We start from the raw sequence: 112542 nt of genomic DNA, 5'->3' as shown, positions 1-112542 counted from the left end.
TGTTCGATCTCAACTACACCCAGACCACCCTGATCGAATCGACCTGGTTCATCGCCTATTTCTTCGCCTCGTTGCCTTCGGCCAAGCTGATCGAGAAGATCGGTTACAAGCGCGCCATGGTGACGGGCCTGCTGATCATGGCGCTGGGCGCGCTGCTGATGATCCCAGCCGCGCGGATCCCGTCCTACGGCGTGGTGCTGACGGCGCTGTTCATCATCGCCTCGGGGATCACGCTGCTGCAGGTCGCCGCCAACCCCTATGTGGCGGTGATCGGACCGCCCGAGACGGCGTCCTCGCGTCTCAATCTCGTGCAGGCCTTCAACTCCATGGGCACGACGCTGGCGCCGCTGTTCGGCGGTTGGCTGATCCTGTCGCGTTCAGCCTCGGGCAACAGCCAGGCCGGGGCGGTGCTCACCCCGGCCCAGCGCCTGGCCGACGCCCAGTCGGTGCAATTGCCCTATTTGATCGTGGCGCTAGTGCTGGTTGGGCTGGCGGTGGTGATCGCTTTCTACAAGTTGCCAGAGCTGGGCCTGGCCGCCCAGCGCGCCGGCGCGGAGGAGCGCAAGAAGCACTCGCTGTGGCGCCACCGCAATCTGGTGCTCGGCGTGCCGGCCATCTTCATCTACCTGATCGCCGAAATCGGCGTCAGCAACCTCTTCATCAACTTCATCTCCGCGCCCGAGATCGGCGGCGTCACCCATGCCCAGGCCTCGCGGTACCTCTTCCTGCTCTGGGGCGGGATGATGGTCGGCCGCTTCGTCGGCAGTCAGCTGATGCGCAAGGTCGCTGCGGAGAAGATCCTGGCGATAGCCAGCCTGCTGGCGTTCATCGTGATGATCGTCACGGTCCTGGCCCATGGGCCCCTGGCCATGTGGAGCCTGATCGCCGTGGGCCTTTTCCACTCGATCATGTTCCCCACCATCTTCACGCTGGGCATCAAGAACCTGGGGCCGCTGACCGAGGAGGGCTCTGGGCTCCTGGTCATGGCCATCGCCGGCGGCGCGCTCGTGGTGGTTCAGGGGCAGATCGCCGACGCCTATGGCCTGCAGGTGTCGTTCCTGCTGACGGCGGTGTGTGAGCTGTATGTGCTGTTCTACGCGCTCTGGGGCTGCAAGCCGACCGGGGACGCGCCGGCCACGGACAAGGTCGGCGACACGGCCTGAATTCGGCTCCGCCGTGCGTGCAATGCGGTTGCGCGCGCGGCCAAGGCTCGGCCTGGTCGATTGACCGTGTTTCGTTGAAATTATAGTCAGACAAATACGAGCGCGACACGCGGTGATTTGCCACTCTGATGGAGTTTGGCAAAGCGACCGGCGGCCGAGCCGGACTAAGCAACGACAAGGCTCTTCATGGTTTCCTCCACAAGCGACGCACCCAAGCTCCGTTCGCGCGCCTGGTTCGATAACCCCGACAACACCGACATGACCGCGCTTTATCTCGAGCGCTACATGAACTTTGGCCTGTCGTTGGAAGAGCTGCAGTCGGGCAAGCCGATCATTGGCATCGCCCAGACCGGCTCGGATCTGTCGCCCTGCAACCGGCATCATCTGGTCCTGGCCGAGCGGGTGCGCGAAGGCGTTCGTTCGGCCGGCGGGATTGTCCTGGAGTTCCCCGTCCACCCGATTCAGGAGACCGGCAAGCGTCCCACCGCCGGACTGGACCGCAACCTGTCCTATCTGGGTCTCGTCGAGCTGCTCTACGGCTATCCGATCGACGGCGTGGTGCTGACCATCGGCTGCGACAAGACCACGCCAGCCTGCCTGATGGCGGCGGCGACGGTAAACATTCCGGCCATCGCCCTGTCGGTCGGGCCCATGCTGAACGGCTGGCACAAGGGCAAGCGGACCGGCTCGGGCACTATCGTCTGGCAGGCCCGCGAAATGCTGGCGGCCGGCGAGATCGACAATGCGGGCTTCATCAAGCTGGTGGCCAGTTCCGCGCCGTCGACCGGCTACTGCAACACCATGGGCACGGCCACGACCATGAACTCGCTGACCGAGGCCCTGGGCATGTCGCTGCCGGGCTCGGCGGCGATCCCCGCGCCCTATCGCGACCGCCAGGAGAACGCCTACCGGACCGGCCTGCGTATCGTCGACATGGTGCATGAGGACCTCAAGCCGTCCGACATCCTGACCCGCGACGCGTTCCTGAACGCCGTGGTCGTCAACTCGGCGATCGGCGGCTCGACCAACGCCCCGATCCACCTGAACGCCCTGGCCCGCCACATCGGCGTCGAGCTGTCGATCGACGACTGGCAACAGACCGGCGAAGAGGTGCCGTTGCTGGTCAACCTGCAGCCCGCCGGCGAATATCTCGGCGAGGACTACTACCGCGCCGGCGGCGTGCCGGCGGTGTTCGGCCAGCTGATCGAGCAGGGGCTGATCCGCGAGGACGCCAGGTGCGTCTCCGGCCAGACCATCGGCGAGCAGTACCGCGGGGTCGCGATCGAGGACGAGGACGTCATCCGTCCCTTCTCGCGGCCGCTGGTCGAACGGGCCGGCTTCGTGGTCATGCGCGGAAACCTGTTCAACTCGGCGATCATGAAGACCAGCGTGGTCAGCCAGGAGTTCCGCGACCGCTATCTGTCAAATCCCGACGATCCGGACGCTTTCGAGGGCGATGCAGTCGTGTTCGACGGACCGGAGGACTATCACCGCCGCATCGACGACCCGGCGGTCGGGATCACGTCCAACTCGATCCTGTTCATGCGCGGCGCAGGGCCGGTCGGCTATCCCGGCGCGGCCGAGGTCGTGAACATGCGCGCGCCCGACTACCTGATCAAACAGGGCGTCCACCAGTTGCCTTGCGTCGGCGACGGGCGCCAGTCGGGCACGTCCGGCTCGCCCTCCATCCTCAACGCCTCGCCCGAGGCGGCGGTGGGCGGCGGCCTGGCGCTGCTGAAGACCGGCGACCGCGTGCGCTTCGACCTGCGCAAGTCGCGGGTCGATATTCTGGTCTCGGCCGCCGAGATCGTCGAGCGCCGCAAGGCCCTCGAGGCGGCCGGCGGCTTCGCCTATCCGGAAAGCCAGACGCCGTGGCAGGAAATGCAGCGCGCGGTGGTCGGCCAGATGGAGACGGGCGCGGTCCTCGAACCGGCCGTCAAGTACCAGCGCATCGCCCAGACCAAGGGCCTGCCGCGCGACAACCACTAGTCGCCGCGGCGACCATCCGAGGGCCTCATGTCAAAGCCATCCAAGCTGATCGTGTCGGCCTTAGCCCTGGGCCTGGCCTGCGCCGCCGCAAGCGTCCAGGCCCAGGTCTGGCGTTCCGATAGCGGGCAGGGAACCTATCACAATCCGCCGCTCTACGCGGATTACCCCGATCCCGACATCATCCGGGTCGGCGAGGACTTCTATTTCGCCTCGACCACCTTCGTGAACGCGCCGGGCCTGACGATCCTGCACTCCCGAGACCTGGTGAACTGGGACATCGTCAGCCACGTGATGCCGAAGCTGACGGGCAATCCCAAATACGACCTGGCCGACGGCGGCGACTATCGCCACGGCGTCTACGCCCCCAGCCTGCGCCGTCATGGCGGGCGCTTCTACATCGCCGTCACGCCGGTGGGACGGAACACCCGGATCTATTCCGCCGCCGACATCCGCGGGCCCTGGAGCGTGCGCGAGCTCGATCGCGAAGCCTTCGACCCCGCCCTGTTCTTCGACGACGACGGCAAAGGCTATATCGCCACCGCCAGCAGCGCGGACGGCACGATCACCCTGCTCAGCCTCAACGCCGACCTGACCGCCGTCACCAGCGCGCAGAAGATCCACTACTACCGGGGCGCCGAGGGCTCCAAGCTGATCAAGCGCGGCGACTGGTACTACCTGTTCAACGCCATCCCGAGACGCCTGGCGCTGACCGTCTCGCGCGCTCGCAGCCTGACCGGGCCTTGGGAGACCCGCGACCAGATCGACGACACCACCGGCGGGCACCAGGGCGCGCTGGTCGATCTGCCGGACGGCGGCTGGTACGGTTTCGTCATGCGCGACGCCGGCGCTATCGGGCGGGTGACCAACATCAGCCCCGTGTTCTGGCAAGACGACTGGCCGGTCTGGGGCACGCCCGAGGCGCCCGGCCGCGTGCCCGACGTCGCCGCCAAGCCCATCGCCGGCGGGGCCTTCGTCGAGCCGCCCAGCTCCGACGATTTCGGCGGCAAGGCGTTGGGTCGCCAATGGCAGTGGAACCACAATCCCGACGACAGCCGCTGGTCGCTCGCCGAACGGCCCGGCTTTCTGCGGCTGAAGGCGACGACCAGCAACAGCTTCTGGACGGCTCGCAACACGCTGCTGCAGAAAGGGCAGGGGCCGCGCGGCCGCGCCGTCGTCAAGCTGGATGCGCGCGGGATCGCCAAGGGCGACGCCTGCGGCTTCGGGACCTTCGGCAAGTTCTCGAGCCAGCTGGTGGTCACCCGCACGGCCCAGGGGCGCGGCGAACTCAGCGCGCGCCTGATCGAAAGCACCGAGGACGGACCGAAGACGACGGCGGCTGCAGACGCGCGGCCGATCCCGTTGAAGGACCTTTGGCTCTCGGCGGAGATGGACTTTACGACCGACAAGGCCGCACTGGCCTATAGCCTGGACGGCAAGGTCTGGACGGCCATGCCGGGCGACTTTCCGCTGGCCTTCGACTGGCGGACCGGGACCTTCCAGGGTCAGCAGTACGGTCTCTTCTGCTACAATCCCGCTGGCGGCCCGGGTCGCCTGGATGTCGACAGCTTCACGCTGAGCAAACCCTAGACCGGCGCTCTACATCGCCGATCGGGTGTCATCCAGCGCCAGGTCGACAAGGGCGCGCATGGCCGCGCTCGCCGCGTCGGGATCGCCCGCCGCGATGGCGTCGAAGACCTTGGCGTGGTCGGGCACCGGATCGCGCGGCAGGGCGCGCGAGCGCTGCTTGAACTCGGTGGTCCAGCTGACAGCGGCGCTGATGCTGGCGCTGAGCGCCATCATCGCGCTGTTGTGCGTGGCGCCCAGGAGGGCGTCGTGAAAGGCGCGGTCGGCGGCGCGGCCGGCCTCGGTCGCCAGGGTGTGACGCCGCATCTTGGCCAGGGCGTCCTTCATGGCCTTGAGGTCGTCCTTGTCGCGTCGCTCGGCGGCGAGGCGCGCCGCGGCGGGCTCGACGATCGCCCGAAGCTCGAACAGGTCGCGCACGAAGCTGACGTCGGGTTCGGCCGAGAACGCCCAGGCCAACACCTGCGGATCCAGGATGTTCCAGCGGCTACGCGGCAGGACCCGGGTGCCCGCCTTGGGGCGACTCTCGACCAGGCCCTTGGCTGTGAGGACCTGAACGGCTTCCCGGTAGGCGCTGCGCGAGACATCCAGGGCCTCGGCGTTGGCGATTTCGCCGGTCAGCGTCTCGCCGGGCGCGATCTGACCCGAGACGATGGCGCTGCCCAGATAGTGCGCCACCGCGCCCCGCAGCCGCCGACCAGACCCTCTCGCCGATCGGGGGATCGACTTGTCGTCTGGTTCGTCGGTGGACATGGGCTCGGGCTCCTGCGGGGATGCGCTCGTTTCTATAAGCGCAAGCCCGCGGCCGTTGGCAAGTTGTCAGGCAAGTTTGCCGCCGCGCATGATCGCCGGGGTCGTACGGCGAAGGGGTCCTGCCCGCATGATGCGATGGGAGCCCTCGCCATCATGCGGGAAATCACCAGACGTCGTCAGTCCAGGCGGACGACCATGATCGACTTGGGCGGCGCCTCCAGCGTCAGGCCGCCAGCGCCAGCCTTCGCCGTATAGGGCTTGGGCACGACCGCGTTGGGGGCGTCGAAGGTGTTGACGCTGTCGACGCGCGGCGCCGTCATGACCTGGCCCGTGGCGGACCCGGCTTTGACGCCGGCGATGTCGGCCCGGATGCTGGCGGACTTGACGGGGTCGAGGTTGGAGACCGCCAGCCACAGCTTGCCCTGGGTGTCGCGCGCGGCGATGGCGTCGATGCGCGGCAGGGTGATGTCGCCCTGCGTGTAGATCCCCGCGTCGAGCTTCACCGGCACGAAGGTCGCGTCCTGGAAGGGCAGATACATCTTGTAGACGTGATAGGTCGGCGTCAGGACCATCTTGTCCTTGTCGGTCAGGATCATCGCCTGCAGGACGTTGATCATCTGGGCGATGTTGGTGATCCGCACGCGGTCGGCGTGACGCGCGAAGATGTTCAGGTTGAGGGCGGCGACAAGCGCGTCCCGCATCGAGTTCTGCTGGACCAGGAAGCCCGGATTGGTGCCCTCCAGCGGCGCCAGCCAGACGCCCCATTCGTCGACGGCCAGCGGCACCTTCTTCTCCGGGTCATACTTGTCCATGATCGCGGCGTGCTTGGTGATCAGCCCGTCCATGCCGAGCGTTTCCTTCAGCAGCTTGGCGTAGGCGGTCTCGTCGAACTTGGTGCTGGAATAGGACGGCGGCCATCCGCCGGTCGTGTACGAGTGCAGCGACAGGCCTTCGATATTCCAGGCCCAGTCGTGCCCCTTCTGGGCGGCCATCACCGCCTCGGTATAGGCCGGCTTGCCCTGGTCGGGGCCCACGGCGATGCGCTGCATGGCGTCGGCGCCGGTCTGCTTGGGATTGTAGTTCCGCACGAAGCGGGCGTAGCGCTTCATCAGGTCGGCATAGTATTCCGGCCGCATGGCGCCGCCGCAGCTCCAGCTTTCGTTGCCCAGGCCCAGATACTTGATCTTGTAGGGCTCGCGGTGGCCGTTGGCGGCGCGCTCCTTGCCGGCCGTCGTCTCCGGATCGGCGGTCATGTACTCGACCCACTCTGCCGCCTCTTGCACCGTGCCCGAGCCGACATTGACGGAGATATAGGCGTCGCTCCCGATCTGGCCGACGAAGTCCATGAACTCGTCGGTCCCGAAGGTGTTGGGTTCGACCGCGCCGCCCCAGTTGGAGTTGATGGTCTTGCGGCGGCTCTCGATCGGGCCGATTCCGTGGCGCCAATGGTATTCGTCGGCGAAGCAGCCGCCCGGCCAGCGCACATTGGGCACCTTGATGTCGCGCAGCGCCTTGACGACGTCGGTGCGGATGCCGCGGACGTTGGGGATGGTCGAGTCCTTGCCGACCCAGACGCCGCCATAGATGCCGCTGCCCAGGTGCTCGGCGAACTGGCCGAAGATGTTGCGATCGATCTTGGCGCCGGGCGCGCCGGCCTCGATGCGGACCGCGATCGGCGCATCCGTCTTGGTCTGGGCCAGCGCCGGCGCGGTCGCGGCGAGCGTCAGGGCGCAGGCGGCCATCGGCCACGTCATTCTGGTCATCTTGTCTCCCCTCGGCGCCTCTGGGCGCATCGCTGACGGTCGCCTCGGCGCCGTCTTCCGTTGGTCAAAAGTCCGCGTCGGTGTTCACTGGCCCTGGGCGCCGCCGTCGTGGGCGTAGACGCCCAGCAGAGCGCCCACGAAGCCGCCGGCCTTCTTGGTCGAGAGGATCGATCCATCCTCTTCGGCCTTCAGGGTCTTCCACTGTCCGGCGGCCAGGGCGTACGAGAAATCGTAGGCGCCGCCCCGGGCGGTGATCTTCAGCCACACGGGCGCGCCCGCCTTCGGGGTGACCGGCGCGCTGGCGATCTTCACGCCGCTTTCCGGGTCGTTGGGGCCGGCGCGGCGTTCGAGCACGATCTCGTCCCGCCCCTGGGCGTTCCGCTCCAGACCGAGGAAGAAGAAGTGGCTGTCGTTCTGCACCGCGACCATGCCGGCCTTGTCGCCGACCTTGGTCGGGCGGAAGCGCATCTCCGTGGCGGCGCTGGCGTTCTGATGCTGCTGGCGTCGCCCCCAGAAGGAGGGCTGGGTCATGCCGCCGATGGTCTCGGGCCGCGCGGTCAGGATCAGCTTGCCGCCGTCCAGTCGCCACCAGCGCTCCCGAGGGATCCGCATGGTCACCCAGTTGAGCGGCAAGGCCTTGCCATCGAACTCGTCGCGAACCTTGAAGGCGCCGGCCGTCGGCGGCGGCTTTGGCGTCGTCTCCGGCAGATCCGGCTTGGCGTGGACGTAGGGAATGGTCTTGCCGTTCTCGAGAATGATCGGCCAGCCGTCCTTCCATTCCACGGGCAGCAGGAAGGTCTCCCGGCCGGTGTTGTAGAGGTCGTCGCCATAGGGGCGCACCGCTAGGAAGGTCGCCCACCACTTTCCGTCCGGCGTGTCGACCAGGTTGGCGTGGCCGGCCGAGGTGATCGGCAGGGGACGGTCCTTCGGCAGGCCGCGCTGGGTCAGGATCGGATTGTTCGGGTACGGAACGTACGGCCCCCAGGCGCTCTTGGAGCGCAGGGCGACCTGGCTGTGGCCTTCGGCCGTGCCGCCCTCGGCCGCGATGAGGTAGTACCAGCCGTCCTTCTTCAGGATGTGCGGGCCTTCGGGCCAGATCGGCTTGGCGGCGGGATTGACGCCCTTGTCCAGCAGCAGCTTGCGTTCGCCGACGGTCTTTCCGGTCTTGATGTCATAGGCGATCGCCCAGATGGCGCGGTGGCCGCTGTATTCAGGCGGCCCCGGGGGCTCGCCATTGAAGACGATCAGGGCGGCGCCGTCGTCGTCGAAGAAGAGATACGGATCGATGCCCTCGACCTTCGGCAGCCAGACCGGGTCCGACCATGGGCCTTTGGGGTCCTTCGCCGTGATCAGGAAGTTGCCCTTGCAGTCGACACAGGTGTTGAGGAGGTAGAACGTGCCGTCGTGGTGGCTCAGCGTCGGCGCGAACACCGCGCGCGAGAGGCCCAGACGCCCGAAGTCGAGCATGCCTGGGCGGTCGATGGCGTTGCCGATCTGCTTCCAGTGCACGAGATCCGTCGAATGGAAGATCGGCAGGCCCGGGAACCAGGCGAAGGTCGAGCTGACGAAATAGAAGTCCTTGCCGACACGCATGACCGCCGGGTCGGGATAGGTGCCCTTGAGGATAGGATTGGCGTACTGGCCGGCGGTCGGCTTGAAGGCCGCGTCCGACGGATCCGCGCCTTCGTATTCGAACCAATCGAACGCCGCCGTCGGCGCGGCCCTCGAGGCCGGATTGAGCGCCTGCGCATGGGCCGTTCCGGCGAGCAAGGCCAGGGCGGCGGCCAGGCTCAGCATCCGTCCATGGAGCGATTGTCGCGATTGACGACCTGGCGAAGCGTGCGCAGACATGACGTTTCGTCTCTCCCTGCCGCGTCGGCGCGCGGTCGTTATTATGTCGGGCAAGTCGCCCGTCCGGATCGCCATGCGTCATGGCTTAGCCAACCCTAACGCGCGAAATGAAGTAATGGTAGCGCTAACTTTTGGGAGCGAGTCGGTTGTCGTGATCCAGCTTGTAGGCTGGCGGGCGAGTGTGCTTTTGTCGGAGTATTATGACGCTGACTCGCCGCTCCACGCTCGCCGTCCTCGGCGCCGCCTCGGCCCTGACCGCGGCGCCCGCGCGCGCCACGCGGACCAAGACCTCGCCGCCGCGCCTCTGGTATCGCCAACCGGCCAAGGAATGGGTCGAGGCCCTGCCGGTCGGCTCCGGCAAGCTGGGCGCGATGGTGTTCGGCGGCGTCGCGTCCGAACGATTGCAACTGAACGAAGATACCCTGTGGGCCGGCGGTCCATACGATCCGGCCAATCCCGAGGCGCTGTCGGCCCTGCCGGAGATCCGCCGCCTGATCGACGCCGGCGACTACGCCCAGGCCACCAAGCTGGCCGACGCCAGGTTCCTGGGCGCGCCCAAAAGGCAGATGGCCTACCAGACGATCGGCGACCTGAAGCTCGACTTCCCGGGGCTGGGCGAGGCGAGCGGCGACTATGTCCGCGACCTCGACATCGACGGGGCGATCGCCGCCACGACCTTCACCGCCGACGGCCTACGGTATCGCCGCGAGGTGATCGGCAGTCATCCGGACGGGGTCATCGCCGTGCGCCTCAGCGCCAGCCGCAAGGGGGCGATCAGCCTCGACCTGTCCTTCGCCAGCCCGCTGAAGTCCAAACCCGTCGCAACGGTCGAGGGCGGCGCCCTGGTCCTGACCGGCGCCAATGAGAGTCGGGAGGGGATCCCGGCCGCCTTGACCTTCGAGTGTCGTGTCGAGGTCCAGGCCAAGGGCGGGACGGTGACGGGGCGGGGCGGGATGCTGTCGATCAGGGGCGCCGACGAGGTCGTGCTGCTGATCGCGGCGGCGACCAGCTACCGCCGCTATGACGACGTCTCGGGCGATCCGGCGGCGCTGAACAAGGCCACGCTGGCCACGCTCGCCGGCAAGCCTTGGGCGAAGATCCTGGCCGATCATCAGGCCGACCATCGGGCGCTTTTCCGCCGGGTGGACGTGGATTTCGGTCGCACCCGCGCTGAGCTGCAGCCGACCGACGAGCGCATCCGACAATCTCCGACCACGGACGATCCTTCGCTTGCGGCGCTGTACTATCAGTACGGCCGCTACCTGCTGATCGCCTGTTCGCGCCCAGGCGGCCAGCCGGCCAACCTGCAGGGGATCTGGAACGACAAGACCTCGCCCCCCTGGGAGAGCAAGTACACGATCAACATCAATACCGAGATGAACTACTGGCCGGCCGAGCCGACCCATCTCGCGCCCTGCGTCGAGCCGTTGATCGCCCTGGTCCAGGACCTGGCCGTGACCGGCGCCCGCACCGCCAAGGTCATGTACGGCGCGCGCGGCTGGGTCGCCCACCACAACACCGACCTGTGGCGCGCCACCGCGCCGATCGATGGCGCGATCTACGGCGTCTGGCCCACGGGCGGCGCCTGGCTCTGCAAGCACGTCTTCGACCACTACGACTACAGCCGCGACAAGGCCTATCTGGCCCGCGTCTATCCGCTGATGAAGGGCTCGGCGCGGTTCTTCCTCGACACCCTGGTCGTCGATCCGAAGTTCGGCGTGCTGGTCACCAGTCCGTCGATCTCGCCGGAGAACGATCATGGCCATGGCTCCTCGCTGGTCGCCGGTCCGACCATGGACCAGGCGATCATTTGGGACCTGTTCGACAACTGCCTGAAGGCCGAAGGCGTCCTTGGCGCGGATCCGGCCTTCGTCGCCGAGCTGACGGCGACACGCGGCAAGCTGGCGCCCTACAGGATCGGCAAGGACGGCCAGTTGCAGGAATGGCAGGAGGATTGGGACGCCGACGCCAAGGAGCCCCAGCACCGGCACGTCTCGCACCTCTATGGCCTGTTTCCGTCCGATCAGATCGGGATCGACACCACGCCGAAGCTCGCGGCGGCGGCCAGGACCTCCCTGCTGAAGCGCGGCGACCTCACCACCGGCTGGGCCATCGCCTGGCGGCTGAACCTCTGGGCGCGACTGGGCGACGGGGACCACGCCCACGAGGTGCTCAGGCTGTTGCTCGGCCCCGAGCGAACCTATCCGAACATGTTCGACGCTCACCCACCGTTCCAGATCGACGGCAATTTCGGCGGAACCTCGGGCATGACCGAGATGATCCTGCAAAGTCGCGACGACCGGATCTACCTGCTGCCGGCCCTGCCATCGGCCTGGCCGACCGGCCACATCACCGGCCTGAGAGCGAGGGGCGCGGTCGGGGTCGACGTGCGCTGGGCGGGGGGCAAGCTTTCCGAAGCGGTGCTGACCGCCAAGGCCGACGGCCGCCACACGGTGGTTCACGGGAAATCGACCCTGGAGATCGAGATGAAGCAAGGTCAGAGCGTCCGCCTCGCGGCCCGCGACGGCGTCCTGGTGCGCGCATGAGCGGCCAGGCTCTCACTCCCAGCCGGCGGTCGGTGCTTCTGGCCGGCGCCGCTCTGTCCGTCACGTTCGCCGCCAGGGCCTCGGCCCAGGCGAGCAACCCGTTGCGCAAGGTCGAGCCGATACCCGCCCGGTACGTGACGCTGGAGCCGTCGCCGTTCGCCGACGCCATGGCGGCCAACCGTCGCTACCTGCTGTCGTTGGACCCAGAGCGCTTGCTTCACAACTTCTACTGGTCGGCCGGCCTGCCGGCGAACAAGCCGCGCTACGGCGGATGGGAGAGCGAGAGCATCGCCGGTCACTCCCTGGGCCATTGGCTATCGGCCTGCAGCCTGACGGTGGCCAATACCGGCGATCCCGCCGTCGCCGCCGCTCTCGACCGCGCGCTCGCGGAGATGGCGAAAATCCAGGCCGCCGAGGGCGACGGCTATGTCGGCGGCACGACCGCCGAGCGGGGCGGCAAGGAGGTTCCGGGAAAGGTCATCTTCGAGGAAGTCCGGCGCGGCCAGATCGAGGTCACCTGGACGCTGAACGGCGGCTGGGTCCCGATCTACGCCTACCACAAGGTGCTGGCGGGGGTGATCGACGCGCATCTGCTGGCTGGCAATGACCGGGCCTTGCCCATCGCGCTCGGCCTCGCCGACTATCTGGCCGGGGTTCTGGCGCCCCTCTCGGAGGAGCAGGTTCAGAAGGTCCTGTCGGTCGAGCACGGCGGCATCCTGGAATCCTACGCCGAGCTCCATGCGATCACCGGCGACGCGCGCTGGCTGCGAACCGCCGAGCGGCTGCGCCACCGCGCCTTCGTCGATCCGCTGCTGGCCCGCCGCGACGCCCTCGCCGGGCTGCACGCCAACACCCAGATTCCCAAGGCCGTCGGCCTGGCGCGCTTCTACGAAACGACCGGCCAGGCCGACCACGGCGAGGCGGCGGCGTTCTTTCACCAGACGGTCGTCGATCACCACAGCTATGTGCTGGGCGGCAATTCGGAGCGGGAGCACTTCGGCCCGCCGGACCAGCTGGGCGGCACGCTGACGACGGGCACCTGCGAGGCCTGCAATACCTACAACATGCTGAAGCTGACGCGGCATCTCTATGCCTGGAAGCCCGACGGCGCCCTGTTCGACTACTACGAGCGGGCGCAGCTCAATCACATCCTGGCGCACCAGCGGCCCGACACCGGACAGTTCGTCTATTTCATGCCGCTTCAGGCGGGCGCCAAGCGCGACTACTCCACGGCGGAGGACAGTTTCTGGTGTTGCGTGGGCTCGGGCATGGAAAGCCACGCCAAGCACGCCGACAGCATCTTCTGGCGCGGGCCGGAGGCGCTTTACGTCAATCTCTTCACGCCCTCCACGCTGGATCTGCCGGGCGACGCCAGGCTCGAGCTGCGGACCCGCTATCCCGAGCAGGGGACGGTCACCGTTCGGGTCGCCCGTCCCTCGAAGGCCGTCACCACCCTGGCCATTCGCCGACCCGGCTGGGCGCGGGACGCGCGGATCGCGCTGAACGGTCAGGCGCTCGCCGCGCCGGTCTCGGACAACTACTGGCGCGTGACGCGCGCGTGGCGGGAAGGGGACACGATCACCGTAACCTTGCCGATGACCCTGCGCGCCGAGCCGCTGAAGGGCGCGCCGACGACCTATGCCTTCCTCAGCGGCCCCCTGGTCCTGGCGGCGGACCTTGGCCCCGCGAGCAAGGCGTTCGACGGGCCCGCGCCGGCGCTTCTGGCCAAGGCCGCGCCGACCGACGCCCTCGTTCCCAGCGCCGCGCATCGCTACGCCACGGTCGATGTCCTGGGGCGGAGCCAAACCCTGCGGCCGTTCAACGCCCTCTATGACCGGCGCGCGGCGGTCTACTTCCAGACCTTCACGCCGACGGACTGGAAAACGCAGCGCCAGGACTATCTGGCGTCCGAGGCTCGCCGGGCCGACTTGGCGCGGCGCACGATCGACGTGTTCCATATCGGCGAGATGCAGCCCGAGCGGGATCACGGGCTGACGGCCACGGCCGGACAGCCGGGGACCTTCTATGGCCGTCACAGCCGGTCGATCCCCGAGGGCGCGGAGGTGTCGTTCACGATGGCCCGTCGACCCGGCGCCGCGTTCCTGCGCGCCACCTATTGGGGCAACGACGCCGACCGCGAGATGGCGATCGAGTTCGATGGGCGGCAAGTCGCCGTGGAGCGTCGGTCCGGACCCAAGCGCAACGACTGGGTCATCGTCGACTATCCCCTGCCGCCCAGCGACCAGAAGCGCTCGAAGGTCAGGCTGATCGGTCGCAAGGGGACGAGTGTCCTCTACGGGCTCGAGCTGATCGAAGCGCCGCGGCGCGAGACCTGAAGCAAAAATAAGGAGGTCAGGCGCGGACGCCTGACCTCCGTAGTCGGGGGGATCTAGAAGCGGAAGCGAACGCCCGCGCGGTACATCCGGCCGACGATGTCGTAGAGGGCCGGGTTGGCGTAGTTCGGCGACTTGGCCGGATCGCGGTCGAACAGGTTGTCGACCTTGAAGTAGGCGCTCACGTCCTTGCGGATGTTGTAGGTCCCGCCGACGTCCATGTAGAACGCGCCGGGCATGAAGTTCTTGTCGATGGTCGGCGCGTTGGGCGTCGAGGCGGGGCAGGTTCCCGGGGCGCAGACCGCATACTGGTTGCCGTAGTTGCCGTCGGTGAACCAACGCTCCTGCAGCGTCAGGGAGAAGCGGTCGGTCTCGTAGCTCTGGATCGCGAGCCATTTCCAGTTGGGCGTATTGCCCTGGTTCACGCCCGCGGAGTCGACCGGAACGGTGCCGGGCAGGCCCGTGTCGGTCCAGAAGTCGCGGATGTGGGTGGCCAGGGCGCGCAGGGTGAAGGCGCCCGACAGGCCCAGCGGTTGCTGCCAGCGATAGCTGGCCTCGATGTCGAAGCCGCTGGTCTTGATTGACGCCAGGTTGAAGGACTGGACGTTGATGTAGTTCGGGCCGTTGGGGTTGTTGAGGTTATAGGCGCTACAGGTCTGGGGCAGGACCTTGTCGATGCAGTAGTCGACGATCTGGGCCGCGCCCAGGCTGGAGACGACGTCGTCGACCTTGATCTTGTAGTAGTCGAACGACGCGCTGAAGCCTGGCAGCCAGGCCGGATTGGCCAACACGACGCCGATCTGCGAATTGCGCGCGATTTCCGGCGTCAGGTTCGGGTTGCCGACGGCGTTCTGGATCGCCACCACGTTCCGATTGTTCGCCCGATCGAAGAAGTTCGGCAGGGTCGTGGTGACCGGTGCGGCGAATAGCTCCGACAGGTTGGGCGCGCGGACGTCGCGCGAGGTCACGCCACGGAAGCGCAGGCCGTCGATCGGCGTGTCCCAGGTTCCGCCCGCCTTCCAGGTCCAGATGGTGCCCGAGGTGCTGTAGTCGGTGACCCGCGCCGCGGCGTTGAAGTTGGCGCGGCCGGCGGAGTCGTTGTTGAACAGCGGCAGGTCGACCTCGAGGAAGGCTTCCTTGACGTTGTAGACGCCGTCGCCGTTCTTGTAGTTGCCCGCGTGCCAGTTGTTGCCGAGGGTGTTGAGCAGCGGATCCGCCGGATAGCTGCCGCCGTAGGGGCTGCGATCGGCGACGCCGGCGCCATATGGGTCCGCGCGGACGGTGTAATATTCCCGGCGATATTCAGCGCCGAAGGCCACCGAAAGCGGACCGGCCCACAGGTCGATCGGGGCGCCCGAGAAGTTCAGGCTGGCCACGTCCTGTTTCATGAGCAGGCGCTGGAACGGGCCGGCGGCGGGTTGGACATATTCCAGGGCCGCGGCGGAGGGCGGCTTGCCGCCGAAGATGTTGAGCGGCTGGCAGCCGTTGGCGCGCGCCACGGGATCGGCGCAGACGATCGCCCCGTTCAACGTGGTGGCCTGGATCGCCTGGTTGAAGCGCGGCGTCAGGATGATGTGGTCGACGTCGATAGCGGTCTTGTTTTCACCGTGCTGGTAGTAGGCGTCGTAGGTCCAATCCGAGCCCACCGCGGCGAACTTGCCCTTCAGGCCGGCGACGACGCGATACTGACGACGGTCTGTATGGACCTTGGTATTGGGCAGCACCGCGTTGCTGACGCCGTACTGGAAGCTGGTGATGCCGGCGGTCGCGCAGGCGTCCCGCACCGAGGTCGGCAGGTAAGGGTTGGAGCACTGCAGCGTCAGGCCCGTCCGATTCATGCCGTTGACGGGCTGGTTGCTGGTCTTGACCTGGCCCAGATTGAACGAGACGTAGGCCTCATTGCCCTCGGCGAAGTCGTAGCCAACGCGGCCATAGGCGACCTTGCGCTCGATCTTCGACTGCAGCGTGCGGCCCGAGTCGACGTTACCGGACAGGTCGCCGCCGACGCAGAAGCCCGGGAAGCAGCCGGTGACGGCGCCGCCAGCGGTCTTGGACGGAACGCCGTTCGAGCCGTATTGGAACTGGAACGGGTTGCCAGCCTGGTCGAAGGCGATGCCTTGCAGCGGACCGGCCGTGATCAAGCCGTACTTGGTGTAGGCGTACGGCTGGGCGTTGTCGCGCATCACGTACCGCGGCGAGCCGTCATTGAGGACGTTGCGATCGATCATGGTCGTCTGGGTGAACCAGTGACGGTCACCCGCCAGGTCCAGGCCGAAGTCGCCCGGACCGACGCCGTTCTCCTTGGCCCATTCGACGCTGCCGACCACGTGCACGCGGTCGCCCGCGAAGCTGCGGCCGCCAGCCAGCTGCACCAGGCCTTGCTCGTTGTCATTGTACTTCGAGATGCCCGCCTGGACATTGCTTTTCAGGCCCTCGAAGCGCGTGTCGGTGATGAAGTTGACGACGCCGCCCACCGCGTCCGAGCCATAGGAGGCCGAGGCGCCGCCGTTCACGACGTCGACGCGCTGGATCAGCAGTTGCGGGAACAGGCTGACGTCGGTGACGCCCGTATAATAGGCCCCGACCACGCGCTGGCCGTCCAGCAGGGTCAGGGTGCGGATCGTGCCCAGGCCGCGCAGCGAGAACGAGCTCAGGCCCTGCTGGCCGCTGGACGTGCTGAAGGTGTTGGTCGCCGAACCGCTCGAGCCCTGCAGCGACGGCAGTTGGACGATGGTGGCGAAGACGTTCGGCTGGGCGTTGTTCTGGATCTGAGCTTCGCCGATCACCGAGGTCGGCGTCGGGGCCGTGAAGCCCGTGGTCTGGATGCGCGTGCCGGTGACGACGACCTCGGTGACGGTGGCCGAGTCATTGGCCGCCGCCGGAGTCGAGGCTGTCTGAGCCAAAGCCGGCGCGGCGGCGAACAGGGCCGCGGTCACCGCGCCGGCGCTGGCGGACCGCAGAACGCGGTTCCGAAGCTGCGCCGCGCTGTTCCGAGCCTTGATCCGGGCGTGACTGGGCGCGCCGCCGTCCTCCACGGACGTCATGCCGTTGGCGTTCATTCTCATCCCTCCCTATCCGCGGGCTCACCGGCGCCGCGTGCTTGATCGTCGCCACGGCGGATCGCGATGGTAACGTTATCGTTGATCTTGGTATGGTCGCCGGCGCCGTGTCAATACTCCGACATATTATCATTCTTGCGGCCGCTCGGCGTCGCCGCGCCGGGCTGGTGCTGGTCAGTCAAACCCAGCCAGGGCGCGGGCAAGCCTGAGAACGGTTCTGGTGATCGGGAGCGATAACGTTATCGGGCGCGCCGGCGTTCGGAGCGGCGGGTGAGGCCCTGCAGGCAAGACGATCGGCGTGGCCCTCTAGATGAGCTCCACGCCCGAATTTCTCACGGCGGCGAGGTCGAGAGCCGGCGCACGACCTGGTGATCGAGCACCCGGTCGCGGCGATCGGCGAGATGTGTCTCGGCCCCGGAGATCTGGGCCGCCAGCAGGCCAAGCGCTTCGGCGGCCAGCTCGCGAACGGGCTGGCGCACCGTGGTGAGCGGGGGCCACAGGGTGACCGCCGCGGCGGTGTCATCGAACCCGGCGACCGTCAGCGCGCCGGGCACATCAAGGTGTCGGCGGTGCGCGACCGACACCACCGCCGCGGCCATGTCGTCGTTGCTGGCGAAGATCGCCGTCGGCGCGGGTGACGCATCCAGCAGGAGTTCCGCGGCCGCGAGGCCCGAGGTGAAGCTGAAATCGCCCTGCGCGATCGTCGTCTGCACGTCGTCGGCCTCCCGAACCGCCGCGTAGAACCCCGCAAGCCGCTCGGCGCTCGCCGCCTGGTCGGGATTGCCCAGGATGAAGCCCAGGCGGCGATGCCCTTCGGCGATCAGATCCCGCGTCATCTCGTAGGCGGCCCGGCGATCGTCGATCCGGACGCAGATGGCTCCCGCCACGCCATAGGCGCCGACCGCCGCCAGCGGCAGTCGCGCCTTGCGCAACACCCGCAGGACCGTGGAGGATTCGCCTAGGGGAGGGGCCAGGATCACGCCGCGCACGCCCGCGGCGATCAGGTTCTTCAACTCGGCGTCCTGGGGCGGGCGTCCGCCCTCCCCGCCCCTGAGCAGGATCAGGCGGGCGCCGCGCGTGGAGGCCTCTTCGTAGACCCCGGTCAGGAACTCGCTCATGAAGGCGGCGCTGGGATTGGAATAGATGACGCCGATCCGCAGCTCGGCCGAGGTCACGAGGCTTCGCGCGGCGACGTTCGGCGTATAGCCCAGGCGATGGATCGCTTCGGTGACGACAAGTCGTGTGTCAGGGCCGACGCCCGGGCGAGCGTTGATCACGCGCGACACGGTCATGGGGGAAACACCGGCCGCGGCCGCGACATCGACGATTGTTGGGCCGCGGACGCCCTCGGTGTTTCTGGCCAATCGTCTACCCCGCCACTGTCGTTGCAGTCCTACCTAGTCGATTGTCGGCTCGACTCAAAACTGGCGCCGCGGGACGCGCTGACCTGCCGGCGGCGTCACGTTTATCGGTATTGCACCGTTATTGGTTGGACAGGTTCAAGTAAATACGCTTACGTTAACGCAACCATTCCGTAATCTGTCTTACAGATTGGGGGCATGGCGCGGCCTTTGACGCGTGTCGAGGCCACCTAGCGCTTCGTCCCCTTGGTCGCGAGCTTTCGACTGCCCGCTCTCCCCCTCCTGGGCGGCCCGCCCGAGTCCGACGCAAATCGCCAGGCTCGGGCGGCTTTTTTTATCCCTTTAGCGCGCGGCGCCGGCCAAACTCGGCCGTCATCGGGGCGTGACAAGCTCTCAGCATATTTGTAGGAGTTAAAAGCCGGAGTGATACCGGTCACAAAGTTATAATGGGAGGTTGCGCCATGGAGTGGATCAACAACGATCGCCGTTCGGCGTGGATGAGGGCGATGCGCGCGGGCCTCGCCGCGGGTGCCCTGGCCGTAACGTGCGCGATCGCCGCGCCCGCCCAGGCCCAGGCCGACAAGATGACGCCGATCGCGATCCCGGCGCAGCCGAAGGCGATCGAGCTGGGCACGGGGGCGCTGCCGGGCGCGACCGCCGCTGAGTCCTGGCACAGCCAGTATGGCAGCGTCTTCGCCCGCAACGTCACCGTCGCGACCTTGACCCCGTTTCTGCCCGACCCGGCCAAGGCCACGGGCGCCGCGGTCATCGTCGCGCCCGGCGGCGGGTTTCGCACCCTGTCCATGGAAAATGAAGGCTGGCAGGTCGCCCAGGCCCTGGCCGACCGGGGCGTGGCCGCCTTCGTGCTCAAGTATCGCCTGAATCAGACGCCCGCCGACATGGCCGGCTTCGAGCGCTCCATGACCGAGATGTTCGCCAATACGGCGCGAAACCCCCGGCCAAATCCCGAGCAGGCCATCGCGGGTCTGGCCCCGCAGATCGCCGACGCCCGCGCCGCGTTCGCCCTGGTCCGCGGGCGCGCGGCCGAATGGCATGTCGATCCGGACCGCATCGGGATGGTCGGGTTCTCGGCGGGCGCGATGCTGACCATGGCCACCACGCTCGCGGGGCAGGACGCCAAGCCCGCCTTCATCGGGACGATCTATGGCTCGCTGGCGCCCGTCACCGTTCCGGCTGACGCGCCGCCGCTGTTCGTCGCGCTGGCGGCCGACGATCCCTTCTTCGCGAATGGCGGATTTGGCCTGATCGAGAGCTGGCGGTCGGCCAAGCGGCCGGTCGAGTTCCACCTCTACGAACAGGGCGGTCACGGCTTTGGCATGTATCAGAAGACAACCACCAGCACCGGCTGGTTCGACGCTTTCGCCCGCTGGATGGGAATGCACGGGCTCCTGAAGCCGGCGAGCGCGTCGCCGGGGAGCTAGTCCAGGCAGCGCGCGGCCTAGGCCTGCAAACGTTTCGTTTCATGCAGCTTTCAGGCGAGTACTCAATTCGAGCACGGCCTATGGTGGGGCGTTTTGCCGCTCGCCGAACGGGGTTTTGGTAACGTCTAAATTAAAGGTCGAGGCCGCTGTCTGCGCGCACGCAAAGCGCACAGCCAGGCCCGTAGATGACCGTTTCGTCTTTTGTTTCTCCGACCACCCAGTCCGCTGCATCGGCGATCTGGCGGCGGGTCGTGCGCGCCTGGGCGGCGCTGATCCTTGTGGCGGTGACACTGTCCGCAGGGCCGGCTTTGGCGGTGACCAAGACGGTCAATAGCATCTCACTGGACATCAACATGCCGCAGGCCCAGCGCGGCGTGCAATATTCCTACCAACTGGCGCCCAGCGGGAGGACCGCGCCCTACACCTTCCAGATCCTGTCGGGAGCGCTGCCTGCGGCCTTCACGATGTCCAGCTCGGGCCTGGTCACAGGGGTCAACTGCGTCAGCACCAATGGCAGCTACAACGTGGCGGTGCGAGTGACGAGCGCCGATGGTCAGTACGCTGACTTTGTCAGCAACCAGGCGGTGTCTATCAACATGACCGCCGGCCCGGCCAACAGCTGCGCGCTGACGGGCGGGGCCATCAGCTCCGGCGGCTCTACCCCGCAGGTCGGCGAATACTATTCCGCCACCATCTCGGCTTCCGGCGGAGCGGCGCCCTACACTTACACCGTTGCTACCGGCTCCCTGCCGACGGGCCTTAGCCTGAGCACGTCGGGCACGATCAGCGGCACGCCGACGACGGCCGGCAGCTTCGACTTCCAGATCCAGTCAGCAGATTCGGGCGGTAATACGGGCTACACGCAATACACGATGACGGTGGCGGCAGCCTCCTCGGTGGCGGTCAGCCCCACCAGCCTGCCAACCCCGGTACTGAACACGGCCTACAGCCAGACCGCTTCGGGCAGCGGCGGCACGGCGCCCTACACCTTCGCCGTCAGTGCGGGGACGCTGCCCGCGGGCTTGTCCCTCAACGCTTCGACCGGCGTGATCAGCGGTACGCCGACCACAGCGGGCGCTTACAGCTTCACGATCCGCGCCACGGACTCCGCCAGCCAGAGCAACTCGCGCAGCTACTCCGGCACGATTATCGCGGCCCTGTCGATTACGACCGCCACCCTGCCGACGCCGGTTCTGACCCAGGCCTATAGCCAGACGATCGCCACCTCGGGCGGCACGGCTCCGGTGAGCTTCTCGATCTCGGCCGGCAGCTTGCCGGCGGGCCTGTCGCTGAATACGTCGACGGGCGCGATCACGGGCACGCCGACCGCGGCCGGCGCCTACAGCTTCACGGTCCAGGCGACCGACGCCAACGCCGTAGCGGCCACCCACGCCTACAGCGGAACGATCGCCTCGACCCTGGCGATCATCACGGCGACCCTGCCGACGCCGGTTCTGACCCAGGCCTATAGCCAGACCGTCGCCACGTCGGGCGGCGCGGCTCCGATCAGCTTCGCGGTTTCGGCCGGCAGCTTGCCGACGGGCCTGTCGCTGAATGCCTCGACGGGCGCGATCACGGGCACGCCCACCGCGGCCGGCGCCTACGGCTTCACGGTCCAGGCGACCGACGCCAACAGCATCATCGCCACCGAAGCCTATAGCGGTTCGATCTCCAGCGGCGTCGTGATCACGACGGCCAGCCTGCCCACGCCTTTGCTGAGCGTAGCGTACAGCCAAACCGTCTCGACCTCCAACGGGGCCGCGCCGGTGACCTTCTCGGTTTCGGCCGGGAGCTTGCCGGCGGGCCTGTCGCTGAATGCCTCGACGGGCGCGATCACCGGCGCGCCGACGGCCGCGGGCGCCTACAGCTTCACAATCCAGGCGACGGACAACAACAGCGCGACGGATGTCCGCGCCTATAGCGGCGCGATCGCCAGCGCCCTGTCGATCGCCACGACGACCCTGCCGACGCCGCTGCTCGGCGTCGCCTATAGCCAGACGGTGTCGACCTTGGGCGGGACGGCGCCGGTGACCTTCTCGGTCTCGGCCGGAAGCTTGCCGGCGGGCCTTTTGCTGAATGCCTCGACGGGCGCGATCACCGGCACGCCGACGGCTGCGGGCGCTTACAGCTTCACGATCCAGGCCAGCGACGGCGCCAGCGTCACCGCCACCCAGGCCTACAGCGGCGCGATCGGCAACAGCATCTCGATCACCACTGCGGCGATCGTCACCCCGGTCCTCACCCAGCCCTACAGCCAGGCAATCGCCTCGACCGGCGGGACGGCGCCGGTGACCTTCTCGGTCTCGGCCGGGAGCTTGCCAGCGGGCTTGTCGCTGAACACCTCGACGGGCGCGATCACCGGCGCACCGACCGCGGCCGGCGCATACAGCTTCACGATCCAGGCCAGCGACGCCAATAGCGTCACCGCCACCCGGGCCTATAGCGGCGCTATCGCCGAGTCCCTCGCGATCACCACAGGCAGCCTGCCAACCCCCGTGATGGGCGCGCCCTATGCCGCGACGGTGGGCGCCACGGGCGGGACTGCGCCCGTGACCTTCTCGATCTCAAGCGGCGCCCTGCCTGCCGGTCTCAGCCTCAATGGCCAGACCGGCGCGATCAGCGGGACTCCGACCACTGCAGGGCCCTACGCCTTTACGGTTCAAGCGACAGACGCGCGAAACACGACGGCTAGCCAGTCCTATCAAGGCGATGTCGCCGCGACGCTGACGATCACCACGACCGCACTTGGTCCGGCGACAGTCGGCCAGACCTTCGCCGGGAGCGTCGCCGCCCAGGGCGGCAAGGCGCCCTATGCCTTCACCGCCAGCGGGCTTCCGCCCGGCCTTACGATGGACGCGAGCGGCGCGATCAAGGGGAAGCCGACAGCCGTGGGCGCCTACACCGTGACGGTTCAGGTGACCGACGCCAACGGCGCCAAGGCCGGCCAGACGCTCGCCCTCACGGTCGCTTCGGCGGTCGCGGCCAGGGATCAGTCCATCGACGTGCCGTACAACACCGCCACGACCATTACCCTGGCGAGCCTGAACGCGGGCGACGCCGTGGCGCTGCAGTCCGAACCGGCCCATGGCGCGGTGTCGCTGATCGGCCCGATCGTGGAATACACGCCCGAGGTCGGCTATATCGGCGCGGACGGTTTCAGCTTCAAAATCACCGGCGCCTGGGGTGAGTCGAGCCCCGCCTCGGTCAAGCTCAACGTCCTGCCCCCGCCGCCGCCCACGGCCGAGCCGCCGCCTACCGCGACCCTCGACACCGGCGTCACCGGTGGCCTGGGCGGAACCGGCGCCAACGGCGATGCGGCCATCGTCGTGGACAAGGTCAATTTCAACCTGGCCAGCCTGGTTAAGGGCATCGTCACCGACGTCCAGATCGCCACCCAGCCCCGACACGGCAAGGTCGAGCTGGTGCGCACCGCGGCGCGGGTGGCCGCGCGTGACGCCGGAGCGCGTCTGTGCGCGGTGGCGGCGCCCGCCGTCCCGGAGGTCACCGCCGTCTATACCGCCGACAAGGGCTATGTGGGCCGTGACAGCTTCACCTTCATCGCCATCGGGCCTGGCGGTGTCTCGGCGCCCGCCACCGTCAATATCGAGGTGATCAAATCGACCCCGACCGCTCCGATCCTGAAGGTCACCGCGATGGGCGGCCGCAAGGTCACCGTCGACCTGACAGCCTCGGCGACCGACGGTCCGTTCCTGGCTGCGGCGCTGGTCGCCACGCCGGCGGCCGCGATCGGTACGGCCCGCCTGATCGAGGGCGGCTCGGCGGAGGCCCACACCTATGCGCTGGAGTTCACGTCGAAAGGCGCGTTCACCGGCGACATCACCTTCACCTACACCCTGACCAATAGCTCGGGCGTGTCGGACCCGCTGACCGTGATCCTGACGGTCGAGGCGCGGCCCGATCTGACCACCGACGCCAGCATTCGCGCGATCAACGACGCCCAGACCGAGACCGCTCGTCGCTTCGCGGGGACGCAGCTCGACAATTTTGGACGGCGTCTTGAAAGTCTGCACGGCGGCCAGTCCGGCGATGGCTTTGGCCTGAACCTGGTCTCGGGCGTCGGCCAGGCGGACGCGTGTCGCCAGCGCGCCCATACGCCGGAAGAAGATCGCGCCTGCCGGGAGCGTCCGGCAAGTCCCGCCGAGCCAGGCGCGGGGCCGGCTCAGCGCCCCATCGGCCAGGTCGAGGTCTGGGCGGGCGGGGCGATCACGGTCGGCCGCCGCGACGCCGACACGCGACTGGCGAAGCTGACGGTCCAGACCTCGGGCGTGAGCGGCGGCGGCGATGTGCGACTGTCGCCGGCGATCACCGTCGGCGTGGGCGGCGGCTACGCCTCGGACGTCACCAAGCTGTCGGGCGGCAAGGGCCGGGTAGACGCCGATGGCTGGACGGCGGCGACCTACGCCAGCCTCCATCCGGCTTCCGGCGTCTTCGTCGACGCGGTGGCGGGCGTCGGCCGGCTGACCTTTGATACGCGTCGCGCGACCGCGGCCAGCCAGGCGATCGTCACCGGCGAGCGCGACGCCTCCCTGCGGTTCGGTTCGTTGACGGTCGGCTATGACGGCGCGGCGCGCCACGTGACCTGGTCCCTGTATCTGAGGGCCAAGGCGCTGGACGCCACGCTGGACGCCTATGCCGAGCGCGGATCGGATGTCTATGCCCTGGCTTACGACAAGCGTCGCCTGAACTCGCTGGTCGGCGTCATCGGCGGCCGCGTCCAGTTCGACCGCGAAATGGGCGAGGTCAGGGTCACGCCGCGCGTGCGGATCGAGTACTCGCACGAGTTCGCCGCGGTGGATCCGCAGCGCATCCGCTATGCGGACTGGCTGGATGGGGCGTCCTATCAGCTGGTGGGCGATGCGTGGGCCACGGATCGCGTGACCCTGGGCGTCGGCAGCGGCCTGGGCTTCGAGAACGGCTGGTCGCTGGATCTCGATCTCGGCGGCGAACTGGCCAAGCGCCAGTCGTCCGCGACCGCCCGGATAGGAGCGGCCAAGCGGTTCTAGGGGGATGCCGGTCCGGATCGTTCACCCGGTTCGGACCCGGCTCCTCAACGCGGATCTATGTCGGGTTCCGCGCGGTTCTGAATGTCTGCAACTGGCGCAGCGCCGCCGTGGAAGCTGACCTCCGCCATCTGGACCCGGTAAACAGGCCAGCCCATGGCAGCAGGCCGCGCCTTATCCGCTGGCGCCTCAAATTCGCTCATCTATAGGATGCGGTGTAAGGGGGCGCACCTATGGCGGAGCAGGCCGTTTGGGGCATTCACGCCGGGAAGACCGGCGACGCCGAGGCTCTTTTCGCTGATCGAAGCTGCATCGCGATCGGATGGCCCGAAGCGGGAGATCTCAGCGCTCTCAAGGCGAACCGCGAAAAATACAGCAAGACCTATCCCGAGCGCACAGCAGGCCTTGTGCCTGTCGCCGCCGGCCAGCTATTTCGGTTCGCTCACGAGATCCAAGTCGACGATTGTGTCGTGTTTCCAGCCAAGCTGGACCTGTGGGACGCTTTGTCGGTCTCGTTTAATTCGGGAAAATGGCGCGCAGAATCGGTAGGTCTCGATCACTACGCCTACGCTATCACCCTCTAACGTACGATTTCCCGCATTCGCCGGGGCTTCGTATGCGGGAAGACCTTCCAAGCCCTCAACCAGCGTCGATTGCGCTTAACGGCCGACGCTCAGTGTGAGGGGAAATTATGGATCCCATCCAAACTGAACCTCTTCCCGTCTATTTGACGACGGTTGAGGCAGCGCATCTGCTGCGCCTTTCGGCGCGCACCTTGGAGAAATATCGCACCTATGGGTCAGGCCCTAGCTATCGAAAGTTAGGAGGCAAAGTGGTGTATGCAGCCAGCGATTTAATCGGTTGGGCTGAAACCGGCGCCAAGGACTCAACGTCCGACCCTCGCACGGGTCCACCGCCGGCAAAGAGGCGTCATTTCGCCAGCACTTGAACTGGCTCCCTCACCGGACCCGGACACGGTCCGGTGAGGCCCTAAACCGACGCGGACACCACGCCGGAAAGCGGTCAGAGGGAAGGTCTGTACGGGGTGGTTATCCAGGCGTCTGGAGATCCAGCCAATTTCGGACATGCTCGACACGAAGCACGCGCAGGCGTTTTGCGCCGGGTAGCCATTGCTGGACCATCCCCACGACAACGGCTTCGGCAGGCGCCCAGGTTTCGCCTGCCCGGGTCACCTCGCAGTAGCGGGTGTTCCAGACGAGCGATCCGCTGAAACCGTGCGGATCACGATACTTCACGCGCTGGCGAGCTTCCTCGGAGGTCCCAGCCGTCAACCGGGTCGAAGTTGGCTCCCAAAAGATCTCGAAATGGTCGCCATCGCCGGTGTCCCTGACCTCCTGCGTGCCGTAGCCCGAGGCGTTCGCTTCGAGGGTGTCGACGAGGAACTGGCTGTTCTCCCCAGCGTAGCCCCGAAAGAACAGGATTTCCTCGTTCCCGATCGTGTGGTGGCGCTCTGCGAAGCGCTGATAGGGAACCGCCTGCGCGTCGTGTGGGAAAGCGTCCCAGGGCTCGTCTGGGACATCGAGGAAAGCGACATCCAGGGCTTTGTCGTAGGACCATTCGGCTTGATGACCCCAAACTTTTTCCGACCCAGAAAAGCGGTAGTGGCGGCCAACCGCCAGGACGTGCTCGCAGGACAGCAGGGTACGACGCCCGCCCTGCGTCACATATGTTCCCGTGCCGACGTGACGGCCGCCAGCGCCCATGCTCGCGGAGATAGGCGCGACGAACGGCTTCACATGCACGTTCATCGCGTCGGTAACTTGGCTACTGATGACTTGCCACTCCTGCGCTGTCAGCAACGTTTCATCCTCCGGCTGACACCACCCCGTGAGGCGGACATCTCGCGAGCTGATCCCCGCTAGGGCGATGGTCAAGCTTGTTAGACCGACTGCGCCGGCGCGCTGTCAACGTCCTGCTTTGGCGTATAGCGGATGGGGCGTGAGGGTCTAGCGATCCCCCGCGCCGTCGTCGCCCTTGGCGGGGTCCGACACGGCGAGGATAACAAGGTCGATCGCGTTGTCGCCGCCACATTGGTCGCAGGTCCAGCGATGACCTTGTTTCAGTTCGTCAGGGAAGATCCCGTGCTCGCCCGCACATCCCTCATGGTGGCAAGGCGCGCCGTATTTGACGGCGGACCATCGGTCGGGGTCGTCATCGCCGACGAAGAGGCGATACGGCGCCTCGCAACCCTGGCAGACCGCCGCCAGCTCGCCTGTAACCCCGGGTGGCACGCGCTTGCGCATGTCGGCCCCGCAGCGTGTGCAGCCGCAATGGCTGAAACGCCCGCCGATGAAGGTCTGCTTGAGCGGCGTCACCATCGGGTCGAGCAGGGCCACCAACGCCTCGCACCGCTTGCGGAGCTTGGCGAAGTCGGGGCCGCCGTCCTTGGTGATCTGCTTGAGGGTGGGCATATGAAGGTAGGAGCCCAGGGCGTCGTAGTTGCCCTTGAGCATGAACCGGTCGATCGGCGTCTCGGAGAAGGTTACGGAGGCCGGGGTGTCGCCGCCTCCGCCCCGGCGTGTGATGCGCACCGTCGATGGCTGGTCGGCATCCGGATCGACCTCAAGCAGCAGGCGAAGCACCTTGGGCGGCGGCCAAACCTCGTAAACGCTCGGCGGAACGTCGCGGCGGTAGTCGTGCAACCGGTCATAGACGCCCGCTTCAAGGGTCAGCCGCAGCTCCAGGGCGGCATAGCGCAGGGCGTGGTCGTCGCCTTGGGCCAAGAGCGCCTTGGCCCGCGCCAGCGCTTGGCGCGCCTCATGTCGAAACTGCATCGCACGAATCCCGGCCACGACGTCAACGCGGGCAGTCTAGCCTGGCCGCGCAAATCCAAGCGACGGGACGGACGGCGCGATGTCACCGCGCCTAGCTCGCTCAAGATCACTCTCCGGCCAGGATCGCCTCGATCATGCCCGAGCGAACTGGTTTGCTCATAAAAGTGATCCCCTCCGTCTAGACTACTGTCGTTTTGGACCGCACACGACAATCTGACCGCCGCCTTGAGAGGCATTGTTCAAGAAGTCGGCGTAGGCGAGATGAAGCACTAAAACGGCTGATGATTGCCCCTCTGGGCAGGACACATCCAATGTCATGGGGGGAACAAGCCGAGCGCTCACAGGCTTGAAGCCTATCGCCGACTCTAAGATCCCAACCTCTTCCACAAGACCGAGCGATCGGCCGCGTTTTATGGAAATTGCGCCAGTGGGCGTGAAGTTTGGACCGCAGCTATTGTCCGCCCATTCGTGTCCCCAATGCACCAGCGACGAGCAGACTGACAGGGCATCGGAAGCACCGATATTCTTCACCTGCATGACAAGGTTGCCTCTCACATCGCTTCTGAACTCGGCTCCTACCAATTCAAGGAGAGGCCCGTTCTGTGAAGCGAACATCTGCTGCTGGATCTCAAGTGCCCGTCTCGCCTCCTGCCAACCCAGGAACGAAAAGGCACTGCTTACGACAAGCGCGACCGGTGCCAGCAACTGCGCCACATAGCTGGCCCTATCGAGTGCGCTCCAACGACGCCACTCCTCAAGCTTCGGCCACATCACCACCTCTCCGCGTCGAATGGAGATCAGTGTCACAGTTTTGGCGCGACTGCGTAAGTGTAGTCGCGCCTTCGCGGACGTCAGCCGCGCCAGGAAGCGGGCGTACTCTCGGCGGCTCTGGCGTACCGCTGGATACAAAATCGCAGATTGGCGTAGGTGCGCAGAATCGAATGACGAGGAGAGCTACGCCTACGCAGCTGCCCTCTAGAGCACGATGTCGGGGTCCTCGACACACGCCCGAGAGTCCGCCGTCACGGCTAACGGGCCGCCGAGAAACCGGCCAACGGCGCTAAACCGTTGGCCTCCCTCGTCCTGCGACCACTGGAGGACGGTCTCGAATTCGCTGCGCAGCTCGGCGAAAATCTCGCCCCGGTTAGGGCCGGGCGTGAGAATGATCTCTTTGATCAACGCCCGCAACGCTTGGGCGGCTTCGTCGCGCTCCTCGGGCTGGCTGAGCGCTTCACTGAGCCGCTGGACCTTGCGCCGATATAGCTCGGCCATGTTCGGGTGCAGGTCGGGCATGTCGATCGTCGGTTCGGCGAGCTTGGCCTCCAGAGCTTCGACCTCGGTTTCTAGCCCCTTCAACCGCTCCATGAGCGGCCGGGTATAGCCACCGTCCTCGATGGCGCTGACGATGCCGTCGATGGCCTTGTGGGCCTTCTCCAGCCGCAACACGTCGCCGCCGCGCGTGGCGCGGCGTTGGTGGTTCAGTCGGTTGGTTTCTTCGATGTAGGAGCGCATCGCCTGAGCGATGGCCTCGCCGGTCACCAGACTTTCCTTGAGGCCCTTGAGAACCCGCTCCTCCAGCCGGTCGCGAATGATCGTTCGACCATTGGAGCAACCATTGCCAAGAGCGTTGTTGGAGCAGCCAAACCGGTTGTTCGACCGCTTGGCGACTGAACCGCCACAGACTCCGCAGACGATCAAACCCGATAGAAGCGTCTTTGGCCGATGCATGGCGGCCAGGGCCTTGCCGCGCTTAGACATGTTCTCTTCGTAGACATGGACAAGGCTCGCCTGCTTGGCGCGTGCGGCGGCCCAAAGCTCGTCGCTGACGATCTGAAGATGCGGGGCCTTCACATGGACCCATTCGCTCTCGGGATTGAACCGCAACGTGATGCGGCCGGTGTCAGGGTTCTTGAGCCGGCGACGCCGGTTCCAGATCATCTCGCCAACATAGAACTCGTTGTTGATGATCCCTGACCCCAAGGCCCGGTTGCCCCGGATAGAGGTGTCGCTCCACCGCCCGCCCCATGGCGAGACGACGCCCTCCTCATTCAGCTCGATGGCGATACGGCGCGGGCTCTTGCCGGCGGCGTAGTCGCGGAAGATGCGCCGGATGACCTCCGCCTCCTCGGGGATGATCTCGCGCTCGCCGGTCGAGACGCGCCCCGCTGCGTCGACCGTCCGCACGACCCGGTAGCCGTAGGCGTTACCGCATCCGACCTTGCCCGACTCCACCCGCCCCCGGATGCCGCGATGGGTCTTGGCCGCCAGATCCTTCAAGAACAGCGCGTTCATCGTGCCCTTGAGGCCGACATGAAGCTCGGTGATCTCGCCCTCGGATAGGGTGACGATCGGCACGCCCGCGAACCGCAACCGCTTGAAGGCGGCGGCGATGTCCTCCTGATCGCGGCTGAGCCGGTCCAGCGCCTCGGCCAACACCATCTCGAACTTGCCGGCCAAGGCGTCGCGGATCAGGGCTTGGACACCGGGGCGGAAGATCACTGTCGATCCGGAAATCGCCGCGTCGGAATAGGTCTCCACGATCTTCCAGCCCTGCTTGTCGGCGTGCATCCGACAGATGCGGAACTGATCCTCGATCGAGTTGGCCGACTGCTTGTCGTCGGAATAACGGGCGTAGAGCGCAACGCGGGTCATGGTCCTAACCTCCAGGCTCTCAGGCTTCATGCTCGCCGCCTTTGGCGTTGGCCGCCTCCAGGCTGGCGAGGAAGTGCTCGCGCGCCATCTGCCGCCCCAGAAGGCTCGCCAGGGTCATGACCACGGCGTCGAACTCGGGATGCGGGGAAGGTGCGTCGTTGGCGGGGGTGATCGTCCCAACTGCGGGACGTGGGGGCTCGTCCATTCTTGGCTCCTTGGGGACAGGAGCCAAAAGCGTTCGGAGACTGGCGGTCTCGGTCAACGCAGGCGCCAAGAGGCGCCCGTGTGTGACGGGCGTACTGCGGGAAACGCCGGAAACCTCGCCGGATAAGGGCGGTGCCTTTGGGATAGATTGGAGAAGACCAAGATTTTTGCTCATCACGGTCCCTAGACGACGGAAACCCGCAGCAAGGGCGCCAACGACACGCAACGATTTGGGCCTCCCCTCCCGATTCATTGCGCGGAAACCGGCAACGATTTGGGGGCGTAGGCGGCGCCGCATCCGGGACAGTGGGCCCGTGATAGGAAGGTCCAGGCCTTGTTCACGAACGGCCAAGGCGTGTCCTCCTGCAAACGCAGCAGGCGATAGGCGATTGCGAGCATGGCCGTGGCGTCTTCGATCGTGCGCGGCGTCAGCTTGCCCAGCGGCTCCAGGGCCTCTTCGCAGACATCGCCAAGGCGTCGGCACTCGGCGTCCACGGCGTCCATCTCAGGCCCCATCGGCAGGGCGCTGATCTGGGCGTCGGTCAGGTTGAAATAGTCGAACTGCTTGACGGCCTGGACTTCCAGCTCGGACCACCGATTGCAGAGGCGGGTGATCTCCATATCCACCGCCACCCAGGCCGCGCACTGTGCGGGGATATCGACAGCGCCCGGCGCTGGAAGTCCCCGCACAGTCTCCGCGAACGGAACGGCGGTTGCGCCGATGACAGCACGACGTGAGATGGCAGGCAGGCGAGCGCCGTCGCCCGTCTTTCGACGCTGGCCCATAGCGTAGGTCCTGATTCAGTGGTTATCGTGACTCTATCAATCCTCAGCCTCCATATCAAACAAAAAGTGCCATACGGCTCAAAATATATCACACAATGCTAACAGGCGCGCAAATCAGAGCCGGGCGGGCTCTCGTTGACTGGACCGGGGCAAGGCTCTCCGAAGCTTCTGGCGTGTCTCTGCAAACGATCCGACGGATGGAGGGAGAGGTCGGAACCGGCCGGAGTTCTCAAGCCAATATTCAGGCTGTCCGCCGGGCGTTGGAGGATGCTGGAGTGGTTTTCCTAGATGCCGATGACGCCAACGGGGTCGGCCCAGGTGTTCGCATAAAGCTGTAGAAGGCTGCGGTTAAGCCGCAGGCGCGAAGCGCCTAGCTAGGCTTAAACCGCTTGCCGAGCCCAAGCCGGGCGGTGAGCGGCCGGTCAAGGGTGCGCGGAGCGCACCGCCGTAGGCGGCGGCAGCGCCGCCCTTGAGGGGACGATCACCGACTGGCCGCAAGCGTCATAACGGAAAATTAGCTTGGCCTTCTCAAGCGGAACGAATCGTGTACGCTTGGCGCGCGAGATTTCCGGCGATGTGCGGTTCGGGCTCCATGTGAGCGTCGAGGCGGATGGGGTCGGGGACCTTGGGGTTCACCCTGGGGTGCGGGTCGTCGGGCGTGTTGACGGTGTCAGCGTGACCGGCCCTGGATCGAGTCAAACTCCCTCGGCCCAGAAGCCCACGACCGGCGTCGCGCGATGCGCCTACCGGACGGTCGAAGAGCATTATTCTGGCGCTGGCGGGAGGCCCGGCGGTCACCTTGACAGCGCGCAAAAACTGTTACGCTGAAGAGGGGCAATAGGATGTCGGCGCGGATGAAAAAGCGGGTCTGGCGGTGGCGGGGGCGTTCGCCCTTGTGGTCGCGATGACGGGCGAGATTTCCGGCGATGTGCGGTTCGGGCTCCATGTGAGCGTCGAGGCGGATGGGGTCGGGGACCTTGGGGTTCACCCTGGGGTGCGGGTCGTCGGGCGTGTTGACGGTGTCAGCGTGACCGGCCCTGGATCGAGTCAAACTCCCTAGTGGCCGGGGGACTTGCCGGTAGCCCAGAGGTCAATAGTTGAAGGTCGAGCCGAGCCTCTATAGCCGAGTGAGAGAGCGCCAGGTTCTTTTGAAGGCTTGGCGTGTGATCAAGGCCAACGCTGAACGGTCGGGCAACAAGCAATCGCGGCTCGATGCGCAACAGTTCGAAGAGAACCTGTTCGCGAACATCGAGAACATCCAGCGTCGCCTGCAAAAGAAAACATTCAAGTTTAAGCCAGCGCTTGGCGTCGCCATTCCAAAGGGAAAAGGCAAGGTCGGCAAAAGGGCGATCATCGTCGCCCCGGTTAGCGACCGCGTGGTCCAACGGGCCATCCTAGATGTTCTATACCGTCATTGCGGGTCAGGTGATCTACAGGCCGCGTTACGGACGCCGACGTCCGTCGGAGGGGTGCCGGGGCGTGGTATCGGCCATGCGTTGGCGCTCATAGAGAAAGCTGAAGACGTCGGAGCGCGATATTTCATCCGGTCCGACATCCGCGACTTCTTCCCGTCTTTCCCCAAAGCCAACGTCATTGAGCAGCTAAGGAAGGCGCTGGATGATGGGGATTTCGTGGACCTCTTCGAGAGCGCGATAAATGTCGAGTTGTCTAATCGAGCTCAACTCGGCCCCGATGCAGAACTGTTCCCGCTAGGCGCTGATGGCGTCGCTCAGGGCTCGCCGCTGTCGGTTTTGGCGGGCAATCTACTCCTCAAGGACTTCGACGCTGAACTAAACCGTCGCGATGTCGTTTGCGTCAGGTATATCGATGACTTTCTAATATTAGCGAAAAGCGGGAAGGCGGCCGGAAAGGCGCTTGAGGCTGGCCGCTCAATCCTTAAAAACTTGAACCTCGAAGCTTATGATCCGCAGTCGGCTCCCCACAAGGCTGAAGCTGGGCCAATCAATGGAGGCTTTGACTTCCTTGGATATCGAGTCGTTCGGGGCCTTAATCCGCCCTCGGCATTAGCGCGAGAAAAGCTGCTCGGGAAAATTTCTGAACAGATCGCTGAGGGTAAGAAATGGGTAAATCAATCGCTAAGTGACGGGCAGCCGAGGACGAAGCGAACGCAGTGCTATATCCAGACGCTTTCCCAGATAGACGACACGCTACGTGGCTGGGCGGGGGCATATCAATACTCGCGCAGCGTCCAGAGCTTTGTCGACCTAGATAGGCGCATAGACGAGATGATCCTGTCGTTCGAAACGTGGTTCGATCGCGCGGTGCATGGATATGAAGCCGATCGATACCGTCGCGCCCTGGGCGTGCGGCTACTCTCGGACACCGCACCGGTCGATCTTCCGTCCGTGGATATGTGACGTTCATCGAGAAACATAGCCGCCGTTTCTTTCCCACAGCCTGTCTTTCTTCGACGAAGGTTCTTCTCCCCTTGAACTGGCGCACAGTTGGGTGGCCCCTGGCGCGCCATGCAACCGCGTTTCTCATCATCTTCGATCGAGGTCGAGCTGATCTGGCTCAAGGACCGCTTCCAGCGCTGGCTTCGTTTCGGCCAGCCAGTTGATGAGATCGCCCACGATCGCCGCCGCCGCGCCGTTACCTTCGCCCCCGGCGCCGTCTTCGCCCTGATCCATTGGGAGGCTGGCGACTATGGCACCACGCTCTCGCGCCTCTGGGTTCTCCGTGCGGTCGAAGCGGGCGAGCGCTTCGACCGCGTTCCTTTCGTCAATCCCGGCGCCGAAGTTCTTCTCGACCTGAAGACCTGGGTGAAGGTCCGCGCCGGCCTGGACGCCATCGACGCCATCGAGGCGCTCGGCATCAATCCCGAGCGCGTCTGTCTCGATCATTGGCGCCATGTCGGCGGTCGGATCGCCGTCGCTGAACCGCCATCACCCTACACCCGCGTCCGCCACCGCGCCTGGCTGTCGCGCAAGCGCCTGGGCTTGATCGACGAGGACGCCGCATGAAGGTCGAGACCAAGGTCTATCTGCCAGCCGATCTGGCCAAGGCGCTCCATCAACTGTCGATCCGCACTCGCCGGCCCAAGTCGGAGATCGTTCGCGCGGCCCTGGCCTCGTTCATGTCGCCAGACGGCGCCGAGCGCACGGAGGCGGCTCTGCTGCGTCGCCTGGATCGGATGAACAAACACATGGAGCGGCTGGAGCGCGAAGCCCAGGTCGGCAACGAAGCCCTCGCGATCTTCATCCGCACCTGGCTTGGCGCAACGCCCGTCGTCTCAGCCGCCGATGAGCCGGCCACGCGAGCCCTGGGCCAAAAGCGCTATGGCAACTTCATCCAAGCCTTGAACCGGCGTCTCAGCAGCGGTGCCTCGCTCTCCGACCAAGCGTTCGAGCCGGGCGGTCTTGGGCTCAACGGAGACGAGCCGACCGGGCGCTAGATACCAAGGCCCCGGCTGCGACCGAGCTGCCAGGAGATGTTGCCGCCCATCTCCACCGTTCCGGCGATGTCCTGGCCCCGATAGCGCTCCATCACCGGCCGCCAGGGCACGAGCGCGAAATCCATGTGACCTTCGATCACCGCGAACTTGCCTGACGCCAGTTGCACGCTATCGACCAACTTGCCGCGCACACTCTCGCCGGGCTCGGGCATACGGAGCGGCAAGCCCCTGTCCTTGGCCATGGCTTCGCCGCGCCGGCTGATCTCCTGACGCTCCAGCGTCGCGAGCAAGTCTGGCTTGGCGCGCCAATCGCCATTGGCGCCGAGCGCGGCGTGGCCTTGCCGAACCAACGTCTCGCGCCGTCGATCAAGAGCACGCTCGACCTCAGCGCCAAAGCCCTGCGGTGAGGCTTCAAATCGTTCCCCACGGACGAGCTGACGATCGAGCCAGGTCGCGCCATCGCTTCGGATCTGGCTCTCCAGGTCGAAAGCCGACAACAGGCGGACCTGTGATCGCCGGCCCTGTTCAAAGGCCTCGGCGCGAGCCGCGAAGTCCTTGGGAATGCTCCAGGCGTCCTCGCTCCAGCGCTCCACCACACCGGCCCGGCGTAGCGCCTCCAACCTTCGAACATGCGCCTCGACGAGATCGTCGGCGCGGGCGCCGGGCGGGAGCTTCATCTCGCCGCTTAGCAGCCGCTGTCGGTGATCGCTGGGGCGATAGACGTCATCCTCGGCAAGGGCGGCGATGGTTCTGTCCGCTGCGCGGCTGGCGGGTCTGGCGCCGGTCTCGACAACAGCGCCGATACGGATCTCGGCGGCGGTGTCGCCATCGACCTCAACATGCCGGACGCGGCCATCGATCCCATCGACGACCAAGCCGACCCGATCGCCCAACTCGTCGGTCAGGCGCTTGTCGATCACCCGCCCGGCCTTGGGCGTCGATGCCTCATTGGCCGGGTCAATGACGAAGGCCTCGGGGTTGGCCTCGCGACCGCGCCTGCTGACGGCCCGGCTCATGGCGCGGATGATGTCGCCGCGCTCGCCAAGGCCACGCAAGGTCGATTCCATACCCTCGGAAAGCCGCCAGACGCCCGGAGAGACCTGTTCGGCGAGGTCCATGCGCTCCAGGGTTCTTAAGCGGCATTGGCGCAAGGTCGCCTCGTGATCGGCGCGGACCTGACCGGCGCCTGGCCGCACGTCAATAGTGCGCGCCGCGGTCATGTCGGCGACGAGGCCGCGGTCAATATCGGTGAAGCGCTCGGCGGTTATCTCCGTCTCGCGCTTGCGGGCAATCTCCTGCTCGGTCTGCAAGCCTAGCTCCAGGGTCGCCAGTTCCTGGGCGCGATGGCGAAGGCCGTGGGTCAGGTAGTCCTGGGCGATGATCAGGTCTTTGCCGAACTCGTCCTTGCCTAGGACCACGACATGGCTGTGCGGATGGCCGGTGTTGAAGTGATCGACCGCCACCCAATCGAGCTTCGTCCCTAGGTCTCGCTCCATCTGCCCCATGAGATCGCGCGTGAAGGCGCGCATGTCAGAGAGGTCCGCGCCGTCCTCGGGCGCGATGATGAACCGGAACTGGCGGCGGTCGCCGGCGCCGCGCGCGGTGAAGGCCGCGCCGTCAACGCCTTCGCCGTCGCGACCGTAGAGGCTGGCGGGCTGGCCATCGCGGGTGACGCCATCGCGCACGAGGTAGCGCAGATGCGCGCCGGCCGCCTGGCTCCCGAGCTTCAAGGCGGCCATGCGGGTCTTGATGACGACGCGGCGATAGCCGACGCCGCCGCTGCGAAACTTCATCGCGTTAGCGGCGTCCTGGCCTCGGCCGATCCGAGAGCATCGGCCGGGCGAGCCTGAGCGTCTGGCCAGGCCTCGGCCGCTCGATCGCGACGTCGTCCGCGCAGGCTTGGCGACGAGGCGCGAGAGGCGCTGTCCACGACCTACCGCTTGGCCTCCGTCGCTGCGGATGCGGCCCGGCCGGATCTCGAAATCCAAGAGGTGGTCGTCCATGGCGCCAGCTTGCGCTCATGGCCTCCAGCGGCAAGCGTGGCTTGGACTAGGGGCGCCTATGGCGCAGAAAAAGAAAGACTCCAGCCTCGCGGCGAGACCACTCCCGCCGCTGATGGTCTTGGAAATTCCAGTGTGCAGACAACCGCGTGAGGGGTGCTTGGCCCCGGACGCTTCAATCTTGCCTCAGCATCTGTTCTCGCTCGCGAGTCCTGTTGACCTGCATTAACTTCGTACTTGGGAGAAAGCGGGCCGGCAGCAGCCTTGTTCATGACGCGGGTTCTACCTACCCTCGTCAAACTTGACGATACGCAACGTCTGGCTGATCGGCGCAGGACGATATGGGCGACTTGAAGTGTTTACTAGGACTCACCATCGGCGTCGCATTAGCCGCGTGTAGCAATCCAAGACCGGACACCAGAATCTGCATCCCAGCTAGCCCGGTCGCCTCCGCGATCGCGGCGCGAAATACTGCGCTGTCCAAGCCCGACGTCAAGGCAGGCGAGGCTCAGACGGCTCTGAGCGTCTACGCCGAGCGATGCGTGCGCCGCTGGTCTTATCGCTTAGCGCCATCAAAGGAGTCGCTTGATGTCCTCTCCAAACTGGCTTTGGCCGCGTGCAGGCAGGAGATTGCCGCAGCAGCCAGCGTGCCGGCCCAGGCTCCGGGCGGCTGCGCTAATTGCCAAACCGAGGATGAACTCAGAGAGGGGATGAGCGAGCAGGCCAAGCTAGCGTTGGTTCAGGCTCGTCTAGGAAGCTGCCGAGCTGACGACGACGCGGTCGACGAAGCGCAAGAGCCAACTCCACGCACTCGGATCAACTTTTCCGCCCCTCAAGTGGAGGCTCCGGCTGCGTGACCGAACCTTCAGCTTTCGTTCCGCAATTTATCCTCGATGCGCCGGCCGAAACCGATGCATTGAATGGCCGCGACCGCCTGGCCAGCACGATTGCAGAGACCCTTATCGGGGATCCGCGCATCAAGTTTGTAGGCTTGCTGGGTGAATGGGGGAGCGGAAAATCCACGGTCGTCAACCTGCTTGAGCGCAAATTGAAGTCACGGAATGACGCTGATGTTCTCTGCTTCAATTATGACGTCTGGCTACATCAAAGCGATCCGCCAAAACGATCTTTCCTCGAGGCGCTCGTACGCTTTGTACGAGAAGAGCCGAAGCTGGCTCCACTTCGCGAAGCCGCCGCTGGTTGGGAAGAGGAGTTGCAGGCTCTCCATCTGCAGGTTGAAACGAGCCAAGTAGTTACGAATCCTGAACTGGCTTTTTCCGCCAAGCTCATTCTGCCTACGCTGTTTCTCGTCCCGCTCGGAGTGAAGCTGCTCGGAGATGGTATGCTCTCGCTTGAGAGCCAACGCGACCCTGCGGCAGCGACCATGTTTTGGATAGGGTGGCTTCTTGCACTTGGCCCCGCAGTTATGGCGGCAATCCTCTACGCTGCTTGGAGGCCATGGTCGGATAAATCCGCCCCCATGTTCGGCAAAAATTCTGCACAGTTCTGGCTGAAGCATCGAGGGACGCTGGCGAAGCAATCGATACTCGCGGTATTTGCCAACAAGCCCGCCGAATTTAAGCACGAGCAGAAGACAAAAAGCTCGGAGCCTTCTACACCTCAGTTCCAGGATATGTTCCGAAAAATCGCAGCGGCGGTTCAAGCCGATCAGCGGCGACTATTAATTGTCATCGACAACCTCGACCGCGTTCCCGATGCCGATCGGCTCGCGCTTTGGTCCACTGTGCGCAGCTTTTTCCTCGGAGCAGACTATTCCGGCAGGCCTCTGACACGCGACCGACTCCCCACGATTCTGGTTCCGGTCGATGCGAGCGCTTTGGATCGCCTCAGCGGCATGAAGGATTCAGCGCCGGCGTCTATCGGCGATACGCTGTTGCAAATAGCTCCAGCGTCACGTTCCTCCAACGCTCAAGCTTTCGCTGACAAGACCTTCGACCTTGTGTTCTATGTGCCCCCGCCGGTGCTCTCCAAATGGCATGCCTATCTTCGTCACCGGTTGCGGGAGGTCTTCGGGAAGCAGTTCAAAAGTGAATGGCGCGACACGATTCCAGCTCTCTATGAGGCGTTCGCGCGTAAAAAGACTCTGTCGCCAGGGCTAACCCCACGTCTAGCCCCGCGTGAGATGAACGTTTTCGTAAACGCGATCGCCGCCCTCTGGGTGCAGGCCCGAGGTTTAGAGGTTCCGCTCGAAACGATCGCTTGGTTTGTACTGGCCAATGTAGAAAGCACCCCCGACTTCAACATGGTGTTGGCGGATGCGCGCGGCGCGCTGGTGGAACCATACGACGAGGATTGGAGACGCGGCGTCGCCGCCCTCTACTACGGAGTCTCTAAAGCAGACGCGCAAGAGCTGTTCATGGAAGAACCCATTAGAGCAGCGATCCGCACCGTTGACACGGTCTCTTTTCAAACTCTTTCCGGGCGCCCCGGATTTGAGCGCTATCTGCTCAACGTTCTCCAAACGCCTGGTGCCGGTCCTGACGGGCTAGATCCCCAGCGCGCAGCGCGCTTGGTATCGACCCTTGCGATCCGATCGAAAGTTTCTCCACACCAAGCGGCGTGGCGCTATATCCACCGTGCGCTCGCCGGTGCCGTGGCGGTTCATCCGTTGAATGTTGAAGGGTTGGGTGCGGCCTTAAACGCGGCCAACCCGTCGGAACAGAGAGTTCTGATTGCAGAACTAGCGGCCGCCCTATCGTTACTCGCCCCGGCGGTCGTGCAAGGACAGACGCGGGCCTTCGCCGAAACCATCGGGCTGCTGCGCCAGACGTCGGATGCCCTCGGCCTGTCGCCCACACCTATCAGCGCGCCGAGCATCTACGTATTCCTTGACCTGATCATGAATGACGACGCCGGCCTCTTGAAAGGTTGGCTCAACACTAGGGAGTCGCCCTCTGCCCTCGTGTCGGTGTTGTCGGCGCAAATTTCAAATAACGAGCTCGATGCTCTAGATCCGGCACGTGCGATAGAAGCTCTTTTCCGGCATACGGAAACCGATTTTAACTGGACCCCCGTCCTTGAGGCCGTTTCCGAGGCAGCTCATAGCGGCAATGGCTGGTGGATTGCTCGCTCGCTTCGAGCCCTGTGGGTTCTCGACCAGGCCTCTGGAAATCCATTTCTAGATACTTTGATCCCGCTTGGCAGTACCGGTACGCTTCAGCGTGCGCAGGAGCGGATGTACGCCGAGGGCGAGCTTGAGGGGTTTGTAGTCGGCTTGGCCGCCGCGTTCGTGCTGGGCATGCCGTTGCCAGGGATGACTTGGTCGCAGGTACTTATCGAGCGCCCAGAGCTTGGCCTTGACGTTGCGAAGCTTCTGGCAAGTCGCAAAGGTGTGCGCCCGAGCAATTTTCGTCTCCGGCAACAACAGCGTCCGCAAGAGATTGAGCTAATACGGGCGGTATTTACAGCATGGCTCGAGTCCTCTTCGCTAGAGGCAGCGGATCTCGATGAGTTCTTCGACAATCGTCTCGAATACGAAAATTTAATCGAGGAAAATGTGCGGCCACTTTTCTGGAACCGCTTGGCTGTGGTCGACGGGTTCTACGAAGCCTTTGCGAAACGTGGAGACACAGAGTTCACAGCAGTTGCGCGACAATTGATCGCGTTTCGGGGCCAAGACGCAGCGGCGACGATAAAGCGCGCCAGTATCGCTGAGCAAATTCAGGAGCGGCTGAATGCTGTTTCCAAGGAGGGGTGGCAGCACGGCCTGCTGTCGGATTCACCGGCGTATGAATTGCTCAGCTATTCCGATACAGCTGTAGTGCCGCCGGCAATGGTTGATGCATTGCACGCGTTCGTAGGCCAAGTGATCGATAGCAGTGAGAGTGTCCAGCGCATGCGCTGGTTTGAAATTGTGGCCCGTCTTCCCACGCCAGAGCGCACGGCTGCGCTTGAGGCGCTAAAAGCTGCGGTTCTTACCGCCTCAAACGCCGAACATTATGCGGAGCTCTTTAGCCTCGGAAGCGATGCGCTACTCTCGACCTTCAACTTCCCATCGGACGCGGACGAGTTCGTTTCGAAGATACTGCACCGTTTGGTCGTGTTGGACGAGGGCCGAAACTGGATCAACCAACGGCGGGAGACGATTGCCCGTTGGATAGATGCAGCGTCACCCGGACCACGGGCACCGTTGATTGAGATGGTTGAGCGACTGCGCAGCCAGGAAGGCGTCGCTTTTGAATTGCCCCTTTAACTTCGCCGACGCTCCAGCCGTAGCGCCGGTCGGCGCGCTCGCCGCTATGGCTTATTTCGACAAGGCAAGTGGCGCTTGAATTCATTGCAGTCTTTTTGCCTGCGGCAGCCGTACAAGATCGGCGATGGCGAGAACGTCAAACGAACACACCCGTCTCTAGATGGAAACGGCCAGGAATTGTTGTTCCCGGATGACACCCGCCCTTGAGCCCCGGGACTTAGTCGGGGTCCCGGCTCACGGGCGGGTGTCACCCGAAACCGACAATTGCTCACGGTCGCGGTATAGGCAGCACAGCGCCTACTTGGAATCCCGAAGCGTGGCCCGCTGCTTCAGGTCACGGGTGCTGTCTGGGTCTTCGATCGCCTCAACCGATTGAATGTATTCGGCAATATACTCCAGCGGCAGGCCGTGCTCTACGCCACCGGCGAGAACAAACTCCTTATACCAGCTGTACGGCTTCAGACTGTCGTCGATGTAGTCGGGGGTAGCTAAGTAGGTGAGTACTTTCCGTCGGCGACCCTCGCTGTTGATGACCGTGACTGTCGCGTGTTCGTATCCGTTTCCGACGCCCTCGGCCTTATCTAGCTCGGCACGCTCGACAGGATCGAAACTGAAAAGAACGCCGATCACGCTATCCCCGTCACCTGTAGAAAATGCGTTGCACTTCCCGGACTTGTCCACGCTACGCTTGTGGAAACGGAGTGCATGACCCGGCAAGGTAGCGGTGCCAATCGCCTCGCAACTCGGCATGCGCTCACGCAGCCTGGCGGTCGACATATTTGAGCCGTAGGCAAAATACACGACGTGCTCTGGAGCGCCGACCTCCGTGTCTTTTAGCGGCTCGATCATGGGATTTCCCGGCTTCACAATCGTGCGTAACGGCACCGTCATTATGCTGCACTCGTCGGTTTCTTCGCCTTCACGTGTGATGATGGTACGCCCGTCTTCAAGTTCGAGTATTGGCACGGGCCTCCCGGCCCATCCGCAGTCGGCGCATCGGGGACGCTCCCACAAGACACCAGGGGCTTCAGTGTTCTCGCCCTGCTCGGGCTCGAGATGAGGCGAACTGCAGCTAGGGCATTCGTTCGGTACGCCGCGCAGTTCGCGAACGATCAATGATGTGGCCATGCCGACCGCATGCTGGATCAACGACTGGGCCGTTTCTGCGTCAACCCAAGTCGCTGACTTTGAATGTGTCAGCCAGTTTGAGAACGTCCATGCGGACTCAAGGGCGCTCTTGAGAACCCCGCGACGCTCCTTGTTGGACTCACCAGGCAGGAGGCTGTTGCAGATGATCTCTGTCCATGCGCGGTAGTTGGCGCGCTGGGGCGGCGCTTCAGTCCACATTGCTGCGTCCTGCGCGATACCAACCAATTCGAGCAAAGCCTCGCGGCAGCGAACGCCAACAGCCTGATAGTCTGAGAGGTTTTGCGCCTGCGCTAGGGCGGTGTTGGATTCCTCCATCTTCTCGAAGACGGAACCGAACGGCAAAACGCGTAGATCGTCTACTTGCTGCCTCTCCGTACGCGGGATGCGGAGGATTAGGCCAATATGGAAGGTTAGGGCAAGATCCATATTTGGAAATTGCTCCTGAGAGTAAAGGTTCGTTCCGCCCGTGATGACCCACCAACGATCTTTATTGGTATGTATATCCCAAACATCGTGGCGGGTGTTTATAACGGATTCTGAATAGACCTTCTGCATGAAGGTCACTTCCAAATCTGGCGCTTGCCACTCGAAATATTCGCGAACCTCTTCTATTTCCCCCTTGCTGGCCTTCAACATTTCTGAAACTCCGAAATATCCTCGACCTAAATCACCGTATCAGAATAGCTTTCGATAGAATGGCTCAAACAATTCCGAGGCAGTGTTGAATTGCGTCTTATCGAGCAATGCATGATCGTCTTTAGTTTCAATCCTGTGCCCCTTATAGTCGACGCCATGTAGTTGAACGGTTCCAAGAATTAACTGCATATCGTCAGGGACATTGTTGAGCGCGAACTGAATCATTCGAGCAGCATTATCGGGGTCCTGATCTTGCTGAACAGGTGAATCAATAACGATTGGGCACATTATAGAGGTTGAGTGCTTTCGCATGGTGTGAAATATGGCGTAGTAGTACGCTAAGAGCGCTCTTGGAAGGTCGCTCCCGGTTTCACTAATGCTGCAATCTATCTTTTTGTAATTCGCTTCGTTAAGGCCGGGAACGTTTAGATCGAATACGAATTTCTTCATAAACGTAAGGTAATCGAGCTTAACTTTCTTTTGGAAAGATTTGTCCTCGAAAGACGACATGGTGAGAGAGGCCTCGTCAATTAGGCGATCCTGCTCACCGATGGAGCCGTCTATGGACTTCGCCTCTCCGTCTAGTGCGACATCGACAAGCCTCTCGCTCTCCCCTTGGATAATATCGCGCAGCTTAATCTCGCCGCGTTGCTCATCCAGAATGGCATTGATCGAGGCGACCTGCCCCTCGAACTCGCCGAACTTTAGCTTCTCGGCTCCAATCTTCTCATCGATCTGCGCAAGCTCGCTGCGCGCTTCGATCAAAAACATCCGGCAAGAATCAAGGTCCCCGATCAGGCCGAATTTGTTCGCAAAGTCATTGTCATGGTGCGTTCCGCAGGTTGGGCATATCAGGTCCGCATCAGGGATTGCGCGCATGTAGGTGAAGTCGCTCGCAAGGTCATCTGCGGCGCCGCTGACAACTGCCACCTGCTCAAGAAGCAAGGCCCGCTTAGTGTGCAAGTCCGTCAAAGATCGTTGTATTTTTTCCTGATCGGCCTGCAAGGCGCGGCATTGATCAACAAGACTCTCAATCCTGTCGCCAAATGCCTCCGGGGCCAGGTCAAATTTGATATTAAGGCGACCAGCCCGTAGCCGCTTTGTGGCTCGATCTAATGCCCTTCTCTCAGTCCTATGCTCTTCCCGCACCTTTTGCGCGGATAGCTTTTCGGCTTTGGCCGCGTAGTATTCATTTGGTCGCAAGCCTGTATGAAAATAAACGGCGTCAGGCTTGTATTTATCGAACATCTTAAGACCGGCGAACCCACTCCAAGATGAGTTCCAGCTCACATCTTGATCGGCGTAGAAGGGCAGGAAGCAAAACGCGGGCGGAGGGACTTGAAGTTCGTTCTGGCGATTTTGAAGTTGCAGCTTGAAGCCGAGAAGCTCTGCGACATGAGTCGCGACCCCAGACGTAATCCCTGATGTTTGCCAAACAAGTTCGTCGTCACCGTCGAAGAGGCCAAACATAGAGCCGGTGCGAACCATTTTGTATGGTGCGCCGTTGACCGTAAATTCGACCATCAGGTCGGCCTGAGCGGCCTGCCAGCTGGGGTTTACTTTGTAGGCGTCCGCTCCAAAAGCGGCATAGATTGACTTTATCAGGCACGACTTGCCTGTGTCATTCTCCCCCAGAACCACTGTCATTCGACTGTCGAACGCTTCCGTTCTGGCTGATTTCTCGATCCGAGAGAGAAGATGCAATTTTTGCAAGCGCAAGTTTTTCATGCCTGCGAGTCCTTAGGCTGCGGATCAACTTCTTGTACATCTCCTGCCGGGTCATAGGCATAAACCTCGTATAGCGCCATCACCTTCAATGTAGACTCGTCCATTGGCGACATGTTAGACAGAGCAAAACTAATAGTTCGCTTTGATATTTCGGATACAAGATCCATCATCGCCAATTTTTCCGAGGAAAGCGCGAGAATTTCCGAGCGAATGCGGGCTCTTATTCGGCTCACACCTTCATTTCCTGGGTCCAGCGCCGACGCCCTATATTTCGCCCACAGGCGGCTCCACTTAGCCAGCTCCAGCCCATCCAAGGCCAATCCTGCGGAGACGGCCTCCCAAGCTGGGACGGCGCGCGCGCTGCGAACCGTATCCAGCCAGCCTTCGACATGTGACCTCGTGATAGACTTTCGCCTAATCAGTTCGCCGAAGTTCGGAATTGCTCCGACATACTTGGATTTCGACCTGCATTCCTCAACGACAGTCGTGTACAATGCATCTGGATTGTACATTACCGATCCAATATGCTCGGTGACAAATTCATTTAGCTTCCCTTTGAGGTGAGTGGAAGCGTCGTGGAGGCTTAGGTCGGCCCTGGTGTAGTGAATTATCTTTGCGTTCTCTTCCGTCGCTTCCGGATGTTCCGACTGGAGCTTCTTCAGAAACTTAGCAAAAGTTTTGGGCTCGCATTCGCTGAAGGTGCATTCCTCCGTCGTCTCGGAGATAAACTCGCAAGGTAAGTTGGAAGCAAAGTGAAGGCTTTCCGTATGATCCGGAAACGCTAGGTAGTTGGCGAAGAGCCGCCCGATAAACGAGGGAAGCCGTTCCTTCGGTGCTGAGTTATCAACGACGGGCTTAACCTCAACGGCGTCACCCCCATCGGTATTTGCCGGAGGTTTTTTCAGCTTTCGGTAGGTCAAATCGGTCAGCGTCCAATGACCTTTGTCTTTTGTCTTCACCTGGTAGAATTTCACGAGCGTTGGGTCAGACGAGCTATTCATTTGGAGAATGTCGTCGTGAAACTCGAACGCCAGGGCGTAATCCTGCCCGCTTGCATGGTGTTTGAATATCAGCGCCAAGCCCCACAATGCTTGGTAGTCATACCGCTCGTTCGCGGTCTCGCCGCCCTTCTCGCGTTGAGGCTCACTGATCAGTAGCTCTGCTAACGTCAATTGCTCGCCTCGCTCACCCTGGATCGCAACCTTAGCAATAAGGATGAAGATGACAAACGCTAACGGCGTGAATGCAGAGGCTAAGCGGGTCGCTCTTGAACGTGGGGCCGCCTTCGATTTCGAGCAGTTGGATTTTTCCGGGCTTTCGGTGGAGGACTCTGCGGCGGTAAGAGCCGCAATCGCCCGCCTTGAGAACTTCTACGGCTACATTCCGTCGGCCGGATTGAGCTTCATCATTCGCAACTATCGGAGCCTTGCCGCATGGGGCGTGCTGGAAGAGGCTTGGCTCGACGCCTATGTCCACGCGTCCCATTTTGATGGACATGGGCTGGCGACAATCAAGGCCATTTTCGATGCCTGTGATCGCCAGCGGTTACATGCGCTCAGGCCGGTGAACCAAGGCCTAGTCCGTCAGCACCGATATAGCCTCTTCCGTGGCTGTGCAGGACCTTCGCACACCCCCGGACTATCTTGGACCTCGTCGCTGGACAAAGCGATCTGGTATGCCGCCAAGCATGCGGCCTACAACGACCTCGCCGATTGCGCGGTCTATGCAGCGACGGTATCGGCCGAAGATATCTACTGCCGCCTCAATCACTACGACGACGAGTTCATCGCATACGTGCCGAACGTGTGGCGAGTCGAGGTGCCCCACGTTGAGTTTCGTCTGGACCGGCCGCGGTGAGTTCATTGGATGCGCTAGACAACGTAGGCCGGGCCGCCGCCATAGCCAGCCCAAGCCCCCGACCCCGGGAAGGATGGGGATCCATCCGCCCGACCGGAGGCCAGCCACAACTCATCGAAAGCATGATGAAGGCTATTGCCCGCCCGCCGTTCTCCGGTCGGCACCAACACCGGAGTGAGGCCCAAACTCGGCAGTCGAATACGTCCACGCCCACGCCCGCCGTAGAGATCGACGTCCATCAAGTCATAGAGGGCGATAGCCACCAGGGTCGGACCGTTTAGTCCAACTGTCTCCAGCAGCTCTAGGCCACGGTCAACGGAGGCCACGAGCATCGCTTCAAGTTGTAGTCCTTCGACGCCTATATCGGGATCGTCATCGATACGTTCGCCGATGGTGAACACCGTTTCGACAACACCCGGACGAAGCAGCCGCGAACACCACTTCGCCTCCTGATTGGGTGCGTTGCCTACAACCCGCGTCGGCGCATGCGCCCACCACTGGGTGTGATCTTGTCCCTCAATCGCCCGCGCCTGGATGTCTGGGATCAAGAGTCGGCGAGCCAACGCCACAGCCTTGAGGTCAAGGCGCGGTCCCTCGAGTGCCGCCGCTGGAACGAGATAGACGGTCGCTGAAGGCTGGGAAACGATGACAGGTGGTCTATTCGCGATCCTGGCGTTTTGGGTCTCGATAGCGAGTTGCCAAAGCCGGGCCTTAACATCGACCGACGGTTCTGGTGGAGAAGCCATGATGTCGTCGACCACCACTTCAATCGCCAGCTCAAGCTGAGCGCTGAAGCGCGCCCGAGTATCGCGACGGGCGCCGTCGGCCATGACGTCGTCGACAGCATACCCAGCGGGGTGTCGCAAATGGTGGAGGTCGAACGGCAATTCAGCGGCCGGCCCAAACGCCGTATTCATCGCCAGGATAATCCGCTTCGTCCCCTTGCCCTTCAAAGCGTAACCGTATTCCGCCATGACGTTGGGATTGGGCGTACGTTTGCCACCGTCTGTAACCGCGACGAACGTCATGTCAGCGAGAAAGATGTCGCAGGCTTCAATCTTGTCGAGGATGGTCTGATTGACCGGCGGCGTGCCGGGCACCCCGCGCGTGTCAGAATCAACCTTGATTTCGAAGCCGCGCCGCACCGAGAGACGGGCAACGGCGTCGTCCAACGCCCGTGAAATGAAGTCACGGCAGACCTTTGACGGCCGGTCACTTTGCCAGGAATAGAAGACGGTCAGCGCGGCCATTGCCTATGCTCTATGCCCCCCCCCACTAAGGTCAAGTTGGCGCGGTGCCAGAGCGTCGCGGAGAGGGTGCTAATGGGCGGACGTTTGCCTGTTTTCGACGACGGCGAGATAAAAGGACCGGGACCTTTCAGGTCCATGTCCTTGGTGGTGTTGAAGAATTTCCGGGACCCGCCAAGCGGCCAAGGTCCCGGCATTTTGCCATTCTTCTTATATTTCAGATGCTTATCCGGGACCCATTGGACCTTCGCTTAGATTTAGCGCGATTTCCGGAAAGCCAGCACCCTTCCATTCGTGATCTGAAACGCGAACAAAATGGCTCGTCGCAGCATTTCATTTCGGGTGGGCGTGACCTTTCCAACCTGGCGACGTGCGGTGGAGTGAAAGCGCCTTCCACTCCTGCGGCGCGTTGACGATGCGGTAACCGTTACCGACGTATACGTTGTTAACGAGATCGATCTGCGAGACGCGGCGTGAGCAAATCTGTCCTTTCGCTACGCATTGACGACGACGAGCTTCTGAAGCTGAGCGAGATCGCGCGGTATCTCGGCATCAGTCGATCGGAGCTGACTCAAACAATCGTGAGTCAGTTTCTCGCCAAGGCGGACTTGTCGATGTCGATCGAGCAGGTGAAGAACCTTCGAGGCGCTACGAGAAGGGGAGCGTCGTGAGTGAGCCTGCAAGCCGAACCGGGCGAGCGCCTAGGCGCTCTCCAAAGGGTATGCTTTCATCCGACCTGCGGCTGCTAGTTATCGTAGTCTTCGCGTTGGCCGTCTCGTGCGCCATTGCAGCGACAATCATAACTTTTGCCGCTCCTGACAGCGGCTATGAGCGATACGGCAGTCTAGCCAACGCTTTCCTAGACACATTCAAGCTGTGTGTGGGCGCCCTTATCGGAGGAGTAGCCACAGCTAAGCTTGGCGGTACGAAGCCGTAGTGGCGGCCAATCTCCGCCGTGAAGCGCTTGGTGGAACGAAAGGCCGGACGGGCTGCTGAGCGTCAAGGGTGGCGCCTTCGGCGCCATCGCGGAGCGACGGCGAAGCCGCCCTTGACCCTCAGCAACCCGCCCGGCAGAGGCTCGGCAAGCGCTTCAGGGCGAGCACCGACCTTTCAGGTCCGGGCTCTTACGAGCGCAGCCGAACACCAGGCCCGCCGCTGGCGTCAGCGCTGATGAAGATCACTCCACCTTCCTCCAGGGTCGTCTGAACCTTGTCGAGGTTGGTAGCGAGAATTCCTCCGCGCCCTGTCTCAAAGCGCAGGATCGTGGATTCAGCGACACCCGAGCTTTTCGCCAGCTCACGAACGCTAATCCCAAGAGCCGCTCGGGCCATTCGAACTTGGGGCGGGGCCAGAATAGTCAACGTTTTGCTCCACAAGTGAACGAATTGCGTTGACTAAGTCACCGTAATTCGTTTGAATGTAGCTTCAAACCACTCAAACTCCACCGATTAGCGTGCTGATCGGACCGAGCGCCTGCGCCGGGAGCCCCCGCATGTCTGAACGCAAGGACGATCCCACCACCGTTTCCCGTCGCACCCTGCTAGGTGCGGCGCCGGCCGCGCCTCTGGCCTGCAAGGCTGGTGGAGCCGTGGCGGCGGCGCCCGCCGCTGACAGCCTCCTCGCCCAATGCGCCCAATGGCTGACGGTAGATTTCGAGTCCGATCGCCTGGCCCGACGCTGGGGCGCCTTGGAGATCCTCGCGGCCTCTGGATACGACTACTTCCGCATGACCGAACGGCAGCGCGGCCAGCTTCCCATGGCGCCCGAGATGGCCGCCCTGGAGGTCCAGATGGATGAACTCTGGAAGGAGCGTAAGCGCGGCTACCAGTCCATCACGCAGCTGGTCCCCTGCAACATCCACGAGGTCGCCAGCCTCCTCGTCATCGCCGCCCGCATGGACGTGCATGACCCAGGCGAGACCGCGCCCCTGGTGCGCAAAGCCATCGAGTTCCTGGCGTCGGCCAAGTGCCCCGGCTGTGGAGAGCCCTATGTGCCCCCGAGCCTGCCCACGGCCTGACGCGGCGAACGCGGACCCGCCGTTTCCCTGTCTTTCTTCGCCAGGCTACGACCGTCCCCATGTCGGCGTTGATCGCCCGCCGCGCAGGGCCATCGTCGCCCGATGGCTCGACGTCGCTCCCGGCAGGCCCAGCCGCCGACAGACCTTCACGACTACCTGCAAGCGCCCCTGGTCGTTCAATCCGAGAGGCCGCCCGCGCCCGTCTCTCCCCCTATCACCGTCACCGACGACTGGCCCGAGTTCGTGCCCGTCACAGATCAAGAGACGCGGATCATCACAGCCTTCTTCGCCGACCTGCTGGACGAGCTGTTCGGCCCCATCCCCTAAAACATCTGGAGCTATCTCATGGGCCGCTTGATCGCGCCTGAACCCACCTCGATGGCGTCGAGGGCGGCGCTCTATCTTCGCGTCTCGACCGGCCGCCAGGCCGAGAGCGACCTGTCGATCCCCGACCAGCGGCGGCAGATGCAGGCCTATTGCGCCGGCAAGGGCTGGACGACGGGCGAGGAGTTTGTTGAGCCGGGCAACACGGCCACCGATGACAAGCGGCCAGCCTTTCAAGCGATGATGGACGCGGCGCTGACCAAGCCCGCACCCTTTGACGTGATCATCGTCCACTCGTTCTCGCGGTTCTTCCGCGATCAGTTCCAGTTCGAGTTCTACTTCCGCAAGATGGCCAAGAACGGCGTGCGGCTGGTCTCGATCACCCAGGAGCTGGGCGACGATCCCATGAGCGAGATGATGCGCAAGATCATGGCGCTGTTCGACGAGTACCAGTCGCGGGAGAACGCCAAGCACACCCTGCGGGCCATGAAGGAGAACGCCCGTCAGGGCTTCTGGAACGGCTCACGGCCGCCGCTAGGCTATCGGGTGTACGTCGCCGAGCAGCGCGGCCCCAAACTCAAGAAGAAGCTGGAGATCGACCCGGTCAACGCTGAGAAGATTCGGCTCATCTACCGCTTGGCGCTGGTCGGCGCCGACGGCTACGGACCAATGGGCTTCAAGGCCATCGCCGCCTATCTGAACGACCGCGAGATTCGCACCCGAGACGGCGGCAAGTTCGGGCTCGATGCGATCCATCAGATCCTTCATCGGCCCTCTTATATGGGCGAGCATCATTTCAACCGGACCAGCGCCAAGCTGAAGAAGCGCAAGCCCGAGTCCGAACACGCCATCTGCGAAGTGCCAGCCATCGTCACCCGCGAGGAGTTCCAGGCGGTGCAGGACTCCTTGCACCTGCGCCACTGGAAGCAGATGCGCCCCAATCATGTGAACTGCGGCCTGCTGCTGGCCGGCATATGCTTCTGCGCCAAGTGCGGCGGGGCCATGACCCTGCGCACCGGCTGTAGCTCCACTGGCTTGCGCTATCGCTATTACACCTGCTCGACCAAGGCCCGGCAGGGGCCGACCGGCTGCGAAGGCATCACGGTCCGCGTGGACAAGCTGGAGGCCGCCGTCGTCGATCATCTGGAGCGCAGGCTCCTGCACCCCGAGCGCCTGGAGGTGCTGTTGGGCAATGTCATCGACAAGCGAACCGACTGGATCGACCGTCGCCGATCTCACGTCGTCGAGTTGAGGCAGCGAGCGACCCAGGCGGCCAGCAAACTCAAGCGGCTCTATGAGGCCGTAGAGGACGGCCTGGCCTCGACTGACGACCAGGACCTCAAGGACCGGATGCGGGAACTGGCGATCATCCGCGATGAATCCAGGGCGGACGCCGATCGCGCCGAAGCGGCCATCGAGAAGTTGGGGCCGATGCTGACGCCGGAGGTTCTCGCGCGGTTCGCCGAGGCGACGAAGGAGCGGCTACGCGACGAACACGGCAAATACCGTCGCGAGCATGTTCGCGCGGTGGCTCAGCGCGTCGAAGTCATCTCGCCAAGCGAGATGCGGATCATGGGAAATAGGACTGATTTGCTGAGAACCATGGCCGCCTCGGCAGGCGAACAATCGGCGGTTCTCGGCGTTCGCATCCTTAAACCGAAATGGCGCACCCGACACGATTCGAACGTGTGACCTTTGCCTTCGGAGGATCACGTTCGGCGACCCTTAGTCAGTTGTTTTAGAAAGAGAAAATCTGCTGCGCCGCCGATGGGTTCGGGGCTATTCCGGGAGGTGGTGCCGGCCGCGTCCGGAAAAGACGGCATGACCTCAGAGCCAACGACGCGCGGAATGAAGCGGATCGGCGCGTGCCTCATCGCCATGCGTGGTCAGGGCTCGCCAGGGACGTCGGGACGGCGGGGGAGTACAAGGTGCGGGCGTTAGCCAGCACCTTCGACCACATCAGATGATCGCGGCCCACCAGAAGCGTCGGCGGGGGATTTTGTTCTGGCTCATCCATCGGGCCATCTCTTCGAACTCATGATAGAGCGTCGGGCGGTCCACGCGAGCTCTAAGGGCAACTACGAACTGCTGAGAATTTTTCCAGGTCTGAGCGACATTCGAGTGCTGCCAACGCTTGTAGAGGGCCGGTTCGATAATGCCGCGCTGAATACCAATGGAGATAAGCTCAAAATCGTTCAGCACTGAGAGAATAGCCTGCTGCTCTGGCGTCCCCTCTTTGTCCTTGGCGGCAAATTCCGCAAGGTCGCCCTTTTCCTTCACCAGCCTATTGAACTCCTGGCGGTTTTTTTGAACCGTGCCGTCAGCCTCAAGTCTAGCTAGATGATCCAGGGTGGCTTGGCGTCGTGAAATAGCCCGCGAACTCACAACCCCCCACACCGCGATGACAACAGCGAGGAAGCCAACGAACGAGCCCAGCAGGCCCGTTATCAACGTCGCTTCTGTGTCGGTGATGCTTTTAGGCCAGTGCGCCTGGACATATGAAAAGGCAGCGGCGCCAATGACGCCGCCGACCACGCTGGCTAGCCCAGCAAAAAGAATGGCCCCCGTTCTCACGAGGGCCATCCTACATTTCTTGGGATAGTTGTGAAGTGCTGGGATTCAGCTTGTGCCGCCCCAGCCGTCAAGTTTGAGGTGCATGCGGGCTTCGCTCCTCTAAAAACCTACGGAGAAAACCGTTGGTTGGATGAATGGGTTCCGCCGGGGCGGAATGTTCGTCTGGACATGTAGCGACGCCAAGGATTAACGCCCGCTGAAACGAGGGTGGGTTGGCCCAGGTTTTAGGAGTGTGAACATCGCCCTTTGTCCATAGGATCGATCTTACGCCATGCGTTTGCATATTTGGCAAGGCCGTTGGTCATCGCCTTGGTTAATTTGCTTACATGATGGTGCTTGTTCCAAGTCCGTTTCGACAACTTATTTGGCTATAAACTCGGCTAGTTCAATGGCTCAATGCTGGCTTAAATACGTTGGTTTTCAGTCCTATCGCTGCCAATAGCCCTTCCACTGACGCGACACCGGCGCGGCCATCGTTGCATCCACGATCATGACGAACTGGCCGCTATTGGACGTCCGGCGAAGCTACGCGCGCGATTTCGCGATGAGGTCAACTAGTAGGCCGGCGGCGCCGACCACGCGGAAGCTGGCGCTGGGGCTCATAGGCCTCCGTAAGCTCTGCAGGCGTCGGGCTACTCCGGGCCTCCAAAGCTGCGCGTAAGCCTTCATCCAGGGCGTGGGCATAGATCAGCGTCGACTTGATGTCGCGGTGACCGAGCGCTTTCTGGGTGAGCTTGAGATTGCCCGTCTCGGCCAGGAGGCTTGTCCCGACGTGGTGGCGCGTGCCGTGGATCAGGCGCGGCGCCGTCAGGCCGGCCCGCTTGGCGGCCTTTCGAAGGCGCGACTGCATGGCCTGATAGGTGATCGGATGCAGGTCGCCCTTGGCGTCTTCCTCGAACCATATCGTGTCCAGTTCGGCGGCCTGGGCCCGGCCGGCCCGGGCGGCGATCTGGCGAGCGTCGACCGCGCGCAACGGCACGAGGTGCGAGCCCTTCTTGCGGTTGTTCAGGACCAGGCTGGGGCCGTCAGGGATATAGGCCGCCGGCGGGAAGAAGACCTCGCCAAAGCGGAAGCCGTAGGTCAGCAACAGGGTCAGCACCATCGCCGCGTTGGTGTCGCACTCGGCCAGCCAGGCGCGCTGCTGGTCGGCCGTGTAGATGATGATGTCGGTTTCCTTCTCCGGCAGGATCAGGGCCTCCCAGTCGATCTCGGGAAGGCCTTTGACCTCCCAGGTACGCCGGGCCCGGTTCAGGATCCGCCGCAGCGGCTTGACGATGTCGGCGTTCACCGTGGCGTTCGACAGGTCGTAGCGCTTGGCGTCCTTGCCCGGCGCGCGGGTGTAGCCCTCGCCGCGGCGCTTCTCGATCGCGCGGCCGACGACCTTGGTCGTGATGTCGACCAGCCGCGTCTTCGGACCGACGAGCCGACATAGGATCTCTAGGCGGTGCTCCAGCTGGCGGGCCGAGGCGCGATGCTTGCCGACCTCCTGCCACCAGCGTCCGGCGCCTTCGTCGAGCGTCATGCCGGCTTGGTCGTCGTAGAGGCCCAGGGCGACGTCGGCGCGCACCTTGCGCTCCACATCCTCGGCCTTGCGCACCGTCTCCACGCCCGTCGACCCGGTGTAGCGCTTCCCCTTGTACTGGAAGTCGTACTGATAGAACCGGCTGGTGGCGGGCTTGTAGACGCTCATGGCGCCGTCCTAGCGCTTGCCGGCGGCGGCGCGCTTGGAAAACGGCACGACGCGACCGCGTGACGCGGCGACGACTTGCTTTGGCTTTCGTTCGCGCGGCGGCGCATCGGGTCCCTCTAGGAGATAGGCGCGGAGGTCGTGTTCGGTGTAGCTGCGCAGGCGGCCCTTCCGGACGGCCCTGATCAGGCCCTCGTCAGTCATTTCCGAGAGGGTGTCTGTGTCAAGGCCGACGAGGCGCGCGGCGATCTTTGCCGGAACCAGGGCGGTGTCGCTGAAAGCCTCGAAGAAGCGTTGTTCCGTCACCGGACCAAGGGAGGCGGTCATGCCGTCCCCCTGATCAATCCGGCGAGCGGCGCGTCGGCGCGGTGGCCGGCGGACGCTGCTAGTCGTTCGCCATGCTGACGACCAAGTTCGTAACGCTGCGGCGCTCGCTGGGCGAGAGCTTGGGAAAAGCTTCCGCGATCTGCATGGCGCCATCGTGCGTGAAGAAGTCGGCCAATGGCGCCGGCACTCCCGCCTCCGATGCGCCCTCCAGCCCCTCGAAGAACGCGCCCGGCGTCACGCCCAGGAACACGGCCGCTTCGAACATCTTGGACGCCGACACGCGGTTGGCGCCGTTCTCGTACTTCTGAACCTGCTGGAAGCTGATCCCCAGCGCGTCGGCCAAGGTCTCCTGGCTCACGCCCATCGCCTTGCGAATAGAGCGCAGCATCTTGCCGACGTGGATGTCGACGGGCGTGACGCTCAGGGCGCGGACGGTCTTCTCGGTCATAGATCAACTCCATCGGTAGGCAGAGGCGTAGGTAGCGCGCGAGCCTCACTGCACGCTCGACTTGTGGCGGCTTGGTGTTCCATCCTGCCCTCCGTTCTGGGAGGGGCGCATGAAGATTCCGAAGTGGGCTGTGCCCGTGATCGCTGCGCTGGCAGCAGGCTTCTTCGTGGGAGGTGCGACCGCGAAGGACAGTAGCCTGTTCGGCCAGACAGTGGCGGCCTGGATCCAGGCAATTGGCTCGATCGGAGCAATCTACTGGGCTAGCAGGATGGCAAGGCGGCAAAGGGCGCACGAAATCGAAATGCGGCGGCAGGTCGCTGAAAAAGAGGACGCCAGAATGCGGATGGCCGCTCGAGCTGCCGGCGTCTTGACCTGTCAACGACTCCAATCCCTTTCCGAAGAGCTCCGGGAAAGCGCGAAGCAGTCTTGGGACGTGGCCGCAATGCGGCGAACGATCGAAGTTACAAAAACAACTATTAGGCAGTTCAGAAGCATGGATCTTCCCACTGATCGCGCCATCCTTATCTTCGACGCGTTTCCTGGCGCTCTGGCGCACGCAGAGGACTATCTTGATCTGCACCTTGAGATGCTCAAGGCCGGGAATGGCCCTGTCGCAACGTCGAAGAACAGCGCTGCCGCCGTTGACGGACTTCGCGCCCTTGCGCTTGAGCGCTTGGCGAACCTCGAGCAAGAGCTTGGTCTGGTTGCCGCATCCGGCTGACTTGCCCTCTCGACGCGTGCCCTCTGCCCTCTTGGGGAGGCACGGCATGTCAGGGACACGGTGCTTGCTCATCAGGCGACACTCGGCGAGAGGATGAGGCCGTTCCATGCGTCGATGGGGGCGCTGCCATCGCACACTTCGCAGAAGACGCACGTGCCGGCTTCGTTGATGGCCGGGTCCTTGAAGTTGGGGCGCTCGTACTCGCCGAGAGTCAGCTGTTCACCTTCGCCGCAAAAGGGGCAGGGGCGCGAGATAATCAGTGATCCGTCATCGGCTGGGCCGCTGGCGTTTGGGTCCAGCTTCTGAGTAGTGCGGCGGGGCGCGAACTGCAGAACGTCGGCCATCTACGCGGCCTCCTGCTTGGCGAGGAACAGGTGACGGTCGTGGCCGCAACCGCAGCTACCGTCCTCGGTCGGGTCGAAGTCACGCATGACAGCTAGGATGTGGTCGGGCTGTTCGCCGTTCCAGGTAGCTATCGGCGCTCCGGCGGTGCAGACCTCGCAATAGACAGCATCGACCTCTTCATACTCTTCCAGGCCGTCGGCCCGGCGGACGGTGTCCTTGCCAACGACAATAGGAAATGGCCATGCCCCGTCCTGGATCGTCAGGTGGACGGTCTCGCCGCAGAAGGGGCAGGGGCGCTTGATGCGGGGGTCGGTCATAGCGTCACCACATGGGAGGCGCTGAGCGCGGCCAGGGCGGCGAGCAGCAGGATGAAGGGCGGGGGAGGGCGGAAGGAACGCGTCACTGGCACTTCCTCAGGAGAGGGCGCCGCCGGCCGTGTGACCGGCGGCTAGGTGGCGGCTATTCAGCGGCGAGGAGTTCGGGATTGGCCTTCGCCTTGGGGCGAGTGCCGTCCAGATAGGAGATCACCTGCAGCAGGTTCTCCGTCGGCAGGCTGGCCAGGGTGTCGTCGCCCTCAGGAACGCCGAAAACCGGCGCCATGAGGTCGGCATAGGCGCGGACGATGCGGGCTCGGTCGGCCGCAGTCGGCGCCGGCAGGTCGAAGAGGCGTTCGGCGGCCTCAGAGAACCGGTCCAGGTGATGCCACCAGACGCTTTCGGCCTCATTCTGGCGAGCGAGCAGTCCTTCCTCGCCTTCCCCTTTGGTAGCGGTCCAAGCCTCGTTGGCCTCGTTGAAAGCGTCCTGAGCTGGGCCGATGTTTTTCGCGAGCTCCTTCGCCTCAGCGACGATCGCGTCGATGTCGGCGGTGTTGCAGGCCAGCGGCATGATCGATGCGCCGGACAGCTTCGGGCACTCTCCATCGGTACCGGTCATGCCCTTCAGGCTGGCCAGCATGTGCTCGCCGACCTTGATGGCGTCCTCCTCGTAGAGCTTGCCGATCAGGGTGTCGGCCTTGTGGTTTCGGTAGAAGCCATGGGCCAGCAACGCTCCCCAGGTATCGACCTGGGCCACCAACTGCTTGGTCGTGGTCGGATTCTGGTCGAAGATCGCATCGACGATGGCGCGGTAGGCATCGCGGTGGCTTTGCCAATCCGCCTCGGCGAGCTCCGACGCCCTCCGCGACTTCTCGTCTCCGACGACCTCCGCTTCGTCTAGGATGTTGTGACGCTCGTTGGCCGGCTTCACGAACTTGACGTCGTACTCCTCGGCGGCGGCCACGATGGTGGCGAGATCGCCGGTCAGCTTAAGGGCGGCGGACGTGATGGTCTGATGCGGCGCCAGCGCCCAGTGGGCATCCCGGCGGTCCACCTTCGTGGCGCGAACGGGATAGCTGGAGCCGCGCAGGACCCGGCCGATGTCCGCCAGGACGTTCTCGACGTCGCTCTCGTCCGGGCACCCAGCCTCCCTGATGAACTCGACCAGCGCGGCGACCTTCGCGACGGCGTCGTCGGCCGTCCTGCAGGGCGTCGTCAGGATTTCCTGCTCGACGGCAAAGGCCGCCTCGTTGGCCTGCGTCACCTCCTCGTCTGGGGCGTCGTCGCCGGGCGCGCGAAGATTGATCGCGTCCATCATGGCGTTGCGCTTGGCCAACAGGGTAGCCAGCGAGACAGGATTGTCGGCTGGGCCCGCCATCGCGGCGGCCTTGTCGGTGGCGGCTCGCGCCGGGGTCTCAACCGCTTGAGCGGCCAGGTGCGAGGTCGTATCGATATGCATGTCCATTTCAGTCTCCCAAGGTTGATCGGACGAGCCAGTGGGCGCGCCGCTGTAGGAGGGGGCGCGTCTACTGGCGGATTGAAAAGCGGTGCGAAGGCCGACCATCGGTCAGATGCTCCAGGCGCAGCTGGCGACAGCGCCGACGACTGCGATCAGCACGATGAAATCAGGAAGGTGGCGGACCACGGCGCGGGCGGTCATTGAATCGTCCCGTGGTCGAGCATGGCGCGGAGGCGTTGCAGGCCTTTGCCGGTGACCAGGGCCGTGACGCTGCGCTGAAGGCCCTTCTCCGGGTGCTCCCAGCTCCCGATCTTCACGTCCATCAGGCCTTCGGTGATCCGGCGCTGGTAGGGCTCGTTGGTGCGGGTGATCCAGCCTTCCTTGCGCAGCACGGCGCAGAGGCGATTGCGGCCTGTGTCGAGGATCTTGGCCGCCTGGGCCAGGCTGATCGCGTCTGGAGCCTCGGTCACGCTGTCGGCGAAGGCGACCTTCGGCATCGCCTCGAGGAGCTGAGCCTTCTGCTGCTCCATCGTGGCGTACATGACCTGCATCGCTCGGAAGGCCAGCGCCTCAGGCGTCTCCTGGACCGGCTGCCGGACTTGACGTTCAAGCTCTTCCCACCGATCGACCAGCCGCGCGGTGAACTCTGGCGAGAGCTGGGCGACCACGATGTAGCTGTCGCGCTTGCAGAGTCGGTAGACCTGGGTCGACCGCGATCGGCCCATGGCGTCGGTGTCGGGTTCGTCCACCATTGGTGGTTGGACAATCACGCCGCGCTCTACGAGCCGTTCTACAGTGCGCTTCACACTGTCGTGGCGGCTTTCCACCAGATCCGCGATCTCGCGGGACGACATGGTGGGTTCGGCGGCAGCACCGATGGCGGGCGCGGTCGGAGCGTGGTCCTGTTGCTGTTGCATGGGTCTTCTCACTCATGCGGCCATGAGAAAGGGCGCCAGGTCGTCGGCGACGACGGGCGTGGCGGGGCGCGCGAGCCGGTTCAGGCGCTCGCGGCAATTGCGGGAATAGGTCTCGAAGCGGTCGAGCTGCCGACGCTGGGAGCGGGCAACGACCTTGTCGCCCGACTTCAGCGCGGCTTGGAGGACGCGGCGCGCCGTGGCGGCCTGGGCTTCGTTGCGGGCCAGCATGGCGGCGACGATCGAGGCGTCACGCTCGTAGGTGGCCGGGAACAAATTCCGGGTACGCCGAGGCTCTAGGCCTTCAGCAAGGACGCGCTTCGGACTGATCGTGCCGGCCATGGGCGGGCGCTCCATCGGGTGTCGATGGAGTAATTTATTGCGCGGAAAAAATTACGCGTCAACGGTCGATGCGTAATATTTTCCGCTAAGCGTCGGGTGTGGCGCTCCGCACGATGGTGGGTCCGGAGATGACGTTGATAGAGCGCAGAACTCGGGAAGGGATAGAGAGCGCTTCTTCTCGTGACTTAAAAATCTGCGGCTCGCCGGATGGCAGGTAATTTGGAAGAACAACCTCACTATCGGCTAAGCTTGACGGGTTTGGTAGCTGTAAAACCAAGTTATCGCCAAATATACGCAGTCGACGTATAGTTCGCTGATTTTCTGCAATGTTTATAGAATTATTGCCTTCAGATATCCGCTGTCGCTCCAATATAACCAGGTCATTATCTTTAAGCGCAAGGTTGTGGTCAAAGAATGCAACGCAGTGAACATACGACCCCCTCGGGGCCACGCTAGAAGCGTGCCCATCAACAACATATTCAAGATGTTGATAGCCAGGTAAGAATTCAGGAATTCCGAAGATGTCGGAATTGAATACGACGTAACATTTATCCTCCTCACTGGAGGATATGTCTGAAGTTATGTCTTGCCACTTTTCGGAGAGATTGTTTGATATTTCAAGCTTTCTGACCCCAGTTAAAAGTCCATTGTCCCGTTTTTCTATCGATTCACTGGGCCAAATTTTGTTAGTAACACCTAGTAGATAGTTGATATCGCACTGAAGCTCTTTCGATATTGCAAGAAGCGTGTCACTGCGTGGCGATTTGCTCCGCCCGTGAAGTATCGTTCTGAGGGCATCTGGGCCGAGCCCGGCGGAGAGGGAAACTTCGCGCGGGTTGCGGCGCAGCGCTTCTAGCCTCTCCCGGATCCGCTCTTGGAGCAGGCTGTCGGTCTCTGCGGCTTTGGGCTTCAATTCGAACATGCGGGAGATATTACGCGCGTGTAGGGCGACGGCCAGCGGAAGAAATTACGCATAGCCGTTGACTGGGCGGAAAATATTACGCATCTGTTTGCCCATGAGCGTTCAAGCCTTCATTGACGAGTGCGACGCGGCGGCAGTGCTAATCGGCATCAGTCCGGCTCGCCTCAGCACCATTGTCTTCGGTTCAGGGGCCACCCTGGATCGCCTCCGCAGGGGTTGCGGCATAACGGTCCGCGTGCTTGAGCGCGCCCAAGAAAGATTGCAGCTGATCAAGGCCGAACGGCAGGCGCCGGACGACGAAGCTGGAGTCGCCGCCTGATGCCAGCTCAATCGTCATTGGCCGGTCTTGGCCGTGAAGGAGCCGCCTGATGTCGGCTTATACGCTCTACATGCTGACGGCTCTCGGTGATGGCGCCTTCGCGCTGGGCGCTTGGGTCAACATGACCGCCGCGCTTCGCGACGGGAACTCCCTGCGCGCCCTGGGTTGGTCGGCCATGGCCATCGGCTCCGTCATTCTCGCCTTTGCCTTCTCGGCGCGAGCTCTGAGGATCTGATGGAAGTCCATCTGACAGACTTTTTCGCTCGGCTAACCTGCCCGGAGTGCCACGGTCTTCTTGACCTCGAGGACACCATCCGGCCACGAGCGAACGGTTATTTTCACTTTGAAGGGTGCGGCGAGCGACGGGCCAATGACGTAGAACTTCGCCTTCCTGGCTTGAGGATCGTAGCCACTCTCGTAGAGCTGGGCAGTAATGCGGCGCGTCCCCGTCGACGGCGTATGGTCGAGCGGCGGCAACGGATGACCGAGTGGCCCAGGGATGTCTTCGGCCATAGCGAGCACTCGCTTGGTGCCCAAGCCCAGGTCGATGGTGGCCTGGTAGCGGGTCAACGGATCGGGCGGCACGAAGCGAACCACAAAGACACCGGCATTCTGCGCTTCGTCGAAGTCCGCGGGCTGGACCGTCAAGGTGCGCAGCTTCGCGGCTCGCCGGTCGAGCAGATAGAGTGCGGCCGCTGGAATACCGACCACGACACCAGCAATGGTGCCGATCGCGCTCGCTATTTCCGCCCAGTTCGGCGGGTCGGGTTGTCCACTCATCGTAGTGCAGCTTCGCCGCGCGATCCATTGCTGTCGAGTCATCCGGTTCAGTCATCGTTCGCCGGCCCGCCATGGGGCGCGTCATCGACCTCGATGTCGACCACTTCGCTCTCGCCTCGATCGGCGATGAGCATGGCCGACGCGATGGCCGCCAACCGGATCTGCTCGGCGATCTCCTCGGTGTCCGGGTCCAGCTCGTCGAGCATGTCCTCCAGGGCGCCTTGGATTTCGAAGAGCAGGGGCTCGACCTCTGTCCCGTTGGTCCGGTGGAGGTCGAAGTCGATCAGCAGCTGGAACAGGATCCTCAATGCTTCGATCTCTACGAAGATCGGGGGGAGGGCGGCTTCTATTCTGTCGAGCCGCTGGCGCGAGGTCTCCTTACCGACCACGGCGACGAGCGCCGATCGCGCGAAGGTAGTCGGCCAGCGCCGTCTTGGCCTGGCGACGCTTCGCCTCGGCGACGGCGTTCCACGTGGCCTGGGCGCTGGGGTTCAGCCGTCCCGCCAGACGGCAGGCGCCGGCGCCGATGGCGTGGTCGACAGCTTCGGCGAGCAATTCCTCGGGGCCAGAAACACAGAACGGCCGGGCCTGTCCGCCCGACCGCTCCAGATCTTCATCCCAATACTGCTCGGACCGGCAAGTCCGATCGTCCTTCATGAACCCTCCCGCGCATCCGCCGGCGGGGCCAATCCCTGGCCGACGAGACAGTCATGCCAGCGATGAGGGATGCGTTCGTGGGAGTTCTCCCCCAAGCCAGAAGTTTCGACGATGGGTGCTTCGCCGAGGAGGTCGCAAAGCGGCTCCGGGCCAGGCATCCGGTCCACACCGCCAAGAACGTGGCGCGGGACCTCAACTGCACGCCCAAGACCGCCGAGAACATCTTGGCGGGCCATCTCAGCGGGAGATCGATCGCCCGCCTGTCGATGGTCTACGGGCTCGGATTTCTGATCGACGTGGGCGCCGCGGTTACCGGCACGACGCTCCGAGATTTCATCGTCGCCCAAGCTGACGACGCGCGCCGGGAACAACTGAAAGCGATGGAGCGCGAGCGTGAATTCACCGAGCTGGAAGAAGGTCTTGCTGCTGGCGCTCCTGGGCGTCCAGGCCCGCGTCGGGAGCCTTCTCAGCCGGGCCGCTGATCCTGTCGCGAACTATGGCCGCGCGCTGCGCATCCGTGCCGAGCGCCGCATGAAAGAACTGGAACGATGAGCGACAACGTCATCGCCTTCGCGCCGCGCCAGGCTGCTGAAGCGGAAGACCCGATCATGGCTGCGTACTTCCGCCGCTGGGCAGGGACGAAGGAGCGCTTGAAGGCGCTCGTCGTCGCCCTGAGTTACGAGTACGGCTATCAGCGCGACATTTGGACGGACGGCTATGCCTCGTTCGACGATCCTTTCCTGGAGGTCGCGACGCTTGCGATCGATCTAGCCGCCGAGATGGCAGGTCCGGAACAAGCCGCTCGGATCGCCGAGATCGGCGCCAAGCGAGTGCGTAGGCTCGTGGTCGATGGCGCTGACGCCCTATGACCGCCCCCTTCACACCATCTGACTGCGATCTGCGCGACTTCCCGAGGATGTCGATCGATGTCCCGCGCCTGTTCGCCTCCAGCTTCAACGCGACGGCGTCTCGCAACCCGATCGCCTGGATGATCGGCCACAAGCTCTGGTACCGGGCCTGGCATCAGGTGCCGGCCGCGTCGTTGCCAGATGACGACGACGAGCTATGCCATCTCGCCGAGTTGGGCTTCGACGTGAAGACCTTCAGGAAGGTGAAGGCCGTCGCGATGCGCGGCTGGATCAAGGCCGACGACGGTCGCCTCTATCATCCCGTGATCGCAGAAGCGGCGCTGATCTCGTGGCTTGAGAAGCTGCTTCAGCGGGTCAAGAGCGGCCTCGGCAACGCCAAGCGATGGAAGGTCGCGTTCGATGGCGCGGCACTTGAGCAGCAGATCCGCGACGCGGCCGCAATGCTGTCTGCGCGCAATCCGCTCGCGCCCGTCCTGGCCAAGGACACGGTGATGAAGTGCCTCGCGGGCATCCCTCTGGGATCGCCGTTGCCTTCCCTCAGCGATCCCACTGGGACGCCTGACGATCCCACTGGGATTCCTACTGGGACCGAAAAAGCCGGGAATTCCGATCCCTCAGCAATCCCAAGGGAAAGGGAAAGGGAAAGGGAACTAAAAGAAGAAGGTTCTTCACTTCGTTCAGAACCTGACGTGCGCGCCAGCGATCCGATCCTGGCTCCGACGCTGGCGCTCGACGGGGCGGGCTGCTCGCTGGTCCCGGCCGAAGCTGGGCCCAGGCGGAGCAGGCCAGCCAAGCCGACGCCCTCGAACATCACCGCCGACGAGCGCGGCGAGTTCGAGAGCTGGTGGGCGGTCTACCCCCACAAGGTCTCGAAACAGGCGGCGCTCCTGGCGTTCGCCAACGTGCTGCGGTTCGCCGGCGTCGCGGCTCCGCACCTTTCCGAGCGGGCTCAGCTTTACGGCGAATGGCTCCGCCACACCGGAACGCTCCCAGCGAACGGCGCGACCTGGCTGAACGGCCGCCGCTGGGAAGACGACCTCGATTTCAGCCCCCGCCAATCCCACCAACCCCGCCACCAGTGGTCGTCGATGGACGACGCCATGGGCAGCATGACCCTTGAGGACTGATCAGATGAACCACGTCGCACGCAGCGGCGCGGCCCGGGCCCTGGCGCCTGTCGCCGCCAATCAATCCGAGGCCGAGAAGAAGGCCCACCAGATCGCCGAAATCGACCGCCTTTGCGTCGCTCCGGTTCGCCGGGCGCGCGAGGCCTGGTTCGGCACCAAGTCGGACAGTTTCAGCATCGCTCTTGCCGCCAGGAACGCGCGCTGGGACGCAGCGGGATTTGTGGCCAACAACCCGCCGGAACGCTGCGCGAAGCAGCGGGAATATCTGGAGGCGAACCTGGCGCAGATCGTGTCGCGAGAGCAAGCCGAGCAGGTCCTCATCACGATGAAGGCAGCCTGCAGCGCGAAGCCCAGCCGAAACCAAAGCGGCGTGATCATCGGCCGGCTGATCGACAGCTTCCCCAATGCGCGGCCGCACAGCGCGGTGACCTACCGCGAAAACCTCGTCCACCTGTGCGAGGTGGATGGCTACTCGCCCGCTGTTGTCGCGCTGGCCTGCGACGCGATCATGCGCGACCCAACCAACGAGTTTCTCCCAGCGCCGGCCGTCTTCCTCGCCGCCTGCAAGAAGCAGCACGACGAGCTCCGTACTGTTCATCGGCATGCCTGGATGACCCTGGAAGGCCGCGTCGCGCTGGAGACGAGCCTTGCGGAGATGACGGCGGCCGAGACGGGCAATGTACCCGCGCTCCCGATTCCGTTGGATCCCACGATGATCCCGCCGTTGGCGCCAGAGCGCTCGGCATTCGTGTAGAGGCGCCCTCGCGCTACAATAGAACAAACCACGAATCTCATTTTTGGAAGCGAGACCCAACGATGACCTCAAAGGCCGACCGAAAGCGCCGCAAGATCGCCCAGCGAAAAGCTCCGCCTTATCTGCCGCCATTCGCTGTCGGCCAAGCCGCCCGTGCAGCCGCCGCAGCCAAGCGGCGCGAGAGAGAGCTCGAGAGGCGACGCGAAGAAGGCGACCATTACTTCAGCCGCACGCCCAAGCAAGAACGGGCGGAGGAATGGTTCGAGGGGCTCGTCCACGCTGCAGCGCCGGAAGCTCGGGAGTTGATCAGGAAAATCCGCGCCGAGCTGACCATGGAAGAGTTCGCAGTCCTGGCCGAGAGCGCGAGGAGCGACCGCGTCCCGATGCGGATCGGCCATTCGCCGACAACCACCCACGATCTGCGGATGTCGGCTCTTCGCAAGCTGGTGATCTACCGCGCCATGACCGGCCTGGACGAGCGCGAGTGCGTAGACCAACCGCCGCTTCCTGCGGCCGAAGATCAATCCTGAAGCGTCTGTTCAAGTCGGGGAAATCACCATGTCAACCATAGGTCTGATCGCGCGCCTCGGTGCCGCAGCCGCCTTTACCCTGATCGCCGGCGTGGCGGCTGCAGACCCTTGTGAGGCGCCTGTGTCGGGCTATCGGCCCGGCCAGCGCGTCTCAGCGCCGATCATCTACGTCGGCGACGGGGACAGCTTCTGCTTGGCACTGGGTCGCGACCCGTCCCAATGGCTGGAGATCCGAGAAGCGCGCTGGTTCGCGCCTGAACTGCACGACCTGGGCGGCCGCGAGGCGAAGCGCGCGATGGATCGCCTCGTCGGCCGGCGCGCAACCTGCACCGTGGAGCGCGGCCACAACGGGCAGACCCAATCATACGACCGGGTCATCGCTGCCTGCACGGTCGACGGATTGCCCATCGCCGAACACATGCGCCGCGCCGGCATCGCGCCCGGTGGCCGCGGCCGCTGATCGTAAAAAGTCGGGGAACATCACATGCGTAGTTTCAAGAACGGCCGCCCCCGCAAGTCCGGCGACCGCTACCCCTCCGGAAAGCTCAAGCCCGACGTGAAGCCCAACAGCCGGGTGGTCGCCATGCGCCGGGCTCTCCTGGGCGCCAAGGATGGCGAGGCGGTCGACCTGACCAAGACCGAACACCCCCTCGACCTGGCCCTGGCCCGCGGTTGGCTGACCCAGGAGCGCTACGACGCCGCCCAGCTGTTCATCCGCCTCTACCGTGGGATCCGCTTCCCGGTAATGGCGGTGTCCCGCGACCCGTCGGACCTCGGCGTCCTGTCCAAGGAAGATCGAGCGCTGATCGGCGAGAAGCTGAACTGGGCGAACATGCCGTCGGCGGACGTCAACCGACTGTTCGACGCCGTGGTCATGGCGGCACGTCCGTCGACGCCGGCGCCGCGCCAGGCCGACCCGCTCCCCGTCGTGCCCGGCCAGCTTCGCGAGATCTGGGCCGTCCTCAAGCCGGAGCAGGCGCGCGAGCTGTTCTCGGTGGCGATCCTGGGCCACTGGCCGCAGTGGGTCATCTGGCAGGCGAGGGGGGAGGTTGTTCCCGGCCCGGCGAGGCGCCGTCAGCGGCTGCTGATCGATGGGCTCGAAACGATTGTAAGCGGAAATGAGCGGTCGAGATTTCGGCAGCGAGACCTTGTCGGAGCAGCTTAGCGGTGCAAAAAACGCTTCAAGGCTGTTCCAAATCGCGCCATTCAACCACAGGTCTCCATGATGCCTCGCTACGCTGGCTTTGCTGTAATCGGCGGTCATCCGATCCGGGTGAACCCGCAAGAGGTCCAAACTATCTCGGTAGCCAAACCTGGCGAAACAACGAGACTGTTGATCCGTGGGCAGACCGATCAGATCTACGTGCAGGGCGACATCGACGAAGTTCAGTCCAAGCTCGAAGACGCTTGGAATTACGAAGTGCCGATTGAGTAGGTGGCGGATCTGGGTCGCTGGGAGCCAATTGAAAAGCCCCACCGGTAAGGGGGGGCTGCTGTGGAGATCGGCGGCCGGATCCTTACGGAACTGCGCAATGGCCCGTCCGCGCCTGGATTACGTGAAATAGAGCAAGCGTCCGCATTTCCTGGAAAACCGTTGCTCTTTCGTCCATCGGCCTGCCGGATATCGGATCGCGTGCGGGCACGGCGCCGCCATCGGCTAGATGCTCGATTACGATCTTGTCGATTGCGTCGCGGCATCCACCGATGACGGCTTCTGCAACGCGATCGGCCGGCTCACTGCTCCCCGCCAAGCGGTAAGCCCATCGGTGGACACATCCCTGCGCATTAGGCCAGGGTCTAGGCCCGGGGGTCGTTGTAGAGACTGGTGGGGGTGTTGAGCAAATGGCTGGATCGGCACGCGGGCCGCACGATGCCAGGGTCAGCGACAACACGATCGAAGCGATCAGCTTGTTGTGTCTCATTCCCCCTCCAAGGGGTAAGGGGCTATGGCTGAGCCGGTGATTTAAGCTCGGCGCTAACGGCATCGACGATCGTGTTGAAGTGCTTCATCACGCGCCCCTTCGCCAAGATGTTGGTCGACATCTTCAGCTCGCCATCAAGCTCGAGGGCTGAGCGCCCCTCGCCCTCTTCGACGATGGCCACCGTCATGTTCTCCCCCATCGAGAATCCGGACATTCCCGCTGACAGCGATACCCGCATCAGCTCGTCGTTCTGCGATTTGACCTTGTACCGAAGGCCAGGCAGCGCTTTGACTAACGCTGCGTAGACCTCCGAAGCGGGCCGCTTGAAGGTCTGGCGGTACTCAGACGCCGCCGCTGGGGTAGACAGTGCCATCGCCATGCCGGCGACGATTGATAAGCGCCTAAGCATTCCCCTCTCCCAGCCGCTAGGCGGCGCTGTGATCGCGCGGCCAAGGCGCGAACGCAAAGATCCAGAAGAGGACGAGGTTCACGAGCGGGATGAGCGCGAGGACGGCAAGCCACCCGGAGAAGCCGGTGCGCCTGAGGATCTGCGCGACGGGTATGATATACGTGGCGACGACCACGAGCACGATGATCCAGTGGACCGGGCCTAAGCTTCCCATGTGCCCCTCCCAAGGCTGCAGTGAAGCGCCACCATAGAGAGGTGTTTGCCCGCGATGCAATCGCCGTGATTGGGCGGCATCGTGATCAAAGGGCTTGATGAGAAAGCCGCCAAGACCGGATCAGAGCGAGGCGCGGAAAGACGCTACACGGCGGCAAGCCATTCCGCAGCGTCCCAAGGGTGCTTGAAGCCCCGAGGGAGCGTACGGTGCTAGTCGACCCCGAAAAGGAATGCGTCCTTTCCGTCGGATGTACTGAGAGCATATTCGCCAGGCGGCAGGTTAATCTTCGGGCGGATTTTGAAAAAATTCTGCCCATATTTTGAAGCGGTAAACTCTACTATGCGGCTTTCTAGCTGCCGAGAGGAGCCGATACCAAGAGCTCCAGCGGACATTATCGGCAAATGGCGCGTACTCTGCTTGGGCACCAGGGTAAAGAATTGCACTGTCGAGTATGGATCGATGTCCTGCCTTTGAACCCGAACGACGAACTCAAGCCGTTGTCCAGCGTTGAAACGCACTGGCGACGTGCCGCCGCTAATGACGTATTCCGACGCGCCGCCAGCAAAACCCAGCGCCTTCAGCTTCGTTTTCGCTTGGGGGGTCTTCCGCTCCAACTCCAAGCGCGAACCCTTTTCGTTCACCGCTTCGAATACGCCAATGTAGTCAGGCCCAGTTTGGCCAACCGCTTGAGCTACCGGAGTGAGAGCTAGTCCAAATGCTATCAGGGCTACTGCGACAGACTTGAACATCGGAAGTCCCTTCTAAGCCATGTGTGAAAACCACCATGGCGGGCGACATTGCCGAATGCAACTCCTTGACCCGTGGTCGCTTGACAGGCGCGCCGAACAGCCTGAGATTTACCGAAAGTTCAAACAGCGCAGTTGCGCCGCCAGCCCCGACCCATCGGCCGGGGCTTTTTCGTGCCTGGCATGTGGGCTAGGCTTCGACCATGGCCAGCTACATGCTCATCGGTGGACCCAGCCACGGCGAGATTGTCGAGGTCGTCAACGATGAGCCGGTCCTGCGCGAAGACATCGCCGCGGGATTCGAGATCGGCGGCTGGGATCGCCCACATAGGCGCCGGCCCGCACCCTGGGTTCGCTATACTCCCTGGTCGATCGCCGACCAGCTCGGGCCAAAGTACAGAGCCTTCCACCTTATGGCCCCGGAAGGCGCAGACCCGGCGATTTCCCTGCTGCTCTTTCGCGAGATGATCGCGATGCATGAGCGCAGCGCGCGAGCCGACCGCCCTCCGGAGGTCACCGCAGGCATCCGCCAGATGCTTGCTGATATCGAGCCGCATTGCCGGCCCGAGCCCGATTAGTCGCACGTCGCACGTCGCACCGGCGAAGGCTGGCGGCGGGAAGGTGTTAGGCAACGTGCCAATGAGGCGCGGAGCCCATGCTGGCGACCGTTACCGGATCGTGGTCGGGGCTCTCCCGCCAGACAATCCGCCATTCTTGGAAGAAGCTGCGATTTGGTCCGATCTGGGCGCGGAACTCCCCAGTCGCGAGGTTCACATACTGCACGCCGGGTGTGTTCTGGTCCTTCAGATAGAGCCAGTGCCCGCCATTTTCGTCGATCGCGATAGCGCCGTTCTTCGGTGCCGTTGTCGCAACAGGGAGTTGGAAAGCGCCCGGCCCAAATTCGAGGTGAAGCCCCTCTAAGGGACAAACTTCACTTCCCATCCCCAAAGCGTTGACCCACGTAGGCACAGCGCCCTTCAACTCGGATCCCTGCTGGGCCAGCACAGCATAGAGCGCCTCGTGCTGTGTTCCGCCTTTCAGGCAAAGCAAAAAGGCATCTCCCAGCTCCGCGACAACAAACGTGCCGTCGGCAATCTCTCTGCTGCTGCGTCGACGAAAAGCCGTGCCAAACGTAATCGTCATTTCGCCCTCCATGAGTGTGCATAAGCTTAGCTGCAACTCAGGGCCTGTCGAGGCGCAATTCCCCATATCGGGCCGTCTCTCGAGCAGGTGCTCGCTTATCTGAAAAACAATCAAAGGAAATCAAACCATGCCCACCCGAGGCGGGAAGCGCGAAGGCGCGGGCCGGCCGAAGGGCGCGGTCAGTAAGGCGACGGCCGACATCAAGGCGGCCGCGAGCGAGTACAGCCAGTCGGCGCTGACGACCCTGGCCGAGATCATGGGCAACGCCCAGTCACCGGCGGCGGCTCGCGTCGCTGCGGCCAATGCGATCCTCGATAGGGCGCACGGCAAGCCCAAGCAGTCGGTCGAGCTAGAAGGCGAGGTCGACGTGAACCAGACCGTCACCGCCGTGGAATACGTCGTGGTCGATGCGGCTCCGGGTTCCGGTAGCTAGGGTCTTCGTCCCGCTTCTCGCCAAGAGCCGATACAAGGGCGCGAAGGGCGGGCGGGGCTCGGCCAAGTCCCACTTCTTCGCCGACCTGCTGGTTACGCGATGCGTTGGCGCCGAGACGCGCGCCGTCTGCGTCCGTGAAGTCCAGAAGTCGATCGCCAAGTCGGTCAAGCAGCTCATCGAGGACAAGATCCGCTCGCGCGGGCTGTCCCACCTCTTCCGCGTCCTTGAGACCCACATCGAAGTCATCGCCGGCGCCGGGAAGGGCGGTCGCATCGACTTCCAGGGGATGCAGAACCACACGGCCGACAGCATCAAGTCGCTGGAAGGCTACGACGTCTGCTGGATCGAGGAGGCCCAGTCGCTCAGCCAGCGATCGTTGGACCTGCTTCGCCCGACTTTCCGCAAGCCTGGCTCGGAGATCTGGGCCAGCTGGAACCCGGAGAAGCCCGACGATCCGATCGAGGCTCTGCTGTGCGGACCGCACCCGCCGAAAGGGACCGTGGTCGTCACGGCCAACTACACCGACAACCCGTGGTTCCCCCAGGAGCTGCGGGACGAGATGGAGGTCGACCGCCTCCGCGACCCGGACAAGTTCAACCACGTCTGGCTTGGGCAATACCTCAAGCGCACGAACGCGCTGGTGTTCACGAACTGGCGGGTCGCCAAGTTCGACACGCCCAGGAACGCCAACCGACGGTTCGGGGCCGACTGGGGCTTTGCCCAGGACCCGACCACTCTGGCGGCCGCGTTCATTGGCCGGTGGGGTCCGAATGGCGAGGCGATCGACGACCCGAGCGGCCGCGTCCTGTTCGTGGACGAGGAGGCCTGGGAGATCGGGTGCGAGATCGACGACACGCCGGCCCTGTTCGCTGGCGACTGTCCGAAGGACCATACGGCTGAACGCTGGACCAATCCGAACCGGCGCAAGGGCGTCACCGGGGCGCTGAAGTGGCGGATCACCGCCGACAGCGCCCGGCCTGAGACCATCCGCTACATGCGCCGGCGAGGCTTCAAGATCCTGCCCGCCGTGAAGGGGGCCGGCTCGGTGGAAGACGGCATCGAGTTCCTGAAGACCTTCGACATCGTGGTGCACGAGCGCTGCGTGAACACGGCCCGCGAACTGGCGACCTACTCGTTCAAGGTCGACCCGGACACCGAGGAAGTCCTCCCGATCCTCGACGACAAGAACAACCACGTCATCGACGCCCTTCGCTACGCCCACGAGGGAGTGCGCAAGGCGGCGAAGCGCCCAGCCGAGCGCGCCAAGCCCAAGCGTGACGACTACGCCGCCAGCCGCAGCCAGGGAGGGCCAACATGGATGTCAGCATGACCGACCAGGCCCAAGAGGCTCAGCCTGCTTACGCGCCCCAGCTTGGCGATCTCAAGCGCGACTTCCAAAACGCCTGCGATGCCCAGCAGAAGGCCCGCGAGGAGGCGCGGACCAACCGCCGCTACTACGACAGCAAGCAGATCAGCCCGGCTGACCTGAAGGTGCTGGCCGATCGTCGGCAGCCGCCCCAGGTCGACAACGTCATCAAGCCGGCGATCAACGGCATGATCGGCGTTGTCGAGCGGGGCGAGACGGACCCAAAGGCCGCGCCGCGCACCCCGGACCGTGAGAACGCCGCCGACGCGGCGACGGACGTCCTGCAGCTGGTCTACGACGACACCAAGCTCCACGACATCAAGCTCAAGGTGTTCGAGAACATGCTGATCGAGGGCATTGGCGCCTCGATCACCGAAGTTGACGAGCGGATGAACGTCGTCGTCCGCCGGATCCGGTTCGAGGAATTCTTCTACGACCCGTTCAGCCGCGAGACCGACTTCTCGGACGCGGCGTTCATGGGCATCGCCAAGTGGTCCTACGTCCAGGACGTCGCCAAGATCTACCCGGAGTTCGCCGCCGAGCTGCGCACCCAGTGCAGCATGGGCGACACCAACGCCACCTTCGACGACCGGCCGCAGAACAACATGGCGTTGCTCTGGACCGACCCCAAGCTGAAGCGCCTGTTGGTGGTCGAGATGTACCGTCAGGACGGCGGCTGGAAGAAGGTGGTCTTCACCGGCTCTCTGCTGCTGGAGGCGGGCGATAGCCCCTATCTCGACGACGACAAGCAGCCGGCCAACCCGATCAGCGCCGCGGCGATCTACGTCGACGACGACAACAACCGCTACGGCGTCGTGTCGGACTGGCGATCGAACCAGGACGGCATCAACAAGCGCAAGTCCAAGCTCCTCTATCTGACGAGCGCGCGCCAGATCCAACAGCGTGAGCCCGACGCGGCCGAGGTCGACGCCGAGACCGCCCGTCGCGAGGCCGCGCGCCCTGACGGTGTGCTTCCGGCGGGCTGGGAGGTGGTGCCGACCACCGACATGTTCGAGGGCAACTACCGTCTGCTGCAGGAGGACAAGCAGGCCATCCAGCGCGCCGGCGTCAATCCGGCGGTGCTCGGCAGGGAAGGGGAGAACCAGAGCGGCCGCGCCAACCTCGTGCGCCAGCAAGCCGGGCTGACCGAGCTGGCGATAGTCTTCAAGGCCCTGAAGAAGTGGGAGGAGTCGACCCTCGTCAAGGCGTGGGAGCGCGTCCGCCAGTTCTGGACCGAGCCGATGGTCAAGCGGATCACGGACGACGAGAACTCCTGGCGCTTCCTGCACCTGAACCGGCCGGTGATCGAGGTGCAGGACCAGGTCGTCGGTTACGACACGTGGAGCGGTGAGCCGATCGTCCAGGGCGTACCTGTTCAGGTCGGCGTCGAGAACGCCATCGCCAAGATGGAGATCGACATCATCCTCGACAGCGTGCCGGACACCACCAACGTCCAGCAGGAGCAATTCCAGATCCTGTCGGAACTGGCCCGCGCTTACGGTCCGCAGGAGGTGCCGTTCGACGACCTGCTGGCGCTGTCGGCGCTGCCGCACAAGGCCCAGATCATGGACCGTCGTAAGGCTCGCCAGGAGCAGGCCGCCCAGGCCGCTCAGAACCCCAATCCGGTGCAGCAGTTGGCCCTACGCAAGGCCGCCGCCGAAACCGCCGAGACGGAAGCCAAGGTCGGCAAGACCCAGGCCGAGACCGCCGAGACCCAGGCCGAAGCCGCCATCAAGGCGCAGCAGGCCCAGAACCCCATGCTGGAAAGCTGGCTTCAACAAGCCGGCTGATCCCATGCCCGCCGCCGGGGCCAACGGGCGATCGCAGCTACGCGCCGGCTGAGAGGGTGCGAACAGGCCGCCGCTGATCGGGCGCTCCAAGGTGAAATATGACTGACCTGCCTGACTTCCTGTCGGATGAACCCTCCGACCTGGGCGAAGCGCCCGTGACCGCCGAAGCCGCGCCGGCTCTCGCCGCGCCGGAACCGGAGGCCGCGCCGCCGGAAGCCGCCGAACCCGAAGCGCCTGTCGCTCCGGTCGAGCCGCAAGCCCAGCCCACGCCGAATGCGCCGCCGCCTGGCTACGTGCCGCTGTCCGCCCTGCTGGACACCCGGGACCGCGCCAAGGAGGCCGAGGCCCGCGCCCGCGCCCTCGAAGCGCAGATCAACCCGCCGCAAATCCCGGACCCCTTTGAGGATCCTGAAGGCTTTGCAGCCCACCAGGCCGCCACGATCCAACACGAACTGAAGGTCCAAGCCTTCAACAATTCGAAGCTGATCGCGGAGAGCAGCCCGGACGCCGCCATGATCCCTGAGGCCTTGGCCTGGGCTCAGCAGCGTGCGGAGCAAGACCCTGGTTTCAGGCACCAGTCGTTCAACCATCACCACCCCGTCGGCTTCGCGCTCCAGGAGTTCAAACGCCACAAGGCGATGACCCTGGTCGGCGACGACCCCGACGAGTTCGTTCGCAAGCGCGCCGCCGAACTCGGCTTCGTGCTGCCCTCCCAACCGTCGAACCCGGCCCCCGCGGCTCAGCCCGCGCCGGCGCCGATCACCCCACAACGTCCTGTCGCGCCGAGGCCCAGCCTTGCCGCCACCCCTTCGGCCGGCCGTGTCGCCGCGCCGCAAGTGCGTGATGGCGAAGCCACCTACGCCGCGATGTTCGATCGATAAAGGAACCCACGATGGCTGATACCGTCGTCACCGCTGACCTCGAACTGGTCAAATGGCAGTCGGACTACTGGACCGAATACGTCCGCGAGTCGGGCTTCAACCCCTACATGTCGTCGTCCGTGAACGCGGTCATCCAGACCAAGCGTGAGCTGATCGACGGCGGCAAGGATCTCATCATTCCCCTGGTCGGCGCTCTGCGCGGCAAGGGCACCGGTGCGGGCAAGCTGACCGGCAACGAAGAGCCGATCGACAACTTCGCCTTCCGGACTCGTCCGGTCTGGCGCCGTAACGCCGTCACGGTGAAGAAGTCGCAGCAGCAGAAGGCGGCCATCGACCTCTTCCGCGCCCAGAAGGACGTGCTGAAGATCTGGTCTTCGGACGACATGCGCGATCGCATGATCGACGCCCTGTCGGTCGTGGCGGAAGACGACAACCGCTATGACGAGGACGAAGGCATCGGCCGCCAGGTCCCGTACATCGAGGCCACCGCCAGCCAACGCAACGCCTTCGCCGCGGCCAACCAGTTCCGGATCCAGTTCGGCAACTCGGCTTCGAACTACTCGGCCACTTTCGCCACCGGCCTGGGCAACGTGAACACCTCGACCGGCAAGTGGTCGGCGGCCACCATCGATGCGGCCAAGAAGCTGGCCAGGACCCGTAACAAGGCGACCGGCCAGCGCGCGATCCGCCCCTATCGCAATGGCTCGGACGGCAAGGAGTTCTACCTCCTGTTCGTCTCGACCGACGCGATGACGGACCTGCGCAACGACACGGACATCAAGGCCTACAACAAGGACGCCCGTCCGCGTGAGGTCGAGAGCAACCCGTACTTCCAAGACGGCGACCTGGTCTATCGCGGCGTCATCATCCACGAGATCCCCGAGCTTCCGAGCCTGGGCCCCGTGGGCGGCTCCTCGGCCAACATTGACCCCGGCTATCTCTGCGGCGCCCAGGCCATGGTCGTCGGCTGGGGGCAGGACCCGATCGGCACCCAGCGCAAGGATGACGACTACGGGTTCATCAAGGGCGTCGGCACCGAAGAACTCCGCTCGGTCGACAAGACCTTCTTCAACAACCAGCAGCACGGGATCGTCTCGATCTACGCTGCTCGCAGCGCCTAAGGACGCCTGACCCATGGCTAAGGCTTTCCCAACCTACGTCGCCACCAACCCGACGCCGCCGGCCAAGACCAGCACGTCCTCGAACGACCGGATCAGCGTCGGCCAAACCATCGCGGTCACGGCCGGCCAACTGACCTTGGGCGCGCTGCTCGGCGGGATCATGATCCCGAAGGGCGCCGAGATCGTCGGCTGCCAGCTCTCGTCGACGGACATCGACACCGGCGGTTCGCCTGCGGTTGTCCTGGCCGTCGGCGACGCTGGCGATGACGATCGCCTGATCACCGGCGCCACGATCGGCCAGGCCGGCGGCCACACCGCCGCCATCGCGCCGCTTACCGGCTTCGGCTACCAGTACACCGCCGACACCCTGGTTCAGGTGAAGGTGACCACGGCGCCGGCCACGGCGGCGGCCGGGACCATCAAGGTCCTGATCGACTATGTGACCAACTAGGAGGCGCTGACATGTTCATCCGCCTCACTGACGACCTGGAGCTTCTGGCCCAGGCCGACAATCCGCGCTTCGTCGAGGTGTTTGGCGTCGTCGTCGGCGATGAGCCGGTCGACGTCGGCCACCTGCCGGAGCAGCACAAGGCAACGCTGAAGAGCAATCCGTTCTTCGTCGAGGCCGATCCCCTCGACCATGACGGCAACGGCAAGAAGGGCGGCGCCAAGGCCCGCAAGGCGAAAGCGCAGTTCATCGCCGCCGTCGACCCAATCCGCGCCGAACTGATCGCACAGCTGGAAGGCCTGGGCGTCGAGTTCGACCCGAACGCGGACATCGAAGCGTTGGAAGCGGTTCTCGACGCCGCCACCGCGCCTGACGAGGCCTGATCCCTCCTCGTCCCAGCGCCCCGCCTGCCATCCCCCGGGTGGGGCGCACCCCTTTCATCGTGAGGTGATCCGATGCCCAATTGCCGGGACATCATCACACGCGCCTTGCGCAAGGTCGGCCACATCGGCCGCACCGAAAATCCCAGTGACGCCGACGCTCGCATGGGAATGGCGGCCCTTCAGTCGATGTTCGACGAATGGGCCTCGGGCGGCTCGTTCGGTCCGCTGCGCGACGTCTACAAGGACAGCGCCTACACGGCGCGCGCCGGTGAGCGCGTTCGCTCGACCGCCGCCGTGACGCTACCGGACTACACCCAGGTCGACGGTCTGACCTACAGCGACGACTACGGCTTCGGGTTCTGCCGCGACGACCGCCCACGCAACCGCGCGCTGATCGTGGTGATCAACCCGGCGACCGGCGAGCGGACCACCAACCTCTGGGACGCCTGGCGCGGCCAGTGGGTCCACATCGAAGCTCTGATCGAAGCTGACGAGGCGCCGCTTGCGGCTCTGGGCGCCGACGGCCTGGCGTGCTGCCTGGCCCGTGCTCTCAGCGACGACACCGGTCAGAAGCTGGGGGACGAAACTCGCCGCCGGGCCCAAGCCTTCGAGACGCGGATCCGCCAAGGCGCGGACGGCCGGCGCGACGCAACTCCCGGCATCTTCTGCTGATGTCGTCGCTGCCCATCGCCAGAGGCGCTTATCGTCGCCGGGACAATTCGCCGATCCGCCTGGTCAACGCCTTCTTCGAGCAGGATCCGACCAACGTCCGCGATCAGGTTTCGATGATCGGACGTCCGGGCCTCAAACCGTTCGCGACCCTGGCCGGGTCATCGGTGGCGGGCGTGATCCGCCGCGAGGATGACGCCGACGGCATGCTTTGCGTCTCCGGGACCTCTGCCTACGCCGTCTCGACCGCTGGCCTGATCACGACGGCCGGGACCGGCGTGGCCGGCACGGGTCGGGTTCGCATGGCCACCGACGGCGCGAACACGATGATCGTCCGGGCGGGCGTGCTTTATCTCCACCTCGATACGACGGTGTCGGTCGTCGAGATGCCGGATAACATCGAGGTTCTGGACGTCGTCTTCCTTGCCGGGCGGTTCTGGATCGCCACCGTGCTCGACGGGCGCGTCTATTTCACCGTGCCGGGCGAGACCACTGTCGACGCCCTGAACTACTTCAGCGCCGAGAGCTCGCCTGACAAGCTTGAGGGCCTGGCTGTCTCGGGAGACGAGCTGATCCTCTTGGGTCGTTCGTCGATCGAATACTGGACCCCGGTCGCCGATCCAGACCTTCCGGCCCAGCGCGTGCTTGGCCGAGCATCCAAGGTGGGATGCGCCAGCGTCCATTCGATCGCGATGGGCGACCTCGCGGCGTGGGTCGGCGACGACAACCAGGTCTATCGCTCGGGCGAGGCCCTACCGATCCCCATAAGCGACGCTGGTATGGTCGAGATCATCCGACGCTCGCGGCCTGGCCTGGATGCTGCTGATCCCGCCAAAACGCTTGGCGGCTGGATGTTCAGCGCCGACGGCCACAGCTTCTATGTGCTCGACGTGCCGGGTTTTGGGACGCACGCCTTCGACTTCACGACCAGTCAATGGTGCGAGTTCGCCTCGCTGGGACGTTCGCTGTTCAACGCCAGTTGCGGCGCCAAGCTCTCGGAGGGCCGCTGGGTCATCGGCGGGACGTTTGATGGCAAGCTCCGCGTCCTCTCGCCCGACGCCCTGGACGATGACGGCGATCCGCTGGTGCGGGTCTATCCGGCGCTCCTGCCGGTCCGCGATACGGACAGCTGCTTCAATGTGATCCTGGAGTGTTCGGTCGGGTCGGCCTCGCTCCACTACCCGGTCGACAATCCCAAGGTTGGCGCGCGCGTCAGCCGCGACAATGGCAAGACCTGGCTCGACTGGACCTACGCCAGCCTCGGCCTGCAGGGTGATTACACCCAGCGGCCGGCTTTCAAGGGCTTGGGTCGCATGGATCCGCCGTCCCACCTCTTCGAGTTTCGGGTCAGCGACCCCATCGAGTTCACCCTGCGGGCGGCACGCTACAACGAGGTCGTTCGCTGATGGCCTTCGAGCTTCCCACACTCGCCGCCGGCGTCGCGATCGTCGACAAGAAGGGCAATCCGACACCGCAGTTCATGCTGTTCTGGCAGCGGGTGTCGAGGCAGATCCAGGATCAGGAAGAAGCGCAGGACACGCTAACCCAGCAGCTCCAACAGCAGCAGACCCTGATCCTGCAGTTGCTCCTGACGGTCACCCAGAACGTCGTCTACCTCAACAACCTGTCGGAATACCTGATCGAGCTTTCGAACGCCTCGAACGCCCGGCTGGTCTTCACCCAGTGCGCCGTCGCCACCGTCGCCGGCGCGACCATGACCGACATCAGCGGGTGCGGTGACCCGCTCGACTTCCCCACCTGGCCCGGCGAGCCGCCCACGCCGCCGTGGGACCCTGGCGAGGATCCCGGTCCATGATCAAGGAGAGCTTCATGCGTGACCTTCGCGCCGTCACGAGCAAGGACACGTCCGGGATCGTTCGGCTGTTCGGGATCGACGACATTCTGGTCGCGGCCGGCATTTCTGCGGCGGGAAGCCTTCTTGGCGGAGGCGCCGCGAAATCCGCCGCCAAGACGGCCGCCCAGGCATCGCAGTACGCCACCGACCAGAACACCGCATTGCAGCGCGAAGCGATGCAGATCGCCCAGCAGAACACGGCGACAAGCCGAGCCGCAGGCGATCTGTCCACGAACGCGCTGGCCGCCCGTTTTGGCCTGATCCCAACCGGCTCGACGCTGGGATCTGGCAACATCTACGCCAGCGGCGCCGGGGCCCAGACGCCGGCTCAAGGCGCGGCCGGCAACATCTATGCGAGCGCCACCCCGTATTCGCCGCCCGCCGCGGGCTCGCCGGACTGGAGCGCGTATATCGCGGCCCATCCCGACCTTCAGGCGGCGATCAACGATCCGAACGGCGGCTTTGTAGGCTCGACGCCGGAGGAGAAGGCCGCAAACCACTATGCGCGCTATGGCCAGGCCGCCGGTTGGGATCTTCCGACGGTCTCCGCGAGCCAATCCGCCGCGCCGGCGACCGACGTCCAGCTGTCCAGCGCCGCCCAGGTGCCGACCTACACCCGTCCGACGGCGCAACAGGCTCCGGCCGCCTATGTGCCGAACGTCTACGAGGCGCCGACCTACACCCGCCCGGAATACGACAAGACCCTGGACGTCAGCTACGACGCCTATGAGGCCTCTCCCGAGGCCCTGGCGGCCAACTACGATATCTCGCAGCAATCGGGAGCGGCGTCTTCCGCAGCTGCGGCGGCGGGAGCCGGCAAGAGCGGCGCGGCGCTGAAGGCGCTGCAGCGCATCGGCCAGGACAACAAGGTCAAGTATTACGGCGACTTCCGAAACTACAACACCAACCAGTACAACGTCGACCGGTCGCGCTTCGACACCAACTACAATTACGACACCAGCCTCAAGGCGTCGCTCGCGCAGGCCTACGACTCGCTCAACAGCGGCAACGCATTCCAGGCCGCCAACCTCGCGCGCTCGGACTACCAGTACGGCCAGAACCGCGCCGACAACATCTTCAACCTCGACCGGGCTTACGGCACCGACTTGGCGTTGGGTAACCGCGCCTACGAGACCAGCCGCTACGACACCCAGACCGGCAACCTGTTCAACCTGGCCAACCTGGGGCAGGGGGCGGCGGCTTCGTACACCGGCGCCGCGCAGGCCTCGGCCAACAACCAGGGCAACGCCCTGTTCAGCAACGCGGCCAACCAAGGCAATGCGGCGCTGACCTCGGCCGCCCAGACGAACCAGTTGATCGGCACGGGCCTTAGCGCCCTGGGCTACGCGCTCGGCAACCGTTCCAACACCACGTCGGCGTCGACGGTTCGCACCGGCAACATCTTCGGACCGCAGGCCTAGGAGACCAACGCATGGCCGAGATCGACTGGGGGATCATCAACAACGCCCCCAACGTCTTCGCGATGGGCCTGGAAGGCTATCAAGCCGGCCAGCAGGCGGTCGCTCAGCGGCAAAGGCTGGCTCTGGTGCAGCGCCAGGCCGACCGCGAGGAGGCGAAATACCAAACCGATCTGGAGCGCCAGAAGCGTCGAAGCCAAATCACGGCCGGGTATAGCGCCAATCCAACGCAGGCCCGGCAAGAGGCCGTGGCCGCCGGAGACTTCGATCTTGCCGAGCAATTTTCAAAGCTGGACGTCACCAAGCGCGAGGAGATCGGCCGCAAAGCCGAGATCGGCGCCAAGGTGGCTCAGCAGCTCCTCGGCCAGTTCCCGGGCGACGAGATGGTCGAGCAACGCAAGGCCGCTGCGATCGCCATGGCGCCACAGCTTGCCCAGTATGGCGTGACGCCTGAAGAGGTCGCGGCTAGCGACTACAGCACCGGTGGGCTTCAGCGCAGCTTGGCGCTGGGCATGTCGGTGGGGGAGGCGATTGCCAAGGCCAACGCCGATCGCGACTTCGGTCTGCGCAAGTCGGACACCGAGCACGACAACACGTTGGCCGACGAGCAGTTCGGCGAGACCAAGCGCCACAATCAGGTCGGGGAGCACAACGACGCCACCCGCCTGGGCTATGAGGGCGAGCGGGTCGGCATAGATCGCCAGCGCCTGGGTCTTGAAGGGCAGCGGGTCGAGATCGAGCGCGGAAAGGCGGCGCTGACCGCCAACGGCAAGCCGCTCCCGGCCCCCATTCAAACCGGCTATCTCGGGAACCAGCAGTCGATCAAGCAGATCGACGAAGCGATCGCCGCGCTCAAGGCCTATCCGCAGTCGGTCGGACTGGTGCGCGGCGCTGGCGACGGTGTGAACCAGCGGGTGGACCCGCGCGGGGTCGATGCTCGCGCCAAGTTGGCCAACATCGGCAGCCTCATCATCCACGACCGCGCGGGCGCGTCTCAGACCGTGAACGAGACCAAACGCCTGACGCCCTTCGTGCCGGGCGTAACCGATGGCGCGCGCGCGGCGATCAAGAAGCTTGAGACCCTGCGAAGCCAGTACGTGAACGAGAACAACGGGATTGAAGTCGCTTACGGCGAGGGTAGCGGCTATCGCGCCTTGCCGCGCGGCGGCGGCGCTTCGGGTAGTGCTACGGTCCGTGTGAACACCCCCGACGAGGCTCGGCGACTGCCTCCTGGGACCCGGTTCATCACCCCTGATGGCCGGGAGAAGGTGCGCTGATGGCCGATCCATGGGGCGAATTTCAGGACGCCAGGCCCGCGAAGGGCGCTGACCCTTGGTCGGAGTTCGCCGACGCCAAACCGGCCGCGAAGGCGCCGGCCAAGCCGAAGGCTGCACCGAAGCGCACGCTGCTCGAGGAAGCCGCCGGCGCTCTGGCGAACGTCAATCGCGGCTTGCTGGTCGGGGACGAACTGGTCGCCGGTCTGGGTACGGCCATTGACGTCGTTTCCGGCAAGGCGAAGAGCCTGGGCGACATACCCAACATCTACGCCCGGAACATGAAGACCCAGCGCGGTATCGAGGACGATTTCGCCGAGCGTCGTCCGAACGCGGCGGCTCTGGCCCGCGGGACGGGCGCGGCGGCGACGTTGGCCATCCCGGCCGGCAACGCCGCAAACATCTACGCTCAGTCGCCGCGCCTGTTGAACGCGGCTCGGGGCGCGGTTGCAGCCGGAGTGCAGAGTGCAGCGGCCGGGGTGGCGGATCGCGGCACGGCGCAAGAGCGTCTGGCGACGGCCTCGAAGGCGGCGATCGACCCGGTGACGCTGGGCCTCGGGGCGGTCGGCGGAGCCCTAGCCCCGGCGCGCGCCGGCCAACCACGGACGAAACCCGTCTCGGACAACGTCAAAGCGCTCCGGGCCGAGGGCGTGCCCCTCACGCCCGGCCAGGCCTATGGCGGCGCTGCGAAGATGACCGAAGACGCCATGACGTCGACCCCTATCCTGGGGACGGCCATCCAGGATGCTCGACGCAGCGGTCTCGAACGGTTCAACACGGCCGCCGCGAACCGAGCGCTCAGCCATGTGAACGCCAAGGTGCCGGAGGGCGTGAAGCCCGGCAATGACACGATCGCTTATGTCGGCGATCTGCTGTCGTCGAAATATGATGCCCTGCTGCCCAAGGGTGGTGTTCGGGCGGACCCTGGCTTCGCCGATGACGTGGCCCGAAACGTCGTGCCTGTCGCCGAGACGCTCACGCCTCAGGCGCGCGACCAGCTGCTCGGCATCGTCGAGTCCCGCGTCAACAGCCGCATGAACACGGCCGGCGGCATGGATGGCCAGACCTATCAGCGCGTTCAGAGCGAACTGAAGACCCTTGCCGGCCGCTTCAGTGGCAGCACCGACGCGGATCAGAGAGCGATCGGTGATGCGATCACTGGGATCTCTGGTGCGCTTCGCGACGCGGCCGGCCGTCAAAACCCTTCCTTCGGCGGTCAGCTGAAGCGGCTCGACCGCGCCTACGCTGAGTTCAAGCGCGTCGAGGGGGCGGCGTCAGCCGTCGCCGCGGACGGTGGCGTGTTCACGCCCGCTCAGTACCAGAGCGCGGTTCGCGCCGGAGACAAGACGGTCGGCAAGCGCCAGTTCGCGCGTGGTGCGGCGCTGGGTCAGGATTTCGCGGGCGCCGCCAAGGATGTCCTGCCGTCGAAGGTGCCGGACAGCGGCACGGCCGGGCGAGGGATGGTCGGGGCTCTGGCGACAGCTCCGGCGACGGTGGCGGCTGGCTTCGCGACCGGCGGCGTGGCTGGCGGCCTTACGGCGGCTGGTGGGGTGGGCGGTACGCTCGGCGGACTGAAGCTGGCGTCGGGCGCCTACAGTCCTCGCGCGATCGAGCGGTTCAACCAAGCCCTGGACGAACGCATCGGGCGAGAGGGCCAGGTTGCGGCGCTCGCCGAGCTTCGCCGCCTGGCCGGCCAAGAGCCTGCTGTCAGAGAGCTGTATCAGCAGGCGGCGGCAAGGCTTTCAAGGGCGGTGGGAGCCGAAGGAGCGGTTCGGGTCGGCGCACAACCGACCGCACCCGCTTACTGAACCATCGGCCGCTGCGCACAAAAGCGGCCCAGAAGATGAATAGGCCGATCGTCGCGTTGGAAGATCGGAACAAGACGTCGAACTCGTCCTCGCCGGGACGCTGCAGGTAGTCGCCACGCAGGCGGCGAATGTCCTTCGGGCTCAGCCCGCCGATCTTCTTTCCCATCCCGCACCTTTACCACGCCCGCGCCTCGTGAGCGCGCGCTTTCGCATGGAGACCCCATGGCCGCTGGCTTGCTCATCTTCCCCGGCGCCTTCCCATCGCGGGCGTGGAACAATGCGGACCGGATCGCGGCGCAGATCGCTTTCTATGAGAACGGCGCACCGGGTACGCCCAAGACGGTCTACGCCGACGTCGGCCTGACCACGCCGCTGGTCAACCCGGTGCACAGCGACGCCTATGGGAATTTCCCGGCGATCTACGCCGACATCGCCGAGCTCTACACGGCTGTGTGGTCGACCGACGACGGCCAGAGCAAGACCTATGACGACCTGTCGGCCAGCACTGCGGCGAACCAGGGCATCTACGACGCCACCCTGGCGCTGAAGGAAGAGGCCCAGGATCTTCGCGACGAGACCGCGCAGCTGAAGACGGACACGCAAGGCGTCTATGACGACGCCGTGGCGCTGTACGGTAGCCTGGCGGCTGTCGATGCGGCCAAGACGGCAGCTCAAGCCTCGGCGACGGCGGCGGCCGGTAGCGCTACGGCTGCGGCGGGGTCTGCAGCTGGAGCTTCGGGGGCAGCGACGGCCGCGTCAGGGTCCGCCACGGCGGCGGCGGCCAGCGCGACCAACGCTGCGGCCTCGGCAGTTCAGGCCAAAAGCTATTTGGCCGGCCTTGGCTTCACGTTCTCTAGCACGACCACGGACTCCGATCCCGGCAACGGTGGCCTGCGCATCAGCGCCGCAAACGATTTCCTGTACATAGATGACCTCGACGCGGATGGCCAAGCTGCTGGCGCGGTCGTCGACACCTACGACAACAGCACCTCGCCCACGAAGGGTTATATCTACCTCCGAGGCGGGACTTCGGACTCGCTCAAGGTCTTCGCGGTCACGGGCGCAGTGGTGGCGGCGTCGGGCTATCGCAAGGTGCCTGTCAGCCTTGCGTCGAGTTCCGGCGCATTCACGAACACCGAGCGCCTAGGCCTCTCCTTCGCTCCGAACGGCGACGTCGGCGCCACGGCTTCGGTTGGCTATGCCGCCAAGACTGGCGCCTACACGGTCATTTCCGCGGACTGGGGAAAGATCATCGACTGCACCGGATCTGGCGGGTTCACGGTGTCGTTCACCTCGGCCGCTACCCTGGGCAACGGCTTCTATGCCTACCTGAAGAACTCCACGACCGGCATCATCACCGGCCCCACGGTTGATGGTTCGACCTTGACGCTAGGCCCGGGCGACGAAGTGCTGGTCGAGGCGGATGGCTCGGCGTTCCACGGTCTGACCCTCAAGAAAGCGGGCTGGACCCTCTACAATACCCAGACCGTATCGACGCCTGTGAGCAGCGTCGCCGTGACGAACATCCCTCAGAGCTACGCCAGTGTCATGGGGATCGTGAAGGGCGCCAGCCATAACAACGGCAGCGACACCACTCTTACGGTAGCGACGTCTTCCAACAATGGCAGCAGCTATGGAACTGCCCAGTCCGTGACCCAGCCGGACGGGGCGTCCGCATCCATCAGCGGCGCTGCACACTTCCCCCACTATCGCGCTGACTACGAGGTGGTCACGGCCGCCGTCGGTCCGGCGCCGATCACTCAGGCCGCTTCTATGGCGCACGTCGGCGGGATGAATGCTCTGCGCTGGTCCTATCTGGCCGGGAGCATCGACGCCGGCACCTTCGAGACATGGGTGCGCTGATGGACCAGATGATCAACGGTCAGGTGGTCCCGATGACCGCCGAGGAGATCGCTGAGTTCGAAGCTAGCCGCGCGGTCGCTCAACTGGTCGCTCTGGACATGATCAAGAACGCTCTCGCGGCGATGCCGGATGCCCAGCGCGACGAGCTAATCAGCTTCGCCGCCAGCCTGGCCTGACCCCCCCTCCATCCAACGCAGTCGAAAGGAGCGCCGCTATGAGCGCGCAAATCCCCTATGCCGGTAACCCAAAGAACATCGACCCCGGCATCCGCGTCTCGGCCGTCACGAAATCCGACACGGCCGAGCTGAACGCGCGGGGCCTCTACGTCGGTACCGCCGGTGATCTCGTCATCACCACGCTGGAGGGCAATGACGTCACGTTCAAGAACGTCCCCGCGGGCGCCGTGCTGCCGATCTATGCGTACAAGGTGAAGCAGGCGACGACGGCTGCGGACATCGTCGCGCTGGACGTGATCTGACCCGTGGTCGCGATCTCTCTCGGCCTCGGCCTCGGCCTCACCCCTGGAAAGGGTGGTGGGGTGCTGCCGCTCTTCGACCAGATCGCGGCGGCCGGCGATCTCATGTTTGCGTTTCGCGCTGACAACAAAGGGGCGCGGGAAGTTTCGTCGGGCGCGGTCTCGTCGATCCCGAGCACCGGGGCGGGCTTCAATCCGGCAGCTCAAGCGACGGCGGGCGCGCGCCCCTTGGCTCAGACCCGTTATGCTCAGTTCGACGGCGTGGACGATCACCTGACCCAGGGCAATGACCGAGGAACGCTGACGCTCGCATCGCGATACACCATCGATAATACCAATACGGGCCTTGCATACTTGGCCGACGGCGGGGTGGTGAGCGGCGACCATGGCAGGTTGACGGGAGGCGAACCCTCGCCGACTCCTGGCGTCCGGGTCTACGATCTCATCGGCGGCGTTTTGGTGCTCCGTTGGCAGGTCACGCTCGCGTCGGTTGGGGTCGCCTCCACCGCCAGCGTGCAAGGCGTCTGGGTCGATCCGATCGACAACACCATCTACGCGATGTGCTACGGCACCGGCATCGTCATCCATCTGCGGGCTGATGGCTCGCTTATCGAAAAGCTGACCGGCTTCAGCCTTGCTGGAAATGGGCTCACGGGTGACCCGAGCTATCCGGACTGCCTGGTTGTTGGCCTCAACAACTCCGGCGTGATCAATTGGGTCCGGAAGTCCGACAAGACCGTCGTGAAGACGGTCACCCTACCTCAGACCCCTGACCAGCTTGAATTCAATGCGCTCAAGAGGTGGCTAGAGTTCACCTATGGCACGGATGTTGTGTCTGGTAACGTCGCTGCGTTTGCGCTTTACAATAACGCACTGGTTGGAGTGAAGACATCAACCGTTGCCGATTGCATTGAGGGAAGCGCGAGGCGTGGAAGCCAAAGAGCCATAAATAACGACGGGGGCTTCCATTTAGGCGCAAGCGGACTGAACGAGCTCATGATCTTCGATGAGACGCCGTTCCCGACCGGAGCGGCGCCGGGTTCGAAGTTCGGGATCGCCTGGGTCGGACAGATCCCGTCGACCAAAGCCAGCACGGGCGCGATCCTCGCTGGCGGACAGGGAAGCCTGACCTCGGCCAATACCTCGGGCTTCGACGTGTTGGCCCCAGCCAACAGTAGTACCGTTCAGCGCGCCCAACTCCAAAACCAGAACTACGATTTCGCCACGGACCTTCTCGGCTGGCATGTGCATTGCCTGATCACCGACCTCACGGCCAAGACCATGGCCTACTACCTGGACGGCGCGCTTCAGGAGACCAAGACTCTCACGACGACCATTGCCTACCTCACGACCCAGAACTGGTGTCTGGGAGCGGAGCATCGCAGCACAGGCCCGACGCTGTTCGGCAAAGTGAACATTGGCGGCGCCGTGGGCTTCATTAATCCGGACGTTTGGGCGGCGCGGGTGATGGCCGAACTGGCGACAATTTAACTGGTCAGGCGGGCAAGCTGTGCCGCCTAACCTATAGTTTAATCGACAGGCTTAGTGCGCCAGTCGCGGACAACGGTCTGCGAAGCTGTGGAATGGCGCCTATGGTTGACGGTCGGGTACAGTCGATATTGAGGACTGAGGTTCTCGGGATCGATTGGAGTTGACAATGGACCATAGAATTCGGACGGCGCACGAAGCTGAGGTTCGGTTTGGCCCAGTTGGATTCTGTATTTATTGCGGCAAGTGTGATGGGAAGCTCACTGACGAGCACATCATTCCAGACGGGCTCGGCGGAAATCTAATCCTCGCGGAAAGCAGTTGTGTCGATTGCGCGCGGATAACCGGCCAGACGGAACAGGTTGTGCTGCGAAAATATCTCCACAATATTCGTGGAGCTCTTGGTATAAGATCAAAGAAATCCACGGAAAAGCTGAAAGATTTTATCCATACAGTTCATGTCGCGAGTGAGAAGCGCGAACTTGATATCGTCCCAGCCTCAGAGCGCTCTCTCTTTATGCTCCATGCCGTAAATACAGACTCTCACCCGTCTCTCCTTCAGGGCCAAGCCCTCACCCCGCCTCAGTTGATTTATACGATCGTTGCTCCTGATGACGTGGAGGCGAGGGACGGTGTTATCGATGGAAAATTCATCTACGGCTGGAACGGTTCTGGAGATGTCAATCCCATAATCAGAATGGTCATGAAGATCGCTTATGCATATGCGTATGCAGTTCTGCCGCCAGAAGAAATCGACACAAGCCTCTCTCACCATATACTGAAGAAGCCGGGGCAAGACATACTTAATGTGTTCGGCGCACTCAAAAGTTCCGAGTCCTTGCTGAGCTTGCACGACATTCAGATCGTAAAAGCAATCTCGTGGCTGGAGACAGAATATTGGCTAGTCAGGCTAAAGCTATTCTCCTTTATGAGTAATGCTCCCACGTACGAGGTTGTCATTGGTCGCCCGTCGCAATCTTAGGGCCTAGCCCCCACCTCAGTATCGAAGGTGGGGGTGCGACCTGGGCCAACTGGCCCAAAATTTGAGTCCGGAAGTTGCTTGCGGGACCTCGTTTCACCAACGAGGTCCCAAAAATGCACACCTTCCAGGAAGCAGCCGCCGCCTACCTCGAGCACGGCGGCGAAGGCCGCTACCTTCCGCGGCTGATCGCGCACTTCGGTGCGCGGGACGTGACCACCATCACGCCGCTGGCCGTCCGCGAGGCGGCGATCGCCCTCTACCCCGGCGCCGCGCCGTCGACCCGCAACCGCCAGGCCATCTGTCCGGCCCGGGCGGTGCTCTATCACGCCCATGAGCTGGGCTGGCGGATGCCTGCGCGGATCCGCTTGTTCCCGGCGCCGAAGATCCGCAAGACCGTGCCGGCCGGCCGCCGGTGGCTTGAGACCTTTATCGACCGCTGCGACCTCGACCAGCTGCCGCACCTGGCCGCTTGTGTCCTGTTCATGAATCTGACCGGCGCCCGGGTCAGCGAGGCGGTCGCGCTGCTGGGCGAGCATGTCGACCTGCGGGCCAGGACGGCGCTATTGGTCAAGACCAAGACCGACGTCAACAGCCTGCGCTACCTGCCCGACCACCTGGCCGAGCGGATCCGCGACCTGGGTCCGCGCCCGGGCGAGAGGGTGTTTCGTTTCACCTCGCGGTTCTCGGTCAACGAGCGGATCGCCGCCGTCTGCCGGCGGGCGGGCCTGCCCTACAAGTCGTCGCACACCGTGGGCCGACATGCCTTCGCGACCAACGCGCTCAACGCCGGCGTCAGCGTCCGGGTGGCCATGGACGCCGGCGGCTGGAAGTCGTCGAGCATCTTCCTCGAGACCTACGCGCACACCATCAACGCCGGGCGCACCGTGGCGGATCGCTTCAACGCCATCCACCACCAGGACCAGTTCTAAACTTCTTTCGAAAGCTTGGAGGTCCGCATGGACTTTGATCCCGACCGCACCACGGCGGCCGCTCAATGACGCCTGCATCTTGGATCGCGCTGGCCATAGGCCTGACGTCGCTGGTCCTGAACCTGCTCACGCTGGCCATCGGCTACGGCGTGTTGCGGGGGACCGTTCAGGCCTTGGGCAAGCGCGTGGAGGCGCTCGAGGTCGAGATCGGCGCTCTGACTGAGCTGCGGATCCAGGTCGGCAAGATCGGGGAGCGCCAGGACATCTGGATCGAGCAGCTGAAAGAGCTGAATGCCAGCGTCCGGTGGATGAGGGAGCCGGCGCCGATGGACGCTCCACGGCCCCCGGCGCGGACGAGGAGCAAGCTATGACCCGCGACTACCGCACCCTCGACGCAATCGTCGTTACTGCGTGCCTTGTCGACCTCACGCTGGTGGGCGCCGCACTGGTCTTCGTCAAGATCCCACAAGAGAACCTGCCGATCCTGGCGGGCTTAGCCTCGGGCGTGATCGGCGGTGCGCTGGGCGCCTACGTCGGCGCTCGCTGGGGCAACAAGAAGCCGACCAGCGAAGCCGAGAGCCAGGCGCCGGTCAACTCGCCGGCCGGGGCAACCCTAACCTCCACCGTTGAACCGAAGGGCTGAACCATGTGGACCTGGGACCAATCGGCCGGGACGCTGTCGCGCGACGGCGCGCTGATCTCGCGCGGCTATAGCGGCAAGGGGCGGGGCAAGAACAACCTGGCGCTGGAGGGCGTCGTGGGCGTCGGGCCAATCCCGGCCGGGCGCTGGAAGATTGGAGCCCCCTACAACAGCGCACGAGTGGGCCCCTACGCCCTGAAGCTCGACGCGGTAGACGCCAAGCCCGGCGATGACGTTGACCAGCGGACGGGCCGGGGAGCGTTTAGAGTGCACGGCGACAGCGTTCGCGCCCCGGGCTCCGCCTCGAACGGCTGCATCATCCTACCTCGCGCGATCCGCGAGCTGATCTGGAAGTCGGGGGACCGCGACCTCACCGTCGTCGCTTGAAGCTTTAAGCCCCCGACGCTCTCCGGCGCCGGGGGCCTGACCAGGCTCCAGGACTCCTTCGAGTCAGCCCCACAGCTAAGCTAGGTCGCCGGCTAAAAGCGCAAAGGTCGTGTCCGGTTCCCGACATGCGGAAATGAAAAGCCCCGGCTCTGCGGAGAGCCGGGGCCTGGCGATCGCTAAGTCAGGGGGGACGGACAGCGATCAGTTGAAGAACACCCCGCCGGAGGGTTCGTTCCGGCTTTCCCACATGGAGCCTCATCATGAAGCGCGCCATCTTTCTGGCGGGCGTCGCACTCGCGTGCCTGTCGCTACCTGCCTGTTCGAGCCTGGACGCCGCCCTCCAACCCGGCGGTGTCGGCGAGAAGGTTCTGACCAACCTCGAAGGCTGTCATCGCGAGTACAGCGGCGCCCTGGGCGCGGGCGTGACCGGATCGTTCCGGATCATCTGCGAACCGGTCCCCTCGAGGGCCGCGCCGCCCGCCGAGCCCGCCGCACCGCCGGGCGGCACCTGACGCGGTACATCTGACGTCTGACTGCTCGCCTGTCGGGTTAGAGCCACAACGAGGCCGCCGCCCTAACCCGGGCGGCGGCCTTTCGGCGTTCCGATCCCAGGAATCGCCCTAGACCCCCGCCATGAAGCGCGAAGACATCGACCATCTGCTCGACATCATGGCCAAGGAGGCGGCGGAGAAGAGCGATTCCGCCTACCTACCGGGGGCGATCACCTTCAACTCCGACACCTGGGTGAAGATGTCGAAGAACGACTTGCCCACAACGTGCGTGAGCATCGGCGTTGGCATCCGCTTTCGCGGGATCCAGGTACTGATCAGCAGCACGCGCGAGGACAAGGTCTTGAACCGCGCCGAGGATGGCGGCCAGGGCGGGCCGTACTTCGACCTTGAGCCGCGCGGCTAGAGCAGCGTCGGCTTAGAGGAGGCGGCCGGCGGCTCGATCTGGCGAACAGCGCGCCACCAAGGCCAGCGCCGACCATTACCCCGCTGCACCTTCTCCATTTCGAACCAGGCGCTCTCGCCTTCGAAGGCCGGCACGTCTTCGACGTTGACGAACTCTGTTGCCGACCGCCGCGAACCACCGGTTCTGCAGGCGAACGTGAAGTGAAGCGTCCGAGACGTCGGATCACCATGGTTCGCCCTGATCCGCGTCAGCAGCTCGACCGATCGCAGATAGACGCGGGGTAGTGTAGGCACGCGCGTCGTCGCGCTCTGTTTTGAGCGTTGGGCCGGCATCGAGATGTCTCCGGGGTGAACAGAGCCGGAACGTTATCCGGGACTATTCCGGGGAATCGAGTCCCGAACTACCCGATTTGACCGGTTTTGTTCCGATTTCGGGTCAACGCAGAGGTGCGCAAAATGCGACCTAAGTGATTGATTTATAAGGGAGAAAATGGCGCACCCGACACGATTCGAACGTGTGACCTTTGCCTTCGGAGGGCAACGCTCTATCCAGCTGAGCTACGGGTGCATCCCTTGCGGGAAGCGGGTCTTAGCCGAAAGGCGGCGCGTACGCAACGCGATCACGCCGCTCCCATGTAGATGAAGCGGGCCACGAACAGCGCCGCCAGGACGAACAGCAGCCAGTCGCCGGGCTTGGCCTGGCCGCGCGCCAGTTTTAGGATGGCGAAGGCGGTGATGCCGAACGCCAGGCCGTTGGCGATCGAGAAGGTCAGCGGGATGGCGATCACCGTCAGGAAGGCGGGGATCGCCACGCCCGGATCGTCCCAGTCGATGTCGGCCAGGGCGCCGACCATCATCGAGCCGACGATGATCAGGGCCGGGGCCGTGGCGGCGGCCGGGATGGCCTGGACCCAGGGCGCGAAGAACAGGGTCAATAGGAACAGGACGCCCACGACGATCGCGGTCAGGCCCGTTCGGCCGCCGGCCGCGACGCCCGAGGCGCTCTCGATATAGCTGACCACGGTCGAGGTGCCGGCCAGCGAGCCGCCGATCGTGGCGATACTGTCGGCCGTGAGGATGCGGTTCAGGCGCGGGATGGTCCCGTCGGGCTGGATCAGACCCGCCTTCTTGGTGACCGCGACCAGGGTGCCGACATTGTCGAACAGGTCGACGAACAGGAAGACGAAGATCACCTCGGCGATCGCCATGCCGGCGCCGCCGTTCAGGCGCAGGGCGGCCGGCACGTCCAGCTTGAAGGCCGTGGCGGTCAGCGCCGCCAGGCCGTACTCGCCGGGCGTCACCTTCGCCAGGCCCAGGGCCCAGCCCGCGGCGGCGGCCGCCAGGATGCCGATCAGGATCGCGCCCTTGACCCGCCAGACCATCAGCCCGCCCATGACGGCGAGGCCGAGTATGGCCAGGATCGCCGTCGGCTGGGTCAGGTCGCCCAGGGCCACCGTGGTGGCCGGATTGGGGACGATGATGCCGGCCTCCTTCAGGCCGATAAAGGCGATGAACAGGCCGATGCCCGCCGCGATGGCCGAGAACAGCGGACGCGGAATGGCCCCGACGATCAGCTGGCGAACGCCGGCCACGGTCAGAACCAGGAAGGCGATCCCCGACAGGAAGACGCAGCCCAGGGCGGTCTCCCACGGCAGGCCCATGCCCTTGACGACCGTGAAGGTGAAATAGGCGTTGAGGCCCATGCCGGGGGCCAGGGCGATCGGGTAGTTGGCGATCAGCCCCATCAGGATCGAGCCGAAGCCGGCGGCCAGGCAGGTGGCGGCGGCGACGGCGGCGACGGGCATGCCGGCCTGGCCCAGGATCGCCGGATTGACGATCACGATATAGGCCATGGTCAGGAAGGTGGTGAAGCCGGCCAGCGCCTCGGTGCGCAACGACGTGCCGTGGGCCTCCAGCCCGAACCGCTTCTCCAGGAAACTCATCGCCGCGACCCCCGTCCCATTCGAAGCGGGAGTGTTGGCGGCGTGTTCCCGGGAAGGCAAGCGTCTACCGTCAGTCCTTGGTCGGATCGGCCGCGTTCGGGTCGCCATAGGTCAGGGCCAGGAAGACATCTTCCAGATCCGGGTCCTCGGTGGCGATGTCCTTGATCTTCAGGCCGCTGGCGCGGACCGCCGCCAGCACCTGCTCGACGCTGGACTGACCGGTGCGATAGCTGACCTGGAAAGCGCCGTTGGCCCGCAGCTTGGTGTCGAAGCCCGCCAGGGCCGGGGCGGCCAGAACCGGCTCCTCGGGCGTGACCACGACGTTGCGACTGTCCATCCGGCTGAGCAGGGTCGCGGTGGGCTCGCAGGCCACCACCTCGCCGCGGTTGATGATGGCGATCTCGTCGCACAGCTCCTGGGCCTCTTCCAGGTAGTGGGTGGTCAGCACGATGGTGACGCCCAGCTTGTTGAGGCCCTTCACATAGTGCCAGAGCTGGCGGCGCAGCTCGACATCGACCCCGGCGGTCGGTTCGTCGAGGATCAGCACCGGCGGCTGGTGGACCATGGCCTTGGCCACCATCAGGCGGCGCTTCATGCCGCCCGACAGCTGGCGGACATAGGCGTTGGCCTTGTCGCCCAGGCCCAGGGCGTTGAGCAGCTCGTCGGTGCGGCGCTCGTTCTTGGGCACGCCGTAGAAGCCGGCCTGCACCTCCATCGACTCGCGCGGGGTGAAGAAGACGTCGGCGGCCAGTTCCTGCGGCACCACGCCGATCGCGGCGCGGGCGTCGCGCGGACGCTGGTCGATGTCGCGGCCCCAGATTCGGACCGTGCCCGAGCTCTTGCGCACCAGGCCGGCCAGGATGTTGATGAAGGTCGACTTGCCCGCGCCGTTGGGACCCAGCAGGCCGAAGATCGAGCCGCGTGGAATCTTCAGGTCGATGCCGTTCAGCGCCCGCTTTTCCGGCGAGGTCTTGGTGGCGGCATAGGTCTTGTACAGGCCCTCGGCTTCGATGGCGTAGGCGGGCAGGTCCATGGAGCGTCCAGATAGAAGATGGGCGGATCGGGTGGCGGGAAGGCCGGGAAATGTCGTTTGAGGCGCGCGTCGATTGACGGCGCCTTTGAGCGTCGCATAGGTATGCCTCGTTCGCCGCCGCGCCAAGGCCGCGTCCGGAGCCATTCTCGCGAGAAAGGCTCCTGTCTATCGTTTGGCGCGCGACGGACGCCGAAACCGGCGGCCACTTTCGTCTGTCGCGCTCGAAATCAGGGATTTCCCAATATGGCCAAGACCCCGTCCACTTCCGCTCTCGACGCCCTGCCCGGATCGGCGACGACCGAGCCGGCGACGGTCCCGACCGCCATGGACACCCTGGCCCAGGTCGGTCCCGCGCCGGAGACGATCATGGTCCGCTCGCACCGCATCGCCTGCGACGGCGTCGGCGGGGCGCTGGGCCATCCGCGCGTGTGGCTGGAGATGGGCGCGGCGGGCTTCGTCGACTGCTCCTATTGCGACCGCCGCTTCGTGGCCTCGACGGCCGTGGGCGACGAGGACGAAATCCTGGCCCCGGGGGTCTATGAAGGCGCCGGCGGGCACTGACCCCTTGACCGACGAATCCGCCTCGAACCGCGCCGAGACCCTGGCCAAGGCCTGGGAGGCGCTGGAATGGCCGCACGAGGCGCCGGTGCTGCGCGCAATCGCCATGCCGTCCGACACCAACCCCGAGGGCGACATCTTCGGCGGCTGGCTGCTGTCGCAGATGGACCTGGCGGCCGCCTCGGTGGCCTTCCACCGCGCCGCCGGCCGCTGCGCCACAATCGCCATCGACGGCATGACCTTCATCAGCCCCGTGTTCGTCGGCGACGAGGTCAGCCTGTTCGCACGCCTGATCCACACGGGCCGCACCTCTCTGAGGGTCCAGGTCGAGGCCTGGCGCCGCCGCCGCGACGGCGAGCAGGCCCACAAGGTGACCGAGGGCGTCTTCACCTTCGTGGCCATCGGCGACGACCGCAAGCCGAGGCCGCTGCCGGTTTAGGGCGCTTCGGGCGCATAAGCCGCTCATAGGCTCTCCGCCCAGTTCGGATCGGGGGCAGTGCTGATTCAGACAGGCGTGAACCGCTTCACGCGGCGCGGCCGCTGAAGGCGTGTGGGGAGGCGACGGAGCGGCCGGGCGAACCCGGAGACCGTGAGGTTTGTTTTGTTTCGGCTCGCTGACCGCTCCGCCAGGCTGTTCTTGCCCGTGAGGTCGGGAGGCGTGAGCGTTGTCTGCTCAGGTCCCCGTTTACCCCCGGACGGGCGCGGACCAAGTCGATCGGCTACATCCGTCTCGACCCCGACGATCCACGATAGGCGGCTTGTACGATCACCGCCCTGTCGATCCGCTGTCGGCTTTGATCCCAACGATCCCGTCACCCGTACGCGCTCCTAAAGAGTAAGCCGCACGACCTGACGACACCTCCAGGAACCGCCAGCGGCCCCGTTCAACCTACCCCCGCCGCCGTATTGGGCCGGATCCAAACGCCCTCCCCCGCGACGGGGACGCATTGAGTATCGCGGCGGATTCAACGCGGATCATTCAGCGGCGCGAAAAATCGACAAGTGGTTGATTTCGTGGGGTTCTGTTCCGCGAACGCCGGGGATAGAGGGCCCTCAATCCCCATAGATCCTCCCCCGCGTCGCGGGGGAGGTGGCCCAGAGGGCCGGAGGGGGCCAGCTGGACCTATGCCGCGCTAGCCCCCTCAGTCGCTTCGCGACAGCTCCCCCGCATCGCGGGGGAGCATCTGGGGTGCCCGCCCTCTTCCCGTCCAAGCCGCCTTCCGCCCGGAAGAGCGCCCGCCTTACATCTCACGGCGAGACGATCGCCGGGCTGTCCAGGTCACTCAAGGCCGACGCTCCGCGTCGCCGCGCGCGGCCGCCGGAGGCGGTCCTTGACCAACCCCTACAGCCCTGCACGCTGCAGCCTCCAAGAGATTTAAGGATCGCACCAACCAGGAAGGTCGGCTTTCGACCCAAGTCAGACATTCGAACTCAGACCAGCTAGTATGAGGCCATGAGTGTTCCGATCGATCGGGTTGGCAGGATTTTGGCCGGCGATGAGGCTGGATGGTTCGTCAAGGTTCTCGACGACAACGGCAGCACCGGCGGCTTCCTAATCTTTACCTCTCCTGTGCCGACGTTCGAGACAGGCTTCGATGGCTGGGTAGCGGATCACGATGGCCTTGTCGGGTACTTCATCGAGTCCGGTTGGAAGGTCGAATGGTCGTAGATCAACAGCCGCTTTCCACCCCGAACAGACCTCGGCCCGGCCCGCTTTCCGGAATGACGCCCAAGTTCTGGTTTCGGGCGCGGCGCCCGTTTCTGCGCCCGGCCCGTTTGCGTTCCTTATAGGGACGAGTTTGACCTAGGTCGCCGGCTAGTGAGGCCGGCGCTTTTTGAGATAGGCGTCAATGCGAGCGCTTTCTCCCCGGGCCGACCAAGCAGAATAAGCGAACGCAACACCAATGCCGGCTGCGACAAGCGCACCAAGGCTCATCATCCCGACATATAGGATCAAGCCTACGCGGTCGTGAGATAGGTGTCCGTGTTGTTGGTAGGTACCGGTGCTGATGGCGCGAACTGCCAAACCCGCGCCAAAGAAAGCCGCGAGAAACGTACCGACAGAAAGCAATCCGGCCCGGACCCGGTTTCGCATCTCATTCGTCATGGATGCATCTTCGGGCAACATTACTTAAAGCTTCATTCCGGAAGTCCGATAACCCCCCCAAGCTCACACTCTGGACAGCCGCGCCGCTTTAACGAAAGTGACCCCAGCCCAGGCCCAGGTGACTGTGGAGTAGAGACCCATGTTCGAGTCGCGCTACATCAGCATCCGCATCCACAAGCCGGCGGAGGCGGTCTACGCCTTCGCCAAGGATCCCGAGAGCTTCCCCAAATGGGCGGCGGGTCTGGCCTCGGGTCTGACCCGGGACGGCGAGCGGTGGGTCGCCCACGGTCCGGGCGGCGACGTCCGCGTGCGGTTCTCGCCGGATAACCCCTATGGCGTGCTCGATCACTGGGTGACCCAGCCGGACGGGACCGAGCTCTACATGCCGCTGCGGGTGGTGGCCAACGGCGAGGGGGCCGAGGTCGGCATGGTCCTTTACCGGCCGCCCACCCTGTACGACGACGCCGCCTACGATCGCGACGCGGCGGCCGTGGCCAGGGACCTGGCCAGGCTGAAGGCGCTGCTCGAGGCGTGACGGCTTCCCGCGCGCCTAGCGCTAGCCGATGAGGTGAGCCTTCCAGGCTTCGCGCAGGACCTTCTTGTCGATCTTGCCCGTGGCGGTCAGCGGCACGACGGCGAAGACCACATCGTCGGGCGTCCACCATTTGACGATCCGGGGCGCCAGGTAGTCGAGCACATCCGCCTTGCTGATCACCGAGCCCTCGTGGGCCTCGATGACCAGCAGCGGGCGTTCCTCCCACTTCGGATGCGGCACGCCGACGACGGCGGCGATCCGCACGCCGGGGCAGCCGACAGCGACGTTCTCCAGGTCGATCGAGCTGATCCACTCGCCGCCCGACTTGATGACGTCCTTCTGGCGGTCGGTGATGCGCATGAAGCCGTGGGCGTCCAGCGTGGCGATGTCGCCGGTGTCGAACCAGCCGTCCGCCCGCGCGGCGTCCTCGTCCTTGCGGAAGTAGCGACGCACCACCCAGGGGCCGCGCACCAGCAGGGCGCCGGAAGTCTCGCCGTCGCGCGGGGCCTCGGTCCCGTCCTCCAGTTCGACGCGCAGCTCGACGCCGAACTGAAGGCGGCCCTGGCGGGTCCAGATCGCCTCGTCCATCGCCTCTTCGCCCAGGGCCGCGAGGGCGGGGGTGGGGGTGGAGACGACCCCGATCGGGCAGGTCTCGGTCATGCCCCAGATCTGCAGGGTCTGGACGCCGTAGAGCCGCTTGAACGCCTCGGCCATGGCGCGCGGCACGGCGCTGCCGCCGATGACGACGCGCTTCAGCGTCGTGGGCGAGGCGTCGTTCCGTTCCAGCCAGTCCAGATACATCGTCCAGATGGTCGGCACGCCGCCGGTGAAGGTGACGCCCTCGCCCTCGATCAGCGCGTGCAGGCTGGCGCCGTCCATCTTGTCGGCCGGCAGGACTAGCTTGGCGCCGCACAGCGGGGCGCTGAACGGCAGGCCCCAGGCGGTGGCGTGGTAGAGGCTGGAACAGGGCATGACCACGTCGAAGGCGGTGAAGCCGAACGCGCTGTTCAGCCCGCCGGCCATGGCGTGCAGCACCACGGCGCGGTGCGAATAGAGCACGCCCTTGGGATCGCCCGTCGTGCCCGAGGTGTAGCAGAGAAAGGCCCCGGCGTTCTCGTCGAAGACCGGCCAGTCGAAGCGCTCGGGCTGGCCGGCGATCAGGGCCTCGTAGCTGGTCGCGCCGACGTCGCCGGGGATCGTCCGCTCGGGATCCGACAGCATGACGAAGGTCCGCACCGTGGTTAGCTGGGGGGCGATCCGCTCGACCAGGGCCGCGAAGCTCCGTTCGTAGAACAGCACGCCGCTTTCCGCGTGATTGATCGTGTAGACGATCTGCTCGTCGAACAGGCGCGGATTGGCCGTGTGCAGCACCGCGCCGAGGCCGGGGACGGCGTAGAACAGCTCCAGGTGCCGGTGGGTGTTCCAGGCCAGGGAGGTGACCCGGTCGCCAGGCTTCACGCCCAGGCGCTGGAGAGCGTGGGCCAGCTGGGCCGAGCGACGACCCAGACCCGCATAGTCGTACCGCCACAGCGGCTCGTCGATCAGCTTGGAGACAACCTCGCGCGTCCCGTGGGCCTGGGCCGCATAGGTCAGAATGCCGCTGATCATCAGCGGCGTCGTCTGCATCAGGCCCGCGATCATCGGTCCCTCCCAACATGTCTTGTTGGGAGGAGCCTAGGGCCTGAAACGGTTGTTGGGGAAGGGGTTAGAGCGCCGCCAGAACCGCGTCGCCCATCTGGGCGGTGGTCAGCGACCCGCCCAGGTCCCGGGTGCGCGCGCCGGCGTCGAGAGCCTTCTTGACCGCCGCCAGCAACGCGTCGGCCGCCTCGACCTGACCCAGCGACCAGCGCAGGGCCATTTCGAACGACAGGATGGCGGCCAGCGGATTGGCCAGGCCCTTGCCGGCGATGTCGGGCGCCGAGCCGTGGATCGGCTCGTAGAGGCCGGGCTTGCCGGGCGCGCCCAGGGCGGCCGAGGGCAGCATGCCCAGCGAGCCGGTCAGCATGGCCGCGGCGTCCGACAGGATGTCGCCGAACAGGTTGTCGGTGACGATGACGTCGAACTGCTTGGGCGCGCGGACCAGCTGCATGGCGCAGTTGTCGGCCAGGATGTGCTCCAGCTGAACATCCGGATATTCGCGGGCGTGCAGCTCGGTGATCACCTGCTTCCACAACAGGCCCGACTCCATGACGTTCGACTTCTCGGCCGAGTGGACCTTGTTGGTCCGGCCCCGGGCCAGTTCGAAGGCCACGCGGCCGACCCGCTCGATCTCGCTGGTCGTGTAGACCTGGGTGTCGAAGCCCTTCTTCTGGCCGTCCGGCAGGTCCTCGATGCCGCGCGGCTGGCCGAAATAGACGCCGCCGACCAGTTCGCGCACGAACATGATGTCCAGGCCCGAGACCAGATCGCGCTTCAGGCTGGAGGCGTCGGCCAGGGCCTCGAAGCAGTAGGCGGGGCGCAGGTTGGCGTAGACGTCCATGGCCTTGCGCAGGTTCAGCAGGCCCGCCTCGGGGCGCAGATGGCGCGGGGCGTTGGCCCATTGCGGACCGCCGACGGCGCCCATCAGCACCGCGTCGCTGGCGATGGCCTGGTCGCGGACCTCGTCGAGCAGGGGCGTCCCGTGGGCGTCGTAGCTGGAGCCGCCATAGGGGGCTTCGGAGACCTCGAGATCCGGGGTGAGGGCGGCCGCCACGCGGCGCACCTGCGCGCAGACTTCCGGGCCGATGCCGTCGCCGGGCAGGAGGAGCAGGGTGGACATGTGAGGCTCTCTCTTGGATCAGATTTCGCGGTAGGCGGAGACGTCGAACGACGACATGCGGCGCTCGCCGACGCCGAGTTCCGGCCAGCAGGCGCGCCAGGCGGCCATGTGCGGGCTGGCGCGGTGGAAGGCCAGGGCCTCTTCGTCGACGAAATGCTCGTAGACCCGGATCAGGCCGGGGTCGAGCGGGTCTTCGGTCAGGGCGTAGTCCAGGCACCCGGGTTCGGCCCGGCTGTTCTCGACCTGGGCGCGGAGGTGGGGGCGCAGCTCGGCCAGGCGGTCGGGCGCGATGCGGATCGTGCCGGCGAGGATGATGGTCATGCTGGTCGTCCCGAGCCAAAACATCTTGTCATCCCAGACGGCCGAAGGCCGATCCGGGACCCAGGGGCCAAGCGCGGTGCGGCGGCCCATGGGTCCCGGCTCTCCGCTGCGCTACGGCCGGGATGACAAGCCATTGCTGAAATCAGATCTCCAGCCAGGGCTGGCTGATCGCGCGTTTGCTCTCGTAGACGTCGATGTCGCCGCCGTGCATCAGGGTCTCGCCGATGGCGTCGAGGCCCTTGAGCATCTTCTCCTTGCGCACCGGATCGATGTCGAAGGCGATCGTCTTGCCCGACGGCGAGATCACGGTCTGGGCCTCGAGGTCGACGCTGACCATGTGGTTGCCGCCCTTGGCCTCCTCCATCAGGAGCGCCAGTTCGTCGGGCTTCACCACCACCGGCAGCAGGCCGTTGTTGAAGCAGTTGTTGTAGAAGATGTCGGCGAAGCTGGTCGAGATCACGCACATGATCCCGAAGTCCATCAACGCCCAAGGGGCGTGCTCGCGCGAGCTGCCGCAGCCGAAATTGTCGCCGGCGATCAGCACCGAGGCGCCTTTGTACTCCGGCTTGTTGAGCACGAAGTCCTTGATCTCGTCGCCCTCGCCGTCGAACCGGAAGTCGTAGAACAGGCCCTTGGCCAGGCCCTCGCGCTCGACGGTCTTGAGGAACTGCTTGGGGATGATCTGGTCGGTGTCGATATTGGCCAGCTCCAGCGGAGCCGCGCGGCCGTCGAGGCGGGTAAAGGCCTTCATTGGGCGGTCTCCGAGAGCAGGGTGCGCACGTCGGTCAGATGTCCCGCGATGGCCGCCGCCGCCGCCATGGCTGGCGAGACCAGATGGGTGCGGCCGGCGCGGCCCTGGCGGCCTTCGAAGTTGCGGTTGCTGGTCGAGGCGCAGCGCTCGTGCGGTTGCAGCTTGTCGGGGTTCATGGCCAGGCACATCGAGCAGCCCGGCTCGCGCCAGTCGAAGCCGGCGGCCTTGAAGATGGCGTCCAGGCCTTCTTCCTCGGCCTGTTCCTTCACCAGGCCCGAGCCGGGGACGACCATGGCCTTGACGTGCGGCGCGACGAGGCGGCCGTGCAGGAAGGCTTCCTGCACCACGGCGGCGGCGGCGCGCATGTCCTCGATGCGGCTGTTGGTGCACGACCCGATGAACACGCGGTCGATGCGGGCTTCCGAGATCGGCTGGCCGGCGGTCAGGCCCATATAGTCCAGAGCCCGGTGGGCGGCCGCGCGCTTGTCGGGCGTGGCGAAGCTCTCCGGATCCGGGACGTTGCCGGTCACCGGGATGACGTCCTCGGGGGAGGTGCCCCAGGTGACCATCGGGACCAGGGCCGAGCCGTCGATGACCACGGTGCGGTCGAAGACGGCGTCCTCGTCGGTGAAGAAGGTCTTCCAGTGGCTGACCGCCATGTCCCAGGCCGCGCCCTTGGGAGCGGCGGGCTTGCCCTGGATATAGGCGAAGGTCTTGTCGTCCGGCGCGATCAGGCCGGCCTTGGCGCCGCCCTCGATGGTCAGGTTGCAGAGGGTCATGCGGCCCTCCATCGACAGTTCGCGCACGGCCTGGCCGGCGAACTCGATGACGTAGCCGGTGCCGCCGGCCGTGCCGATCTCGCCGATCACGGCCAGGGCGATGTCCTTGCCGGTGACGCCGGGGCCGAGGCTGCCGTCCACGCGGACCAGCATGTTCCTGGCCTTCTTCTGGCGCAGGGTCTGGGTGGCCAGGACGTGCTCGACCTCGGACGTGCCGATGCCGTGGGCCAGGGCCCCGAAGGCGCCGTGGGTCGAGGTGTGGCTGTCGCCGCAGACGATGGTCATGCCCGGCTGGGTGCGGCCCTGCTCAGGCCCGACCACGTGGACGATGCCGTTGCGGATGTCGCCCATCGGGAAGAACTCGATGCCGTTGTCGGCGACGTTGCGGGCCAGGGTCTTGAGCTGCAGGCGCGCTTCCTCGTCCGCCACCGCGTCGACGCCGAGCGCCTGACCCTCGGTCGGGATATTATGGTCCGCCACGGCGAGCGTGCGGTCGGGACGGCGCACCTTGCGACCCGCCGCGCGAAGGCCGGCGAAGGCCTGCGGGGTGGTCACCTCGTGGATCAGGTGCAGGTCGATATAGAGGATCGCTTCGCCGTCCTGTTCGTTGACGACGTGAGCGTCCCAGATCTTGTCGTAGAGCGTCTTGGATGTGCGGGTCATAGCGCCCCGCATCTAGGCCTTCGCGAAGGGCGCGTAAAGCGAGGAAACGCCCAGAATCCTTTGTTCGATCGCCCAACGGCGACCGTTCGTGCCCCTTTGGTCACGCCTCAGGCTGGTGTCGCGCATGTTTTTTTCACCGACGTCGCAATTGAGCGATGACGACCGCGAACGCGGCCTGCGCCACCTGGTTCTCGAGGCGGGCTTCTCCAACGCCTGCACCGCCGTGACGAGCGGCGTGATCCTGACGGCCTTCGCCATGCACCTGGGGGCCTCGAACACCACCATCGGCCTGCTGGCGGCCATCACCTTCTGGGTTCAGCTGCTCCAGGCGCCGGGCGTGCTGCTGGTCGAGAAGCTCCGCGCCCGCAAGCGCATCGCCATCCTGGCCAGCCTGATCAGCCGCTGCGCCCTGGCCGGCATGGCGGTGCTGGCCGTCGCGCCGCGCGCGGGGGGCGCGACCCTGGCCTTGCTGGTCGTGCTGCAGGTCTTCTATTGCGGGATCGCCACCTTCGGCGGCTGCGCCTGGAACGCCTGGGTGCGCGATCTCGCGCCCGAGCAGCGGCTGGGCCAGATCTTCGCCAAGCGGACGATCAACGCCACCATCGTGGCCCTGATCGCCAGCCTCGCCGCCGCCTTCGCCCTGGATCGCGCGCCAGAGGGCTCGACCTGGCGACCGATCGCCTTCGCCGGACTCTACGCCTTCGGGTTCCTGGCCGGCCTGCTCAGCTGCCGCGAGCTGGCCCTGACGCCGGAGCCGAAGATGCCGCCGGCGACCGAAACCATCCGCCTGCTGCCGCTGCTGAAGGCGCCGTTGAAGGACCAGAATTTCCGGCGGCTGATCATGTTCCTGGCCAGCTGGCAGTTCGCGGTGAACCTGGCCACGCCGTTCTTCACGGTGTTCTTCGTCAAGCAATTGGGTCTCGACATCACCTTCGTGGTCATCCTGGGCGTGGTCAGCCAGGCGACCAATGTGCTGGCGTTGCGCAGCTGGGGCCTGCTGTCCGACCGTTTCGCCAACAAGTCGGTGCTGGCGGTGGCCGCGCCGCTGTTCATCCTGTGCATCGCCGCCATGGTCGGCGCCTCGCAGATCGCGTCGAAGCCCTGGGTCATGGCCTATCTGGTGGGGCTGCACGCCCTGATGGGCCTGGCCACCGCGGGCGTAACCCTGTCCTCGGGCAATATCGCCATGAAGCTGTCGCCCCGCGGTTCGGCCACGGCCTATATCGCCGCCAACGCCCTCATCAGTTCGGCGGCGGCGGGCCTGGCCCCCGTGCTGGGCGGGGTGTTCGCCGACTTCTTCGCCGCCCGCCGGCTGGAGATCCTGCTGCGCTGGACCAGTCCCGGCGATGTGCTGACCCTGATGCCCCTGCGGGTGTCGAGCTGGGACTTCTACTTCCTGATCGCGTTCGTTCTGGGCCTCTATGCCTTGCACCGCTTGGCGTTGGTCAAGGAGGCCGGAGAGGTCGACAGCAAGGCCATGGTCGGCGAGGTCATCGCCCAGGCCCGACGCGACGTGCGCAACCTGTCGCCGATCGCCGGCCTGAAGCTGTTGACCGACGTTCCCGCCGCCCTGCTGCGTGACGCGCGCGTGCAGCTGCGGCTGCGCCGGGCGCGGGAGAGCCGGGCCGAACGCGATGCGGAAAGGACCCGCCGCGGCGGGCGGCGCGGCGCTCGAAAGGTTTCCTAGAACGACATAGGGCGCGCCTGTGTTGCGGCGCGCCCTAGCATCATTCCTTGCTTCCGGGGGCCGATGGCTCCGCCCGGAAAGGGCCGTCCACTAGAAAGGAGACGGTCTGGAAGCCCGGCCGAGGCCGGGGGTGCCTTAACCATGTCACGGAACGCGGGTTTGTCAAGTCGCGTGCGATCGCACGAAAGCTTGGCCGGAGCGGCCACGCCAGCGACGCCGTCACGCCGCGCAAAGAAAAAGGCCCCGGCGTTTCCGCCAGGGCCTCGTTCACGTCCGGTCGCGGAGGTTTAGTCTTCCGACGAAGCCGCGGCGGCAGCCTTGGTGTTGCCACCGGCGCGCTCGGCGATACGGGCCGACTTCCCGCGACGGTCGCGCAGGTAGTACAGCTTGGCGCGACGGACGACGCCGCGACGCTTGACTTCGATGCTTTCGATGCTCGGCGACAGCAGCGGGAACAGACGCTCCACGCCTTCGCCGAACGAGATCTTGCGGACCGTGAAGCTCTCGTGGACGCCCGCGCCCTGACGAGCGATGCAGACGCCTTCATAGGCCTGAACGCGCTCGCGCTCGCCTTCCTTGATCTTCACGTTGACGCGCAGGGTGTCGCCGGGACGGAATTCCGGGATCGCGCGGGCGGCCAGCAGACGGGCCGATTCTTCTTGCTCGAGCTGAGCGATGATGTTGATCGCCATGATCATTTCTCCTTGGGCTTACCCGTTTTCGGGCCGCCTTTTGCCTGTTGATTGGCGAGATGCGCTTCCCAGAGATCTGGACGCCGCTCGCGGGTCGTTTCTTCACGCATACGCTTGCGCCATTGGTCGATCCGCTTGTGATCGCCCGACAGCAGCACCTCGGGGATGTCGAGCCCTTCGAACGTCCGCGGTCGCGTGTACTGCGGATGCTCGAGGAGGCCGTCCTCGAAGCTTTCTTCCAGCGTGCTCTCGATGTTCCCCAGCACACCCGGGGCCAGTCGAACGCACGCCTCGATCACGACCATCGCCGCCGCCTCGCCACCGGCGAGCACCGCGTCTCCGACCGAGACCTCCTCGAACCCGCGGGCGTCGAGCACCCGCTGATCCACCCCCTCGAAGCGGCCGCACAGCACCACGATGCCGGGCGCCTTGGACCACTCTCGAACGCGCGCCTGGGTCAGGGGCCTGCCCCGGGCGCTCATGTACAAAAGCGGCCGACCATTCAGCTCCACACTGTCGAGCGCAGAGGCGATGACGTCCGCTTTGAGCACGGCTCCCGCGCCGCCACCCGCGGGGGTGTCGTCGAGGAAGCCGCGCTTATCCTTGGAAAAGGCCCGAATGTCCAGCGTTTCGAGACGCCACAGGTCCTGCTCCTTCCAGGCGGTCCCGATCATCGAGACGCCGAGCGGGCCGGGAAAGGCCTCGGGGAACATGGTCAGGACGGTGGCGGTGAACGGCATGGGCGCTCTTTAGCCGCAGGCGGGCTCGGAGTCGAAGGGGCGTTCATCAACGGCGTTTTCGGCTTGTTCACCCTCATCGGCGAAGGTCACGCGGAAAATCACGCCCGGGACCCGACCATGCCGACCGAGAGCCGCTTCCTCCGACGCCTGACCGAAGGCTTCGCCGCCTTCGCTCGCCGTCTGCGGCGCGACGAACGCGGCGCGATCGCCGTGCAGTTCGCCCTGCTGGCCCTGCCGCTGGCGGTGCTGGTGTTCGGCCTGGTGGATATCAGCCGCGTCAGCCTGCAGCGCCGGCAGATGCAGGACGCCCTGGACGCCGCCACCCTGATCGCCGCGCGCTCGACGGCGGTGACCGACGCCCAACTCGACGCGGTGGGGGACCCCGCCTTCCTGGCCGAGATCAATGGCCTGAACCTGGGTCTCACCGGCGCCAGCTCGACGTTCAAGGCCGGGACCAACAACAGGGTTGTTGCGACCGCCAGCGGTACGCTGAAGCCGATTATCGCCAATCTGTGGACGAACAGCGACATCACGATCACTGCCTCCTCGGACGTGGTGCGTTCGGTCAACAAGCTGGAAGTGGCCCTGGTGCTCGACAACACCGGCTCGATGGACAGCAATCTAGGATCGGGCGGCAAGAAGATCACCGCCCTGATCACCGCCTCGAAGTCGCTGGTGGCGACGCTGGCCGCCGCCGCCCAGCGGTCGTCGGACCCGGATTCCGTGAAGATCTCGGTCGTGCCGTTTTCGATGACGGTGAATGTCGGCTCGACCTACCAGAGCGCGTCATGGATCACCGGGACCATGCCGACCGCCTATGGCGCGGACCTGTTCGCCAGCAGCCAGGACCGCTTCACGCTGCTGTCCAACCTGAATCTGTCGTGGGGCGGCTGCATCGAGAGCCGGCCCGACCCCTACGACATCACCGACACGGCCCCGGGCTCGGGCGCCACCATGTTCGTCCCGTTCTTCGCGCCCGACGAGCCGGACGACAATTCAGTGTCGAAGGGTGGCGGGAAATATCGCGATAAGCGCACATATACTAATGGCGAGATCCAGAACAACTGGATCACAAGCGACCGGTCCAGCTCGAACAGTTGGTTCACCCGCCAGAACGAGACCAGCAAATACGCCAATAACAGCACCAACCGGGGCAATGTTATCAGTCAGGCCAAGACGGGGACGGCCTACGGCCCCAACGCCGGCTGCGGCCTAACGAGCCTGCTGCGCCTGACGAATGTCAAGACATCCGCCGGCGCGACCACCGTCACCGACAAGCTTGATAAAATGGTCGCCAATGGCAACACCAACGTCGCCATGGGGCTGATGTGGGGCTGGCATACCGTGTCGCCCAACGCGCCGTTCGCGGACGGAAAGGCCTACGGCACGGACAAGGTCTCGAAGATCATCGTCCTGCTGACCGACGGCGACAACGTCAACAACGAGGTCAGCAACCCCAACGACTCCGTCTATTCGGGCTACGGCTATATCTGGCAAAAGCGCCTGAAGAATTCGAGCGGGACGGCGCTCGACGTCGGCTCGACCGGCGACAACCGCCGCGACGCCATCGACAGCCGCCAGACCAAGATCTGCGCCAATCTGCGGGACAAGAAGATTCTGGTCTATTCGATCGGCGTCGGCGTCTCGTCCCACTCCAAGAGCATCCTGCAAAGCTGTGCGACGACGACCGACATGTACTACGACGTCACCGACGCCTCGCAGTTGACCACGGTGTTCAACGCCATCGCCGGCTCGATCCAGAACCTGCGGATCGCCAAGTAGCGACCCGGCTGTCGCGCAACGAAAAAGCCCCGCCGAGCGACCGGCGGGGCTTTGTCCTGTCCGGGATACGGCGCGGCTTCTAGGCCAGCTTGATCTCGCGCAGGCGCTGCTGGAGGAACTCGTCCGCCGTGATCGACTCCGGATAGCGGTCCGGGTTGTCGGGCGTGATGCAGTTGGGCAGCGTCTTGATCTCGTAGTCCGACGCGAAGTGCAGGAAGAACGGCGTCGAGTAGCGCGGGATGTGGCGGCGCTCGGGCGGCGGGTTCTGCACGCGGTGGATGGTCGAGGGCAGGACGTGGTTGGTCAGCCGCTCCAGCATGTCGCCGATATTGATGACGATGCAGCCCGGGGGCGGGTTGATCGGCAGCCACTCGCCGTTGCGGTCCAGCAGCTCAAGACCGCCTTCCTCGGCGCCCATCAGCAGGGTGATGGTGTTGATGTCGCCGTGGGCGCCGGCGCGCACGCCGGTGGCGTCCAGCGGGATCGGCGGATAGTGCAGCAGGCGCAGCACCGAATTGCCGTTCTCGATGGTCGGATAGAAGAAATCGCGGTCCAGCTTCAGGTAGGTGGCGATCGCCTCCAGCACCTTGCCGCCCATGCTGTCGAGCGCGTTGTAGAACCAGCTGACGTCATGCTTGAAGGCCGGGATCTCGGCCGGCCAGACATTGTCGGCCATGGTGGCGCGGAAGCGGTGGCCGGGCGGCAGGTCGCGGCCCATGTGCCAGAATTCCTTCAGGTCGTGGTGCGTGGCGCCCTTGGCGGTCTCGACCCCGAACGGGATGTAGCCGCGCGCGCCGCCCTTGACCCCGGCATATTGCTTCTTGGTCTCTTCCGGCAGGGCGAAGAAGGCCTTGGTGTCGGCGATCGCCGCGTCGATGCGGTCCTGCGGGATGTCGTACTCCGACAGCACGGCGAAGCCGTAGCGTTCGAACGACGCGCCCAGCTCCTGGGCGAAGCGCGGGAAGTCCTTGCTGTAGAGGGAGAACGAGATCGGTTCGATGGCGGAGGTAGACACTTCTTCGAGCCCTGAGACAGCGGAATGGGAGATGAGTAAGTTCCTTCTTACTACACCGGGCCAGGGGCGAAACGAAGACCCGTTCATCCTGGCGTCAGGTGCGATATTGGAACTTGACCATAAGAAGGGCGTTTGCCCGTCTGACGTTGATCTACAACAAAGCCGTGAGGGTTGCGAGAATGCGCAAGATTGCCTTGGTCGCTGTACTGATGGGCGCTACCGCCCTGGTCGCCTGCACCACCACCGACCCCTATACCGGCATGCCGGTGCGCAACAACACCGGCACGGGCGTTTTGGCCGGCGCGGCGGGCGGCGCCCTGCTGGGCTATCTGACCAACACCAACAAGGGCGAGCAGGGCCGCAAGAACGCGCTGATCGGCGCGGGCATCGGCGCGCTGGCCGGCGGCGCGGTCGGCAACTACATGGACCGCCAGCAGGCCGACCTGCGCCGCAGCCTCGAGACCTCGGGCGTGATGATCCGCCGCAACGGCGATCAGATCGTGCTGGTCATGCCCAGCGACGTGACCTTCGCCGTCGACAAGTCGGACGTGCAGCCGCAGTTCACCCGCGTGCTCGACGACGTGGCCCGCACGCTGAACGCCTATCCGCAGACCACGATCGACGTGGTGGGCCACGCCGACAGCAGCGGCGGCGCCGACTACAACCAGGGGCTTTCCGAGCGCCGCGCCAGCGCGGTGGCCGACTACCTTGTGCGCCAGGGCCGGGTGTTGTCGGACCGCGTGTTCGTGGCCGGCATGGGCTCGCGCCAGCCGATCGCCGACAACGCCACCGCCGCCGGCCGCGCCCAGAACCGCCGGGTGGAGATCATCCTGCGGCCGCTGACCCAGTGAACACCTAAGGGCGCGGAATTGTCGCGCCTTTGATCCAAACGGTTGCTTTTCCCTCGCGTCGTCGCCAATTCGTCATGCCTGTTACGGGTTTGTAGGCGGCGCGAGGTCGAAGTGAACAAGTTGACGAGCCAGGGCGTCAGTCTGACCAAGCAGGCCTATGCCCTGACCGACGACCTTATGACGCCGAACGCGGCGGTCTACTGGGTCGACATGATCGTCTCGGTCGTCCTGATGTGGGGCGGTCTCTATGTCGCCGCGACGACGGGCGCCCTGGCGATCGGTCTGGTCGCGGGCCTGGTCAGCGTGCTGGCCCTCTATCGCGCCCTGAGCTTCATCCACGAACTGACCCACATCCGCGACGACGAGGCCCCGGGCTTCCGCGTCGGCTGGAACATCCTGGTCGGCGTGCCGCTGATGACCCCCTCGCTGATGTACGAGGGCGTGCATAACATCCACCATATCAAGGACCGCTTCGGCACGGCGCTGGATCCGGAATACATGCCGCTGTCGCGCTTTACGCCGCTGGGCCTGGCCGGCTTCCTGTTCGTGGCGTTGCTGGCCCCGCTCGGCGTGATCCTGCGCTCGGCGATCCTGATCCCGCTGTCGTTCGTGGTCCCGCCGCTGCGCCGCTACCTGAAGACCAAGCTGTCGGCCCTGATCATCAATCCCGACTTCGTGCGCGACGACCTCAACCGCTGGCGCGCCGCCTGGGTGGTTCAGGACGTCGCCTGCTGGCTGTGGTCCTGGGCGGTGATCGCCGCCACCGTCGCCGGCTGGCTGCCGCTCCGCGCCGTGCTGACCGGCCTCCTGATCTTCTCGCTGGCCACCTTCCTCAACCAGGCCCGCACCCTGGTCGCCCACCACTGGGATAACGAGGGGGACAAGATGACGCTCGACGAGCAGTTCCTCGACTCGGTCAACGTGCCGCCGCCGAACCTGGCCTCGGAGCTGTGGGCCCCGGTCGGCCTGCGTTACCACGCCCTGCATCACCTGCTGCCGCGCCTGCCGTATCACAATCTGGGCAAGGCCCACGCCCGCCTGACGGCGGCCCTCGCGACGGACTCGATCTATCACCAGGCCTCGGAGAAGGGCCTGTTCGAGGCTCTGGGCGATCTCTTCCGCCGGGTGGGCCAGAAACAACCCGCGACCTAAAAGAGCGACGCGGACTCGGCGGGAGTCCGCGTCGCGGTAGTTTGGGTTGTTCACGCGGCGGTCCGGACCTTCCAAAAGTTCCCCACCCTGGACGGACCGGACCAAACCGCTCGGCGCGAGCTCGTCACCAAGGGAATGGATCGGACGATTTCGCGCCGGCCGTTCCCGTAGAGCCAGGGCCCGTCGCCTGGCAACGGCGCGCCAGGGGTTTGAGACGGCGGGTCATGAATCTGAGACGCGGCGCGAGCGCCCGGCCCAGCCGTTGACGACGGACGGCTTTCTGGCTTTGGCTCGGCTGTCCGTCTATCGTCGGTTCGCGTTTCCGGGGTCGAGTTTTTCATGTCGCAAGCCTCGATGCTTCCCCACTATCAGGCGGGCACCCGCGTCACGCCCGGCCGCCAGGGCGTGGAAGCCTACGCCGAGGCGATCGCGCCGATCTTCGACATGCGGTTGGGCGACGTCGACGCCGCGGGCACCGACCTCTGGGTCGACACCTTCAATATCGGGCCGATGCTGCTGGGCGCGGCGCACATGACGGGCGGCGCTTTCGCCTATGGTCGCGATACGCGGAAGGTCGCCGCGACCGGGCTGGAGCTGATCCTGGTGCAGATCATCCTCGAGGGCGGTGACAGCCGTCAGGCGGGGCGCGGCGAAACGACCGCGCGACCTGGCGACGTCTGCATTCTGGATCTGACCCGCACCTTCCAGTCCCAGGCGGGCGACTGCGTGAACCTGAACCTGGCCTTGCCGCGCGCGGCCTTCGATGCGCGCGACATCGACCTGGATCCGCTGCACGGCCTCGTCCTGCGCCGCGAGAGCGCGGGCGCGCAGCTGCTGAAATCGCACGCCGAGAGCCTGATGCGCGTGGCGACCAACCTGCGGCCCGAGGAGGCGTATGGCGTCGGGCGCGCCACGACCGACCTGCTGGCCGGCCTGACGCTGGGCCAGCGGAGCGACGCGGCTCGGCGGGCCTCGGCCGACACCCAGCGCGCGCGGATGCGCCGGTTCATCGACGCCAACCTGCACGACCCCGACCTTGGGGTCGAGATGCTGTGCCGCCAGTTCGGCGTCTCGCGCGCCTCGCTCTATCGGCTGTTCGCGCCGCTGGGCGGGGTCAGCGAACACATCCGCAACCGACGCCTGCGTCGGGTGTTCGAGGCGCTGTCCGATCCGATCCAGCCCCTGGCCATGGCCCAGGTGGCCGAGCGCCATGGCTTCACCGTCTGGTCCAGCTTCAGCCGGGCGTTCAAGAGCCGCTTCGGCATGACGCCGGGCGAGGCGCGTGGACAGGGCGTGATGGCCGCGGCGCGGGCCAGCGCGATGCAAGCCTCGGCCGGCGCGCTGCCCGACTGGCTGAGGGCGCTGGACGCGGCCTAGAGCCTACTCCGCCCCTTCCTGTTCCGCGCGCTCGCGCAGTTCCTCGTCCAGGCTGGCCGTGTCCCAGGCCCCGCCGGCGTCGCCGGGCCGCATGCGGTGGAGGTCGGCGTCCAGCAGGCGGTCCATGGTCTTGGCCGCGTCGCGCGAGGCCAGGATATAGGCCTCTTCCTGGCCCCACATCGGGCGCAGTTCCTCGAACACTCGCCGATCGTGGCGACGGAAGAAGGCGGCGGCGCGGTGCGCCCGGTGCGCGCGGAAGCCCAGCTTCTGCAGGGCGGTGGTCCCCAGGGCGAGGGCCGACTCGAAGGTCTCGCGCTCGACCGCGTCGGCGCCGTTGGCCAGCAGGTCATAGGCGTGTCGGCGGTCCCAGGCGCGCGCCAGGATGACCAGGTCCGGGAAGGCCTTGCGAGCCGTCTCGACCAGTTCGACGGTCTTTTCGCGATCATCCAAGGCGACGATCAGCATCCGGGCCCGCTCGGCGCCGGCGGCGCGCAGAAGGTCCAGACGCGTGGCGTCGCCATAGTGCACCCGGCGGCCGAAGCGCTGCAGCAGCTCGATCTGCTCGATGTCGCTGTCGAGAACCGTCGACTTGAAGCCGCTGGCCTGCAGCAGGCGGCCTGTGATCTGCCCGAAGCGGCCGAAGCCGGCGATGATGATGTCCGGCTCGCCCTCGTCGAAGGCGCCGGTGTCGGGCGCGATGTCGGGAATGGCCGCGTCCATCAGGGCGGCCACGCGCTCGTAGAGGATCATGGCGACCGGCGTCAGGGCCATGGAGAGGGCCACGGCGGCGGTCAGCAGGGCCGCCAGTTGCACGCCGATCACGCCCGCGCCGACCGTGAAGCTGAGCAGCACGAAGGCGAACTCGCCGCCCTGGGCCAGGGCCGTGGCCACCGCCATCGCCCCGCGCTTGGGCGCCCCGAACAGGCGGGCGATGCCGTACATGACGATGAATTTCAGCACCATCAGGCCAATGACGACGCCCAGCAGCTTCAGGGGCTGACTGGCCACCAGCGGCAGGTTCACGCCGGCCCCGACGGTGATGAAGAAGAGGCCCAGCAGCAGCCCCCGGAACGGCTCGATGTCGCTTTCCAGCTCGCGGCGGAACTCGCTCTCGGCCAGCACCACCCCGGCCAGGAAGGCCCCGAGCGCGGGAGACAGGCCGACGATCTGCATCAGGCTGGCGACCGCGACCACGATCAGCAGGGCGGCGGCGACGAAGATCTCGCGCAGGCGGGCCTTGGCGATGAAGCGGAACAGCGGCTGGAC

The 112542-nt window shown here is 64.9% G+C and carries 108 protein-coding genes, 1 tRNA gene and 2 pseudogenes (2 of these 111 running past the window's edge); 61 read left to right on the top strand and 50 right to left on the bottom strand.

What is annotated here, in order from left to right; genetic code table 11:
- The 3 genes from EIK80_RS11810 to EIK80_RS11800 form a co-directional block, all read left to right on the top strand.
- Window positions 1-1163 carry the 3' portion of a sugar MFS transporter gene (locus EIK80_RS11810; RefSeq protein WP_125157173.1) on the top strand. Its footprint begins 151 nt before the window's first position, so only the last 1163 of its 1314 coding nucleotides appear in the window; its start codon lies beyond the left edge, outside the window; its stop codon occupies window positions 1161-1163.
- A gap of 186 nt (window positions 1164-1349) precedes the next feature.
- Window positions 1350-3152 carry an IlvD/Edd family dehydratase gene (locus tag EIK80_RS11805; protein WP_125157172.1) on the top strand — a complete coding sequence of 601 codons (1803 nt, stop codon included), beginning with the start codon at window positions 1350-1352 and terminating at the stop codon, window positions 3150-3152.
- 27 nt (window positions 3153-3179) lie between these two features.
- Window positions 3180-4739 (top strand): glycoside hydrolase 43 family protein, encoded by a 1560-nt coding sequence (locus EIK80_RS11800; protein ID WP_199743450.1) that lies wholly within the window; start codon window positions 3180-3182, stop codon window positions 4737-4739.
- Window positions 4740-4748: 9 nt separating this feature from the next.
- On the opposite strand, the gene EIK80_RS11795 is transcribed toward EIK80_RS11800, so the two are convergent.
- The 3 genes from EIK80_RS11795 to EIK80_RS11785 form a co-directional block, all read right to left on the bottom strand.
- Window positions 4749-5486 (bottom strand): FadR/GntR family transcriptional regulator, encoded by a 738-nt coding sequence (locus tag EIK80_RS11795; RefSeq protein WP_125157171.1) that lies wholly within the window; start codon window positions 5484-5486, stop codon window positions 4749-4751.
- Window positions 5487-5662: 176 nt separating this feature from the next.
- Complete coding sequence (locus tag EIK80_RS11790; RefSeq protein ID WP_370450217.1) at window positions 5663-7240, bottom strand: alpha-N-arabinofuranosidase; 1578 nt, start codon at window positions 7238-7240, stop codon at window positions 5663-5665.
- A 93-nt stretch (window positions 7241-7333) separates the two neighbouring features.
- A complete protein-coding gene (locus EIK80_RS11785) occupies window positions 7334-9046 on the bottom strand; it encodes a glycoside hydrolase family 43 protein (protein WP_125157169.1) in 1713 nt (570 codons plus the stop codon).
- Window positions 9047-9300: 254 nt separating this feature from the next.
- Between EIK80_RS11785 and EIK80_RS11780 the strand changes: the two genes are divergently transcribed.
- Window positions 9301-11646 carry a glycoside hydrolase N-terminal domain-containing protein gene (locus tag EIK80_RS11780; RefSeq protein ID WP_125157168.1) on the top strand — a complete coding sequence of 782 codons (2346 nt, stop codon included), beginning with the start codon at window positions 9301-9303 and terminating at the stop codon, window positions 11644-11646.
- Window positions 11643-13982 (top strand): glycoside hydrolase family 127 protein, encoded by a 2340-nt coding sequence (locus EIK80_RS11775; protein ID WP_125157167.1) that lies wholly within the window; start codon window positions 11643-11645, stop codon window positions 13980-13982. The genes EIK80_RS11780 and EIK80_RS11775 overlap by 4 nt, the downstream gene beginning before the upstream one ends.
- Window positions 13983-14035: 53 nt before the next feature.
- On the opposite strand, the gene EIK80_RS11770 is transcribed toward EIK80_RS11775, so the two are convergent.
- Both EIK80_RS11770 and EIK80_RS11765 read right to left on the bottom strand, forming a co-directional pair.
- Window positions 14036-17038, bottom strand: a complete 3003-nt coding sequence (locus EIK80_RS11770) for a TonB-dependent receptor domain-containing protein (protein WP_233586560.1) — start codon at window positions 17036-17038, stop codon at window positions 14036-14038.
- Window positions 17039-17370: 332 nt separating this feature from the next.
- The gene (locus EIK80_RS11765; RefSeq protein WP_255414585.1) at window positions 17371-18366 is read right to left on the bottom strand and encodes a LacI family DNA-binding transcriptional regulator; all 996 of its coding nucleotides are present in this window, start codon (window positions 18364-18366) and stop codon (window positions 17371-17373) included.
- A gap of 494 nt (window positions 18367-18860) precedes the next feature.
- On the opposite strand from EIK80_RS11765, the gene EIK80_RS11760 reads away from it, so the two are divergent.
- From EIK80_RS11760 to EIK80_RS11745, 4 genes are all read left to right on the top strand, one after another.
- The gene (locus EIK80_RS11760; protein ID WP_125157165.1) at window positions 18861-19841 is read left to right on the top strand and encodes an alpha/beta hydrolase; all 981 of its coding nucleotides are present in this window, start codon (window positions 18861-18863) and stop codon (window positions 19839-19841) included.
- Window positions 19842-20026: 185 nt separating this feature from the next.
- Entirely contained in the window at window positions 20027-24865 is a 4839-nt protein-coding gene (locus EIK80_RS11755) for a putative Ig domain-containing protein (RefSeq protein ID WP_125157164.1), read from the top strand.
- 230 nt (window positions 24866-25095) lie between these two features.
- Window positions 25096-25446 carry a hypothetical protein gene (locus EIK80_RS11750; RefSeq protein ID WP_125157163.1) on the top strand — a complete coding sequence of 117 codons (351 nt, stop codon included), beginning with the start codon at window positions 25096-25098 and terminating at the stop codon, window positions 25444-25446.
- A gap of 107 nt (window positions 25447-25553) precedes the next feature.
- Window positions 25554-25811, top strand: a complete 258-nt coding sequence (locus EIK80_RS11745; protein ID WP_125157162.1) for a helix-turn-helix domain-containing protein — start codon at window positions 25554-25556, stop codon at window positions 25809-25811.
- A 100-nt stretch (window positions 25812-25911) separates the two neighbouring features.
- Here the strand turns inward: EIK80_RS11745 and EIK80_RS11740 are convergent, their stop codons facing one another.
- The 6 genes from EIK80_RS11740 to EIK80_RS11715 all read right to left on the bottom strand — a co-directional run bounded on the left by EIK80_RS11740 (window position 25912) and on the right by EIK80_RS11715 (window position 31134).
- Window positions 25912-26682 (bottom strand): hypothetical protein, encoded by a 771-nt coding sequence (locus EIK80_RS11740; RefSeq protein ID WP_125157161.1) that lies wholly within the window; start codon window positions 26680-26682, stop codon window positions 25912-25914.
- A 147-nt stretch (window positions 26683-26829) separates the two neighbouring features.
- Window positions 26830-27657: a hypothetical protein gene (locus tag EIK80_RS11735; protein WP_125157160.1), complete on the bottom strand. Its 828-nt coding sequence runs from the start codon at window positions 27655-27657 to the stop codon at window positions 26830-26832.
- A gap of 183 nt (window positions 27658-27840) precedes the next feature.
- Window positions 27841-28428, bottom strand: coding sequence for a hypothetical protein (locus EIK80_RS11730; RefSeq protein WP_125157159.1), 588 nt, complete (start codon window positions 28426-28428; stop codon window positions 27841-27843).
- Window positions 28429-28632: 204 nt separating this feature from the next.
- Window positions 28633-30309, bottom strand: coding sequence for a recombinase family protein (locus EIK80_RS11725; RefSeq protein WP_125157158.1), 1677 nt, complete (start codon window positions 30307-30309; stop codon window positions 28633-28635).
- 19 nt (window positions 30310-30328) lie between these two features.
- The gene (locus EIK80_RS11720; RefSeq protein WP_125157157.1) at window positions 30329-30514 is read right to left on the bottom strand and encodes a hypothetical protein; all 186 of its coding nucleotides are present in this window, start codon (window positions 30512-30514) and stop codon (window positions 30329-30331) included.
- Window positions 30515-30762: 248 nt separating this feature from the next.
- Window positions 30763-31134 carry a hypothetical protein gene (locus EIK80_RS11715; protein ID WP_233586556.1) on the bottom strand — a complete coding sequence of 124 codons (372 nt, stop codon included), beginning with the start codon at window positions 31132-31134 and terminating at the stop codon, window positions 30763-30765.
- Between the two features lie 1262 nt (window positions 31135-32396).
- Between EIK80_RS11715 and EIK80_RS11705 the strand changes: the two genes are divergently transcribed.
- The 3 genes from EIK80_RS11705 (at window position 32397) to EIK80_RS11695 (ending at window position 34714) form a co-directional block, all read left to right on the top strand.
- Complete coding sequence (locus tag EIK80_RS11705) at window positions 32397-33677, top strand: reverse transcriptase domain-containing protein (RefSeq protein WP_125157154.1); 1281 nt, start codon at window positions 32397-32399, stop codon at window positions 33675-33677.
- Between the two features lie 108 nt (window positions 33678-33785).
- On the top strand, window positions 33786-34283 hold the full coding sequence (locus EIK80_RS11700; protein ID WP_125157153.1) for a DUF2840 domain-containing protein: 498 nt from the start codon (window positions 33786-33788) through the stop codon (window positions 34281-34283).
- Window positions 34280-34714, top strand: a complete 435-nt coding sequence (locus EIK80_RS11695) for a ribbon-helix-helix protein, CopG family (RefSeq protein ID WP_125157152.1) — start codon at window positions 34280-34282, stop codon at window positions 34712-34714. The genes EIK80_RS11700 and EIK80_RS11695 overlap by 4 nt, the downstream gene beginning before the upstream one ends.
- On the opposite strand, the gene EIK80_RS11690 is transcribed toward EIK80_RS11695, so the two are convergent.
- Complete coding sequence (locus tag EIK80_RS11690) at window positions 34711-36243, bottom strand: DUF3363 domain-containing protein (RefSeq protein WP_233586555.1); 1533 nt, start codon at window positions 36241-36243, stop codon at window positions 34711-34713. The genes EIK80_RS11695 and EIK80_RS11690 overlap by 4 nt on opposite strands.
- Window positions 36244-37567: 1324 nt before the next feature.
- Here EIK80_RS11690 and EIK80_RS11685 point away from each other — a divergent pair.
- Entirely contained in the window at window positions 37568-40927 is a 3360-nt protein-coding gene (locus EIK80_RS11685; RefSeq protein ID WP_125157150.1) for a P-loop NTPase fold protein, read from the top strand.
- A 297-nt stretch (window positions 40928-41224) separates the two neighbouring features.
- Here the strand turns inward: EIK80_RS11685 and EIK80_RS11680 are convergent, their stop codons facing one another.
- From EIK80_RS11680 to EIK80_RS11670, 3 genes are read right to left on the bottom strand one after another with little or no spacing between them, the layout of a single operon-like run.
- On the bottom strand, window positions 41225-42712 hold the full coding sequence (locus tag EIK80_RS11680) for a gamma-glutamylcyclotransferase family protein (RefSeq protein ID WP_125157149.1): 1488 nt from the start codon (window positions 42710-42712) through the stop codon (window positions 41225-41227).
- 39 nt (window positions 42713-42751) lie between these two features.
- Complete coding sequence (locus EIK80_RS11675) at window positions 42752-44440, bottom strand: hypothetical protein (RefSeq protein ID WP_125157148.1); 1689 nt, start codon at window positions 44438-44440, stop codon at window positions 42752-42754.
- On the bottom strand, window positions 44437-45612 hold the full coding sequence (locus EIK80_RS11670; RefSeq protein WP_158624674.1) for a dsDNA nuclease domain-containing protein: 1176 nt from the start codon (window positions 45610-45612) through the stop codon (window positions 44437-44439). The genes EIK80_RS11675 and EIK80_RS11670 overlap by 4 nt, the downstream gene beginning before the upstream one ends.
- A 43-nt stretch (window positions 45613-45655) precedes the next feature.
- On the opposite strand from EIK80_RS11670, the gene EIK80_RS11665 reads away from it, so the two are divergent.
- Window positions 45656-46297: a hypothetical protein gene (locus EIK80_RS11665; RefSeq protein ID WP_233586554.1), complete on the top strand. Its 642-nt coding sequence runs from the start codon at window positions 45656-45658 to the stop codon at window positions 46295-46297.
- 14 nt (window positions 46298-46311) lie between these two features.
- On the opposite strand, the gene EIK80_RS11660 is transcribed toward EIK80_RS11665, so the two are convergent.
- Window positions 46312-47547 (bottom strand): hypothetical protein, encoded by a 1236-nt coding sequence (locus EIK80_RS11660; protein ID WP_125157146.1) that lies wholly within the window; start codon window positions 47545-47547, stop codon window positions 46312-46314.
- 470 nt (window positions 47548-48017) lie between these two features.
- Here EIK80_RS11660 and EIK80_RS11655 point away from each other — a divergent pair, with 470 nt between their 5' ends.
- Window positions 48018-48215 (top strand): ribbon-helix-helix protein, CopG family, encoded by a 198-nt coding sequence (locus EIK80_RS11655; protein WP_125157145.1) that lies wholly within the window; start codon window positions 48018-48020, stop codon window positions 48213-48215.
- 453 nt (window positions 48216-48668) lie between these two features.
- On the opposite strand, the gene EIK80_RS11650 is transcribed toward EIK80_RS11655, so the two are convergent.
- A complete protein-coding gene (locus EIK80_RS11650; RefSeq protein WP_233586597.1) occupies window positions 48669-48875 on the bottom strand; it encodes a helix-turn-helix domain-containing protein in 207 nt (68 codons plus the stop codon).
- Between the two features lie 161 nt (window positions 48876-49036).
- Here EIK80_RS11650 and EIK80_RS11645 point away from each other — a divergent pair, with 161 nt between their 5' ends.
- From EIK80_RS11645 to EIK80_RS11635, 3 genes are all read left to right on the top strand, one after another.
- Window positions 49037-49561 carry a hypothetical protein gene (locus EIK80_RS11645; protein ID WP_125157143.1) on the top strand — a complete coding sequence of 175 codons (525 nt, stop codon included), beginning with the start codon at window positions 49037-49039 and terminating at the stop codon, window positions 49559-49561.
- A gap of 102 nt (window positions 49562-49663) precedes the next feature.
- Window positions 49664-49888, top strand: coding sequence for a hypothetical protein (locus EIK80_RS11640; RefSeq protein WP_125157142.1), 225 nt, complete (start codon window positions 49664-49666; stop codon window positions 49886-49888).
- 18 nt (window positions 49889-49906) lie between these two features.
- Complete coding sequence (locus tag EIK80_RS11635) at window positions 49907-51577, top strand: recombinase family protein (RefSeq protein ID WP_125157141.1); 1671 nt, start codon at window positions 49907-49909, stop codon at window positions 51575-51577.
- Between the two features lie 267 nt (window positions 51578-51844).
- Here EIK80_RS11635 and EIK80_RS11630 read toward each other — a convergent pair whose 3' ends face one another.
- From EIK80_RS11630 to EIK80_RS11615, 4 genes are all read right to left on the bottom strand, one after another.
- Complete coding sequence (locus EIK80_RS11630; RefSeq protein ID WP_125157140.1) at window positions 51845-52468, bottom strand: DUF4760 domain-containing protein; 624 nt, start codon at window positions 52466-52468, stop codon at window positions 51845-51847.
- Window positions 52469-53009: 541 nt separating this feature from the next.
- A complete protein-coding gene (locus EIK80_RS11625; protein ID WP_125157139.1) occupies window positions 53010-54149 on the bottom strand; it encodes a tyrosine-type recombinase/integrase in 1140 nt (379 codons plus the stop codon).
- A 9-nt stretch (window positions 54150-54158) separates the two neighbouring features.
- Entirely contained in the window at window positions 54159-54473 is a 315-nt protein-coding gene (locus EIK80_RS11620; RefSeq protein WP_125157138.1) for a helix-turn-helix domain-containing protein, read from the bottom strand.
- A gap of 58 nt (window positions 54474-54531) precedes the next feature.
- Entirely contained in the window at window positions 54532-54921 is a 390-nt protein-coding gene (locus tag EIK80_RS11615; protein ID WP_125157137.1) for a helix-turn-helix domain-containing protein, read from the bottom strand.
- Window positions 54922-55030: 109 nt separating this feature from the next.
- On the opposite strand from EIK80_RS11615, the gene EIK80_RS11610 reads away from it, so the two are divergent.
- Window positions 55031-55642, top strand: a complete 612-nt coding sequence (locus tag EIK80_RS11610) for a hypothetical protein (RefSeq protein ID WP_125157136.1) — start codon at window positions 55031-55033, stop codon at window positions 55640-55642.
- 71 nt (window positions 55643-55713) lie between these two features.
- On the opposite strand, the gene EIK80_RS11605 is transcribed toward EIK80_RS11610, so the two are convergent.
- The 7 genes from EIK80_RS11605 to EIK80_RS26110 all read right to left on the bottom strand — a co-directional run bounded on the left by EIK80_RS11605 (window position 55714) and on the right by EIK80_RS26110 (window position 60275).
- The gene (locus EIK80_RS11605; protein ID WP_125157135.1) at window positions 55714-55986 is read right to left on the bottom strand and encodes a hypothetical protein; all 273 of its coding nucleotides are present in this window, start codon (window positions 55984-55986) and stop codon (window positions 55714-55716) included.
- Entirely contained in the window at window positions 55987-56304 is a 318-nt protein-coding gene (locus tag EIK80_RS11600; protein ID WP_125157134.1) for a hypothetical protein, read from the bottom strand. It lies immediately after the preceding gene.
- Window positions 56305-56446: 142 nt separating this feature from the next.
- Window positions 56447-57766, bottom strand: coding sequence for a hypothetical protein (locus EIK80_RS11595; protein WP_125157133.1), 1320 nt, complete (start codon window positions 57764-57766; stop codon window positions 56447-56449).
- 191 nt (window positions 57767-57957) lie between these two features.
- On the bottom strand, window positions 57958-58677 hold the full coding sequence (locus tag EIK80_RS11590; RefSeq protein ID WP_125157132.1) for a phage antirepressor KilAC domain-containing protein: 720 nt from the start codon (window positions 58675-58677) through the stop codon (window positions 57958-57960).
- A 12-nt stretch (window positions 58678-58689) separates the two neighbouring features.
- Window positions 58690-59016: a hypothetical protein gene (locus EIK80_RS11585; protein ID WP_125157131.1), complete on the bottom strand. Its 327-nt coding sequence runs from the start codon at window positions 59014-59016 to the stop codon at window positions 58690-58692.
- A gap of 85 nt (window positions 59017-59101) precedes the next feature.
- Window positions 59102-59938, bottom strand: a complete 837-nt coding sequence (locus tag EIK80_RS11580) for a helix-turn-helix domain-containing protein (RefSeq protein ID WP_125157130.1) — start codon at window positions 59936-59938, stop codon at window positions 59102-59104.
- Between the two features lie 184 nt (window positions 59939-60122).
- Window positions 60123-60275, bottom strand: coding sequence for a hypothetical protein (locus EIK80_RS26110; protein WP_158624673.1), 153 nt, complete (start codon window positions 60273-60275; stop codon window positions 60123-60125).
- A gap of 31 nt (window positions 60276-60306) precedes the next feature.
- On the opposite strand from EIK80_RS26110, the gene EIK80_RS11575 reads away from it, so the two are divergent.
- On the top strand, window positions 60307-60492 hold the full coding sequence (locus EIK80_RS11575; RefSeq protein ID WP_125157129.1) for a hypothetical protein: 186 nt from the start codon (window positions 60307-60309) through the stop codon (window positions 60490-60492).
- Between the two features lie 32 nt (window positions 60493-60524).
- Here the strand turns inward: EIK80_RS11575 and EIK80_RS11570 are convergent, their stop codons facing one another.
- From EIK80_RS11570 to EIK80_RS11560, 3 genes are all read right to left on the bottom strand, one after another.
- Window positions 60525-61037: a hypothetical protein gene (locus EIK80_RS11570; protein WP_125157128.1), complete on the bottom strand. Its 513-nt coding sequence runs from the start codon at window positions 61035-61037 to the stop codon at window positions 60525-60527.
- Window positions 61038-61084: 47 nt separating this feature from the next.
- Window positions 61085-61345 (bottom strand): hypothetical protein, encoded by a 261-nt coding sequence (locus tag EIK80_RS11565; protein WP_125157127.1) that lies wholly within the window; start codon window positions 61343-61345, stop codon window positions 61085-61087.
- Window positions 61346-61415: 70 nt separating this feature from the next.
- Complete coding sequence (locus EIK80_RS11560) at window positions 61416-61694, bottom strand: hypothetical protein (RefSeq protein ID WP_125157126.1); 279 nt, start codon at window positions 61692-61694, stop codon at window positions 61416-61418.
- 53 nt (window positions 61695-61747) lie between these two features.
- Here EIK80_RS11560 and EIK80_RS11555 point away from each other — a divergent pair, with 53 nt between their 5' ends.
- The 8 genes from EIK80_RS11555 (at window position 61748) to EIK80_RS11520 (ending at window position 66409) form a co-directional block, all read left to right on the top strand.
- Entirely contained in the window at window positions 61748-62176 is a 429-nt protein-coding gene (locus EIK80_RS11555; RefSeq protein ID WP_125157125.1) for a hypothetical protein, read from the top strand.
- Window positions 62177-62242: 66 nt separating this feature from the next.
- Entirely contained in the window at window positions 62243-62563 is a 321-nt protein-coding gene (locus EIK80_RS11550) for a hypothetical protein (protein WP_125157124.1), read from the top strand.
- Window positions 62560-63690 carry a hypothetical protein gene (locus tag EIK80_RS11545; RefSeq protein WP_125157123.1) on the top strand — a complete coding sequence of 377 codons (1131 nt, stop codon included), beginning with the start codon at window positions 62560-62562 and terminating at the stop codon, window positions 63688-63690. Before EIK80_RS11550 ends, EIK80_RS11545 begins: the two co-directional genes overlap by 4 nt.
- A gap of 4 nt (window positions 63691-63694) precedes the next feature.
- Window positions 63695-64444: a hypothetical protein gene (locus EIK80_RS11540; RefSeq protein ID WP_125157122.1), complete on the top strand. Its 750-nt coding sequence runs from the start codon at window positions 63695-63697 to the stop codon at window positions 64442-64444.
- Between the two features lie 62 nt (window positions 64445-64506).
- Window positions 64507-64974 carry a hypothetical protein gene (locus tag EIK80_RS11535; protein WP_125157121.1) on the top strand — a complete coding sequence of 156 codons (468 nt, stop codon included), beginning with the start codon at window positions 64507-64509 and terminating at the stop codon, window positions 64972-64974.
- Between the two features lie 28 nt (window positions 64975-65002).
- The gene (locus EIK80_RS11530) at window positions 65003-65434 is read left to right on the top strand and encodes a nuclease (protein ID WP_125157120.1); all 432 of its coding nucleotides are present in this window, start codon (window positions 65003-65005) and stop codon (window positions 65432-65434) included.
- A 24-nt stretch (window positions 65435-65458) separates the two neighbouring features.
- Entirely contained in the window at window positions 65459-66139 is a 681-nt protein-coding gene (locus tag EIK80_RS11525; protein WP_125157119.1) for a hypothetical protein, read from the top strand.
- 57 nt (window positions 66140-66196) lie between these two features.
- Complete coding sequence (locus EIK80_RS11520) at window positions 66197-66409, top strand: hypothetical protein (RefSeq protein WP_125157118.1); 213 nt, start codon at window positions 66197-66199, stop codon at window positions 66407-66409.
- Between the two features lie 509 nt (window positions 66410-66918).
- Here EIK80_RS11520 and EIK80_RS11515 read toward each other — a convergent pair.
- The 3 genes from EIK80_RS11515 to EIK80_RS11505 all read right to left on the bottom strand — a co-directional run bounded on the left by EIK80_RS11515 (window position 66919) and on the right by EIK80_RS11505 (window position 68268).
- On the bottom strand, window positions 66919-67305 hold the full coding sequence (locus tag EIK80_RS11515; RefSeq protein WP_125157117.1) for a hypothetical protein: 387 nt from the start codon (window positions 67303-67305) through the stop codon (window positions 66919-66921).
- 16 nt (window positions 67306-67321) lie between these two features.
- Window positions 67322-67519 carry a hypothetical protein gene (locus EIK80_RS11510; RefSeq protein WP_125157116.1) on the bottom strand — a complete coding sequence of 66 codons (198 nt, stop codon included), beginning with the start codon at window positions 67517-67519 and terminating at the stop codon, window positions 67322-67324.
- Between the two features lie 209 nt (window positions 67520-67728).
- Window positions 67729-68268 (bottom strand): hypothetical protein, encoded by a 540-nt coding sequence (locus EIK80_RS11505; protein WP_125157115.1) that lies wholly within the window; start codon window positions 68266-68268, stop codon window positions 67729-67731.
- Window positions 68269-68468: 200 nt separating this feature from the next.
- Here EIK80_RS11505 and EIK80_RS11500 point away from each other — a divergent pair, with 200 nt between their 5' ends.
- Window positions 68469-68843: a hypothetical protein gene (locus EIK80_RS11500; RefSeq protein ID WP_125157114.1), complete on the top strand. Its 375-nt coding sequence runs from the start codon at window positions 68469-68471 to the stop codon at window positions 68841-68843.
- Window positions 68844-68889: 46 nt separating this feature from the next.
- On the opposite strand, the gene EIK80_RS11495 is transcribed toward EIK80_RS11500, so the two are convergent.
- Window positions 68890-69408, bottom strand: coding sequence for a hypothetical protein (locus tag EIK80_RS11495; RefSeq protein WP_125157113.1), 519 nt, complete (start codon window positions 69406-69408; stop codon window positions 68890-68892).
- A gap of 127 nt (window positions 69409-69535) precedes the next feature.
- Here EIK80_RS11495 and EIK80_RS11490 point away from each other — a divergent pair, with 127 nt between their 5' ends.
- The 24 genes from EIK80_RS11490 (at window position 69536) to EIK80_RS11380 (ending at window position 90533) form a co-directional block, all read left to right on the top strand.
- Entirely contained in the window at window positions 69536-69841 is a 306-nt protein-coding gene (locus EIK80_RS11490; protein WP_125157112.1) for a hypothetical protein, read from the top strand.
- On the top strand, window positions 69816-71171 hold the full coding sequence (locus EIK80_RS11485; RefSeq protein WP_125157111.1) for a PBSX family phage terminase large subunit: 1356 nt from the start codon (window positions 69816-69818) through the stop codon (window positions 71169-71171). The genes EIK80_RS11490 and EIK80_RS11485 overlap by 26 nt, the downstream gene beginning before the upstream one ends.
- Entirely contained in the window at window positions 71156-72997 is a 1842-nt protein-coding gene (locus tag EIK80_RS11480) for a hypothetical protein (protein WP_125157110.1), read from the top strand. The genes EIK80_RS11485 and EIK80_RS11480 overlap by 16 nt, the downstream gene beginning before the upstream one ends.
- 98 nt (window positions 72998-73095) lie before the next feature.
- Entirely contained in the window at window positions 73096-73878 is a 783-nt protein-coding gene (locus EIK80_RS11475; protein ID WP_125157109.1) for a hypothetical protein, read from the top strand.
- A gap of 11 nt (window positions 73879-73889) precedes the next feature.
- Window positions 73890-74999, top strand: coding sequence for a DUF4043 family protein (locus EIK80_RS11470; protein WP_125157108.1), 1110 nt, complete (start codon window positions 73890-73892; stop codon window positions 74997-74999).
- A gap of 13 nt (window positions 75000-75012) precedes the next feature.
- Window positions 75013-75450, top strand: coding sequence for a hypothetical protein (locus tag EIK80_RS11465; RefSeq protein WP_125157107.1), 438 nt, complete (start codon window positions 75013-75015; stop codon window positions 75448-75450).
- An 11-nt stretch (window positions 75451-75461) separates the two neighbouring features.
- Window positions 75462-75830 carry a hypothetical protein gene (locus EIK80_RS11460; RefSeq protein ID WP_125157106.1) on the top strand — a complete coding sequence of 123 codons (369 nt, stop codon included), beginning with the start codon at window positions 75462-75464 and terminating at the stop codon, window positions 75828-75830.
- A 72-nt stretch (window positions 75831-75902) separates the two neighbouring features.
- Window positions 75903-76502 carry a hypothetical protein gene (locus EIK80_RS11455; protein WP_125157105.1) on the top strand — a complete coding sequence of 200 codons (600 nt, stop codon included), beginning with the start codon at window positions 75903-75905 and terminating at the stop codon, window positions 76500-76502.
- Window positions 76502-77905, top strand: coding sequence for a hypothetical protein (locus tag EIK80_RS11450; protein ID WP_125157104.1), 1404 nt, complete (start codon window positions 76502-76504; stop codon window positions 77903-77905). Before EIK80_RS11455 ends, EIK80_RS11450 begins: the two co-directional genes overlap by 1 nt.
- Window positions 77905-78315 (top strand): hypothetical protein, encoded by a 411-nt coding sequence (locus tag EIK80_RS11445; RefSeq protein WP_125157103.1) that lies wholly within the window; start codon window positions 77905-77907, stop codon window positions 78313-78315. Before EIK80_RS11450 ends, EIK80_RS11445 begins: the two co-directional genes overlap by 1 nt.
- 14 nt (window positions 78316-78329) lie before the next feature.
- Entirely contained in the window at window positions 78330-79775 is a 1446-nt protein-coding gene (locus EIK80_RS11440) for a hypothetical protein (protein WP_125157102.1), read from the top strand.
- Window positions 79776-79786: 11 nt separating this feature from the next.
- Window positions 79787-81049 carry a hypothetical protein gene (locus EIK80_RS11435; RefSeq protein ID WP_125157101.1) on the top strand — a complete coding sequence of 421 codons (1263 nt, stop codon included), beginning with the start codon at window positions 79787-79789 and terminating at the stop codon, window positions 81047-81049.
- Window positions 81049-82854 (top strand): hypothetical protein, encoded by a 1806-nt coding sequence (locus tag EIK80_RS11430; RefSeq protein ID WP_125157100.1) that lies wholly within the window; start codon window positions 81049-81051, stop codon window positions 82852-82854. The genes EIK80_RS11435 and EIK80_RS11430 overlap by 1 nt, the downstream gene beginning before the upstream one ends.
- A 222-nt stretch (window positions 82855-83076) precedes the next feature.
- The gene (locus tag EIK80_RS26105) at window positions 83077-84717 is read left to right on the top strand and encodes a hypothetical protein (protein ID WP_158624672.1); all 1641 of its coding nucleotides are present in this window, start codon (window positions 83077-83079) and stop codon (window positions 84715-84717) included.
- Entirely contained in the window at window positions 84717-84893 is a 177-nt protein-coding gene (locus EIK80_RS26100) for a hypothetical protein (protein ID WP_158624671.1), read from the top strand. The genes EIK80_RS26105 and EIK80_RS26100 overlap by 1 nt, the downstream gene beginning before the upstream one ends.
- Window positions 84894-84931: 38 nt before the next feature.
- The gene (locus tag EIK80_RS11420) at window positions 84932-85195 is read left to right on the top strand and encodes a hypothetical protein (protein ID WP_125157098.1); all 264 of its coding nucleotides are present in this window, start codon (window positions 84932-84934) and stop codon (window positions 85193-85195) included.
- A 3-nt stretch (window positions 85196-85198) separates the two neighbouring features.
- Window positions 85199-86683, top strand: coding sequence for a hypothetical protein (locus EIK80_RS11415; protein WP_125157097.1), 1485 nt, complete (start codon window positions 85199-85201; stop codon window positions 86681-86683).
- A 166-nt stretch (window positions 86684-86849) separates the two neighbouring features.
- Window positions 86850-87662 (top strand): HNH endonuclease, encoded by an 813-nt coding sequence (locus tag EIK80_RS11410; protein WP_125157096.1) that lies wholly within the window; start codon window positions 86850-86852, stop codon window positions 87660-87662.
- A 113-nt stretch (window positions 87663-87775) separates the two neighbouring features.
- A complete protein-coding gene (locus EIK80_RS11405) occupies window positions 87776-88591 on the top strand; it encodes a tyrosine-type recombinase/integrase (protein ID WP_125157095.1) in 816 nt (271 codons plus the stop codon).
- A 65-nt stretch (window positions 88592-88656) separates the two neighbouring features.
- A complete protein-coding gene (locus tag EIK80_RS11400; RefSeq protein WP_125157094.1) occupies window positions 88657-88962 on the top strand; it encodes a hypothetical protein in 306 nt (101 codons plus the stop codon).
- Entirely contained in the window at window positions 88959-89234 is a 276-nt protein-coding gene (locus EIK80_RS11395; protein WP_125157093.1) for a hypothetical protein, read from the top strand. The genes EIK80_RS11400 and EIK80_RS11395 overlap by 4 nt, the downstream gene beginning before the upstream one ends.
- A 3-nt stretch (window positions 89235-89237) precedes the next feature.
- The gene (locus EIK80_RS11390) at window positions 89238-89618 is read left to right on the top strand and encodes a tlde1 domain-containing protein (protein ID WP_125157092.1); all 381 of its coding nucleotides are present in this window, start codon (window positions 89238-89240) and stop codon (window positions 89616-89618) included.
- A gap of 260 nt (window positions 89619-89878) precedes the next feature.
- Window positions 89879-90130 (top strand): hypothetical protein, encoded by a 252-nt coding sequence (locus EIK80_RS11385; protein ID WP_125157091.1) that lies wholly within the window; start codon window positions 89879-89881, stop codon window positions 90128-90130.
- Between the two features lie 121 nt (window positions 90131-90251).
- Window positions 90252-90533 carry a hypothetical protein gene (locus EIK80_RS11380; protein WP_125157090.1) on the top strand — a complete coding sequence of 94 codons (282 nt, stop codon included), beginning with the start codon at window positions 90252-90254 and terminating at the stop codon, window positions 90531-90533.
- Here EIK80_RS11380 and EIK80_RS11375 read toward each other — a convergent pair.
- The 4 genes from EIK80_RS11375 to EIK80_RS11360 all read right to left on the bottom strand — a co-directional run bounded on the left by EIK80_RS11375 (window position 90530) and on the right by EIK80_RS11360 (window position 93508).
- Window positions 90530-90865: a hypothetical protein gene (locus tag EIK80_RS11375; RefSeq protein ID WP_125157089.1), complete on the bottom strand. Its 336-nt coding sequence runs from the start codon at window positions 90863-90865 to the stop codon at window positions 90530-90532. The two genes, EIK80_RS11380 and EIK80_RS11375, sit on opposite strands and share 4 nt — an antisense overlap.
- Before the next feature lie 158 nt (window positions 90866-91023).
- Window positions 91024-91100: transfer RNA gene (locus tag EIK80_RS11370), tRNA-Arg, on the bottom strand.
- A 52-nt stretch (window positions 91101-91152) separates the two neighbouring features.
- Window positions 91153-92475 carry an NCS2 family permease gene (locus EIK80_RS11365; RefSeq protein ID WP_125157088.1) on the bottom strand — a complete coding sequence of 441 codons (1323 nt, stop codon included), beginning with the start codon at window positions 92473-92475 and terminating at the stop codon, window positions 91153-91155.
- Between the two features lie 70 nt (window positions 92476-92545).
- The gene (locus EIK80_RS11360) at window positions 92546-93508 is read right to left on the bottom strand and encodes an ABC transporter ATP-binding protein (protein WP_125157087.1); all 963 of its coding nucleotides are present in this window, start codon (window positions 93506-93508) and stop codon (window positions 92546-92548) included.
- Window positions 93509-93751: 243 nt separating this feature from the next.
- On the opposite strand from EIK80_RS11360, the gene EIK80_RS11355 reads away from it, so the two are divergent.
- Both EIK80_RS11355 and EIK80_RS11350 read left to right on the top strand, forming a co-directional pair.
- Window positions 93752-94069, top strand: coding sequence for a zinc-finger domain-containing protein (locus EIK80_RS11355; protein WP_125157086.1), 318 nt, complete (start codon window positions 93752-93754; stop codon window positions 94067-94069).
- Window positions 94047-94505, top strand: a complete 459-nt coding sequence (locus EIK80_RS11350; RefSeq protein WP_125157085.1) for an acyl-CoA thioesterase — start codon at window positions 94047-94049, stop codon at window positions 94503-94505. Before EIK80_RS11355 ends, EIK80_RS11350 begins: the two co-directional genes overlap by 23 nt.
- A gap of 908 nt (window positions 94506-95413) precedes the next feature.
- Here EIK80_RS11350 and EIK80_RS26395 read toward each other — a convergent pair.
- A pseudogene (locus EIK80_RS26395) lies at window positions 95414-95681 on the bottom strand (hypothetical protein); the annotation flags it as partial.
- Window positions 95682-96312: 631 nt separating this feature from the next.
- On the opposite strand from EIK80_RS26395, the gene EIK80_RS11340 reads away from it, so the two are divergent.
- Entirely contained in the window at window positions 96313-96708 is a 396-nt protein-coding gene (locus tag EIK80_RS11340) for an SRPBCC family protein (protein ID WP_125157083.1), read from the top strand.
- 21 nt (window positions 96709-96729) lie between these two features.
- Here EIK80_RS11340 and EIK80_RS11335 read toward each other — a convergent pair whose 3' ends face one another.
- The 6 genes and pseudogenes from EIK80_RS11335 to leuC form a co-directional block, all read right to left on the bottom strand.
- Window positions 96730-98349, bottom strand: coding sequence for a long-chain fatty acid--CoA ligase (locus EIK80_RS11335; protein ID WP_125157082.1), 1620 nt, complete (start codon window positions 98347-98349; stop codon window positions 96730-96732).
- A 64-nt stretch (window positions 98350-98413) separates the two neighbouring features.
- Window positions 98414-99466 carry a 3-isopropylmalate dehydrogenase gene (gene leuB / locus EIK80_RS11330; protein ID WP_125157081.1) on the bottom strand — a complete coding sequence of 351 codons (1053 nt, stop codon included), beginning with the start codon at window positions 99464-99466 and terminating at the stop codon, window positions 98414-98416.
- Between the two features lie 18 nt (window positions 99467-99484).
- Window positions 99485-99787 carry a putative quinol monooxygenase gene (locus EIK80_RS11325; protein ID WP_125157351.1) on the bottom strand — a complete coding sequence of 101 codons (303 nt, stop codon included), beginning with the start codon at window positions 99785-99787 and terminating at the stop codon, window positions 99485-99487.
- Window positions 99788-99802: 15 nt separating this feature from the next.
- Window positions 99803-99921: pseudogene (locus EIK80_RS27020) on the bottom strand (hypothetical protein); the annotation flags it as partial.
- A gap of 8 nt (window positions 99922-99929) precedes the next feature.
- Complete coding sequence (gene leuD, locus EIK80_RS11320) at window positions 99930-100538, bottom strand: 3-isopropylmalate dehydratase small subunit (RefSeq protein ID WP_125157080.1); 609 nt, start codon at window positions 100536-100538, stop codon at window positions 99930-99932.
- Entirely contained in the window at window positions 100535-101980 is a 1446-nt protein-coding gene (gene leuC, locus EIK80_RS11315; RefSeq protein ID WP_125157079.1) for a 3-isopropylmalate dehydratase large subunit, read from the bottom strand. The genes leuD and leuC overlap by 4 nt, the downstream gene beginning before the upstream one ends.
- 148 nt (window positions 101981-102128) lie before the next feature.
- Between leuC and EIK80_RS11310 the strand changes: the two genes are divergently transcribed.
- Window positions 102129-103667 carry an MFS transporter gene (locus tag EIK80_RS11310; protein WP_158624670.1) on the top strand — a complete coding sequence of 513 codons (1539 nt, stop codon included), beginning with the start codon at window positions 102129-102131 and terminating at the stop codon, window positions 103665-103667.
- Between the two features lie 287 nt (window positions 103668-103954).
- Here the strand turns inward: EIK80_RS11310 and rplS are convergent, their stop codons facing one another.
- Both rplS and trmD read right to left on the bottom strand, forming a co-directional pair.
- A complete protein-coding gene (rplS, locus tag EIK80_RS11305; protein ID WP_125157077.1) occupies window positions 103955-104359 on the bottom strand; it encodes a 50S ribosomal protein L19 in 405 nt (134 codons plus the stop codon).
- Window positions 104360-104361: 2 nt separating this feature from the next.
- Complete coding sequence (gene trmD / locus EIK80_RS11300) at window positions 104362-105099, bottom strand: tRNA (guanosine(37)-N1)-methyltransferase TrmD (protein WP_125157076.1); 738 nt, start codon at window positions 105097-105099, stop codon at window positions 104362-104364.
- Window positions 105100-105162: 63 nt separating this feature from the next.
- Between trmD and EIK80_RS11295 the strand changes: the two genes are divergently transcribed.
- Window positions 105163-106881, top strand: a complete 1719-nt coding sequence (locus EIK80_RS11295; protein ID WP_370450215.1) for a pilus assembly protein TadG-related protein — start codon at window positions 105163-105165, stop codon at window positions 106879-106881.
- A 79-nt stretch (window positions 106882-106960) separates the two neighbouring features.
- Here EIK80_RS11295 and EIK80_RS11290 read toward each other — a convergent pair whose 3' ends face one another.
- Entirely contained in the window at window positions 106961-107896 is a 936-nt protein-coding gene (locus EIK80_RS11290) for an isopenicillin N synthase family oxygenase (protein WP_125157075.1), read from the bottom strand.
- A gap of 179 nt (window positions 107897-108075) precedes the next feature.
- Between EIK80_RS11290 and EIK80_RS11285 the strand changes: the two genes are divergently transcribed.
- The 3 genes from EIK80_RS11285 to EIK80_RS11275 all read left to right on the top strand — a co-directional run bounded on the left by EIK80_RS11285 (window position 108076) and on the right by EIK80_RS11275 (window position 111276).
- Window positions 108076-108747 carry an OmpA family protein gene (locus tag EIK80_RS11285; protein WP_125157074.1) on the top strand — a complete coding sequence of 224 codons (672 nt, stop codon included), beginning with the start codon at window positions 108076-108078 and terminating at the stop codon, window positions 108745-108747.
- Between the two features lie 120 nt (window positions 108748-108867).
- Window positions 108868-109899 (top strand): fatty acid desaturase, encoded by a 1032-nt coding sequence (locus tag EIK80_RS11280; RefSeq protein WP_233586596.1) that lies wholly within the window; start codon window positions 108868-108870, stop codon window positions 109897-109899.
- Between the two features lie 339 nt (window positions 109900-110238).
- Window positions 110239-111276, top strand: coding sequence for a helix-turn-helix domain-containing protein (locus EIK80_RS11275; RefSeq protein ID WP_125157073.1), 1038 nt, complete (start codon window positions 110239-110241; stop codon window positions 111274-111276).
- Window positions 111277-111279: 3 nt separating this feature from the next.
- On the opposite strand, the gene EIK80_RS11270 is transcribed toward EIK80_RS11275, so the two are convergent.
- A protein-coding gene (locus tag EIK80_RS11270) for a monovalent cation:proton antiporter-2 (CPA2) family protein (protein WP_125157072.1) crosses the window boundary here: on the bottom strand, window positions 111280-112542 show its 3' portion. Its footprint extends 642 nt past the window's final position; the window shows 1263 of its 1905 coding nt (coding positions 643-1905); its start codon lies off the right edge, out of view; the stop codon is at window positions 111280-111282.

The organism is Caulobacter sp. 602-1, from assembly GCF_003931565.1.
Taxonomy (GTDB): domain Bacteria; phylum Pseudomonadota; class Alphaproteobacteria; order Caulobacterales; family Caulobacteraceae; genus Caulobacter.
Note: the sequence above shows the minus strand (reverse complement) of the source record. Positions and strands in the feature narration are given on the sequence as shown.

Coding starts and splice junctions, on each gene's coding strand:
- leuB (WP_125157081.1), bottom strand. CDS start 99,466: ATGTCCACCCTGCTCCTCCTGCCCGGCGACGGCATCGGCCCGGAAGTC.
- EIK80_RS11555 (WP_125157125.1), top strand. CDS start 61,748: ATGCCAGCGATGAGGGATGCGTTCGTGGGAGTTCTCCCCCAAGCCAGA.
- EIK80_RS11375 (WP_125157089.1), bottom strand. CDS start 90,865: ATGCCGGCCCAACGCTCAAAACAGAGCGCGACGACGCGCGTGCCTACA.
- EIK80_RS11405 (WP_125157095.1), top strand. CDS start 87,776: ATGCACACCTTCCAGGAAGCAGCCGCCGCCTACCTCGAGCACGGCGGC.
- EIK80_RS11360 (WP_125157087.1), bottom strand. CDS start 93,508: ATGGACCTGCCCGCCTACGCCATCGAAGCCGAGGGCCTGTACAAGACC.
- EIK80_RS11540 (WP_125157122.1), top strand. CDS start 63,695: ATGAACCACGTCGCACGCAGCGGCGCGGCCCGGGCCCTGGCGCCTGTC.
- EIK80_RS26110 (WP_158624673.1), bottom strand. CDS start 60,275: ATGACGATTGAGCTGGCATCAGGCGGCGACTCCAGCTTCGTCGTCCGG.
- EIK80_RS11440 (WP_125157102.1), top strand. CDS start 78,330: ATGCGTGACCTTCGCGCCGTCACGAGCAAGGACACGTCCGGGATCGTT.
- EIK80_RS11455 (WP_125157105.1), top strand. CDS start 75,903: ATGCCCAATTGCCGGGACATCATCACACGCGCCTTGCGCAAGGTCGGC.
- EIK80_RS11700 (WP_125157153.1), top strand. CDS start 33,786: ATGCAACCGCGTTTCTCATCATCTTCGATCGAGGTCGAGCTGATCTGG.
- EIK80_RS11795 (WP_125157171.1), bottom strand. CDS start 5,486: ATGTCCACCGACGAACCAGACGACAAGTCGATCCCCCGATCGGCGAGA.
- EIK80_RS11490 (WP_125157112.1), top strand. CDS start 69,536: ATGCCCACCCGAGGCGGGAAGCGCGAAGGCGCGGGCCGGCCGAAGGGC.
- EIK80_RS11335 (WP_125157082.1), bottom strand. CDS start 98,349: ATGATCGCGGGCCTGATGCAGACGACGCCGCTGATGATCAGCGGCATT.
- EIK80_RS11460 (WP_125157106.1), top strand. CDS start 75,462: ATGTTCATCCGCCTCACTGACGACCTGGAGCTTCTGGCCCAGGCCGAC.
- EIK80_RS11640 (WP_125157142.1), top strand. CDS start 49,664: ATGGCTCGACGTCGCTCCCGGCAGGCCCAGCCGCCGACAGACCTTCAC.
- trmD (WP_125157076.1), bottom strand. CDS start 105,099: ATGCCGTTCACCGCCACCGTCCTGACCATGTTCCCCGAGGCCTTTCCC.
- EIK80_RS26105 (WP_158624672.1), top strand. CDS start 83,077: ATGGCCGCTGGCTTGCTCATCTTCCCCGGCGCCTTCCCATCGCGGGCG.
- EIK80_RS11575 (WP_125157129.1), top strand. CDS start 60,307: ATGTCGGCTTATACGCTCTACATGCTGACGGCTCTCGGTGATGGCGCC.
- EIK80_RS11365 (WP_125157088.1), bottom strand. CDS start 92,475: ATGAGTTTCCTGGAGAAGCGGTTCGGGCTGGAGGCCCACGGCACGTCG.
- EIK80_RS11725 (WP_125157158.1), bottom strand. CDS start 30,309: ATGACCCGCGTTGCGCTCTACGCCCGTTATTCCGACGACAAGCAGTCG.
- EIK80_RS11395 (WP_125157093.1), top strand. CDS start 88,959: ATGACCCGCGACTACCGCACCCTCGACGCAATCGTCGTTACTGCGTGC.
- EIK80_RS11585 (WP_125157131.1), bottom strand. CDS start 59,016: ATGGCCGGCACGATCAGTCCGAAGCGCGTCCTTGCTGAAGGCCTAGAG.
- EIK80_RS11735 (WP_125157160.1), bottom strand. CDS start 27,657: ATGCAGTTTCGACATGAGGCGCGCCAAGCGCTGGCGCGGGCCAAGGCG.
- EIK80_RS11500 (WP_125157114.1), top strand. CDS start 68,469: ATGGCCAGCTACATGCTCATCGGTGGACCCAGCCACGGCGAGATTGTC.
- EIK80_RS11435 (WP_125157101.1), top strand. CDS start 79,787: ATGGCCGAGATCGACTGGGGGATCATCAACAACGCCCCCAACGTCTTC.
- EIK80_RS11355 (WP_125157086.1), top strand. CDS start 93,752: ATGGCCAAGACCCCGTCCACTTCCGCTCTCGACGCCCTGCCCGGATCG.
- EIK80_RS11390 (WP_125157092.1), top strand. CDS start 89,238: ATGTGGACCTGGGACCAATCGGCCGGGACGCTGTCGCGCGACGGCGCG.
- EIK80_RS11615 (WP_125157137.1), bottom strand. CDS start 54,921: ATGACCGAGAAGACCGTCCGCGCCCTGAGCGTCACGCCCGTCGACATC.
- EIK80_RS11770 (WP_233586560.1), bottom strand. CDS start 17,038: ATGAACGCCAACGGCATGACGTCCGTGGAGGACGGCGGCGCGCCCAGT.
- EIK80_RS11650 (WP_233586597.1), bottom strand. CDS start 48,875: ATGGCCCGAGCGGCTCTTGGGATTAGCGTTCGTGAGCTGGCGAAAAGC.
- EIK80_RS11755 (WP_125157164.1), top strand. CDS start 20,027: ATGACCGTTTCGTCTTTTGTTTCTCCGACCACCCAGTCCGCTGCATCG.
- EIK80_RS11520 (WP_125157118.1), top strand. CDS start 66,197: ATGATGCCTCGCTACGCTGGCTTTGCTGTAATCGGCGGTCATCCGATC.
- EIK80_RS11325 (WP_125157351.1), bottom strand. CDS start 99,787: ATGACCATCATCCTCGCCGGCACGATCCGCATCGCGCCCGACCGCCTG.
- EIK80_RS11805 (WP_125157172.1), top strand. CDS start 1,350: ATGGTTTCCTCCACAAGCGACGCACCCAAGCTCCGTTCGCGCGCCTGG.
- EIK80_RS26100 (WP_158624671.1), top strand. CDS start 84,717: ATGGACCAGATGATCAACGGTCAGGTGGTCCCGATGACCGCCGAGGAG.
- EIK80_RS11595 (WP_125157133.1), bottom strand. CDS start 57,766: ATGGACATGCATATCGATACGACCTCGCACCTGGCCGCTCAAGCGGTT.
- leuC (WP_125157079.1), bottom strand. CDS start 101,980: ATGACCCGCACATCCAAGACGCTCTACGACAAGATCTGGGACGCTCAC.
- EIK80_RS11775 (WP_125157167.1), top strand. CDS start 11,643: ATGAGCGGCCAGGCTCTCACTCCCAGCCGGCGGTCGGTGCTTCTGGCC.
- EIK80_RS11630 (WP_125157140.1), bottom strand. CDS start 52,468: ATGGCCCTCGTGAGAACGGGGGCCATTCTTTTTGCTGGGCTAGCCAGC.
- EIK80_RS11695 (WP_125157152.1), top strand. CDS start 34,280: ATGAAGGTCGAGACCAAGGTCTATCTGCCAGCCGATCTGGCCAAGGCG.
- EIK80_RS11645 (WP_125157143.1), top strand. CDS start 49,037: ATGTCTGAACGCAAGGACGATCCCACCACCGTTTCCCGTCGCACCCTG.
- EIK80_RS11560 (WP_125157126.1), bottom strand. CDS start 61,694: ATGAAGGACGATCGGACTTGCCGGTCCGAGCAGTATTGGGATGAAGAT.
- EIK80_RS11570 (WP_125157128.1), bottom strand. CDS start 61,037: ATGAGTGGACAACCCGACCCGCCGAACTGGGCGGAAATAGCGAGCGCG.
- EIK80_RS11450 (WP_125157104.1), top strand. CDS start 76,502: ATGTCGTCGCTGCCCATCGCCAGAGGCGCTTATCGTCGCCGGGACAAT.
- EIK80_RS11285 (WP_125157074.1), top strand. CDS start 108,076: ATGCGCAAGATTGCCTTGGTCGCTGTACTGATGGGCGCTACCGCCCTG.
- EIK80_RS11780 (WP_125157168.1), top strand. CDS start 9,301: ATGACGCTGACTCGCCGCTCCACGCTCGCCGTCCTCGGCGCCGCCTCG.
- EIK80_RS11675 (WP_125157148.1), bottom strand. CDS start 44,440: ATGAAAAACTTGCGCTTGCAAAAATTGCATCTTCTCTCTCGGATCGAG.
- EIK80_RS11660 (WP_125157146.1), bottom strand. CDS start 47,547: ATGGCCGCGCTGACCGTCTTCTATTCCTGGCAAAGTGACCGGCCGTCA.
- EIK80_RS11605 (WP_125157135.1), bottom strand. CDS start 55,986: ATGGCCGACGTTCTGCAGTTCGCGCCCCGCCGCACTACTCAGAAGCTG.
- EIK80_RS11545 (WP_125157123.1), top strand. CDS start 62,560: ATGACCGCCCCCTTCACACCATCTGACTGCGATCTGCGCGACTTCCCG.
- EIK80_RS11550 (WP_125157124.1), top strand. CDS start 62,243: ATGAGCGACAACGTCATCGCCTTCGCGCCGCGCCAGGCTGCTGAAGCG.
- EIK80_RS11625 (WP_125157139.1), bottom strand. CDS start 54,149: ATGAGCGTCTACAAGCCCGCCACCAGCCGGTTCTATCAGTACGACTTC.
- EIK80_RS11760 (WP_125157165.1), top strand. CDS start 18,861: ATGGAGTGGATCAACAACGATCGCCGTTCGGCGTGGATGAGGGCGATG.
- EIK80_RS11665 (WP_233586554.1), top strand. CDS start 45,656: ATGAAGATGACAAACGCTAACGGCGTGAATGCAGAGGCTAAGCGGGTC.
- EIK80_RS11480 (WP_125157110.1), top strand. CDS start 71,156: ATGGATGTCAGCATGACCGACCAGGCCCAAGAGGCTCAGCCTGCTTAC.
- EIK80_RS11385 (WP_125157091.1), top strand. CDS start 89,879: ATGAAGCGCGCCATCTTTCTGGCGGGCGTCGCACTCGCGTGCCTGTCG.
- EIK80_RS11610 (WP_125157136.1), top strand. CDS start 55,031: ATGAAGATTCCGAAGTGGGCTGTGCCCGTGATCGCTGCGCTGGCAGCA.
- EIK80_RS11400 (WP_125157094.1), top strand. CDS start 88,657: ATGACGCCTGCATCTTGGATCGCGCTGGCCATAGGCCTGACGTCGCTG.
- EIK80_RS11420 (WP_125157098.1), top strand. CDS start 84,932: ATGAGCGCGCAAATCCCCTATGCCGGTAACCCAAAGAACATCGACCCC.
- EIK80_RS11430 (WP_125157100.1), top strand. CDS start 81,049: ATGGCCGATCCATGGGGCGAATTTCAGGACGCCAGGCCCGCGAAGGGC.
- EIK80_RS11635 (WP_125157141.1), top strand. CDS start 49,907: ATGGGCCGCTTGATCGCGCCTGAACCCACCTCGATGGCGTCGAGGGCG.
- EIK80_RS11790 (WP_370450217.1), bottom strand. CDS start 7,240: ATGACGTGGCCGATGGCCGCCTGCGCCCTGACGCTCGCCGCGACCGCG.
- EIK80_RS11515 (WP_125157117.1), bottom strand. CDS start 67,305: ATGCTTAGGCGCTTATCAATCGTCGCCGGCATGGCGATGGCACTGTCT.
- EIK80_RS11680 (WP_125157149.1), bottom strand. CDS start 42,712: ATGTTGAAGGCCAGCAAGGGGGAAATAGAAGAGGTTCGCGAATATTTC.
- EIK80_RS11510 (WP_125157116.1), bottom strand. CDS start 67,519: ATGGGAAGCTTAGGCCCGGTCCACTGGATCATCGTGCTCGTGGTCGTC.
- EIK80_RS11690 (WP_233586555.1), bottom strand. CDS start 36,243: ATGCGCGCCTTCACGCGCGATCTCATGGGGCAGATGGAGCGAGACCTA.
- EIK80_RS11730 (WP_125157159.1), bottom strand. CDS start 28,428: ATGTGGCCGAAGCTTGAGGAGTGGCGTCGTTGGAGCGCACTCGATAGG.
- EIK80_RS11275 (WP_125157073.1), top strand. CDS start 110,239: ATGTCGCAAGCCTCGATGCTTCCCCACTATCAGGCGGGCACCCGCGTC.
- rplS (WP_125157077.1), bottom strand. CDS start 104,359: ATGGCGATCAACATCATCGCTCAGCTCGAGCAAGAAGAATCGGCCCGT.
- EIK80_RS11445 (WP_125157103.1), top strand. CDS start 77,905: ATGGCCTTCGAGCTTCCCACACTCGCCGCCGGCGTCGCGATCGTCGAC.
- EIK80_RS11720 (WP_125157157.1), bottom strand. CDS start 30,514: ATGGACGAGCCCCCACGTCCCGCAGTTGGGACGATCACCCCCGCCAAC.
- EIK80_RS11580 (WP_125157130.1), bottom strand. CDS start 59,938: ATGTTCGAATTGAAGCCCAAAGCCGCAGAGACCGACAGCCTGCTCCAA.
- EIK80_RS11470 (WP_125157108.1), top strand. CDS start 73,890: ATGGCTGATACCGTCGTCACCGCTGACCTCGAACTGGTCAAATGGCAG.
- EIK80_RS11745 (WP_125157162.1), top strand. CDS start 25,554: ATGGATCCCATCCAAACTGAACCTCTTCCCGTCTATTTGACGACGGTT.
- EIK80_RS11505 (WP_125157115.1), bottom strand. CDS start 68,268: ATGTTCAAGTCTGTCGCAGTAGCCCTGATAGCATTTGGACTAGCTCTC.
- EIK80_RS11475 (WP_125157109.1), top strand. CDS start 73,096: ATGACTGACCTGCCTGACTTCCTGTCGGATGAACCCTCCGACCTGGGC.
- EIK80_RS11750 (WP_125157163.1), top strand. CDS start 25,096: ATGGCGGAGCAGGCCGTTTGGGGCATTCACGCCGGGAAGACCGGCGAC.
- EIK80_RS11600 (WP_125157134.1), bottom strand. CDS start 56,304: ATGACCGACCCCCGCATCAAGCGCCCCTGCCCCTTCTGCGGCGAGACC.
- EIK80_RS11495 (WP_125157113.1), bottom strand. CDS start 69,408: ATGACGATTACGTTTGGCACGGCTTTTCGTCGACGCAGCAGCAGAGAG.
- EIK80_RS11800 (WP_199743450.1), top strand. CDS start 3,180: ATGTCAAAGCCATCCAAGCTGATCGTGTCGGCCTTAGCCCTGGGCCTG.
- EIK80_RS11380 (WP_125157090.1), top strand. CDS start 90,252: ATGAAGCGCGAAGACATCGACCATCTGCTCGACATCATGGCCAAGGAG.
- EIK80_RS11340 (WP_125157083.1), top strand. CDS start 96,313: ATGTTCGAGTCGCGCTACATCAGCATCCGCATCCACAAGCCGGCGGAG.
- EIK80_RS11465 (WP_125157107.1), top strand. CDS start 75,013: ATGGCTAAGGCTTTCCCAACCTACGTCGCCACCAACCCGACGCCGCCG.
- EIK80_RS11525 (WP_125157119.1), top strand. CDS start 65,459: ATGCGTAGTTTCAAGAACGGCCGCCCCCGCAAGTCCGGCGACCGCTAC.
- EIK80_RS11590 (WP_125157132.1), bottom strand. CDS start 58,677: ATGCAACAGCAACAGGACCACGCTCCGACCGCGCCCGCCATCGGTGCT.
- EIK80_RS11530 (WP_125157120.1), top strand. CDS start 65,003: ATGTCAACCATAGGTCTGATCGCGCGCCTCGGTGCCGCAGCCGCCTTT.
- EIK80_RS11410 (WP_125157096.1), top strand. CDS start 86,850: ATGGACCATAGAATTCGGACGGCGCACGAAGCTGAGGTTCGGTTTGGC.
- EIK80_RS11715 (WP_233586556.1), bottom strand. CDS start 31,134: ATGGAGATCACCCGCCTCTGCAATCGGTGGTCCGAGCTGGAAGTCCAG.
- EIK80_RS11620 (WP_125157138.1), bottom strand. CDS start 54,473: ATGACCGCCTCCCTTGGTCCGGTGACGGAACAACGCTTCTTCGAGGCT.
- EIK80_RS11535 (WP_125157121.1), top strand. CDS start 64,507: ATGACCTCAAAGGCCGACCGAAAGCGCCGCAAGATCGCCCAGCGAAAA.
- EIK80_RS11485 (WP_125157111.1), top strand. CDS start 69,816: ATGCGGCTCCGGGTTCCGGTAGCTAGGGTCTTCGTCCCGCTTCTCGCC.
- leuD (WP_125157080.1), bottom strand. CDS start 100,538: ATGAAGGCCTTTACCCGCCTCGACGGCCGCGCGGCTCCGCTGGAGCTG.
- EIK80_RS11785 (WP_125157169.1), bottom strand. CDS start 9,046: ATGCTGAGCCTGGCCGCCGCCCTGGCCTTGCTCGCCGGAACGGCCCAT.
- EIK80_RS11350 (WP_125157085.1), top strand. CDS start 94,047: ATGAAGGCGCCGGCGGGCACTGACCCCTTGACCGACGAATCCGCCTCG.